This window comes from Spartinivicinus poritis, from assembly GCF_028858535.1.
Lineage (GTDB): Bacteria > Pseudomonadota > Gammaproteobacteria > Pseudomonadales > Zooshikellaceae > Spartinivicinus > Spartinivicinus poritis.
Map to the genome: position 1 here is coordinate 1 of NZ_JAPMOU010000016.1, position 115,343 is coordinate 115,343.

The 115,343-nt window shown below is 39.4% G+C and carries 78 protein-coding genes and 3 tRNA genes (1 of these 81 running past the window's edge); 48 read left to right on the plus strand and 33 right to left on the minus strand.

Annotated features, from left to right (window positions below):
* Window positions 1-1,020: 1,020 nt before the first annotated feature.
* On the plus strand, window positions 1,021-1,512 hold the full coding sequence (locus ORQ98_RS13485) for an Lrp/AsnC family transcriptional regulator (RefSeq protein WP_274689335.1): 492 nt from the start codon (window positions 1,021-1,023) through the stop codon (window positions 1,510-1,512).
* A 77-nt stretch (window positions 1,513-1,589) separates the two neighbouring features.
* Here ORQ98_RS13485 and ORQ98_RS13490 read toward each other — a convergent pair whose 3' ends face one another.
* Window positions 1,590-2,465, minus strand: a complete 876-nt coding sequence (locus ORQ98_RS13490; protein ID WP_274689336.1) for a LysR family transcriptional regulator — start codon at window positions 2,463-2,465, stop codon at window positions 1,590-1,592.
* A 183-nt stretch (window positions 2,466-2,648) separates the two neighbouring features.
* On the opposite strand from ORQ98_RS13490, the gene ORQ98_RS13495 reads away from it, so the two are divergent.
* The 4 genes from ORQ98_RS13495 to ORQ98_RS13510 all read left to right on the plus strand — a co-directional run bounded on the left by ORQ98_RS13495 (window position 2,649) and on the right by ORQ98_RS13510 (window position 7,398).
* The gene (locus ORQ98_RS13495; protein ID WP_274689337.1) at window positions 2,649-3,647 is read left to right on the plus strand and encodes a YeiH family protein; all 999 of its coding nucleotides are present in this window, start codon (window positions 2,649-2,651) and stop codon (window positions 3,645-3,647) included.
* Between the two features lie 185 nt (window positions 3,648-3,832).
* Window positions 3,833-4,165: a hypothetical protein gene (locus ORQ98_RS13500; RefSeq protein ID WP_274689338.1), complete on the plus strand. Its 333-nt coding sequence runs from the start codon at window positions 3,833-3,835 to the stop codon at window positions 4,163-4,165.
* Between the two features lie 175 nt (window positions 4,166-4,340).
* A complete protein-coding gene (locus ORQ98_RS13505) occupies window positions 4,341-5,540 on the plus strand; it encodes a DUF3095 domain-containing protein (protein ID WP_274689339.1) in 1,200 nt (399 codons plus the stop codon).
* Between the two features lie 112 nt (window positions 5,541-5,652).
* A complete protein-coding gene (locus ORQ98_RS13510) occupies window positions 5,653-7,398 on the plus strand; it encodes an LVIVD repeat-containing protein (protein ID WP_274689340.1) in 1,746 nt (581 codons plus the stop codon).
* A gap of 138 nt (window positions 7,399-7,536) precedes the next feature.
* Here ORQ98_RS13510 and ORQ98_RS13515 read toward each other — a convergent pair whose 3' ends face one another.
* The gene (locus ORQ98_RS13515; RefSeq protein WP_274689341.1) at window positions 7,537-10,155 is read right to left on the minus strand and encodes a hypothetical protein; all 2,619 of its coding nucleotides are present in this window, start codon (window positions 10,153-10,155) and stop codon (window positions 7,537-7,539) included.
* Window positions 10,156-10,949: 794 nt separating this feature from the next.
* On the opposite strand from ORQ98_RS13515, the gene ORQ98_RS13520 reads away from it, so the two are divergent.
* A complete protein-coding gene (locus ORQ98_RS13520; RefSeq protein ID WP_274689342.1) occupies window positions 10,950-11,549 on the plus strand; it encodes a hypothetical protein in 600 nt (199 codons plus the stop codon).
* Window positions 11,550-11,758: 209 nt separating this feature from the next.
* Window positions 11,759-13,594, plus strand: a complete 1,836-nt coding sequence (locus ORQ98_RS13525) for a GspE/PulE family protein (RefSeq protein WP_274689343.1) — start codon at window positions 11,759-11,761, stop codon at window positions 13,592-13,594.
* A 61-nt stretch (window positions 13,595-13,655) separates the two neighbouring features.
* On the opposite strand, the gene ORQ98_RS13530 is transcribed toward ORQ98_RS13525, so the two are convergent.
* Complete coding sequence (locus ORQ98_RS13530) at window positions 13,656-27,611, minus strand: non-ribosomal peptide synthase/polyketide synthase (protein ID WP_274689344.1); 13,956 nt, start codon at window positions 27,609-27,611, stop codon at window positions 13,656-13,658.
* Between the two features lie 1,088 nt (window positions 27,612-28,699).
* On the opposite strand from ORQ98_RS13530, the gene ORQ98_RS13535 reads away from it, so the two are divergent.
* The 3 genes from ORQ98_RS13535 to cheD all read left to right on the plus strand — a co-directional run bounded on the left by ORQ98_RS13535 (window position 28,700) and on the right by cheD (window position 37,083).
* Window positions 28,700-35,329: a hypothetical protein gene (locus ORQ98_RS13535; RefSeq protein WP_274689345.1), complete on the plus strand. Its 6,630-nt coding sequence runs from the start codon at window positions 28,700-28,702 to the stop codon at window positions 35,327-35,329.
* A gap of 295 nt (window positions 35,330-35,624) precedes the next feature.
* On the plus strand, window positions 35,625-36,425 hold the full coding sequence (locus ORQ98_RS13540; RefSeq protein ID WP_274689346.1) for a CheR family methyltransferase: 801 nt from the start codon (window positions 35,625-35,627) through the stop codon (window positions 36,423-36,425).
* A gap of 16 nt (window positions 36,426-36,441) precedes the next feature.
* Complete coding sequence (gene cheD, locus ORQ98_RS13545; RefSeq protein WP_274689347.1) at window positions 36,442-37,083, plus strand: chemoreceptor glutamine deamidase CheD; 642 nt, start codon at window positions 36,442-36,444, stop codon at window positions 37,081-37,083.
* 28 nt (window positions 37,084-37,111) lie between these two features.
* On the opposite strand, the gene ORQ98_RS13550 is transcribed toward cheD, so the two are convergent.
* On the minus strand, window positions 37,112-37,771 hold the full coding sequence (locus ORQ98_RS13550) for a CatB-related O-acetyltransferase (RefSeq protein WP_274689348.1): 660 nt from the start codon (window positions 37,769-37,771) through the stop codon (window positions 37,112-37,114).
* 204 nt (window positions 37,772-37,975) lie between these two features.
* Here ORQ98_RS13550 and ORQ98_RS13555 point away from each other — a divergent pair, with 204 nt between their 5' ends.
* Together ORQ98_RS13555 and ORQ98_RS13560 are read left to right on the plus strand one after the other, a co-directional pair.
* A complete protein-coding gene (locus ORQ98_RS13555) occupies window positions 37,976-38,845 on the plus strand; it encodes a DMT family transporter (RefSeq protein WP_274689349.1) in 870 nt (289 codons plus the stop codon).
* Window positions 38,846-39,283: 438 nt separating this feature from the next.
* The gene (locus tag ORQ98_RS13560; protein WP_274689350.1) at window positions 39,284-39,454 is read left to right on the plus strand and encodes a hypothetical protein; all 171 of its coding nucleotides are present in this window, start codon (window positions 39,284-39,286) and stop codon (window positions 39,452-39,454) included.
* Between the two features lie 238 nt (window positions 39,455-39,692).
* Here ORQ98_RS13560 and ORQ98_RS13565 read toward each other — a convergent pair whose 3' ends face one another.
* Entirely contained in the window at window positions 39,693-40,070 is a 378-nt protein-coding gene (locus ORQ98_RS13565) for a hypothetical protein (protein ID WP_274689351.1), read from the minus strand.
* 694 nt (window positions 40,071-40,764) lie between these two features.
* On the opposite strand from ORQ98_RS13565, the gene ORQ98_RS13570 reads away from it, so the two are divergent.
* Window positions 40,765-42,189: a hypothetical protein gene (locus tag ORQ98_RS13570; protein ID WP_274689352.1), complete on the plus strand. Its 1,425-nt coding sequence runs from the start codon at window positions 40,765-40,767 to the stop codon at window positions 42,187-42,189.
* Window positions 42,190-42,339: 150 nt separating this feature from the next.
* The gene (locus ORQ98_RS13575) at window positions 42,340-44,880 is read left to right on the plus strand and encodes a hypothetical protein (RefSeq protein ID WP_274689353.1); all 2,541 of its coding nucleotides are present in this window, start codon (window positions 42,340-42,342) and stop codon (window positions 44,878-44,880) included.
* Between the two features lie 295 nt (window positions 44,881-45,175).
* On the opposite strand, the gene ORQ98_RS13580 is transcribed toward ORQ98_RS13575, so the two are convergent.
* A complete protein-coding gene (locus ORQ98_RS13580) occupies window positions 45,176-46,039 on the minus strand; it encodes an AraC family transcriptional regulator (protein WP_274689354.1) in 864 nt (287 codons plus the stop codon).
* Window positions 46,040-46,313: 274 nt separating this feature from the next.
* Here ORQ98_RS13580 and ORQ98_RS13585 point away from each other — a divergent pair, with 274 nt between their 5' ends.
* Window positions 46,314-46,781, plus strand: coding sequence for a hypothetical protein (locus ORQ98_RS13585; RefSeq protein ID WP_274689355.1), 468 nt, complete (start codon window positions 46,314-46,316; stop codon window positions 46,779-46,781).
* A gap of 357 nt (window positions 46,782-47,138) precedes the next feature.
* Here the strand turns inward: ORQ98_RS13585 and ORQ98_RS13590 are convergent, their stop codons facing one another.
* Window positions 47,139-47,504 carry a DUF6463 family protein gene (locus ORQ98_RS13590; RefSeq protein ID WP_274689356.1) on the minus strand — a complete coding sequence of 122 codons (366 nt, stop codon included), beginning with the start codon at window positions 47,502-47,504 and terminating at the stop codon, window positions 47,139-47,141.
* A gap of 388 nt (window positions 47,505-47,892) precedes the next feature.
* Window positions 47,893-48,327, minus strand: a complete 435-nt coding sequence (locus ORQ98_RS13595) for a thermonuclease family protein (protein ID WP_274689357.1) — start codon at window positions 48,325-48,327, stop codon at window positions 47,893-47,895.
* A 1,079-nt stretch (window positions 48,328-49,406) separates the two neighbouring features.
* Between ORQ98_RS13595 and ORQ98_RS13600 the strand changes: the two genes are divergently transcribed.
* The 5 genes from ORQ98_RS13600 to ORQ98_RS13620 all read left to right on the plus strand — a co-directional run bounded on the left by ORQ98_RS13600 (window position 49,407) and on the right by ORQ98_RS13620 (window position 55,577).
* On the plus strand, window positions 49,407-49,898 hold the full coding sequence (locus ORQ98_RS13600; protein ID WP_274689358.1) for a formate dehydrogenase subunit gamma: 492 nt from the start codon (window positions 49,407-49,409) through the stop codon (window positions 49,896-49,898).
* Window positions 49,895-51,487, plus strand: a complete 1,593-nt coding sequence (locus ORQ98_RS13605; protein ID WP_274689359.1) for a formate dehydrogenase beta subunit — start codon at window positions 49,895-49,897, stop codon at window positions 51,485-51,487. The genes ORQ98_RS13600 and ORQ98_RS13605 overlap by 4 nt, the downstream gene beginning before the upstream one ends.
* Before the next feature lie 2 nt (window positions 51,488-51,489).
* On the plus strand, window positions 51,490-54,333 hold the full coding sequence (gene fdhF, locus ORQ98_RS13610) for a formate dehydrogenase subunit alpha (protein ID WP_274689360.1): 2,844 nt from the start codon (window positions 51,490-51,492) through the stop codon (window positions 54,331-54,333).
* Window positions 54,334-54,361: 28 nt separating this feature from the next.
* Window positions 54,362-55,273: a formate dehydrogenase accessory sulfurtransferase FdhD gene (gene fdhD / locus ORQ98_RS13615; RefSeq protein WP_274689361.1), complete on the plus strand. Its 912-nt coding sequence runs from the start codon at window positions 54,362-54,364 to the stop codon at window positions 55,271-55,273.
* 73 nt (window positions 55,274-55,346) lie between these two features.
* The gene (locus ORQ98_RS13620) at window positions 55,347-55,577 is read left to right on the plus strand and encodes a formate dehydrogenase subunit delta (protein WP_180568196.1); all 231 of its coding nucleotides are present in this window, start codon (window positions 55,347-55,349) and stop codon (window positions 55,575-55,577) included.
* Between the two features lie 170 nt (window positions 55,578-55,747).
* Here the strand turns inward: ORQ98_RS13620 and ORQ98_RS13625 are convergent, their stop codons facing one another.
* The 3 genes from ORQ98_RS13625 to ORQ98_RS13635 form a co-directional block, all read right to left on the minus strand.
* A complete protein-coding gene (locus tag ORQ98_RS13625; RefSeq protein ID WP_274689362.1) occupies window positions 55,748-55,900 on the minus strand; it encodes a hypothetical protein in 153 nt (50 codons plus the stop codon).
* Between the two features lie 3 nt (window positions 55,901-55,903).
* Window positions 55,904-56,302, minus strand: a complete 399-nt coding sequence (locus ORQ98_RS13630) for an RNA polymerase sigma factor (RefSeq protein WP_274689363.1) — start codon at window positions 56,300-56,302, stop codon at window positions 55,904-55,906.
* Between the two features lie 203 nt (window positions 56,303-56,505).
* On the minus strand, window positions 56,506-56,802 hold the full coding sequence (locus tag ORQ98_RS13635) for a hypothetical protein (RefSeq protein WP_274689364.1): 297 nt from the start codon (window positions 56,800-56,802) through the stop codon (window positions 56,506-56,508).
* Between the two features lie 303 nt (window positions 56,803-57,105).
* Here ORQ98_RS13635 and ORQ98_RS13640 point away from each other — a divergent pair, with 303 nt between their 5' ends.
* Window positions 57,106-58,149 carry a lipid A deacylase LpxR family protein gene (locus ORQ98_RS13640; RefSeq protein ID WP_274689365.1) on the plus strand — a complete coding sequence of 348 codons (1,044 nt, stop codon included), beginning with the start codon at window positions 57,106-57,108 and terminating at the stop codon, window positions 58,147-58,149.
* 96 nt (window positions 58,150-58,245) lie between these two features.
* Here ORQ98_RS13640 and ORQ98_RS13645 read toward each other — a convergent pair whose 3' ends face one another.
* From ORQ98_RS13645 to ORQ98_RS13655, 3 genes are all read right to left on the minus strand, one after another.
* A complete protein-coding gene (locus ORQ98_RS13645; protein WP_274689366.1) occupies window positions 58,246-59,559 on the minus strand; it encodes a DUF1552 domain-containing protein in 1,314 nt (437 codons plus the stop codon).
* 20 nt (window positions 59,560-59,579) lie between these two features.
* Entirely contained in the window at window positions 59,580-62,711 is a 3,132-nt protein-coding gene (locus ORQ98_RS13650) for a DUF1592 domain-containing protein (RefSeq protein ID WP_274689367.1), read from the minus strand.
* 461 nt (window positions 62,712-63,172) lie between these two features.
* The gene (locus ORQ98_RS13655; protein WP_274689368.1) at window positions 63,173-64,030 is read right to left on the minus strand and encodes a PEP-CTERM sorting domain-containing protein; all 858 of its coding nucleotides are present in this window, start codon (window positions 64,028-64,030) and stop codon (window positions 63,173-63,175) included.
* 467 nt (window positions 64,031-64,497) lie between these two features.
* On the opposite strand from ORQ98_RS13655, the gene ORQ98_RS13660 reads away from it, so the two are divergent.
* The 6 genes from ORQ98_RS13660 to ORQ98_RS13685 all read left to right on the plus strand — a co-directional run bounded on the left by ORQ98_RS13660 (window position 64,498) and on the right by ORQ98_RS13685 (window position 71,988).
* A complete protein-coding gene (locus tag ORQ98_RS13660) occupies window positions 64,498-65,946 on the plus strand; it encodes a GMC family oxidoreductase N-terminal domain-containing protein (RefSeq protein ID WP_274689369.1) in 1,449 nt (482 codons plus the stop codon).
* Between the two features lie 68 nt (window positions 65,947-66,014).
* Complete coding sequence (locus ORQ98_RS13665) at window positions 66,015-66,464, plus strand: hypothetical protein (RefSeq protein ID WP_274689370.1); 450 nt, start codon at window positions 66,015-66,017, stop codon at window positions 66,462-66,464.
* A 3-nt stretch (window positions 66,465-66,467) separates the two neighbouring features.
* Window positions 66,468-68,051 carry an aldehyde dehydrogenase family protein gene (locus ORQ98_RS13670; protein ID WP_274689371.1) on the plus strand — a complete coding sequence of 528 codons (1,584 nt, stop codon included), beginning with the start codon at window positions 66,468-66,470 and terminating at the stop codon, window positions 68,049-68,051.
* Window positions 68,052-68,482: 431 nt separating this feature from the next.
* Complete coding sequence (locus tag ORQ98_RS13675) at window positions 68,483-69,931, plus strand: UbiA family prenyltransferase (RefSeq protein WP_274689372.1); 1,449 nt, start codon at window positions 68,483-68,485, stop codon at window positions 69,929-69,931.
* Between the two features lie 12 nt (window positions 69,932-69,943).
* Window positions 69,944-70,318, plus strand: coding sequence for an EamA family transporter (locus tag ORQ98_RS13680; protein ID WP_274689373.1), 375 nt, complete (start codon window positions 69,944-69,946; stop codon window positions 70,316-70,318).
* Window positions 70,319-70,326: 8 nt separating this feature from the next.
* Complete coding sequence (locus tag ORQ98_RS13685; protein ID WP_274689374.1) at window positions 70,327-71,988, plus strand: ArnT family glycosyltransferase; 1,662 nt, start codon at window positions 70,327-70,329, stop codon at window positions 71,986-71,988.
* 61 nt (window positions 71,989-72,049) lie between these two features.
* On the opposite strand, the gene upp is transcribed toward ORQ98_RS13685, so the two are convergent.
* Window positions 72,050-72,676: a uracil phosphoribosyltransferase gene (upp, locus tag ORQ98_RS13690; protein ID WP_274689375.1), complete on the minus strand. Its 627-nt coding sequence runs from the start codon at window positions 72,674-72,676 to the stop codon at window positions 72,050-72,052.
* 436 nt (window positions 72,677-73,112) lie between these two features.
* Here upp and ORQ98_RS13695 point away from each other — a divergent pair, with 436 nt between their 5' ends.
* The 3 genes from ORQ98_RS13695 to ORQ98_RS13705 all read left to right on the plus strand — a co-directional run bounded on the left by ORQ98_RS13695 (window position 73,113) and on the right by ORQ98_RS13705 (window position 76,070).
* Window positions 73,113-73,667 (plus strand): hypoxanthine-guanine phosphoribosyltransferase, encoded by a 555-nt coding sequence (locus ORQ98_RS13695; RefSeq protein ID WP_274689376.1) that lies wholly within the window; start codon window positions 73,113-73,115, stop codon window positions 73,665-73,667.
* Window positions 73,668-73,849: 182 nt separating this feature from the next.
* Entirely contained in the window at window positions 73,850-74,140 is a 291-nt protein-coding gene (locus ORQ98_RS13700; protein ID WP_274689377.1) for a PA4642 family protein, read from the plus strand.
* A gap of 451 nt (window positions 74,141-74,591) precedes the next feature.
* Window positions 74,592-76,070, plus strand: a complete 1,479-nt coding sequence (locus tag ORQ98_RS13705) for a lipopolysaccharide biosynthesis protein (protein ID WP_274689378.1) — start codon at window positions 74,592-74,594, stop codon at window positions 76,068-76,070.
* Window positions 76,071-76,201: 131 nt separating this feature from the next.
* On the opposite strand, the gene oppF is transcribed toward ORQ98_RS13705, so the two are convergent.
* The 8 genes from oppF to ORQ98_RS13745 all read right to left on the minus strand — a co-directional run bounded on the left by oppF (window position 76,202) and on the right by ORQ98_RS13745 (window position 87,249).
* Complete coding sequence (gene oppF, locus ORQ98_RS13710) at window positions 76,202-77,224, minus strand: murein tripeptide/oligopeptide ABC transporter ATP binding protein OppF (protein WP_274689379.1); 1,023 nt, start codon at window positions 77,222-77,224, stop codon at window positions 76,202-76,204.
* On the minus strand, window positions 77,221-78,264 hold the full coding sequence (gene oppD / locus ORQ98_RS13715; protein ID WP_274689380.1) for an oligopeptide ABC transporter ATP-binding protein OppD: 1,044 nt from the start codon (window positions 78,262-78,264) through the stop codon (window positions 77,221-77,223). Before oppD ends, oppF begins: the two co-directional genes overlap by 4 nt.
* An 11-nt stretch (window positions 78,265-78,275) precedes the next feature.
* A complete protein-coding gene (oppC, locus tag ORQ98_RS13720) occupies window positions 78,276-79,184 on the minus strand; it encodes an oligopeptide ABC transporter permease OppC (protein WP_274689381.1) in 909 nt (302 codons plus the stop codon).
* Window positions 79,185-79,214: 30 nt separating this feature from the next.
* Window positions 79,215-80,138 (minus strand): oligopeptide ABC transporter permease OppB, encoded by a 924-nt coding sequence (gene oppB, locus ORQ98_RS13725; protein WP_274689382.1) that lies wholly within the window; start codon window positions 80,136-80,138, stop codon window positions 79,215-79,217.
* Between the two features lie 86 nt (window positions 80,139-80,224).
* A complete protein-coding gene (locus ORQ98_RS13730; RefSeq protein WP_274689383.1) occupies window positions 80,225-81,850 on the minus strand; it encodes an ABC transporter substrate-binding protein in 1,626 nt (541 codons plus the stop codon).
* A 485-nt stretch (window positions 81,851-82,335) separates the two neighbouring features.
* Complete coding sequence (locus tag ORQ98_RS13735; RefSeq protein ID WP_274689384.1) at window positions 82,336-83,367, minus strand: sugar-transfer associated ATP-grasp domain-containing protein; 1,032 nt, start codon at window positions 83,365-83,367, stop codon at window positions 82,336-82,338.
* A 56-nt stretch (window positions 83,368-83,423) separates the two neighbouring features.
* Entirely contained in the window at window positions 83,424-85,241 is a 1,818-nt protein-coding gene (locus ORQ98_RS13740; protein ID WP_274689385.1) for a GNAT family N-acetyltransferase, read from the minus strand.
* A gap of 676 nt (window positions 85,242-85,917) precedes the next feature.
* The gene (locus ORQ98_RS13745; RefSeq protein ID WP_274689386.1) at window positions 85,918-87,249 is read right to left on the minus strand and encodes an FAD-dependent oxidoreductase; all 1,332 of its coding nucleotides are present in this window, start codon (window positions 87,247-87,249) and stop codon (window positions 85,918-85,920) included.
* A gap of 695 nt (window positions 87,250-87,944) precedes the next feature.
* On the opposite strand from ORQ98_RS13745, the gene ORQ98_RS13750 reads away from it, so the two are divergent.
* The 3 genes from ORQ98_RS13750 to ORQ98_RS13760 all read left to right on the plus strand — a co-directional run bounded on the left by ORQ98_RS13750 (window position 87,945) and on the right by ORQ98_RS13760 (window position 91,241).
* Complete coding sequence (locus ORQ98_RS13750; protein ID WP_274689387.1) at window positions 87,945-89,447, plus strand: adenylate/guanylate cyclase domain-containing protein; 1,503 nt, start codon at window positions 87,945-87,947, stop codon at window positions 89,445-89,447.
* Entirely contained in the window at window positions 89,447-90,526 is a 1,080-nt protein-coding gene (locus ORQ98_RS13755; protein ID WP_274689388.1) for a tetratricopeptide repeat protein, read from the plus strand. Before ORQ98_RS13750 ends, ORQ98_RS13755 begins: the two co-directional genes overlap by 1 nt.
* 133 nt (window positions 90,527-90,659) lie before the next feature.
* A complete protein-coding gene (locus ORQ98_RS13760) occupies window positions 90,660-91,241 on the plus strand; it encodes a YajG family lipoprotein (protein ID WP_274689389.1) in 582 nt (193 codons plus the stop codon).
* Window positions 91,242-91,355: 114 nt separating this feature from the next.
* Here ORQ98_RS13760 and hemH read toward each other — a convergent pair whose 3' ends face one another.
* The 6 genes from hemH to hemA all read right to left on the minus strand — a co-directional run bounded on the left by hemH (window position 91,356) and on the right by hemA (window position 97,904).
* The gene (hemH, locus tag ORQ98_RS13765) at window positions 91,356-92,396 is read right to left on the minus strand and encodes a ferrochelatase (RefSeq protein ID WP_274689390.1); all 1,041 of its coding nucleotides are present in this window, start codon (window positions 92,394-92,396) and stop codon (window positions 91,356-91,358) included.
* 25 nt (window positions 92,397-92,421) lie between these two features.
* Window positions 92,422-93,630: a Na+/H+ antiporter NhaA gene (nhaA, locus tag ORQ98_RS13770; protein WP_274689391.1), complete on the minus strand. Its 1,209-nt coding sequence runs from the start codon at window positions 93,628-93,630 to the stop codon at window positions 92,422-92,424.
* Window positions 93,631-93,805: 175 nt separating this feature from the next.
* Window positions 93,806-94,579 (minus strand): HesA/MoeB/ThiF family protein, encoded by a 774-nt coding sequence (locus tag ORQ98_RS13775; RefSeq protein WP_274689392.1) that lies wholly within the window; start codon window positions 94,577-94,579, stop codon window positions 93,806-93,808.
* A gap of 78 nt (window positions 94,580-94,657) precedes the next feature.
* Window positions 94,658-95,515 carry a peptide chain release factor N(5)-glutamine methyltransferase gene (gene prmC, locus ORQ98_RS13780; protein ID WP_274689393.1) on the minus strand — a complete coding sequence of 286 codons (858 nt, stop codon included), beginning with the start codon at window positions 95,513-95,515 and terminating at the stop codon, window positions 94,658-94,660.
* 11 nt (window positions 95,516-95,526) lie between these two features.
* Complete coding sequence (prfA, locus tag ORQ98_RS13785; protein WP_274689394.1) at window positions 95,527-96,612, minus strand: peptide chain release factor 1; 1,086 nt, start codon at window positions 96,610-96,612, stop codon at window positions 95,527-95,529.
* A complete protein-coding gene (hemA, locus tag ORQ98_RS13790) occupies window positions 96,609-97,904 on the minus strand; it encodes a glutamyl-tRNA reductase (protein ID WP_274689395.1) in 1,296 nt (431 codons plus the stop codon). The genes prfA and hemA overlap by 4 nt, the downstream gene beginning before the upstream one ends.
* Window positions 97,905-98,465: 561 nt before the next feature.
* Between hemA and ORQ98_RS13795 the strand changes: the two genes are divergently transcribed.
* From ORQ98_RS13795 to ORQ98_RS13840, 10 genes are all read left to right on the plus strand, one after another.
* Window positions 98,466-100,193 carry a tetratricopeptide repeat protein gene (locus ORQ98_RS13795; RefSeq protein WP_274689396.1) on the plus strand — a complete coding sequence of 576 codons (1,728 nt, stop codon included), beginning with the start codon at window positions 98,466-98,468 and terminating at the stop codon, window positions 100,191-100,193.
* A gap of 116 nt (window positions 100,194-100,309) precedes the next feature.
* On the plus strand, window positions 100,310-100,936 hold the full coding sequence (lolB, locus tag ORQ98_RS13800) for a lipoprotein insertase outer membrane protein LolB (RefSeq protein ID WP_274689397.1): 627 nt from the start codon (window positions 100,310-100,312) through the stop codon (window positions 100,934-100,936).
* Window positions 100,933-101,790: a 4-(cytidine 5'-diphospho)-2-C-methyl-D-erythritol kinase gene (gene ispE / locus ORQ98_RS13805; RefSeq protein WP_274689398.1), complete on the plus strand. Its 858-nt coding sequence runs from the start codon at window positions 100,933-100,935 to the stop codon at window positions 101,788-101,790. The genes lolB and ispE overlap by 4 nt, the downstream gene beginning before the upstream one ends.
* 33 nt (window positions 101,791-101,823) lie before the next feature.
* Window positions 101,824-101,898, plus strand: a tRNA-Gln gene (locus ORQ98_RS13810).
* Window positions 101,899-101,963: 65 nt separating this feature from the next.
* Window positions 101,964-102,905, plus strand: a complete 942-nt coding sequence (locus tag ORQ98_RS13815) for a ribose-phosphate pyrophosphokinase (protein WP_425347687.1) — start codon at window positions 101,964-101,966, stop codon at window positions 102,903-102,905.
* Between the two features lie 191 nt (window positions 102,906-103,096).
* A complete protein-coding gene (locus ORQ98_RS13820; RefSeq protein ID WP_274689399.1) occupies window positions 103,097-103,720 on the plus strand; it encodes a 50S ribosomal protein L25/general stress protein Ctc in 624 nt (207 codons plus the stop codon).
* Window positions 103,721-103,750: 30 nt separating this feature from the next.
* Window positions 103,751-104,329 (plus strand): aminoacyl-tRNA hydrolase, encoded by a 579-nt coding sequence (pth, locus tag ORQ98_RS13825; protein WP_425347688.1) that lies wholly within the window; start codon window positions 103,751-103,753, stop codon window positions 104,327-104,329.
* A 22-nt stretch (window positions 104,330-104,351) separates the two neighbouring features.
* Window positions 104,352-105,443, plus strand: a complete 1,092-nt coding sequence (gene ychF, locus ORQ98_RS13830; protein WP_274689401.1) for a redox-regulated ATPase YchF — start codon at window positions 104,352-104,354, stop codon at window positions 105,441-105,443.
* A gap of 61 nt (window positions 105,444-105,504) precedes the next feature.
* A tRNA-Met gene (locus ORQ98_RS13835) sits at window positions 105,505-105,581 on the plus strand.
* Between the two features lie 39 nt (window positions 105,582-105,620).
* A tRNA-Gln gene (locus tag ORQ98_RS13840) sits at window positions 105,621-105,695 on the plus strand.
* Between the two features lie 11 nt (window positions 105,696-105,706).
* Here the strand turns inward: ORQ98_RS13840 and ORQ98_RS13845 are convergent.
* Both ORQ98_RS13845 and ORQ98_RS13850 read right to left on the minus strand, forming a co-directional pair.
* Entirely contained in the window at window positions 105,707-107,590 is a 1,884-nt protein-coding gene (locus tag ORQ98_RS13845) for a PKD domain-containing protein (RefSeq protein WP_274689402.1), read from the minus strand.
* Window positions 107,591-108,285: 695 nt separating this feature from the next.
* Complete coding sequence (locus ORQ98_RS13850) at window positions 108,286-108,462, minus strand: hypothetical protein (protein ID WP_274689403.1); 177 nt, start codon at window positions 108,460-108,462, stop codon at window positions 108,286-108,288.
* 557 nt (window positions 108,463-109,019) lie between these two features.
* On the opposite strand from ORQ98_RS13850, the gene ORQ98_RS13855 reads away from it, so the two are divergent.
* From ORQ98_RS13855 to ORQ98_RS13875, 5 genes are all read left to right on the plus strand, one after another.
* A complete protein-coding gene (locus tag ORQ98_RS13855) occupies window positions 109,020-109,667 on the plus strand; it encodes a UPF0149 family protein (RefSeq protein ID WP_274689404.1) in 648 nt (215 codons plus the stop codon).
* Window positions 109,668-109,676: 9 nt separating this feature from the next.
* Window positions 109,677-112,187: an intermembrane phospholipid transport YdbH family protein gene (locus ORQ98_RS13860; protein ID WP_274689405.1), complete on the plus strand. Its 2,511-nt coding sequence runs from the start codon at window positions 109,677-109,679 to the stop codon at window positions 112,185-112,187.
* A 2-nt stretch (window positions 112,188-112,189) separates the two neighbouring features.
* Entirely contained in the window at window positions 112,190-112,378 is a 189-nt protein-coding gene (locus tag ORQ98_RS13865) for a YnbE family lipoprotein (protein WP_180568260.1), read from the plus strand.
* Window positions 112,379-112,386: 8 nt separating this feature from the next.
* Window positions 112,387-112,725: a YdbL family probable chaperone protein gene (locus ORQ98_RS13870; protein ID WP_274689406.1), complete on the plus strand. Its 339-nt coding sequence runs from the start codon at window positions 112,387-112,389 to the stop codon at window positions 112,723-112,725.
* Window positions 112,726-113,636: 911 nt separating this feature from the next.
* The gene (locus ORQ98_RS13875) at window positions 113,637-114,029 is read left to right on the plus strand and encodes a hypothetical protein (protein ID WP_274689407.1); all 393 of its coding nucleotides are present in this window, start codon (window positions 113,637-113,639) and stop codon (window positions 114,027-114,029) included.
* A gap of 188 nt (window positions 114,030-114,217) precedes the next feature.
* Here ORQ98_RS13875 and ORQ98_RS13880 read toward each other — a convergent pair whose 3' ends face one another.
* Both ORQ98_RS13880 and lpxL read right to left on the minus strand, forming a co-directional pair.
* Window positions 114,218-114,892, minus strand: coding sequence for a hypothetical protein (locus ORQ98_RS13880; protein ID WP_274689408.1), 675 nt, complete (start codon window positions 114,890-114,892; stop codon window positions 114,218-114,220).
* A gap of 208 nt (window positions 114,893-115,100) precedes the next feature.
* Window positions 115,101-115,343, minus strand: the 3' end of a protein-coding gene (gene lpxL / locus ORQ98_RS13885) for an LpxL/LpxP family Kdo(2)-lipid IV(A) lauroyl/palmitoleoyl acyltransferase (protein ID WP_274689409.1). 717 nt of this gene lie beyond the right edge of the window; 243 of the gene's 960 nt are visible here — the last part of the coding sequence; its start codon lies beyond the right edge, outside the window; its stop codon occupies window positions 115,101-115,103.

Genomic DNA, 115,343 nt, shown 5'->3' on the forward strand with positions numbered 1-115,343 from the left:
AGCATTTGTAGCGCTGAGAACACCTCCGCTACCAGGTAAGCTACTAAATATAGCTTAGGCATGATGATAATTAGGTACTTTTTTGGATTTTTTCAAGAGCAGTGCGATATTTTTTTACAATTTTATGCTTTTCTATAAAGTACATTATTTCGTTTAAATATACCCTTCGCGAATGATTTTTATACCCCTAGGGCACAAGGGGTTTGTTGTCGTCGTTAAGCACCAAGGATGGTGTAAATGCAGTTTATGCAGGAGCAATAAACTGTCTTCAGCCTAATCATTTATAAAAAAATAAGCTCATAGGGCTTCATCACTCGACGGCCGCCCCTAAAAATCATTCGCTTTGGCTACACATATGCAGCAGAAAAGAACTGAGCTGATTTCTTACAATTAATAATAGTAAATGCAAATAATACTTATTAACCTATATCCATAAGCAATCACTTTTACAACAATTATTACGGAGCATATAATAAGTTAATTTAAACAATTACAAAACACTAATTAAATAAAAGTAAATGATCGTATTATAATCTAATAGCTTTGTGTCTAGTGGAAAATACTTATGTTGATGTTGATCTAGCTTCTGCTATAGCAAATAAGCTAATAGTTGTAAACTGCTTGTCTTATTTTGCACCAAACCAATACAAAAATACTACTCCTCCATACATAACATACAAACTTTAATAAAATTAAAAACTTTATTTGTATATACAAAGTATTTATTTGATATATAATTTAAGTTTGATTAGTATACTCTGCGCTTTAACACCTCAATATTGTTAAATAAATTGGGAATGCTTTTAAAAGAGAGCTTCTAGTCACATGACTTACCATACTCTTTTCTTCTATAAAATAATTACCCTATGTCTTTGGACATTAAAAGTATATTTTTACCGCTACCTCAAGGAGCCTAGCTATGTAAAAAACTAGCTGTCGATTCTACGTCAAAGCCATGTTAAAAATTTATTAATATATACTTTATAAAGACAATAAAATTTCATAAGCATGAGAGACGAAATGTCAAACCTAAAAGACCGGCAACCTGGCGAGCTAGACCAGTTTGACTTAGCAATTTTAGCTATTTTACAAAGGGATAATACCACCCCACTTCGTGTTATTGGGGAAAAGGTGCACCTTTCAGCACCCGCCGTTCAAAGGCGAATTAAGCGGCTTGAGCAAGAAGGCATCATTGAAGCCAATGTTTGTGTAGTTAATGGAAATAAGATTGGCTTACCAGTGACTATCATTACAACTGTGGATATGGAAAGTGAACGGATTGATATTTTAAATAACACTAAAAATAGTTTCACTGCTACTAAGGAAGTACAACAATGTTATTATGTAGCAGGCGAGTGTGATTTTATTTTAGTTCTAACCGTTGCCACCATAGCTGATTATGAGTTTTTAACTCGCAAACTATTTTTTGATAACTCAAATATCAAACGATTTCGTACCTTTGTTGTAATGGAGTCTGTTAAGGCTAGTTTAGCAGTGCCGCTTGCCAGTTAATAACATTAGCCTCTCAACAACTATATTTTATCACCCTATATAAAATTTAGATTTTCCTAATATTGCACCGCTTTTGCCTAAGAACTTTCCAATAAAAATTTCACAAACCCTTGGGCAGGTGCATTTAAATAGCTGTTCTCGTTACTAAGCAATGAAAAACGTCGAGTTAAATCTAAGGGTGTTTTTAAAACAACCAATTGTCCTGCCATAACTTCATCTGCTATAGCCAGTTGAGAAAGGCACCCTAGTCCAAGCCCAGCTTTAACTGATTGTTTAATCGCCTCATGGCGCGTTAGTTCCAACCCTAAGATGGCTCGCCCCCCAATTCGCTCAATTGCTGCATCAAACACCGCGCGGGTTCCTGAGCCAGGCTCTCGTAAAATCCATTGCTGCTGTTGTATATCTTCAAGGGTTAATTTACCTTTTTTTGCCAGTGGATGTTCTGGGTGACAAAACACATTCAGTTGATCCTGACGCCAAGGCTTTATAGTGAGATACTGATGAATAGCAGGCCCTTCAATTAAACCAATATGCGCCTGACCTTTATCTAATTTTTCAATCACATCCTGAGTATTGGCTATTTTCAGCTCAGGCTTAACCTGTTTATGAGCATCTATAAATTCAGCGAGTAATTTAGGCATTAAAAACGAGGCAATGGTTTCGCTGGCCACTACCCGTAAAACCCCTGTCATTTCGCTGGTTGGCGCCGTCTGCAGCTCATTAACCATGTCGGTAACTTGGCGAGCTTTGGCTAATACATCCAGCCCTGCATCAGTAATCACGAGTTCCCGCCCTACCCGGCTGAACAATGGATAACCTAACGATAACTCCAGTTCTTTTAGAGACTGGCTGGCAGCAGATTGACTCATGGCCTGCTCATCAGCCGCAGCTGTTAGACGCCCTAACCGAGCAGTCGCTTCAAATAACCGTAGTTGCCTTAATGTAACACTCATTTCTTTTCCTACATCATAAATGTTCGGTTTATCTTATATATTATATTAAAAACATTCATTATTCTTATGTTTACACAAGGCATACAATCATTCGCGAAGGATATAAGCCCAGGTATTTCGATTATTTTGGTTATTATCATCTGTTAGACACACCCAGCCAGTAGCATGATTGAGGTTATTATTATGCCAGTTGCTATTCTACTACCCTTACTAGCTATTGCCGCTATAGGGCTAGCACAAACCAGCTTTTTCAGTCAGCTTGGCTTAAGTGCCCTGCCATTAGCCATTATTTTAGGCACGACCATTAGCCATCTACCCCAGCACCAACCCAACGACCAAGAATTATTATTTATTAAGTTTTGCCAGCAACGACTATTAAGGCTTGGTATTATTTTGTTTGGTTTTAGCTTAAGTTTTCAACAAATTGTTGCCGTTGGTTGGCAGGCACTAGTGTTGGATATTTTTATTATTTTAATTGTTTTTTGTGTTGGCTCATTTATCGGTATCAAACTGTTTAAGCTTCCCCGTGATATGGCTATTTTAACTTCAGTGGGCAGTGCTATTTGTGGTGCTGCTGCTATTCTAGCCACTGAAGCGTCTATTAAAGCTCGTCAACAACATGTCACTATTGCTGTAGCTACTGTCGTTTTATTTGGTACTCTGGCTATGTTCAGTTACCCTTTTATTTATCAGTTTTCAGGCATATCAGAGCAAGCGTTTGGAATTTATATTGGCAGCACAGCCCATGAAGTAGCCCAAGCAATTGCTGCAGGCCAAACCATTAGTCAAAATACCATGCAAACCGCCGTAGTGGTAAAATTAATTCGTGTTATGCTATTGGCACCTTTTATTTTAATGCTAACCATAGTGTTAGGAAAATTAGATAAAACAGCCACAAACGATGAATCAAGCAAAACTAAAATCACCATTCCCTGGTTTGTATTAGGATTTATTGTAACAGCAGGTATAAACTCTTATATTGAAATTCCTCAGCCTGTCCTCAAGACAATCAGCTTCACCAGCCAATTTCTATTAGCCATTGCCATGGCAGCCTTAGGTATACAAACCCATTGGCAAGTAATTAAATCCGTTGGTAGCAAACCCATTCTATTAGCATTCATCTTATTTATACTGTTGTTATTCGGTGGTTTTTACTTAAACTCTTTATTAATTAGTAGCTAACAAATACCAGAATTAATGTAACGCGCCATATAAAAATAAAGGCACAAACATAACTTATTTTACCCTTGTGCCTTTCGATTTATTCAAAGTTTGTCTAAAAACCGTGCACACTTCCTTTTAAAGCTCAATCAACAAAGTACTATGAACAGGTAAAAAAATAACAACTTCCATAGGGACTAAATGGAATGGACACGCTTCCTTCAAAAAACCAGTTCAGCTTCAATTTACGCCATATTTTTATCTTAACGTACTTCATGTTCGCTAATATAATTTCACTTTCATGCGCTGCCGAACCAACAATCAAGTACACCCTCAATTCCGCCAAAGAGCAAGAAAAAAAAGCCCCAGCTAATAGCAAGCCTCCCAAAAAACCCGAAATCACCTTACAGTTAGATAACGCCCCTATCGATATCAACGATCCCTACTCACTTAAAATAGAAAATAAATTTGATAATAGATTCGAAAACAACTTAAAAGAGCCTGGCGTAAAAATCAATTTTACAATTTGGTTTGACTAATTCCATCCCCCTCATGAACAATTTTCAGTGCTAGCTGTTGCCAATTCATCAATTACCCACCTACTTCAATAAATACTAGATTTAGTTATACTCTATAATGGAGATATCAGCAGCTCATTAATAGGTACTATTGAAAACTAATTGCTATTTTTTTGGATCAATTTGGTCATAATCTATGCAATCAGAAAGCCAAAACCCTGATCTTGCTTTTTACCAAAACCTTCCTACGTTCAATACATTTTCAGCCTTCATTAATGCCCAACATTTTGCTCCTGCCCCTGATAACTGGCTAATTGTTATCAGTGACGTGGTTAATTCATCAAAAGCAGTAGCTAACGGACGTTACAAAGAGGTTAACATGATAGGCGCCAGCTGTATTACAAGTATGCGTAATGCTTTGCCCAGCTGTGATTTTCCTTTTGTGTTTGGGGGAGATGGAGCAACAATGTTAATTCCCGCTTTATATAAAGATATTGTCGAACAAACATTAATGGGCACACAACAACTGGCTGAGCAAACATTTCAATTACAGCTAAGAGTAGGCATAGTACCTATATCTAAGGTAAGGAAACAAGGAAAAGAAGTGCTGGTCGCTAAGTTTGAATTAAGCAATGGCAACCAACTGGCTATGTTCAATGGGGGCGGTGTTGAGCTGGCAGACCAGTTAATAAAAGCCGATATTGATACACAACAGTACGCACTTAACCGAACGGCTTCAGTTACAGCGCCAGATCTTACTGGGCTTTCCTGCCGATGGGAGTCATTAAAACCTCGTAATGACCATATGTTGTGTATTTTAGTTCAGCCTTTATCCAGTAATATTGAGCAACGGGAGCAAGTATTTCAAACGGTTATTCCCCGTTTAATGAAGGTTACAGGCCAGGACTTTCAATCAACCAAACCCGTCACTCATGCCAACCTGAAGTTTAAGTGGCCACCTCAAGGTATTATTCTTGAGGCCAAAATAAGCAAAGGCACAAAGCCCTTTTGGCAACGTTATTTATTTTTATTATTTAATAGCTTTATCCAAGCTGTTCTTAATAAATTTAATCTCTCAGCAGGGGCTTATAATGCCCCTGTTTATCGCAACCAGCTCTGTGATAACGCTGACTATCGACGTTTTGATGACTCACTACGCCTAGTGCTTGATTGCACTAATGAACAAACAGCGCAAATAAAACAGCTTCTAGAGGAGCAATTTCAGCAAGGGCAGTTAGTATATGGCATCCACCAGACCAATCAAGCGTTAATGACCTGTATGGTTTCAAGCCTGGAAAATAGCCAACACTTACACTTTATTGACGGTAGTGGTGGTGGCTTTTGGTCTGCTTCGATTGGGCTAAAAAAACAACTTCAAACCAGGCAACCTCCATAAACTAAGCTGTATACAAGCTTGTATAAGGCATCGCTGCTTGATTTTTTATTTATTTTAAAAGCATGCTACACTGCCCTGACACTAAAAATAGTGTTAAATTAAAGGATGATAAATGTTAAATGGATTGTTAATCAGTAGTATAATGGTACTACCTATAGTCACAAATGCTGCTTCTGTTGCTACTAACATCAAGCCAAGTAAAAATATTGAAGACCCTTATATCAAGCAGCTTGTTAACGTTTCTTCAGACAAAACACCTAAACCTCCTAAGCCCGACAGTTATGGTCTAAATTTTAAAACTGGTTTGTTTATTCACCCAAAACAAACCCCAGCACAACACAATCCCAAACCCTTCTCTGGCCAACTTACCTATTGGGATACTGAATCTTATATTCATAATATGACAGTAGAAGCCTATTACCCCATTACAGTAGAACCTTTTCATACCTGGCAAAATATTGTCGATTTTTCTGGTAAACGCTATCTCTACCAGTATGTGCGGCGAGATTTAAAAATATTTGATATAACCAATCCCAAACAAGCTAAATTGTTGCTCACAAAAGGCAGCACCTGGGGAAAAGATGGCCCTGGGCCAGAACAAAACCCTTTCCCACCAGGTGAAATGATGGGGGCAGCAACTATTCAATGGCACCCAGAACGACAACAATATATCATGATCCAAGCTTATGAAGTGCAACGTTTTGGTTTATTGCATAATAAATATCAAGAGCCAAGCAAAGTAACAGCTATTCGCCAAGCACCACATTTAAAAGGTTTCAAAATATATGCGATGCATGGCCCCTTACCAGTGCAGTGGGAATTACTCGCAGAGCGTACAACAGATATCACTCATCCAAATGCACCTATCAGTAAACAGCAAGGCTCTGGGGTAAGAGATATTCCTGTTTATTTTGGAGGAAAATATATGTTTGTGGCTGCGGCACCCAATGCGCAACATGCCCTTACTGAATACCCTAATGACTTATACAGTGCAGGTTATCAAGCCTGGGATCTATCAACCCCAACTAACCCAATATTTTTACAACAACTCACAATGCCAGGGCAAATTGTTGGTAACGCCTGGCATGAGCATATTTACCAACAAAATCCACGGGCGGGTAACAGAACCTCCTGGATGGGTGCACGCATGTCGCTGTTTATTCCCAAACCGGTTTCAATGGGAGGGAAATATGGCTTTGCCGCAATGGGAGGATTAGGCTTTTATACCGTCGATATAAGCCAACCTAAACAGATGAAAGTCACCAGCCAGCTTGATTTCCCACCCAGTGTTGCTGGTACTGAAGGCGACTATATTGACACCAGCCAATTTGAGCACTCTGGTATGCTATATTACAGCGGTTATCCCCTTAATGAAGATTGCTGGGAGCCTTACAAGCATATTTATCAAATCGACGCCAGCAACCCACATCAGCCGAAAGTTGTTGGAACCCTACCTCGACCGAAACCACCTAAACAGGCTTTATTTACAGACTATTGCCAGCGCAAAGGTAGCTTTGGGCCAAAACGTACAGGCGCTTATACTCAACCCGGCGTATCTAAACCTGGGATTTTACCCTATAATTTTTATAATGCAGGGCTTCAGATTTATGATGTGCATAATCCAAAGCAACCCTATATCAGCGCTTACTTTGTGCCTCCTTTTGCGCCTGATCGTGTTGCAGATTATGCAATGGGTAATTTATCTCATAGTGTTTATGTAGAATATGATCGCAACTTATTTTGGTTATTTACCAACCATGGTTTCTATTTATTAAGTAGCCCGGTATTAGGTAAACCCAATTTTGGAGCTCCAACAACACCCTGGCCACCTCGAAAAACTATTGTTCAAAAACAATAGACTTGTATTCAACCAATTAATGTTATCTACCGAGCAAGCAGTGTCGCAAAAGATATTTTTAGCCCTCTCATCCTAACCTTCTCCCCTGCTAGGGAGAAGGGATTTAATTTGAAGTACTTTTGCAACGATCTCATCAAGCTATGCATCCCAACATTCTTTCTGGCTTTCTACTTTATATACCGCTAACTGTGCAGCTAAAAACCTATTGAATACTGACACTAGCTCCTGGAAATTAACGGCTGTTTTATTATGAGCATAATGAGAAAGTGCTAACTTTAATGCTGCTTGTAATTTTTGGTCATTAATTTGTGCCAGCAAAGCAGTCATCTCTGAGTTAGCTGCAGTATTTTCTTCAGCCATATTACTAAACAGCTTTTTTAAGGCATGCTCATGCTGGTGAGTAAATTGTTGCCAACGATCTGACTGATTAGCACCTTGCAGGGTGTTATGGATGGGTAATAAATAACTTAATGTATTATTACCCAGCCACTCTTTCTGAATGGTGGTTTGACTCCCTTTCACACTGACACCAATACTACTGTTTATGCTTGGTAATATTGGGAGGTTAATATCTGGGCTTTTGATTGTAAGTCCTGAGTGGTTAGCCAGCCTGACAAACTGCAACACCCACTTGTTTACCGACTTGATTTGCTTAAGACGAAAATGCAGAGTGTTTTTCCCATCAAGCCCAATATCACCAGCATTACCCAATACTTCTTTTAGCTGTTCTGCTATACCAGAAGTAGAGAATTCAGTTTGATTATCATTTATCTGCAAAATATCCTTTAGACTACTAAAAGCTGCCCTTTCCGATGTAATCATTGTTAGTAGCTCAGATAATCCCAGTTGACCTTTCAACTCAATCGTTATATCCAAGTACTGGCCTTTTCGGTAATAATTAGGGTGCTCTTTGGTATTAAAATGAGCTATGCTCAATCCCATTGACGCATTTTCTATAGGTAGTGAAACTTGTAGAGTGCCCCCTTCATATGTGCGCCTTAATATACTCCGTACAGCAAAAGTCAGTTTATTAATCAAACTTTTTTCAGCTAAATGAAATAATGGACGCTTCAACGTTACCTCAAACTGGCTAAAATCAACCAGATTTTTGTTTTGCTGCTGATCAGAAGCACTGGCCTTATAAAGTTGATGTAGTGCAGCATATGCAATTGTCACTGCTTTAGTAAACTCTCCACGACCTTTTACCCCTCGGCCTGATTCAAAAGATGCTTTTATTTGAAGGGCTTGACGAAGTTGATTTTTATTAATTTGTTTAGGATGTTGCTTTGCGTAGTCACAAAATTGAACCAGTTGACTGTATTGATGAAACTCTGCTTCTAACTCTTCAATGGCTTGTTTAATAGTCTCAGGCAATGATATGGAATTACCTCGTTGTTGTTGAATTTCAGCAATACGGTTAATACTAGGAGTATAAAATCGATGGTTGTAGCGATAAATTCGACTACTTTCTTGCTTTAAACTATCTAATAGCGGCTGTCGACTTAGAATATCCATATTTAGCTGGCTTTTTTGGTAGTGTCCCTGAAAAATTCGCTGAAACAACGTTAAACCAGCCTGTAATTTTCCTTGTACCAATTTACATTTTCCAGATACTACCCTAGGTGGAGCTGTATGTGTTTTTACTTCACTTACAAACCCATGTTTTAATAATAAATTATTAAGTCGGTGTTGATTAGTTAATGCTTGCTTCTGTATTTTCAGAAAAGATCTATCATGCTTCCATCCTTGTAAATGGCTAGTGCTTTTACTGGCACCTGCTGTTAATAATGCTCCCATCAAGTTATCCGTATAACGGTTTACAAAATCAGCTAAACAACCATCACTATAAACGGTGCCAACTTCTCCAGAACCTGTCACAAGGCCTTTTAATATCTTATTACTCCCTGCTTGAATACCTAGCTGTACTCCCCCTGTATGGATTTCAAGCATACCACTATCATCGTCGGTTAATAATTGAAGCCCAAGCTTAAGTGAAAGTTTGCTATCAACTAAATTCAATCCAAATAATCCCGCACCAGCGGATAGTTGTAATGATAAGCTGATTTGACTGCTCGCTCCTGGCTGTTCAAATTTTTTTAATTGCTGATAAAGTTGCGATTTAAGGGTATCTTTGGTCGCCAATAGCCCTTGTAAGCGAACCTGTACAGATAACAATTCCATCAGTTCGTGTAATTCCCCAGCAGGTAAAGCAAAGCACAATCCTGCTAATAGCTGATAGAGTGATTCAACATCTGCTTGTGCTAGGTAAGCACTAGGAGATGACTTAATGCGATCAGTAAGTTCTTGTATGCTAACTAATGAGGAAGCTAAATTAGTTTTCCCATGCTGTGTCAACAGACCCAGTTGTTCATGCAATTTTTTTAGTAAATACAAGGTTTGATCACTGGATAAATATCCTTGCTGATTAAACCACTGAAAAATTGGCTCAGGCGTTGACTGAACTATAGGATCAACGATATCAATTGTTTGTCTAGGGCTATGGGTTGCTAAGTGAAGGATTTTTGGTTCATTATTCTTGGATGATTGTCTCTCTACATACTTAATGGTAGGTTCACTAAACTGACGTTTTAGTAACCTTAACGCATGTTGATACGGCTGCTTCTCTGTCACTGTTAGATGAAGGTTTCTACTCCGTAGTTGACCAGAATGATTACTAACCTGGTGCTTTTCTTGTCTCCTATCTTGATTTAATAAATGGTTGGCAGCACAGCCATCCAGGCGACATATTGAGTTCATAGTGACTCCTCACCTGCTAATAGCCGCCTTAGATATTTCGCTTTTTGCTATAAATATTTTTTCTTGAATAACCGATAGGGAATATATTCCCTTTTCTGCGGGTATGCTTGCTAGCTTTTTAAACAAAAAAGTGAGTTGTCTCTAGCATCCGAAACAGCTAAAAACACAAATTAGCAAGCAACAGCTTACAGCATTAATATAATAAAACAAATAATTCAAGGCTTATCTAAACGACAACTCCTTATTCGATAAAATTTCATTTTTATATAGAATTACTTTCGCCAAACACAGACGTTATTCAAAATAGTAGAGTTTAATTTATTATATCTAAGACAACTTGCTCATATTATTATTTTTTTAGTTTTACATTCTATTTATAGAATGTGTAAAAATATCTCTATTAGCTTTATAGAAAACAGTTTATCTATATATCTATTCAATTACAAGTTAATTTACATGTCGATTATACTTCTATTTTATTAAGAATACAAAATTAAGCTCAATCTAATATTCGATAAATATATAGTCTTTCTGCCAAAAGGTTTGGTATTTTCATCTTGTGTTAACAGCCAACATACTACTAATCTACTATATACTGTATATAGTGGTCAGTTACTCTAGCTCAAGGTATTTCATTAGCTAGCAAAGATTCTGGGCATTCTGACTAAACAGGTTTAGGCACTAATTGTAACGGCTCTAAACACCTTGATTTCACTAGACTATATGAAAGTTTTCAGTGGTCTGATAAAATATTCGGGCGAGGTTCTCCTGTTATCAGGAGCACAACTATAAATATGGATAACCATTATAAAACCGACTATTTCATAGACTATTGGCATAAACAGTTTTATTTATTAAAAAACATGAAAGTAATCAACAAACTAGCAATATTCTCAATAAAAAAATCTCTACACAAGCTATTTTGTACAAGTGACATTTGTTTTGAAAGAGTATCAACTAATTCATACCATATTTTTATCTACTTTGTAGATGACCAATATGAGTCAACCAACCCTCCAATTAAGTTTTCACTTAAACTTCTTGAAGAAGTAAAAATAAGTAAGTCTATCAATCAAAATCCTATTAATATAAATCCTAATGATGCATTACCTTCAACGGAGTACTTTAACTTTGCCGAGCTAGAGGATACATTATCAACCAACAGCTGTTTACTTAAAATTTATGCTAATGAGTTAACTGATAGTGTTACCGATGATTTACATTATTTTTCTTTAATAAAATTTGATAACAGCAGCCAAATTGAAATAAAAGTATCTGATATGATTACCAATCAAATTGTTGAGTTTCTTAAAGCAATAACCCCCTCTCAGGGTAAAGTAGAGTCACCTTCCATCTTAAACGTATCCTCACTACTTGATGAAGTACAACTTTAAGTCATTTTAGAGTTATAGCCTTTGTACTGAAGCATATTAAATAAAAAGCTATAAAAAATTACTGCATATAACTTTAAAGAAAGTTGTTCAAATAGATGACCTTAGTATTAAAGTAAAAGATAGAGGGTTTCATTATTCAATGCTATCTTTCAATTACTCTTATCTTTTGTTTAGTTTATAAGTAGTAGTTTGTAGTTGGGGATCGTACTATGACTAATGAAGAATTAGAACAAGCTGTAATTGATTATATTACAAAAAACAATATGATTGCCCCCTCCAAACTTATTCAGGCTAAAATCATTACCAGCTATTCAGACAACTTGATCTATGAAGTACTTCATGATCTCAATTTACTAACAGTTGAACAACTAAACGAAGTGCTTTCTGAAGTGACTGGCTACCCTGTAACCGATCCTCTTTATGAGATTACACAGCGTACCATCCCAGAAGAGCTCTTTAATTTATTTTCCAATGAATTAGTACTTAAACATATTGTATTTCCCTTTCGTCTTGAAGATGAGCATGTGCATGTTGCTATGTCTAACCCTACCGATAGTAAGCTGGTCGAAGAGTTAGAAAAAAACTGTGGTAAAGCAATCAAGCGCCATGTTTGTTATTTTAAAACCATCCTTCGAGCTATTGTTAGACATTACCCCTATGCAGAAGGCAAAGAGTTCAATGATGTTATTGAAGAAACAATTGACGAAGTGACTGGTAAAAAAGACATTGAACCCTATGTTAGTATTTGGACTGAACCACTTGGTCAAGCATTACAACGGGAAATATCACTATTTACTAAACATGCTGAAGCCCCTAGAGAGGGTGAAGTAGGTGTTTCTATTTTAATTCAAAAAGTACTTGATTATGCCATTTATATAGGTGCTACTGATATTCATATTGAACCTTATGAAGATGCAATAAAAGTTCGCTTAAGAAAAGATGGTATTCTAGCAACCCAGTGGTATTTACCTAAAATTATCCAATCTCGTTTTTTTAATCGATTAAAAGTAATGGCAAAGCTTCAGCCTACATTAAAAACGCAAGCACAAAATGGCAGTTTTACCTATGAAAATGTAGTTGATACAGGGGTAGACATTCGCATTGCAACAGTACCTAGTATCTATGGAGAACGCTTTGCACTACGGCTGCTAGACAAAAATAAACGTATTTTGTCTTTAACTGACCTTGGTATGAGTGACGAAGAATATGATAAGCTAATTGTTCACTTAAATTCAAAGCAAGGACTTATCTTAGTTGTTGGACCTACAGGCAGTGGAAAAACGACAACTATCTATGCAGCCTTAGAATATTTGAATAGAGATGACTGCTCTATAATGACACTGGAGTCTCCAATTGAATATCAAATGCGCGGCATAAATCAAATTCATGTGGATTTTTTCAAAAACTACAGTTTTGATGAAGCTTTTGAAGATGTTCTACGACAAGACCCAGATATTATTTTATTAGGTGAAATTCTTGATCAAGCCTCGGCAGAAACAGCTATTATGGCTGCTGCAACTGGCCATCTGATCTTCTCAACACTTCATGCCACCTGTTCGGCATTTGCTGTACCGCGCTTATTATCATTAGGTGCTACAGCATCCATTCTTTCAGATGTATTGCAGGTCGTGTTAGCACAGCGACTAATTCGTGTTTTATGCCCTCATTGTAAAAAACGTGACTCTTTAAGCAAGAAACGATTAAAAATATTAGGATTGTCAGAAAGTCAGCTAGGTGGTGGCCGTTATTTCGTAGCCAATGGTTGTGATAAATGTAATCAACGGGGTTACTATGGACAAATTGGTGTCTTTGAATTACTGATTGTGGATGAAAATATAAGGGATATGATATTAAAAGGTAATACTGGTATGGAAATTTACCACTATGCAATTCAGCAAGGAATGATTCCTTTATTTTCTGATGCCATGGATAAAGCCAAAGCAGGTATTACTTCATTAGATGAGGTTGTCTATCGAATACCAACAGAACCTCACATAATTACTGATATCAGTAAACCTGCCAAAGGTCACTTACGAAGAGCATAGGAGGTTAACCTCCTACGTTCTTAAACCCCTCTGCTCTTATATTACTTTAAGCAAATATCAATTAAATGGTTTCTAATTCAACTCCTGCTGCTTTAGCCAATCGACTTAGGTATTGATTTAACATGGTATCCGTTACCCTTGAAAGTGTGATATTTGTTTCGCCCAACACTTTTTCGGTTAATGCTTGATCAACAGAAAAGCTGGCAACTTTAGTAGTACTATCAAAAATACCATGTAAATAAGGTGCAACGGGTAAATGACTATTCTCATTTACAACAGACTTAGCAGTCGCAAGCCATTCTTGCCAACTCACCTGAGTTAACGTTTTATTTTCCGCTAAAATTTGATTCCAGTTTACCATTTGATTACCTATTAAATGGAACACCCGCTGGCTTTGTGAGTGCTGATCAACCATACCAATCACAGCATCAGCAACAGTATCAACAGTTATCAATGTTTCCTCGAATAGATTATCTGGAAAAATCCCCAATATCAGGCAAGATCGCAAATAACGGCCAATCACATCATCTGGAGCACCTTGCCCTGTACGACTATCAGCAGCAACTCGACCTAATCTGAAAATAAATAAATCAAGCCCTTTTTGTTGAGCATTAAGCAATAATCGCTCTGCTACCCATTTTGAAGCACCATAACCTGAGTGAGTTAATTGTCTTTCATTTTCTGTTGAAGTTGTTTCTGTGACTTTATCTCTTCCAGGTTGACTACTGAATATACCTGTTGTTGATATATAGGCAAATCGGGTTGAGCAACCTTTACTGGCTAGTTTAATTAACGACAGTGTAGCATTTACATTAGCCATTTTTAGTTGTTGATAAGGTAACAAGTGATTAACCCAAGTACCGTTATGAATAATAAGATCAACTGCTTCTGTTAATGACTCCCATAAACTATCTGCTATACCTAATTTTTCCTGGTTAAGGTCACCCAATACGACAGTTATTCGATCGCTATAAGAAGCTTGCCATAAGCCAAACTTTTGTAGGTTTCGTTTTACTCTTAAGAAGCCTTCGTTTATGTCTGTCGCCCTAACAACACAGTAACAGATGGTTTGATTCCACTGAGTAAGTGCCTTATTTAACAAATACGCCCCAACATATCCTGTTACCCCAGTTAGCAGGATATGACTAAACCCTTTTTCAAAGCTTGTTGATGGTTGAGAAAAATCAGGAATAGCTGTTAATAAATTATCATCAACTATTACTTGCTGATATTCAAGTGAGCTATTTTTAGCTTCTGTACCCATTTCTTGACTTTTACTTTGCTCTATAAAATAAGCCAGCTCTCTAATCGTTGGATTAGCAAATAATTGCTGAATACTCAGTTTAAAGTCCAACTCTTTGTTAATTGCAGCCACTAAGCGCACAGCTAAAATTGAATGTCCACCCAAGGCAAAAAAGTCATCTGTGATCCCGAAAACTTTATTATCATCTAACACTGACTGCCAAATAATTAATAGCTGCTGCTCTAAGTCTGTTTCAGCAACTTCAATAGCTGTCAGATTGCTATGAAATACAGGTGCTGGCAATGCCTTTCGATTAACCTTCTGGTTAGGTGTTAAAGGTATCTGGTCAATGACCATGAAACACGCAGGTACCATATAGTCAGGCAGACGTTTCTTTAAATAGGCTTCTAGCTCTCTTTGTAACGTTTGTTGGCAGATATTACCTTCATTGCCTATAACAAGGTAAGCGACAATTTTCTTTTCATCTCCTTCACTACCATGAATAATCACGACTGAGTCAGCTATCCAATCATGTAAATTTAGCTGTGTTTCAATTTCACCAAGCTCAATTCTATAGCCACGAATTTTAACTTGATTATCAATCCTACCTAAAAACTCTAAATTCCCATCTGGAAGCCAGCGAACGCTATCACCGGTCCGATACATTTTAATATCACCAGTTCTTTTAGGGTCAGCAAATGGATCTATAATAAACTTTTCCGCTGTTAGTTCAGGACGGCCTAAATATCCTCTTGTAACCCCATCACCGCCGATATACAGCTCACCAGGAACACCAACAGGCACTAACGACTGATATTGATCCAATACATATAGTTTAGAGCCTGTTGTATTACTGCCTATAGGTACAGAGTTATAAACTATATTATCAGGCACAATATAGTAAGTTGATGCAATCGTCGCTTCAGTAGGACCATAAATATTAACTAATTGGCAGTGTTGATTAGCCAGACTAGTTGCCCATGCTTTGGCAAAATCAGCTGGTAATACATCACCTCCTACAATTACACAATGCAATTTAGCTTGCTGCCAAAACGCAACATCATTTACATAAGGTAATAATACTTCTTTTGCATACAGTGGTGGTAAATCAATATGTGTTAATTGATTTTCAATTAGTAATTTAGCAAACTCTTTATCAATCACTAATCCTTTATCATGCAAGTATAAAGTGGCACCAGCTAAAAAACTAACAAAAAACTGCTCTGTTGCAGCATCAAACCCAATATTAAAAAACTGTAACACTCTATCTTCAGGCCTTACATGATAGAATTTAATAACTACACTAATATGATTTACTAGCGATTGATGCTCAACCATAACCCCTTTCGGCAATCCAGTAGAACCTGAAGTATAAATTAAATAAGCCAAATGGCTACTGGTCAGACCTATTGTTTTTGGATCTATATTATTTTTCGGGTAATTTACCAGTTGCTGTTGTAGCTCATCAATACAAACCACATGCTGATAGTTACAATGTAGTTTATTCAACAATTGATTATTGGTAATCACTTGTTGAACACCAGAATCCTCCAACATATAGTTCAAACGCTCATCAGGATAGGTTGGGTCAAGCGGCAAATAAGCACCACCGGCTTTCAAAATTGCTAAAATAGCAATCATCAAATCAATTGAGCGTTCCAGACAAATTGCCACTATATTATCAGGCCTAACTCCCTGTTCCACCAAATAATGAGCCAGCTGATTAGCTTGTTTATTTAAATCAGTATAATTAACAGCTTGTTTACCATAAACCACGGCAGTTGTGTCAGGATAGTCACTTGCTACTTGTTCAAATAGCTGATGAATACATATAGGCTCATCATTATTTAATAATGTTTGTTGCTGATGTATATTGATTAACTGCTGCTCCTCAAAATTCGTTAAAATTGGTAACTTAAATACAGACTGACCTGGACGTGCAGTAGCAAAAGTCATTACTTTTTCAAAACGACGTGCCATGTTTTCAATAGTCGATTCATAGAATAAGTCCGTATTATATTCCCAACATAAACTCAACTTGCCTTCTTTTTCTACAACATTCAGTGTTAAGTCAAACAGTGATGCTGTTAGCTCCATCGGCTCACTAGTGACGCTCAACCCACTAAACTGTAAGTCACTTCGCTGGTTATTTTGTAAAGCCAGCATTACTTGAATAACAGGATGGTAACTTAAGCTACGAGCAGGCTGTAAGCTTTCAACCAAATGATCAAATGGTACTTGTTGGTGGGCATAAGCTGCCAGGGCCGTTTGCTTACACTGGTCTAGTAATTCATTAAAGCTTAGCTCAGAAGATAAATCACAACGCAACACTAATGTATTAACAAAAAAGCCGATTAATGAAGCAACTTCTGCCTGCTCACGGTTGGCAACAGGTGTACCAATTACAATATCTGTTTCACTACTATAACGGCTTAGTAGAGTAGCTAATACAGCATGAAGCCCCATAAATAAAGTGGCACCTTGTGCCTGACATAATGCCTTGAATCGCTTTGCCAGTTCAGAATCAATTTCACAGAAATAGTGTTTACCATTAAATTGCTGAACCGCGGGCCTAGGTTTATCCAAAGGTAAACTATGTATTTCAGGAATACCTGCTAATTGTTTTTTCCAATAGGCTAACTGTTGCTCTAGTACTTCTCCTTGCAGCCATTGTCGTTGCCATACTGCATAATCACCATATTGCACTGCTAGTTCAGGCAAATTAATTGTTTCGTCCGTAATAATACTATTATACAGCCTGTTCAGTTCATCAATTAAAATGCCCACTGACCAACCATCAGAGGCAATATGATGCATCGTCACTAATAATAGAGCTTCATCACTCGCCAATACGACAAGGTGTGCTCTAAGCATTAAATCCTGACTTAAATCAAACGCTGCCTTATGTAAGTGATGTTTTAATGCATTAACTTTTTCTTGTTGTTTTTTAACAGGATATTTTTTCAAATCAGTAATAGGTAATAACCAATCAGCTGGTAATGGTTGTACCAACTGCGCTGCTTTACCTTCATATAGCCTGATTACTGTTCTTAAACTCTCATGGCGAGACAATAATTTAATAAATGCCTGAGATAATGCTTCATAATTAAGTTCACCAGTTAATCGATAAATAAAGGGTATATGATACTGTTGGCTCCCTTCTTCCATTTGATCGATAAACCACAACCGCTGTTGTGCATAAGAAAGCGGAAGAGGAATAGACCGATTGACTGAAACAATTTTGGGCTGTTCACTGATTCGTGCTTGCTCAATACTTTTAGCAAGTGTTGCTACTGTAGGCGTAGTAAAAATATTTCTAACGCTAATATCAACATTAAATGCCTGCCTTATCAATCCACTTAAACGAACGGCCAGTAATGAGTGCCCACCCAATGCAAAAAAGTTATCATTTACACTGAGTTTATCGTCAATGCCCAATATTTTCTGCCATAACTCAGCTAGCGCAACCTCTATTTCAGATTCAGGATCAACGATAGCAGAGTCAGCTTGGTAGACTGGCTTAGGTAGTGCTTTTCGGTCTACTTTTCCATTAGGCGTCAATGGTAGAGCTATTACCTCCATCACTATTGAAGGAACCATGTATTCAGGTAGCTGCTCAGATAATTGCTGTAATATTGCAGGCTTTATTATGGTAAAACTATAACACTCCTCAGCAACTATATACCCAACCAATCGTTTATCACCAGGCTGATCTTCACGAGCAACCACTACAGCTTCTTTTACTCCCTCACAATTGAGTATTTGTGCTTCAATTTCTTCCAATTCTATACGAAAACCACGTATTTTTACCTGGTGATCAATTCTACCCATGAATGCTAAATTACCATCCGGCAGCCAGCGTACTAAGTCACCTGTTGCATACAAGCGGGCTTCAAGCTCATGACTAAATGGATGAGAAATAAATTTCTCTGCAGTTAGTTCAGGTCTGTTCAAATACCCCCTAGCAACACCTATCCCTCCAATATAAAGCTCTCCAGGTACTCCAACGGGTACTACTTGAAGGTTTTTATCTAACACATAAGCTTCTACTCCAGTAAATGGCTTACCAATATGAATGATTGGGCTATTGTCATTGACTCTAGCAATAGTGGCACAAATAGTTGCCTCAGTCGGTCCATAAGCATTAAATAGAACTCGATTTTGCGCCCATTGATTAGCCAGCGCTAGTGGACAACTATCGCCTCCTATAATCAAACATTTTACCGATTGCCAGCTGTTCTCATCCAATAGCGGCAGTACCGCAGGTGGCAATAATGCATGTGTTAGCTGGAAACGAGCCACTTGCTCAGATAACGTTTCCAATGATGCAACCATTGCTTGTGGAAATAAATATAATGTAGCACCTGAGGTAAGAGCCATGCTCCATTCCCAAGTAGCAGCATCAAAGCTGATTGACGCAAACTGAAGTACTCGACTGGCAGGTGATAATTGCAGTTTATCTTGTTGGGTTTGTAAAATATTAACTAAACCTTGGTGGTTAACCAGGGCCCCTTTTGGTTTGCCTGTAGAGCCAGAGGTATAAATAATATAAGCAAGATCAGCTCCTGCAATATTAACAACTGTATTTGGTATATTTTTAACCGGGTATTGGTTGATGTTTTCTATTATTTTCAGCTCATCAACATAAATAGTATTAGACTGACTTATTTGTAATTGATCCAATGGTGAGGCATCAGTTAGCATTTTATTCATCAAGACAAATTTTACCTTACTATCTTCAATCATGAAGGACAAACGATCTAAAGGATAGTTAGGATCAAGGGGTACATATACGCCACCAGCTTTTAAAATACCTAAAATAGCAGTAATTAAATCAAATGAACGAGGCAAGCAAATTCCCACAAAAGAGCCTGGAGTAACACCTCTATCAATCAAATAAAATGCTAATTGATTGGATTTTTCATTTAATTCCCGATAACTCAATTGCTGGGACTCAAATACAACAGCAATTTGTTCTGGTGTACAGTCAGCTTGTTTTTCAAATAAATGGTGAATACAACTATCATTTATAGCCGTATTGTCTGTTGTTGAAAAATTAGCTAATAACTCTTCACCTTCTTGTTTAGATAATAGTGGCAACTGTGTCACTGGAATATCAGGGGTTAATATAGCCTGATCTAATAACTGGTTAAAATATTTAGCAAAACGGGCTATTGTTTCAGCCTCAAATATAGCAGTATTATATTCCCAGGTCAGACCAACACTTTTTTCTCGCTCTTCTGCAATTAATGTTAAATCAAACTTAGCAATAGGAAAGTCGGGCTTTAACAATTCCGCAGAGATATTTTCTAAAGCAAGTGCGACTTGTTCGTTATTTTGCAGAGCCAGCATCACTTGAAATAATGGATGATAACTCAAGCTACGGGAAGGCTGTAACCGCTCTACCAAATGATCAAAAGGTACTTGTTGATAAGAGTAAGCAGCTAATGCTGTTTGCTTAGACTGCTTTAAGGCACACTTAAAGCTAAGTTCACTTGATAAATCGCTACGCAACACTAATGTATTCACAAAAAAGCCAATAAGTGACGTCACTTCTGCTTGTTCACGATTAGCCACTGGAGTGCCAATAACAATATCTGTTTCTCCACTAAGGCGACTGATTAAAATAGACAAAATTGCATGCAACCCCATAAACAAGGTGGCTCCATGGGATTGGCATAAGGCAGTAAGGCGCCTGATCTGGTGTATATCTACTTCTGAAGTCAGTCGATCACCATGATATTGCTGTATCGCTGGTCTGGGCTTATCCAGTGGTAAACTATGTACTTCAGGAATACCCTGCAACTGTTGCTGCCAATAATCAAGTTGTTGCTCTAAAATCTCACCTTGTAACCAGCTTCGTTGCCAAACCGCATAATCACCATATTGAATCGTCAATTCTGGTAGGTTTGCTTCGATGGTTTTTCCCTGACAAATATTGTTATACAACAAATTAAGTTCATTAATTAACACACCTACCGACCAGCCATCAGAGGCAACATGATGCATGTTTATTAAAAGTAATGACTCATGATTCTTGAGTTGAACCAAGTGTACACGCAACATTAAATCCTGACTTAAGTTATACGGTGTTTTATGTATTTGCTGCTTTATTTCATCAAGCTGCATTTGTTGATAGTGACTGGAATGGTTACGTAAGTCGGTAATAACCATACACCAGTTTTCTGGCAGATTTTGTATATATTGCTGAGCTTCACCTTCTACCAACTCAAAGGCTGTTCTCAAACTTTCATGACGTAATAAAATTTTCCTGAATGCTTGTGATAATGCTTCTTTATTTAATGAGCCAATTAATCGGTATAGATAAGGCATGTGATATTGCTCACTGCCCTCTTCCATTTGATCAATAAACCATAGCCGCTGTTGAGCATAAGATAAAGGCAAGGGTACTGATCGATCTGCTACAGTGATAGTCGTTTGATCCACTTTGCCCGCTTTATCAATAGTATCTGCTAACCCATTCAGGGTAGGGGCTGCAAATATATCCCTAACACTGATGTCAACATTAAACTGTTGTCGAATTAGTCCTGTTAGCTTTACTGCTAATAACGAATGTCCTCCTAGGGAAAAGAAATTGTCAGTGACACTTAATCCATCTGTTATACCCAATACTTGTTGCCAGAGCTTCGCTAACGCTATTTGTAGCGGACTGACAGGCTCAATTAGTGTTGAATGCTCTCGATAATCTGGCTTTGGTAAAGCCCGACGATCAACTTTACCATTTGTTGTTAGCGGCATCACTGTTAGTTCTACCAGCACAGTAGGTACCATATACTCAGGTAATTGAGTCACTAACTGCTTCATTAAGCTATTTTTTAGTATTGAGAAATTAGTTGTTGGCTCTGCAACTATATAAGCAACCAGTCGTTTATTACCTGGCTGGTCTTCTCTGGCAATAACGGCTACTTCTTGCACCTGTGCATGGGTGGCAATTAATGCCTCTATTTCTCCTAACTCAATCCGAAAACCACGTATTTTTACTTGATGGTCTGCACGCCCAATAAAGGCTAAGTTTCCATCAGGAAGCCAACGTACTAAATCTCCTGTACGATATAGTCGAGAATTAGGGTCAGAGCTAAATGGGTGTGGTACAAATTGTTTTGAAGTTAATTCTGGCCGATTTAAATAACCTTTTGCTAAACCATCACCACCCACATATAATTCACCAATAGCACCTACTGGCAGTAAGTCCAACATTTCATTTAATACATACAAATGGGTACCACCAACCGGCTTACCAATAGGTAACGCTTGGCTCTGATTAAAGTGACGAGGTATAGGATAGCAACACGTAAATGTGGTATTTTCTGTTGGGCCATAACCATTTATCACTTGAATATGGGAATGCTGCTGATAAAGCTTATACACAGACTCTGGTGAAACTACATCACCGCCAGCTAATAAAAAGCGTAATGAATTTAATGGCGTGACCGACTGCTGGACAAAGTGATCAAATAAGCCCGCTGTTAACCAAACCGTATTGACTTGGTATTGATTAATTGTGCTTTCTAACAACTGGATGTCAACAGTGTCTTCACCATAAAGTACTACTTGTCCAGCATTTAACAAAGCCCCCCATATTTCAAATGTGGCAGCGTCAAAGGCAATGGAAGCCGCTTGCAGGGTTACTGTTGCTGACGATAAAAATGATAATACCTGATTATTATTCACAAGCCTCACAACACCTTTATGAGGAACCAAGGTACCTTTTGGCTTGCCCGTTGAACCTGACGTATAAATAACATAAGCAAGTTTGTTGATACTGGTTAGCTCTGGTAGGTTTTGATCAGAATAATTTTTAATTTTCAACCACTCTGTATCAATACATATAAGCGAACCATCATATTCAGGTAGTTTACTTGATAAGTCACTTTGTGTAATTAATAATAGGGGCTTACTGTCATCTAATATATAACTTAAGCGCTCTTGAGGATAACCAGGGTCAAGTGGAAGGTAAGCCCCGCCTGCTTTTAATATTGCTAAAATACTTACCAACATTTCTGCAGACCGATCAATACACAGCCCTACGATAGTTTCAGCATTAACACCTTGAGCCTGAAGAAAGTGAGCTAATTGGTTTGCTTGCTGATTTAGCTGATAATACGTTAATTGCTGCCCTTCACTCATGACTGCTATCGCGTCAGGAGCTTTTTCTGCCTGCTGCTCAAACAGTCGGTGAATAGTTTGGCTATCCTGATAAGTCGATTGAACATTACTTCTGTCAATTAATAAGCTCTGCTGCTCATCCTTAGTCAATAAAGATAGCTGTTTAAAAGGCAGATCAGGGGTTGATACAACCTTTTCAATTAACTGGTTAAAATGAGTGGCCAGTTGCTCAATGGTGTCATGATTAAATAATGCTGTATTATATTCCCACCACAAGGTCAACCCTGCTGAACTTGATTCAATATTAAGCATTAAGTCAAATTTAGCGGTGAATAGCTCTGGCTTAAGCAACTCAGCTTTTACACCTGGAAACTGCAACTCTGCCTGTTGGTTATTTTGTAAGGCCAGTACAACTTGAAAAATCGGATGATAACTTAAGCTCCGAGACGGCTGTAAATGCTCTACTATATTGTCAAAAGGTACTTGCTGATGAGCATAAGCAGCTAGTGCGGTTTGCTTTGTTTGCTTTAAGAGCTGATTAAAACTCATTTGACCAGATAAATCTGCTCGTAACACTAACGTATTTACAAAAAAGCCAATCAGTGGCGCAAGCTCAGCTTGCTCCCGGTTAGCCACCGGGGTACCGATTATAATATCAGTCTCTCCACTGTAGCGATTTATTAATATGGATAAAATCGCATGTAGCCCCATAAATAAGGTAGCTTCCTGTCTTTGACATACCATTTCAAATTGTTGTGTCAAACTAACAGGAATAGTTAAATTGACTCGATTACCCTGGTATTGTTGAATCGCTGGCCGCGGTTTATCTAAAGGCAAGTTATGTACTTCAGGCGCCCCTGCTAACTGTTGTTGCCAATAAGCCAACTCTTTTTCAAGTACTTCCCCTCGTAGCCAGTCTCGCTGCCATACTGCATAATCCCCGTATTGAATGGATAATTCTGCTAGTTTAGGTAGATGATTAGCAACTACATCGCTATAAAGTTGATTTAATTCATTAATTAAAATTTCTACCGACCAGCCATCCGCAGCAATATGATGCATTGTCATTAATAACTGTGCCTCATCATCCTGTAATCTGATCAAATGAGCACGCAGCATTAAATCATGACTTAAATCAAATGGTATTTTATGTAATTGTTGATTTAAATTATATATTTGTTGCTGTTGTTCTTCTGTGTTTTTGCCACGTAAATCAGTCACTGCTACCTGCCAGTTCTTTGGCAGTGACTTAATAATTTGCTGGGGTTCTCCTGAATATAACTGAAAAACTGTTCTTAACGATTCGTGACGTTGAAATAATTGACGGAATGCCTCAGATAGTGCATTAATATTAAGATGTCCTGACAAATAATACGTTACTGGTATATGGTATTGCTGACTATTTTCTTCCATTTGATCAACAAACCACAAACGTTGCTGAGCATAAGATAAAGGTAAAGGCTTAGAGCGGTCAGTAGGATTAATCTGTGGTAACTCAGCAACTTTTGATCCAGCTATCACACTAGCTAATGCACCAAGCGTCGGCTGAGCAAATACGGCGTCAATACCAATGTCAACTTTAAACTGCTGGCGTATATGGCTAGCTAGCTTTGCTGCCGATAGAGAGTGTCCTCCTAAATTAAAAAAATGATCATGTAGACTAAGTTGCCGCTCAATACCCAGCACTTGCTGCCATACTAGCACAAGTGATTTCTCAATAGCACTAGTAGGCAGACTCATCTCATTAGCCTCACTATAATCAGGCTTGGGGAGTGCTCGATAATCAACCTTACCATTTTCTGTTAAAGGCAGTGCTGATAACAGAGTAATAGCCATAGGAACCATATACTCTGGCAGTTGACCTGCTAGATACTGAAGCAACTCATTTTCAAGTGTTGTAGTATTTTTATTTATTTCATTTGTTGCTACTACATAAGCAACCAAGCGCTTATCCTCTGGCTGATCTTCTCGCACTATAACGACCGCTTCAGTTACTTGTTCGTGCTGCTCTAATAGTGTTTCTATTTCACCTAGTTCAATTCGAAACCCACGTAGTTTTACTTGATTATCAATACGCCCTAAAAATTCCAATTTACCATCCGACAACCAGCGAACTAAATCACCCGTGCGATAAAGCCGATTCTGATTTTCTGGGCTAAATGGATTAGCAATAAACTTTTCAGCTGTTAATTCAGCTCTATTTAAATAACCCCTAGCTATCCCTAATCCACCTACAAGTAATTCACCAGCAACCCCAACAGGACAAACGTTGTTTTTTGAGTTAACAACATAAGCGCTTGAATTACTTATAGGAATACCAATTGGGTATGAGTTCTGCTGAGACTGTATTTCATACCAAGTACTAAACGTGGTATTTTCTGTAGGCCCATATACATTGAGTAAGTGCTTGGGTTTACCAGCCGTTAAAACTCGATTAATATGATTTGGTGAAGCTGCTTCCCCACCAAATAGAACATTTGTCAATGGTTTAAACGTATCCGGCAGTTGCTCAGCAACAGCATTAAAAAGTGCTGTTGTCATAAAAATTGTGGTTATTTTATCGCGATGGAGTTGCTCTTTAAGTGCTTCAGGCACTAATAGTACTGACTTATCAATACAAACCAGTTTAGCGCCATTTAATAGTGCCCCCCAAATTTCAAAGGTAGCCGCATCAAAAGAATGGTTAGATGCTTGAGCAATAATGTCTGTAGAAGATAGCGAAATATAATTGGTGTTTTTTACCAGTCGTATAATACCTGACTGCTCAATAGTTACACCTTTAGGTTTACCAGTAGAACCAGAGGTATAAATGACATAAGCAAGGTGACTTAAGCTGCTACTGACAGGTGGATTCTGCTTAGGATAATGTTGAATATCTAACCAGTCTGAGTCAATACAGGTAATGTGACCACTATAGTCAGGTAACTCTGTTAACAGCGCTTTTTGTGTTAGTAATAATAGAGGTTTACTGTCTTCTAATAGATAAGCTTGTCGCTCCTTGGGGTAGCTTGGATCTATCGGCAAATAAGCACCTCCTGCCTTAATTATGGCAAGCATACCAATTACCATCTCGATAGAACGCTCAACACACAGCCCAACCAAAGTATCTGGTTTAACCCCCTGCTCTTGTAAATAATGAGCTAACTGATTAGCTTTATAATTAAGTGCCTGATAACTTAACCGCTGTTGGCCAAAAACTACCGCAACAGCATCAGAATGACGCATCACCTGATCTTCAAATAGCTGATGAATTGTCTGATGACTAAGTTCATCACTATATTGAATAGCATTTTGGTCAAAGCCACCCCACGATTGAATGAGCGCTTGTTCAACGGAGCTAATCGTCTCAATATCACTAATTAAGCAATCAATATTACTCCCAAACTGTTGTAAAATGTGGACGAGCCTATTAGCAAAAAACTCTGCTTCCTGTTTGTCCAGATAGTCATCTCGAAAAATAATTTTCAATGTTAAAGGCTGATGCTCACCGAAGTCACACCAAAAAACATGAAGTGGTAATGGCTTCTGTCGGCTTATAATTTGTTCTGTTGACGATTTCAGCCCATTTAATTCTAACTGATAATCAAACTTGCCGTAGTTAATGGCAACATCAAAAAGAACAGGATTTTGATTAAACTTTTCTGCTAACAACCTTTTCAGGTGAGCTAAAGGATAACTCTGATAGAGAAAGTCTTGTTTCCTAATAGCTTTTATATCAGCTAATAAAGATCGAACTGTTTGTGACTTATTAATTTTTGAGCAAAAAGGCACTAACGAAGTAAACATCCCCACTGATTGTAACTGCTGCTTACTCAAACGATTATGTAGAGGAATACCAAATACTGGCGCTTGCTTCCCTTCTGTATTATCAAAGTAAATGCTTAATGCAGCTATAGTAAGTTGTAGCAAACTACTTTTATGATTTTTTACCAGTTTCTGAAGCTGATTTCTTGTTGAGTCAGATAGTTCGATATCAACTGTTTCACTACGAAACTCTTTATGATGTCTTTTTCTAGAAAGTAAGCTATCAGGCAGCCTATTAAACTTGCTTACCCAGTAATCAGCGTCTTTTTTATACTGCTCAGAGTTTAAATAGTCATGAGAGTGTTTAATTGCATCTAGATAGCTAGGTATAGTTTGCTGTAGCCAATCAGTAGGTTCACCTTTAATAATGGAGGTATAAAGTTTTGCCGTTATTTTAGAAAATAAAGATATACCAAATCCATCAATTAAAATATGATGAAATCGTGAGCACCACCAATGCTCTGTGTCGGATATCTTTAATAAATAAAACTCAAAAAGCTTTCCTGAAAATAAGTCAAACGTGGTATCAAACTGATCTTTAATAAACTGTTTTGCCTGCTCTGAGGACTGTTCTTTGCCACTAAAGTCTAATTGCTTTATATAGTCTTTATTAATTTCACTTTTTTTATATAAATAAGGAGACCCTTCATGCTCCTCAAATTTAAACTGAAATAAATCTAAATTATCAACAGCTAAATTTAATGCACGTAGAAATACTTTAATATCAAGAAAACCGGTTATTTTAACATTATTACCTATATTCCACTGGGTGGTATCAGGATTTTTAACCTGATCAAAAAATACTTCTTCTTGAGATAGATGTAAGTTAATACGAGCAACCATTTCATTTCCTTGATTTTTAATTTAGTACTACAATAGGTTTTAAACTGGAGCTATACCCTGTACTTTTTTAAATTCAAAAATAACCTTTTTATTACCAGCTATAGGTATATCAATACTACAGTTATTCCTGCTATAGAAAATAATGTTAGTATTAACACACCGCATAGGTCTATATAACTAAGAATATAGCTTTATATCCAATAAAAAGGCATTTGCAGTAAGTACAGCTCCGTGACTACCCAGACAATTGTCCAACAGTGAGGTACTGGTTATTTTCGGGCTTCTTTGACAATTAGTAAATTATTTTATTCGATTTAATTTTAAAAAAGTTTTTATGCTGCCTAGAGTCAACAGTAACCACTTACATTAACTATTTATAATGACAGCTTAATGACTTAGAAATATAAATTTTTCTCCTATGTAATATCAACCCCAAGAAATAATCTAAAAAAACTCTTATCAACCTGATTTTTTTCTAAATACAAAAAACGTATAATTTTCTGTATTATTTTTATACTAACTTTAGTTAATTCGAGTAATGTATAGCCAATACGGGTATTTTTAAGTATGGCTAACAAATAATGAGTTCCTGTAAGGAATATTTTCATTCGTTAAGGATGTTGTTGTAAGTCTTGCAGTAGCAGGCTTATCCCGGTGAACCTAGAAATCATGTTTGAAAGGTATAGTTGCACCAATAGTAAAAATTCATAGTATGATGGAATCATTTGGCTATATATTGGCACTACTCCTTTCTACTTTTGGCAAGATTTACACAATGACACTAACTGTTACAATAACTACACCGCAAATATAAATCATTATCATTTATATTCTTCAGATTGTCTTGTAACTTAATAGCCCAAATTGAATGTATAGCAGCCAACACAAAGCCAACCATCTACTTATTGATTCCCTACTTAATCAATACCTCTTCCACTTTGGCTGTATCTAACCTGGGTATTGCAGAGGGATATCCAAGCGCCTAATTTTTTGACTAAAGAAACCTCAAACCAATATAGGTCCAGGTATCTCCTGCTTTACTAACTTCTATTTTATCTAGCACACACCATCTGGAGTAGATTGTACTGATGGCTCAAAATATAAACGACTTATCAAACCCAACCTCTGGTGAACAACTTAAAAATTCTCTTGAAAGTACCTATAGCGTCTCTATTTCTAAAAGCAGCTTAAATGGCTTTTTCTGGAAAGTCAGTGGTGGCCCTTTAGAGCAAACTATGCACTTTACGAAACTGGATGATGCACAGACAGCTCTACAAAAAGGCTATAAAAGAAATCGGTCGAAACATCTAGCATGGCTATTTCGAAAGTTGAGAGGCCGCAATGGTCATAATGTATCCCCTATTGCATCAGGAGAAAGTGGCCCTGTACTGGTTATTGATGGTGGTGATGATTTAGCTGTAAGTCTAGAAAACTCTGGGTTACCTAGAAAGATTGTACAAACAGTACAAGCATTGGGCTTATATCCTGGTTTTATTGCAGTGGTACATAAAGGTTGGCTAGGTGCATTAGAAGAGCGAAATGAAGCTGCTGATGAATTTGTAGAACTAAAAGAAAATATCAACGAATTAAAGGAAGAATTAACAAACACATTAAAGGCTGAACTGTTAGCTAAAGAGCAACTATTGAATAATGACCAACCACCTAATGTAGATACCCTGGTTAAACAGTTGCGGTTTAAAAAAGCGCTATTTGAACAGTTTAGCCAGCTTAAGCTAAATGATAATACTGAAATTAGCGACGCTATTACTCAAGTAAGACAACTAATAGATAGTATATCCGCACATAGGGCAACCATCGAACAACAACTGTCTGCTAGTGATAGCAACCATAACAGTGAAAATATTAATCAGCTACTGAAGACTTTAGATAAAGCCAACCTGTTTGATCCCAAATCACCAGAAACTCAAACACTATTGCAACAAATTGCAGAGCTTAGAAGTGGTCAAGAAGAAAAGTGGTTAAAGTTTATTGAAAGCCGTTTGGCAGGAAACTTTACTGAGTCTGGCTTAGGCTCTATGTATTGGGGCATGATTTCATTTGAAGCTAGAGCGACCAGTCAACTCTTAATTGGTGAAAGCGCCATTCCCTATGGGCAAATGATAGGCACGATTGGCGACACATTTAATGTCATTGGCCAAGCCCAAATGGTGGTAGCAGGCTTGGCAAAGGCTGGTTTAGGTATTAAAGAAGTTAAAACCCTTAACGAGTGGTTAGGTACATTACGTAACAATGAACTTATCAACTCCAGTCCTGAATTACGACAAGTTAAAGGTATTATTAACCAGTTTTATACTAGCCAACGTAATGCACATATAGTTGATATTTTTGGTAATGTCGTATTAACCGCAGGCCAATTAGGCATGATCTTAGGTGGCCCTTATGGAATTGGTGTCAGTGCCGTATTATTTGCCGGTGTTGGTGCAACCATTGGTGGTGTCGGTTTTACTCAAGCAGTTGCCCAATATATGAACCGCCGTTTTGATATCATTGAAACACCCTCTGATGCTGAAAAGGCTATTTTATCGAGTGAAGGCGATTCTCAAGAATCACTGCGCCAGCTATTACTTGATCGCGTAAATAACCTCTATCAATACTCTAAAGACCAGGCACCAGCCAGAGTCTGGCAAAAAATCTATCGACAACTTTTAAAAAACCCTCACTACAGCGCTGACAGAGTATTAAATAAGCTTGAAAGGCAATTTGGTTCTGGTAATGACCACTACCGTCGCCTTTATCGTGAAGCCTTATCAGATATTCGTACCCGACCAGACCAGCTAAAGTTGCTAGACACTGCAGTACAGTTAGTTAAAAGCCAGGATGTAAATAGTCAGTGGCAATTATTTAGCCAAGTCAGTGAGCATCTACGATCGGTAAAAACGGGGGAGACCTATACCCAAAGTTCAGATCGAATCCAAGACAAAATCATTACCCTTATTGAAGCAGCTGATGCCTTAGGCTTTGGTCCAGAGTTGGACCGGCGATTTATTAAGCGACTCGTAAATAACCCCAATTACTTCAAACGACATAAGATAGATGTTAACCGTTACATTAGTGAAATTACGACAGTAAAGAGTAAAAAGCCTTGGAACATTCCCAACCCATTTCGCCCTATTATCCATGTAGTCGAATTAATCAGAGGCCCCAATACTGAGCCACTAAAACCTTTATTTAAAATTTCATGGGGCCATAAGCAAACCAAAATTCTAACCTTTGAAAGAGAACGTTTCTTAGCCGATTTAGCTAATGATGAACAGCTTTCTAAAACCAACCAAGAGCTATTAACAGCTTTATTCCACCATAAAGAAGGCTTGACCAATTTATTTGGTCGGGATAAACGCAGCATATTTACAGCGGCATTACATAGTGTTGGTAAACGTATTTTGCGCTCCGATGTATTACGCCCCCTGATGGTAGGCATCAAAAGCCAGGTAGAGCTTAGTGAGCTACTCCGCCCTGCGCTTGATGCTGAAAGCAGTGCTGCAACCAAATTAAGCCTTACTCCCACAGAATTGGAAAATGCATTCTTAACAACAGCAGCCAAGAATCTGGACAATGGTTTGGAGTTTGCTACAAACCAAGTAAAACTAACTGCTTTATCATCAGCTCTACCAACAGAGGTTGATAACGACAGTCAGCAGCGTATAACTTTTGCAGATCAAATAAAAACCATCTCAATCACTGGCACCAATGAGCTTGTGAGCGGTAATAACATTAACCCACTTATAGCTACCTTAAGGTCATTTAGTGGTAATCAACAAACCTTACTCTATCGTTTGAAGCTTAAAAGTCAGCAGTTTGCACTGGTTCAGCAAAAAAACCAGCTAACTCTTTATCATGCCGATACAGCGAAAACTTACCAATTACCCACCATAAAATCGCTAAGAGCATTATTCAAAGAACTCAATATAAATACAAAGCAGTGGCAATTAACTGAGGTTACAACAGATTTAGCTGCTAACAGTAAAACCATTGATAAAATCTCAACACCAATCATCCCCACTTGGCAACGGCTGTTAGAGACAGATAATCTATTGGGTCGAGTTAAGATAGCCGACATTAGTTTAAGTCGGATAGATTTATGGAGCTTAGGTTTAAGTCAGAACAGGCAGCGGCTTTCAGGCCAACAAATAGCAGAGTTAACCAACTTAGAACCGCTACTCGCAAGACAACAATTGAGTCTGGATGCTAACCATATTAATCACTGGTTGAAGACAGTTGATGGTGATCAGGCTTATCAGACATTATTGTTAGTTCAGCGATTACAACACACAGGTGAGTCCCCCTTAAGTTTAAGTGGAGATAATGATGCCCAGCAGATTTTGCTGAAGCGGCTTGCCACGATAGCTAATTTAGAGGCAAGCGAACCCAAGCTCGCCACTCTTAATAAACAACTGGAACAAACGTTAAAAACATTAACTGAGGTTGATCAGCAACAACGTAGTCTTTATGGCAACCCCCAGCAGCATGGCAGCAAACTGACTCCCATTGCTAGAAACATTAGTCGTATTAATATGGGTCTACAGCTGGCAAGACTACCTGGTTCTATTTATCAAACTCTGGCTGCAACTAAATCAGGCAATTATTATGATGCTGCCAAAGAAGGGCTTGGCTCTACAACAGATGTCTTAGATATTTCCTTAGATTTAATTGCCAATAGCCAACGTATTCAAAGTTTATCCAGCAAATTAGCAAATACTGCAGGTAAACTTGGCGCTGCCATGAATTTTATTGGTGCAGGCTTAGGCACTTGGTATGCAGTAGATTCTTTTAAAGCTGCCAGCCAAACGGCAGGTGTAGAGAGAACCGATCATTTGGTAGCAGGTTCATTAGCAATAGCAGGCACTATTGTTTCTATTGCAACGGGTATTGCCTCATTAATTACGGTTACTGCTGGTCCAATCGGGGCTGCCATTGGCCTGGCAATCAGTATTGCACAAGGGGTTTATAATGCAGTTAGAGTAACCAATAACCTCCGTGCAACCGGTATCAGTGAAGGGGATTTATGGCGTGCCGGAGCAGCTGTGTTTTTTGGTTTCCCAGTACCTGAAGATATTCAAAACCAAGCAGCTTACAATCAAACCTGGAAAGCTTATCAACAGCAAATTAACCAACAATTTCAAACCCTGACTGAATCAGGAATTGATAAATTAGTGTATAGCCAGGGCCATATTGAAACCCATTATGGTAAAGTATTTGGTGGTGTAATGGGCCGCCATGACTACCATAACTTATCTCCAGAGCAACGCAAAGAATACAACAAACATGTGCCACCACACTCATCAGGGCATGTATTTGGCCATACTCCAAAACCTGCATTAGTCAAAACCAAAGGCAGCTTATCAGTTAATGGCTCTACCTTATTTATGCTAGGTAATGGTTATGATGCCGCCCAGGGTGACCAACAAAGGCGTAATATTTTTAAAATAACCGGCTGGGGTAGAAAGCATTTATTTGGTGGTAATAAAGCCGATATTTTTGAACTAACTGGCTGGCGCCATGGAGAAGGTAATGCAGACAATGGCAAATCACAATTTTTTGGTGGCCTTGGTGAAGATACCTTATCAGTAAGAAGCTATTTCTCTGGCCGATATATGCAAAAGGGAGAACAAGGTGTCAGCATTAATTTAACAACAGGTACTGGTGATACACCTTACAGTTATGGGTTTGAAGTATCAGGTATAGAACATTTAATTGGTTCAGATAAAAATGATCAATTTATTGGTAATGATCAAAGTAATACCCTAGCAGGCTATGCAGGTGATGATCAATTAAACGGCAATGAAGGTGACGACCAACTGGCTGGTGGCACAGGAAACGATATTTTAACAGGCGGTAAAGGTAGTGATAGCTACATTATTCAGTTAGATGATTTTATTGAAGATAATTCAATTGATGTCATTAATAATTTTGATGACCACTTTCAAAAGAATTGGCAAGAATTATACGATGATTACTTTTCTGGTGGAAAGCGGTTAAGAGAACAGAAACTTTCTTATCAAGATGATGACTGGCAGCGTACGTTAGACTTCCAGTCGAAACATCATGCTAACCATTGGGTAGGCAGGCAGCCTAAAGATGAACCACAGCAACCAGCAGATGACTACTTAATTACTAACTTAGCTACATTAACCGCCAACCAATCAGCGAATGACTTGGTAATATCCATTGATAGTCGTTGGCTTGGTTACCAGCGTTTAATTAAACAGTTACACTCTTTAGTCGTTAAAACTAAAGACAATGAAAATTTAGCTGAGCAAATCACAAGTAAACTACCTAAAGCCCTTGCTACTCAATTAACCAAGCAGCTAAATATTAATCAATTAATCAGTGCATTGGCTAACCCAGTTAAAACTAACCTAACAAATAATAGTCAACTACAGCTGCTGTATAGCTATTTCCAACAGCAGCAAGCAAACCAAATAACAGTTGCTAAAGTAGACAGTTACTTTTCAGGTAGGGCCTATCAACACCTCACTATTGTAGATATGCTGGGTAACAAATATTCATTTGCTAACCAGCCGAATGAGCAAGGCCAATTACCGTTAGCAGCGATCCAACTATCTGAACAATTAGGTACTCAGGCCATTAGACTTGACTTGGCAGCTAACACCATTAGCTATCAAAATAATCAAGGGCAGCGGCAATCCAGTAGGCTCGCTAGCCGACAAGTAGATCATGCCCGTGGCAGTCAAAACAACGACCTGATACTAGGTAATAATAACGACAACTGGTTACATGGGGATCAAGGGTTTGACACCATTATGGGCCATGCAGGTAACGATACACTAGTGGCCGGAGCAGGTGGTGGCTATTTAAAAGGTGGTGAAGGATTCGATACTTACCAAATACAAGGCAATGAAACCAAAGTTGAAATTGACAACACAGCAGCTGATGAGAAACAAGACACCTTACGTTTTACTCAAGGCCTGCAAAATCTCTCTTTGCAAAGAAAAGGTCGCCACTTGACTTTTACTTATCTTACAACTGATGTACAACTAATCGACTGGTTTCAGCAACAAAAACATCATTTAAGTGTGTCAGTGGTTGATGAAGCAAACCAGCAAGCAGGCGAGCTTAATTTTGCGCTCGTTAATCAGACACTACAGTTGCAATACCTTAATTTAACTTATGCTAAGAACACATCATATAAGGTAGACTTAATGGGTGGTTACTATCGATGGGAACATCAAGGCCGAGCATATACCCAACAATTAAACCAGCTAAGTCAAACTAAAGTGTTTGTACAAATGGGTAATGGAAACGACTGGTTACGTACAAGTAAAGGGCTTAACCATGTTACTGGTGGCAATGGCAATGATACTTATGCATTAACTGAGCAAGAGACTACCCTCATAATAGAAAACCATGCTCTAGATAATAAAGTAGACACTCTTGAATGGGCTAATTTACGCTTTGAAAGCCTCAGCATTAAACGGGAGGACAATAGCCTATTGTTGCTTAATGCTGCCAATCTTAATCAACAGGTTATTGTGAAAGACTGGTTTAAAGGAGCCCAATATCGTCATCTTCAAGTCAAAAATCAACTTGGAGAAACCTATAGTAGCCATGACCTAGACCTAGACCAATTAGTGCAGGCCATGAGTGGTTTTAATGAAAAAGCCAAGATAACTACCACATCAACCAATGAGAATTTAGCCAGTCATCATACCGTAAGCACAATATTAACTGCACAATAACATTAAACTTAAACTGTATTTGTTACCTAATATCCATAAGCCTTGGTGATCCCAAGGCTTTCTCCCTCTTAGTAAAATAATAAATAATCTATGGGCAAGCCAATACAGGACAAGAGCCCGTCAGCTTGCGTAGAGGCCATAAACAATTATTAGAGATGCCCTATACTCAAAAGAGCGGTAAAAATAAAAAGTACTGCCCGGACATAGTCAATCATTTATTTATCATATAGCTATTAAATTACAATAAATTATGACAGTTCAAGTAAATAATGATTACTTATGCCGAGAGTTTCCTATGAGCGATAGTGACTTTGCTTTCATTCAGCAAGTTGCTTATGATATCTCTGGAATTACACTTCGTGAGCATAAAAGAAATATGATATATGGGCGCCTTGTTCGCCGCTTGCGTAGCCTTAAGCTAAAAAATTTCTCTCAATATTGTGACCTGCTTAAGAAAGAAAATAATAAAGAATATAAAGAATTTATTAATGCAATTACGACCAATTTAACCTCTTTTTTTCGTGAACCACACCATTTCGACTTCTTAGAAAAAACAGCCCTTCGTGAAACGATTTATCACCATCAACATGATAAACGCGTCCGTATCTGGTCTGCCGGCTGTTCAACTGGTGAAGAGCCCTATTCTATTGCTATTATTATGCGCGAAATGATCAACCCTAGGTGGAATGCTAAACTGTTAGCTACAGATTTAGACTCAAATGTGCTTAACTGTGCCAAAGCAGGTATTTATCGTCTAGATCAAACTGAAACCATCAGTAGCGATAGACATAAAAAATGGTTCTATCATTCACTTAATGACAGTAAAGTAAAAGTGAAAGATTCACTCAAAAAAATAATAACATTTAATCAATTAAACTTATTAAATGCCTGGCCGATGAAAGGCAAGTTTGACATTATTTTTTGCCGAAATGTAATGATTTATTTTGACCAAGATATACGGGGAGCTCTTATTGATAGGTATGCGGAGATATTAAACCCCAATGGTTATCTGTACATTGGCCACGCTGAAAACCTACCTAATAGCAATAAACATTTTACACCATTAGGTCGTACCATATATCAACGAATCAGTTAGAGAAAAAAGAAAAGGTATGAACAGGCGCCACCAGTATCAGTTACCTGTCCCTTTAGCAGGTTTTGAAAATATTAACCGTTATTGGGATAAACGTTGGAATATACCTACTGCCAAAATACTACCTGGCCAATTTTATGTCAGCACTCAGGGTGAAATGATTTCAACCGTGCTTGGTTCTTGCATTTCAGCCTGTATACGCGATAAAAACACTAAAATTGGTGGAATGAACCACTTTATGTTGCCTGCTCAAAGGGATATTAATAATGGGCCTGCTAAGGCGACAGAACTAAACTCTTCAATGCGTTATGGCAATTGGGCAATGGAATACCTGATAAACGAAATCCTTAAGCAGGGCGGTAGTAAGTGTAATTTAGAGATTAAGTTGTTTGGAGGAGGACAAGTTCTGCAGAATATGACCAATATTGGCAAACGAAATATAGACTTTGTCAGAAAATATCTAATCAATGAAAACTTACACATTATTGCAGAAGACTTGGGAGATATTTACCCACGTAAAGTCTTGTATTTTTCAGACTCTGGTGCAGTTAAAATGAAAAAATTACGTTCCCTACATAACAACACCATTCAACAACGTGAAACTGAGTATATTCAATCCATCAATCGTAAACCTACACAAGGTACCGTAGAGCTGTTTTAGCCTTATGAGTACCTATAATAATTACCATCTACTTTCTTTGCTCATTATCATAAACTAGCGAAGCAGCTTCAAGCTGCTCAATATTATCAGCACACATCCATTGACGCATTGCAGCAAACTTTTCCTCAGGCCAGTCATATATTGCTAAAACCAACAGGCTTTCAATAACCTCATCAGAAAACCGCGCTTTAATTACTTTTGCTGGGTTACCTGCTACTACAGAATATGGAAGCACACTCTTGGTAACTACTGCATTGGCTGCAATAACAGCCCCTTCACCAATATTCACACCAGGCATAATCATCGCTCGCATACCAATCCATACCCCATCACCAATCACCGTATCACCCTTCCCTAGGTATGAATCAGTCACTTTATCAGCGAAGGGATAAAGGCTAAACCAATCCATCCGGTGGGTGTGATTCCCTCCCATCACAATAACCACTTCAGCACCAATGCAAACATAATCACCAATATACAACTGATCTATTTCCCACTGGGGCGTCCAGGTTGCCTGACTATATGCATCACCATATAAATAGCGAACAACTGAGTCTTCAAAGCAACCTGACCAAGCATCACTGTAATAACTATGCGAGCCTTTAATATGAATATTTGGATTGGTAACCGTTTGGTGAAGATACTCGACTTTCGACCAGTGTTTTTTGTCTGCCTTTGTGTTTGCCATACTACTACCAATTTTTATTAGTCAGCCATGCTTAACTGGTAAGCATAACCCGATTTAGTCTTTTTAGATAAGCAATCGTCTTAATTAGATAAGCACTCAGCTGTCTAACTCATATAAAAATCACTATGTTAAATGCTTCATCACAATACCGACCAAACTCAATAATTTATACCCCCAGTGGGTTATTAGCTTCTAAGTTATTATATGCAAACCAAGTCATGGCCAATAGGCGCCACATGTATTTTATTTGCTGCAGTCACATTTGCCTTTCAGCCCGTATTTGCTGCTGTCATTTATACGACAGGCGCCAATCCAGCAGGGTTGTTATGGATACGGTTCATAGGGGCATCCATCTGCTTGCTTGTGGTGCTGCAGCTACAAAATAAGCCAATGAATAAGCTATGCTGGCCAAGCATGTTTCTGGGTATTATCTACGCTGTTATTGCTCTATGCTACTTCTCAGCTATACAGTATGCCTCCGCAAGCTTAGTCGTTATTCTACTGTATTTGTTTCCTGTTTTTGTGATGGTATTGGCCAGGTTTGTATTTAAAGAGCAATTAAGCAAACTGAAAATAACCGCATTAACCATAGCCCTTGTGGGGGTACTTTTCTCAGTTGGATTAACGCCTGAAGGAAGCCTAATCGGTATTTTACTTAGCTTAACTGCCGCACTTGGTTACGCACTTTATATTTTATTATCAAATCACTTTCTAACCAATAAAGATATTATGGTGAGTACGACTTACATTTTCATTGGTGCAGCAGTCACTTATACATTAGCCGCTTTAGTCACCAGTGAAGTCAAACTGCCTCAACAAACCAGTGGCTGGTTAGCAATTGCAGGATTAATTATTTTTAGTACGGTTCTCCCTATCATTGCACTCAACTTAGGTAATATGATTATTGGCGCTTCTGATACTGCAATTTTATCCACATTAGAACCAATAGTAACCATTTTCCTTGCAGTGTTAATTTTAAATGAAGAACTTAATTTATATCGAATAGCGGGTGGTTTCATGGTGGTAGCTGCTGTGATTTTGATTAGTCGGGAAAAAGTATCAACAACACACTAATAAATACTAAATTATTTCCCACCAAACTTTCTGAAGCATTTAGCGATGCTTTCTAGCTAAAGAACATGCAAAGAAGGTTTGGTATAACATCATCTCTCTCTAAATAAATACATGACTTTGCTTTTTCTTATTTGTGCCAGAAAATCGATTGACTTCATTTTTAAGAACCAATAGAACCTATATCTTAGAAGTGTTATTTCAAAAAGTACTGCCCCTTGATCGCCTTCAACAACTACCTTTTTATCTCTAAGCCGTTAGGAGCGATTGAGTGTTTTGAGCAACGATTTTCAGGGCTTTCATAAAAGAAAACCGCCAGTGGGCCAAGGCGGTATAGCTGGAAAATCATAAAGTGACATGGCTACTCTCATCATAAAGCGTGCTATCAGTGAGTATAGGGTCATCCATTCTATGCCACATTATAGATTTCCAGCTATATGAATGGCGGCCAATAGGGGTATTGCTGCAAGACTTCTCCATCTGGCAGGACGTAAGCGACTCAGCAATAACCCTACCAGCCACTACCAGAATGCTAAAAGTCGATTAAAAAAACAACAGCATTTAAGTTATATGGCTATTCGAATTTTGCTTAGTAATCCACCAAGTTGTTGATTTAGCAATGCAAAACGTTTAAATCGCTACTGACACAACGCGCTGTTGAACAAGCTATTAACGAGACTATGAAAACTCCAACACACCGGAGCGAGCCTTAACGAAGCCATGTTCGCCAGGAGGAAAGGGGTGAAGATCGAGAGGCTGCAGAATCCGATGGTTCCAGAGGATTGCTAGACCAAATAGGATCTAGGACAGCGTTTGACTGTCCTAGATCCTATTTGAACATTGAACGCAATTAATACGCTTCTGAAGTGAAAATAACGCCATAGTCTACGATTTGACACGAGAAATGGGTCTGCCTTGTAATATGCAACGGATAACGCCCATCCGTTGGTGTACTGGTACTAATGGAAGCATCACATTCCCAGGTATTGCCCCGTCTATCCAGTTGGTAATTTTTCTTTAAGCGCGATGTCTTGTTACACCCAGGCGCCAAGTCTCCAGTGGAGCGGTCATTACCTGTCCCAACAACGACATATCCACATAATGTATCTACATGCCAGCGTGAGAGATCCTTTTCAAACTTCCGCCCCACTTGCTTGGCACGGTCACACACCTCTTTTGGTAACCATATATCCGACAAAATAAATTCCACCTGTATCAATCCCGTCATCGTAAACAAATCCATTTCGCAAACTTTTGGCGGGTACTTACTTGAGTCTCTCAAGTATTCAGTTGATGTAATATAGTCATCTGCACTAACGATAGTTGATAGTAGAGATGCAGTAGCAAGTAAGCAAATACTGTGTTTTTTAAAAAAGCGCATGGTTTAAAATCCTTATTAAAAAATCCATCGTTAAATGGCCAGAGTGACTATAGGTAATAAGAATTTTGGTCTCAAGCAGTATGGGATAAAGCAAGTTATTTTGGGATGAAAGGAGGCGTTATTGGATAGGATAACGCTATTTGTCGTATGTGGGATATGCTAGGGGTGTAGCTTAAACAATGTCAGATTTAAAAAATCTGATCTGGATATTTAATGCTTTATCCCTATCTTGCCGTGTATTATCCCGGCCATAGCACTTTTAATCCCAAAACTACTAGTGTAATCCCAAACGATTTGTGGAATATACTCTTGATGTTTATATTCAATTCACGAACTAGGTAATATTGTTTACCAAACATATTTCTATATAGATTGCTTTTATAGAAAAACTACTTTTACTTAAAGACACCCTATACCAGTTCGCTTAAAGAAACACTCTCTGTTAATTCTCGCTAGAAATGGCTGCTTGTTTAAATGATAGAACAGTCATCTCACAACTGATTCCTTGATCAAAAAACTATCCTTAAAGAAGGAGAATACCATGACAAATCCAAAAGTTACCTTTAAAAATTCTTTAGCTATTTCTATTGATGTATATGATCACTATACAGCTAAAGGTGCTAGTAGTATGGCTATTACCAAACTGGGTTCTATTCCTGCCGGTGGCACCTTGAGTATCGATACATTGCATGCAGTCAGCTATTTAGCAATAACTCACTCAGGTTCTGTATCAGGTATTACAACTGACTATTACCAACAATTTCCCATTGCTAGCTTTAATATTACTCCTTTTGATAGCAATTATACCCATACTATTACCAGTGACCATCAGCTAGGTATGGAACAAGCCTTCAAATTTATTAAATACATTACGGCTAACCCTCTCAGTAATACCGCTACAAAATTTCAATCCATCATAAAAAATAACAAGAGTAATAACTTTGAGTCGGCAGTGAACAACTACTTTTTAGGTTTAAATAACTTTAGCAAATGTAATGTCACCAGCTGGGCTGCTATGAATCTTTGGCTATTTAACGGGTTTTCCGCTTGGCAGGAGGATACTTACTATCTGTACTCCGTACCTGGTTCATCTACTGCTCCCATATCTGAAATAGCAACAGCGAGCATCAAAGTAACCAACAGCGGTACTACTGCCTCAGTGACTAAAGATAACTCTAAGGTTAATCTGGCTATTAAGAAGGGTAATATCCAAGAGGCCTCTGTAGGAAATAGTGCTTTATCCATCAGTTTGAGTCCAACCTGGACTTATGTAGACTCTACAATTAGTCCATCCTTATCTGGCACGATTAATAGTACTAAAGTATTAGGAACCAAAAGCAAAAGAGATTTAGCCTCGCACTCTCATTCAAGTTCTAGTAGCAGCAATAATGGATTCAGTGCAGCCACTATTACAGGGCTGTCGATGAATGCAGGTTTTATACTATTTATGGTAGCAGAAAAGTATATATCGTATAGAAGTAAAAAATCTGCCGCTAGAACAGCAGAAGAAACCAAGGCAGTTAATGAGGAATTTAACAAAAACCTTGAAAGTATTACTACCGAACTTAAAGGTATTAAAAAGGAAGTGACAGACATTAAAGAATCAATTAATTCAGAAGAAACCGCACAAGAGTCCATGATTAAGCAAGAGATGAAACTAGATGGTGGTGCAAATGCAGATATTGAGGCCCAAGCTGAAACATTAATGGGATTTGAAAATAATGAAATTCTAAACTTTCAGAATGTTCAAGACCGCTTAGACACTAGCCGCCTCAAGATCGAAGAAAGCTTAAACGAGGATGTCATGAAAGAAAGTCAGGATATCCAAAATGACATTAAACGCTCAGAAAAGATTGCTAATGAAGAAGATGCAACGTTAGAAGAAATAAATGAACAAGAAAATGAAGAAGAAACTAATATTGAAAATGAGAATGCAGAAGTAGATGTAGAGCCAATGGACGGGTAATTGAACTATTTAGTAACAACAAATGAAATGCCAACCAATGAAGTTTTGGTTGGCTTGTCCTAAAACAATTTTTTCCTGCCGATTACAATATAAGTATTGCTAATCATTATATAGCCAAATTCACACATAGGCGTATATAAGGTAATTATTATGACTACTCTGAATTCTATTTCGGTTACTAATAAACTAAGTAAAGAAATCATTATTTATGACGCCTATTATAAAAATGAAAAAGACAATTACAAAAAAGGCCTTACTAAACTAGGCGTTGTAGCCGCAAACAGTACTAGTCATATCACCCCTTTGAGATCAGCTACTCTTTTTGTGGCGACACTATCTGATTCTGATATTCCAGTTTATGTAAAAGAGTGGCTTGCACTAGGCTCTATTACGCCCCTCATTGTTACTCAACAAAGCCAAAGTGCATTAGCTAATAGCCTTGATTTTATAAAATTTGCTGCGACTCATTCAACGGCAAATACCATTAAACAGTTTAATGCTCTGTGGAAGAATGAAAACAGCAATGACCTTATCAATTCAGTAAATAATTATTTCAAAAATACCAAGCATTACAGGAATTGTTGTTTCTTAAGCTATAACCTCGCGATGCGTTATCACACCTATATATTAACTAAACTTGACGATAGTCATTCATTAAAAGCGCTTATCGAAAACATGGGTGGGGATTGGCCTGTAGGTTTTCCTGATGTGCAAGTATCACATGTGAATGTACAAACAAAAAATGGCACCCTAGACATCTGGGTAAAATTAGATATGAACTTGCTTGCTCAACAGTTACCAGCTGCAAGTAACCTCAATACCATAACCAAAGAATCCAGTTTGCTTTTTAATATCGATATCAATCCTATGGCTATTAATTTAAATAGTTATTTTGATACCCTATCAATTCCAGCTGGGGGTCGTAGTACCTTAGAAATAAAAAAGCCTAAGGTCAAACTAAGCATTAACCCTCTGTTTCAATTTATTGTTTTTGAAGTTATAGGTGATATTTTCTTTAATGTATTTGGTCAACCATTATCTGCTACAGTCTCTATGGTAATTGATAATATCGAAGCCAATGTTGCAGTCAATATCAAAAGTCCTCATCAATCGTTACTAACCCCGCCAGGAATTAAAGGGCTACATTTAGATGAATTTGGCATGGAGATAGGGGTTTTCTTTAAACCCACTGGACTAGATTTAGGTATTTCTGGCCGCTTTCATCTAGGTGAATCCAATACAAAGTTAACTGACATCAAAGATAACCAATTTGGCTTAGTATTTAGTATCGTCGAGGAAGTTCCAGAACCTGCCTACTTGTCTTATTATCTGTCCCAAATAAGTCTTGAAGAGTTACTTATCTTATTTACTAATACAAGATCAAATATCCCCTTTCCTATAAGTTTCAAAAACCTTTCATTCTACTGGTCCCAAGAGCCCATTGCTTTACCGGATGGCACCTTATCCCATATTGGTCTCAGCTTCAGTTCAGCAGCAGACATTTTAGGGTTTAAATATTATGGACAATTTAACCTTGATTTAAATAGAGGCATTGAGGCTAACATACAGGCTGAACCTATCTTATTGGGAAATATCTTTCATTTATATGGTGATGGTAAAGGCGTCAATATAAGGGTTGATGGCCAAGGAAACCCTATAAAAAACAATCAGCTTAAATCAGATAAAGTAGTATGTAAAACTAAAAATTTGGTACCCAGTGGGGGGCTGGTCATGACAATGAGCACTTCCAGTAGCCCCTACTTTCACATTAAAGCAAAGCTATCTTTTTTAGAACTCATTGATTATGAAATTGACGCTACTATAGATCACCGTGGTATTAATTTCGAGTTGGATTTCAGCAGTCTCATCAAAAATAAAATGAGCTGTGTTCTTAACAGCTATCGTCATTTTCATAGCCAATTTACTTATGGTATTGATAGTGTTATTCCCTTACCAAATTTATGCTCATTTCATATGGGACATCTACACTTGAAAGCAGATGTTAATGCTACGCTTATATTAAATATACAAAATAATCAGCTAATCGTTAGTGCTAGTGCTGAATTTACCTTCCAAAATATGGACTTTACTGTACCTGTCTTCGAGCTTAAATCTACGCCACACGAGTTAAGTGATATTATAAAGGCCTTTGAGCAAAAAATTATATCGGATGCTAAATCCATTTTTGAAAAACTATTAAACAATGCTAGTCAGTGGGCTCATTGGGTTGAAGCCGGGCTGATAGATTCGGTAAGTAATATCGCCTGTGGATTAAAAAGTGGTTACCAATTTTCAGCAAAACTAACTACCCCAATTCTCAAAGACATCGGTTATAATGCAAGTAAGACAGCCAAGGCCATGATAAATGCCAGCTACAGTATTGACTCAATATCTTCATCCTTAAGCCAAGATTATAATTTAACCAACTCCCAGCTGGCTAATTCACTAAATGATGCAGGTGTTGAGATAAATAGTATCGCCGAAGGGCTGAAATCTACTGGAGCAAGTGCCAGCCAGGTGGCAAGCACTCTAAAAAATACTTTAAAACTCAATAACAATACCGTTAAGGCTGCTTTGCAAAGTGCTCAGTACCCTATAAATGAGGTCAATCAAGGTCTTAAATCCATCGGAGATGTAACCAAAAAGGTGGAGAATGAAGTGCTGCACCATCTGAATCCTTTTCACTGGTAAAAATAGATTTATGAAGTATTAAATCATTACAATGATATCCCTGCCAGCCATGTACCTTTATGGTTGGCCGGCTTGAAGCCTTTTGGTTTTGCAACGTTGATTTACAAGCTGCAGGATCATTATTGCACCAATCTGACACGACTTGGTAAGTGCCAGAAGACGACAACTATTCTGGAATAAGGGAGCGCAATCACGGGGTTTTCTATATCATAGAGTGGAGAGCTGGCTTTATCTTTTGATAAATCAAGTCAGCTTTCCGGTGCCATTAAAGATTTTTCTCTGAAAGGAAAGCGAACTACTTGACTGGCACTAAGTAGTCCATTTCACTTTCGTGTGAATCCAAGCGAAAGCGCTCGTCGTATACTTCAATCTCTGGCGACTCAATAACCTCCAAACCCGACTCAGGCAAATAGTGGGTCCAAACGTTCATAATAAACGCTTGGAATCCTGATACAGGCCCTGTAAAAGTATACTTAGCATACTTCTGTGGTGGTATGGTCAGCTTGGTCATACCTTCTGGTACTGTTTCACTATCAACAGCCTCACGAGCTGTCAAATATTGGAAAATACCCGAACAGCCATTCTTTTGTCGTGTTTTTGTGGGAACGGCTGATAGGCCGTAATAACAATTGGTATTTGTGGTTTTAATTTCGTGACTTCTAGACCAAAACTCCTGCCACTGAGATAACGCACCAGAAAAATCTGGACTATCATAGTCATTTTTGACACCGATCACTACGAAACTACCGCGTTCAACAATTTCAGGTTTCATAAGCTCTCCTATTTGGATTTCAAAAGCTGATTTCAATCCAAGAAAGGCGTCTTTTGGGCTTCTCACTTTGCTCCGAAACTTACCCGGAGTTGTATAGAAGTGGTATTTAAAAGCCCTGGCAAAGCTTTCTTGAGTTTCATATCCAGCATCCAAGGAGATATCTAGGATTCTTCGTTTAGTGTTGAGCAACTCCATTGCAGCCCACTCTAGCCGTCTTTTACGCATAAAACAGGCAAAATTTTCACCAACCACCAGCAAAAAAACACGGTGAAAGTGGTATGGAGAAAAAGCAGCTATCTGTGCCACTTCATCGAGTTCAACAGATACTGGAAGCTTTTCCTGAGCATAATTCAAAGCTCGATTTACTCTTACACTATATTCACTCATCAATATTTCCTCGGTGCAGGCGAGACTATATTGCCAACAAGTGAGATGGCCGTTTTGACATTTTTTGCGAAAAATCAAGAAGTATATAATGCCTCAAGTAAGCAGCACGCGCGCGTCAGTGCGTCCAGCCACTGATATGCCTATTATTCATAAAGTGAGTGAGGTTTAGTAACAGAGGTGAAACCGACTCCACAAAACTTCGGCCATACAACCCAGAAGCAAACTCTGGATTACTTAGGCATTGAAGAGAAAGAGACACACGGGTTATATTTGTATGAAATTTAATAAGCGTAATGTTATGACGTCAAAAATACTGTTAATATCTACCTTTCTCGCATTATCAGGCTGTCAGTTTTCCACTTCAAAACCAATTGAAATATCAGGTGATATTCCTCCAATTGATTTAGTTAATGATAATATTTCAGTGACAGATTTTAGTGCCATAGTAATAGAAAAATCCTATCAACCAATAGGAGAAGATACTTATCTGATTACTTCAGATGTTATTCGAGCTTTAAAAGGTGAAAGTATCAGTCAAGTATCCTATGTCGTTAGATACGATCCAGATCTAGCGCCCAAAATAACTGGTAAGCCTATGATTGTTAGCTTATGTAAAGCTACTACTAAGACCAGTACCCACTATATCCCTGATGTTGGTTTTAGATTCTTAGCAAAGGATTGGCAAACTTGGTCTTTGAAAACGGAGCAACCAAAAAATAAAGGCAGCTATTGTGATTTGTAGCTAGGAAGCTGAGGCTGGTAACAATCTCTAAACAATACTGCGGACAGTTTTATAGGTGTTGTATGTTAGTGTTTACGGGGGGAGTGCTCTACTCTCATATACTTTATTGCAAGATAGCCTGAGGCTTAACATGCAATAAACTCCTCCTTCCTATGGTACATGGCCTGTAGAGCAATGTTTTATAATTCAAAAACTGTCCACAGTATTGTCTAAACAAAACAGCTTTATAGCCTTCAAATCACCCAAAACTCTAAGTGATTAATTTGCAAGGGTAAACAGGTTAATTTTTTGCACAGAAATTAACCTGTTTTTGGGTTGAGCTTAGAGAAAACAGACTAAATACCAACTCTTACCCTATTAGGCGTCATTAACAGCCACCGCCTTTTGTGATTTAAAAATAAAATATGACGGCACCAACATTAGCCAAAATCCAGAAACCGGGAAAATGATTAGTCCAACTATAGATCCTATTGCCAACACCCAACCCAAGTGAACTGGAATAGTAATGTTCTTTTCTTCCATGGTACTTATTAAAGAGCCAATCATAAACAGGAGTACCCCCGCAAATGTAAACCAAAAGGCCCAACCTCTTGCCTCTCCACCTCCCGTTGCTAACAACCCTTCCATAACCATGGCCAATAGATCTTCTCGAAATCGAATCAATCCAAAAATTATATGCAGTATGCCAATCACTATTATTTGAAATCCAATATGTTCTTTCAAAATGACACCCAACTAATAAACGTCACATTGACGGATAGCACCTTGACATATTTTAACCAATTCACTCTATTGAGGCTAGGCTCACGCCAACATTTATTTGCTACTTTACTCATAAAAATAGTTTGATTGAAAATCAATTAAAAAAATAATTATTTGGGTTTATTTTATTTTTTTGCAGTTTATTAATTATTTTCTGCGAATAAACTACAATTTTTAATTGTTTATTATTTCACCTAAAGGCTCATAAATTTACTCAATGCATCATCCCCACCCAACCTGTAGTCCATTCAAAACCAGCCAATAACGTCAAGCTTCGGGTATTTTTACCCGAAACTCGTAGTATGCTACCAAAAACGGTAGCAAACCTGTTATTTGAAATAACTAAGCCCTACTTACACCACCCCTGACGTTTTCCGCCATCATACGGCCTAGCCAACCTCGCTTTGATCAGGCTATCTGTAAGTCTTTTGCCGTCTACATAGACATCTGCAAGTATCCTGAAGTACTTCCCTCGCTGCATATTGCGTAACTCAATCTTCTTAGCTGAACGCAACAAACCAACAGTATGTTGCTTGGCTTTCCTGGCCAGCTTCTTCTCTTTCTCGCACTGACCTCTGATCTCAGGTGTATCAACACCTTTGACCCGTATAGAAATCCGCTCACCCACGATTTTAGGCCAACCCTGAACATTTACACGGAACGTGTCTCCATCGTAGATGCTGGTAACTTCTTTGACTATTGCCGTACCAAAATCCTTATCTTTGATGCTTTTTCCAACTGCAATACAGGGCAATAGTGCGACAATTAGAGCATACTTTTTCATTAAAACAACCTTTATGATGAAAAAAAATAATGCTAGCAAATAATTATTTAAGATGTTGCTTGGTGGGTTCTCAGTGTTGATAAGTGTATGAAAAAAAGACAGTGCGCCGCTGGCTTTAGTTTAACTACCTTGGGTTTGTGTGATTGTAAAAGTTATTATTAGAAAACAGGCCAAGGCAATACAAAACATATGTAGCATTGCTACACAGCGAAAGATGTACAAAAGTTGTACACCCAGTAAGGGTTTGTGAGTGTAGCCCTGAATTTCATCACATAGCTCATAGATGAGAAAAATAAGGATGGCACTATGAACGGTATAAATATTTCCATTGGTGCAGATAAACCATTAATGGAAACAGGAAGGATAGTTGCAAAAACATCGATTTCGATTTTTATAATTAATTGATACGATACAGGAAAGATCGTATTTTTTTATCCTTTGACACTGCCCCATGTAATCACAAATAATATTCAGTGACTTCATTATATAGCCAAAGCGAATGGTTTTTAGGGGCGGCCGTCGAGTGATGAAGCCCTATGAGTTTATGTTTTTATAAATGATTAGGGTGAAGACAGTTTATTGCTCCTGCATAAACTACATTTATACCATCCTTGGTGCTTAGCGACGACAATAAACCCCTTGTGCCCTAGGGGTATAAAAATCATGCGCGAAGGGTATTGAATATTGCACTAAACCCCTTTTCTTTAAGTGATGACCTAATACAAAACTAAAAAAATTGACTAATAAAATAAAAATCATAAAAATACCGTACCTGTCCAATAACACGAAAGCCATTAGATATAAGCGATTTGGTAAGGTATATGTGACTATTTAGATAGGATATAGATGACTAGATAGCTACACTAACCATCGTCACAGATGAAAATGATTATCAACTTAAATTAATAGCTAAACAACCATCCGCTTCAGTGTCTCAATTAACTATTGCCATGTCTTAAACGGCTATGCATGTTTGTCTAGTTGCCGTTTACCCTTCCTAGATTGAACAACAATAACAAGCCCTTGATTATCAATGGGTATACACCAACGAACGTGGTTTAACCGAGGTGAGGAACAGAATGCAGGGTAACTCTAGCTGGGACAGGCAACTAGTTGAAAAGTCGATTGACTCATTACAAGACAAGCCCGGTGCGTTGCTGCCTATTTTACATAGCATCCAGGACCAGTTGGGCTATATTCCCTCTGATGCTGTGCCGCTGATTGCTGACAAGCTGAACTTATCTCGTGCCGACGTTCACGGAGTGATTAGTTTTTATCATCACTTTCGGTCCAAACCCTGTGGCGAATATGTGATTCAGGTTTGTCGCGCTGAAGCCTGCCAGGCCATGGGTAGCCGTCAGTTAGAACAAACCATTAAGCAGACATTAGGCATTGATTACCACCAAACCACCCTCGATGGCAGTTTTACCTTAGAGCCTGTTTACTGCCTGGGTAATTGTGCTTGCTCACCCTCCATTCGGGTGAATGATGATATTCATGGCCGAATGACTACCAGTAAATTCAACCAGCTGGTTGATAAAATGCAAACTGTTGCTGTGGAGGTCCAATGACACACTCTCCACTGAAAACAGTTGCTGAGCAAGCTATTCGAGTCTATGTCCCTTGTGATTCTGCAGCCTTATCTGTTGGTGCTGACCAGATAGCAACCACTATCAAAGCACTGGCAGCAGAGTATCAAGCCAACATTCAGCTAGTTCGAAATGGCTCCCGCGGGCTATTTTGGCTAGAACCTTTAGTTGAGGTGGAAACGGCTGATGGCAGAGTGGCTTATGGCCCAGTTCAACCAGAAGATATTACCTCATTGTTTGAGTGTGACTTTTTATCTGGCGATCCACAACACCCATTGTATTTAGGTTTAACAGAAAAAATCCCTTATTTAGCAAAGCAGCAGCGATTAACCTTTCAACGTGCTGGCATTATTGAACCTGCCTCAATTGAAGATTATACCGCTTATCAAGGCTTTATCGGCTTAAAAAAAGCACTGGCAGTTGGCCCACAAGCGATTGTTGATGAAGTGAAGCAGTCAGGTTTACGAGGCCGCGGTGGTGCAGCCTTCCCTACCGGCATTAAATGGCAAACCGTATTAGACACCCCCGCCAAACAAAAATATATCGTGTGTAATGCAGATGAAGGCGACTCGGGTAGTTTTGCTGACCGACTGGTAATGGAAGCTGACCCTTTTTCGTTAATCGAAGGGATGACCATTGCGGGGATCGCTGTAGGGGCTAACCAGGGTTATATCTATTTACGCTCAGAATACCCCCATGCCCACCAAATGTTGAATAAGGCAATAGCTGTCGCCTATCAACATGGTTATTTAGGTAACCATATTTTAGGCAGTGATTTCAGTTTCGATTTAGAAGTACGCCTAGGGGCAGGTGCTTATATTTGTGGCGAAGAAACCTCGCTGCTGGAAAGCTTAGAAGGCAAGCGTGGTTTAGTCAGAGCCAAACCCCCTATTCCTGCCATCGAAGGTTTATTTGGTCAGCCTACCATCGTTAACAATGTGTTATCCCTCGCGACTGTGCCTATTATTTTAGAGAAAGGGGCTGCTTATTATGAGCATTTTGGTATGGGTCGCTCACGCGGTACGTTAGCCTTCCAGCTGGCAGGTAATATCAAACAAGGTGGCCTGGTAGAACTGGCCTTTGGCATCAGTTTGCGTGAATTATTGGAAGAGTACGGCGCAGGTACCTTAACCGGCCGCCCGATAAAAGCGGTACAAGTCGGTGGACCATTAGGTGCCTATTTGCCTGAGCATCAGTGGGATACCCCGTTAGATTACGAAGCGTTTATGCAAATTGACGCTATGGTAGGCCATGGTGGAATTGTCGTATTTGATGACAAGGTTGATATGTTGGAACAAGCCCGCTTTGCCATGGAATTTTGTGTAGAGGAATCCTGCGGCAAATGTACACCTTGCCGAATAGGCTCCACCCGTGGTGTAGAAGTTATCGATAAAATTCGTGCGGGTGACAATATTCAAGCCAATACGGTGTTGCTGACTGATCTATGTGACACCATGACCCACACCTCGCTTTGTGCTATGGGTGGCATGACCCCTTACCCGGTAATGAGCGCACTTAACCACTTCCCTGAAGATTTTCAGCCGACTAATCCAAAAACGGGAGGCTGCTGAACATGTTAGAATATTTCGACCCCAATAAAGATTATGGCACTCCCCCCAAATTATCAGGCAAACAAGTTAACCTAATAATAGATGGCGTTTCTGTGACTGTGCCTGCAGGCACTTCGGTGTTAAGAGCCGCAGCAGAAGTGGATATTAATATCCCCAAATTATGTGCTACTGACTCGTTAGAAGCATTTGGCTCCTGCCGCTTATGTGCCGTAGAGATTGAAGGCCGCCGTGGTTACCCCGCTTCTTGTACAACACCTGTCACTGAAGGCATGGTGGTTAATACTCAAACCCAAAAGCTCGCCACATTACGCCGTAATGTGATGGAGCTGTATATCTCCGATCACCCCCTGGACTGTCTTACTTGCCCCAGTAATGGTGATTGTGAATTACAAGATATGGCTGGTGATGTTGGCTTGCGGGAAGTGCGTTATGGGTTTGATGGCAATAACCATTTAGCGGCTAAAAAAGATACGTCTAACCCTTATTTCACCTTTGACCCTAGCAAGTGCATTGTTTGCTCCCGCTGTGTGAGAGCTTGTAGTGAAGTGCAAGGCACTTTTGCCCTGACTATTCAAGGCCGTGGTTTTGAATCAACAGTTTCACCTGGGCAAGACCAGGCCTTTATGGATTCGGAATGCGTCTCCTGTGGTGCTTGTGTGCAAGCCTGCCCTACTGCCACTCTAATGGATAACAGTGTTATCGAACATGGCCAGCCAGAGCATAGCGTGGTGACCACCTGCGCTTATTGTGGGGTTGGCTGTAGCTTTAAAGCTGAAATGAAAGGCAATCAGGTTATCCGCATGATGCCGTATAAAGGGGGCGAAGCTAACCAGGGTCATTCATGTGTTAAAGGCCGTTTTGCTTTTGGCTATGCCACCCATAAAGACCGCATCACTACCCCAATGATTCGTGAGTCCATTGACCAGTCTTGGCAACCCGTCAGTTGGGAAGAAGCACTACAGTTTGCGGCTGATAAACTGTCTTCTATTCAACAAACATACGGCCGTGGTAGTGTAGGGGCAATCACGTCTTCTCGCTGTACCAACGAAGAAACTTTTTTAGTCCAAAAATTAGTACGGGCAGTTTTTGGTAATAACAATGTTGATACCTGTGCTCGGGTTTGTCACTCCCCCACTGGCTATGGCTTAAAAATGACCTTGGGTGAGTCTGCCGGTACCCAAACCTTTTCTTCAGTTAAATATGCCGATGTGGTCATGGTGATTGGTGCCAACCCCACCGATGGTCACCCGGTTTTTGGCTCGCAACTGAAAAAGCGCTTAAGAGAAGGTGCAAAATTGATTGTGGTGGACCCGCGCCAAATTGACTTGGTAAAAAGTCCCCATATTCAAGCGGCACACCACCTTAAATTAAGGCCCGGTACTAACGTAGCGTTTATTAATGCCATCGCTCATGTGGTTATTACCGAAAACCTACATAACCCAGCGTATATTGCTGAACGCTGTGATACTGAAGCCTTTAACCAATGGCAAACATTTATTAGTGATGAGCGCCACTCACCAGAAAATACCCAAGACATAACAGGTATTCCTGCCGAGGAATTACGCCAAGCAGCCAGGCTTTATGCTACCGCTAATAACGGCGCTATTTATTACGGCTTAGGTGTAACCGAGCACAGCCAAGGTTCTACCATGGTAATGGGAATTGCCAACCTGGCCATGCTAACAGGCAACGTAGGCCGTGAAGGGGTTGGGGTGAATCCATTGCGGGGGCAAAATAATGTGCAAGGCTCCTGCGATATGGGCAGCTTTCCCCATGAGTTACCTGGTTATCAACATGTGTCGGATAATGTCGTTCGACAGCTTTTCGAACAAGCCTGGGGGGTTAATTTAGATAATGAGCCCGGTTTACGCATCCCTAATATGTTTGATGCTTCGATTAATGGTGAATTTAAAGCCCTTTACTGCCAAGGCGAAGATATTGCCCAGTCTGATCCCAATACCCATCATGTAGAGGCGGCGTTAAAAGGCTTAGAGTGCCTTATAGTGCAAGATATTTTCTTAAATGAAACGGCTAAATTTGCCCATGTATTTTTGCCTGGTGCGTCTTTCCTAGAAAAAAATGGTACCTTCACTAACGCCGAGCGGCGTATATCACGGGTGCGTAAAGTGATGCCACCGTTAGCAGGAAAAGAAGACTGGGAAGTCACGGTAGCACTAGCCAAAGCACTCGGTTATGAAATGCCCTATAACCACCCTTCAGAAATCATGGATGAAATTGCCTCACTCACGCCTACCTTTACGGGTGTTAATTACGACAAACTGGAAAAACTAGGCAGTATCCAGTGGCCATGTAATGAGTCAGCACCCTTTGGTACCCCGATAATGCATACCGATGCATTTGTGCGAGGTAAAGGCTGGTTCGCTATTACTGAATATGTAGCCACAGAAGAGCGGGCTAATCGGAAGTTTCCTTTATTACTCACCACTGGTCGTATTCTCAGCCAATACAATGTCGGCGCCCAAACCCGCCGTACTGATAACGTTGCTTGGCATCAGGAAGACTTACTGGAAATACATCCACACGATGCAGAAGACCGTGGTATTAATGAAGGTGACTGGGTAGGCATCAAAAGTCGTGCTGGTGAAACGGTATTACGTGCCAAAATCACTGAGCGGGTCCAACCAGGAGTGGTATATACCACCTTCCACCACCCCGCCAGCGGCGCCAATGTGGTCACCACCGATAATTCAGACTGGGCTACAAACTGCCCAGAATATAAGGTAACAGCTGTACAAGTGAGTAAAGTAGCCAAACCCTCTAACTGGCAACAGCAGTTTCAACGTTTTACTGAACAACAACTGGAGTTTTTGCCTACTAATTCTTGAAAATTAAAGATCCAAATGGTGTTGCAGTTTGAGTAACTTGAATAATAAATTATCTGTTGTAAATTTGAGCAAGATCAACAAACGCTTGGATAACCACTGGCAAGATGATACTTCGCTGGATAGTAGTTTGATGGATAGCGAGCAAACAGGCGACACTCGCAGCCATCACACCTTAGCAATCACCCAGTGGCAACAGAATAATTTACAACAGCTTGAGGATGAAGTTGCAACAGAAATTCCCATTGCGATGAGCTACAATGGAGTATCTCATGCAGTGATGATGGCAACACCTGAGCATTTAGAAGATTTTGCTGTAGGGTTCAGCCTGTCTGAAGGGATTGCAGACAGCGCTGAAGACATATACGACGTTCACATTATTCACCACTTACAAGGAATGGAAGTGGCTATAAACCTTGCCTCAAGTTGCTTTAATCGACTAAAACACAGGCGCCGCCAGCTTGTTGGAAGAACTGGTTGCGGCTTATGTGGCGTTGAATCATTAGAGCAAGCAATACGGCAAGTTAAACCACTGACTCCCCAACCACTACCAGCACATAATTCGGTACAAGTTGGCTTAAAAGCATTAACCGAACATCAACACTTACACACATTGACAGGTGCAGTACATGCAGCAGCCTGGTGCAACCAAGCCGGTGAAATACAATTAGTACGAGAAGATGTTGGACGTCATAATGCATTAGATAAATTATTAGGTGCGCTAGCAACCACTGCCATCAATATCACAACAGGTTTCGTTATTGTATCTAGTCGCGCCAGCTATGAAATGGTTCACAAAGCTTGTCAGCTTGGTGTTTGTACGTTAGTTGCTGCCTCTGCTCCTACATATTTAGCCGTTCGTCAGGCAAAGTATGCAGGAATGAATTTAATTGCTTTCGCTCGTGGCAATCGGCATGTAATCTATAACCAAGCACATAAATAAAAATAATGATTACCAATTAAGCTACTTTCAATTTTGAGTTGAATCGTTTAAAACCAATTATGGAGCACAATCAATGAGTAACACCCATCTCGAAAAGCTGATTAACATGGCCAACCATATTGCAGCCAACTTATCTCACCAGCATGCCCCTGAGCAAGCCGCCGCAGCTGTGGCAAACCATATTAACCGGTTTTGGGCGAGACCAATGAAAGATCAAATCATTCAAGGACTGCATGAACGCCAATCTGAACTTGAGCCAATTGCATTAAAAGCCGTTAGACAACTTGCAGAACAAGTGAACTAACCGGAAAAACAAGCTAATATAAAAGAAAACAGATCCATTTATGATTGCTGTAATGCAGTAACTTGCTGTCCCAAGCCGCCTACACGCTAAAAGGATTTAAGGGCAGCAAGTTAGTTTATTTGTCATCACGCCTCTTGATATAAGCAAAACCTTCTAAATTTACTCAAGAATCATGCCATAGCAAGCTGCTTGAGCTTCGTTCGTCCAATTTGAACACGCTTTCTTGCTGTAGGCTGAGCAATATTCAGCTTAAAGGCAATTTCAGTATAATCAAGCCCCTCAATAGACGAGCACTGCTTTATATTCTCTGGTAATTTAGTCATACATTACATGACCTGTTCATAGCTATCATTTCGAATAGCAAAATCCTCTAAACCTTCACTGCTGTTTGTGCCAAACGGAAGCATCTCAGGTAAACAAGCAACCCGCTCAACTAATGTTAACTGTCGTTTGTTACTTCTATATACGTCAATACAAACATTAAAAGTAAGTTTACACAACCAGGAATGGATATTTTGAATATCATTTTCTTCTTTTTGCAAACTAATAAAAGCCTTTATTGCTGTTTCTGACAGAGCATCTTCAACATCTGCAATATTACCATTTAGCCACCTATAGCATTTTTTTGAAATGATCGGCTTATACTCCTCCCAGAGGGTCCAAAATGTATTTAACGGATGATAAAATAAGGCTTCATTAGCACTTCGTGCATATTTATTATTCACAATAAATACCATTGTTGTTATTTAAGTTATTCGCACAAATTAGGACAGCTACTTTAGGTATTTTGCGAACAGAATGTAATTATTTTTTATTCACATGTATCATGTTTAGTAACAGAATAAAACCTAACTCACTTTTAAAAAAGTTAAAACAGGATAAAAACAAAAGCGCTTAATTAATAAAAAACCCTAAACAATAATAGTGATTATGAGGATTCAAACATCAAAAAAAATAAAGCATAACTACAAAGTATAATTTTAGGATTATCATTAACAGGGCATTTATCAACTGTAACATTAGAGACATTATTTCCTTGTTGACTATGTGGGACATAAGGCAGGTAGTAGGCAGTAATATCCTCTTTTTCACCTGATGCGGTATACTTTAACTTCACTTGGTTATTAGTTTCGTCAGCTACCAGTCTAAATTGAGTAACTCCTCCTTCTCTATTACTTAAGACAGCATCAGTACTATTAGCAGGAACCATATTTAAATTAAACATATTATTTGTAATAGCAAACTTAAAGCATAAAATTAGCAATAGATACACAGATAAAACATCTATACCACTCAGAGATAAATCACTAAAAATTTAGCTATAAAAAATTTTAACATTCCTAAATAGCTGAAAGAAAAGTTTAAAAATTGACGAACTGAATGATTGTCCAGCAAAATCAGATCGCGATCAGTGTTAGATATCAACATAACGCCTGTTTAATATAGTTTTTTACCTAGTCCGTAGTATTTATGTAGCTAGCTTATCAAATACTATACTTACTATGACTTAATGAAAGAAGATTTAAACATGTCACTCTGCAACAATGATAAGATCTTACTGGTAACAATCATTTCATTCCTGTGTCTGTTTTCAAACAATAATTATGCAGAGTCAGAAAAACTATGGACAGGTAACTTTTATTTTGAAAATGACTTATTTGCTGAAACGGATCAAAACTATACCAACGGTATTCGATTTTCGCTGGTTTCACCTAATTTGAAAAGCTTCGAAGAAGACGAACAGCTTCCTGACTGGTTTAGCTATATCAACCAGCAACTAACCTTCTTTCACCCCAAAATGAAGGTTGATCATAATATTGTATTGTCTTTTGCCCAAGTCATGTATACACCTGAAGATATAGAGCGAAAAAACCTAATCAATGATCAACGTCCTTATGCAGGATGGCTTTATTTTGGTGCTGCATATCATACTCGTTCAGAATATCAACTGGATACTATTGAACTGAATTTTGGGATTGTTGGCCCCCTTGCTTTAGCTCATGAAACCCAGGATTTTATCCATGACTTAAGAGGGCTTGAAAAGTCTAATGGCTGGGATAACCAGCTGAAAAACGAACCAGGACTGATCGCTCTTTATGAACACAAACATAAGTTTATTTCACAAACCGCTAATTATGGCATGGGTTATGACGTCATATTGCACGCAGGTGGTGCTGTAGGCAATGTTGCAACCTATTTAAATAGCGGGTTTTCAATTCGAGGTGGCTGGAAGATCCCTGATGACTTTGGTACTTCATCAGTACGCCCTGGAGGTGATAATAGCGCTCCAGGTAAAGGGTGGGTACTAAATAATGAGTTTGGTATTCACCTGTTTGCTTCCATTGACTCTCGCTTAGTAATTAGAGATATTTTTCTTGATGGGAATACTTTCAGAGATAGCCATTCTGTTGATAAAGAATTATGGGTTGCAGATGCTTCTGTAGGCCTTAGTATAACTGTAGAAAATGTCAAAATATCTTTTGCTAGAGTATTTCGTACTCGAGAATTTAAAAAACAACCGCACTCTCACAGCTACGGCTCGTTATCCATATCTTTTTGGCAATTTTTTTAAGGACTCCTCTAATTATTGTTTATAAGCCCCTGCACAACCTGACAGTTTTTTGTACAAGCACTCATCAGGCAATTTATTTACTCGTCATAGATGTAACTAGCTTTTAAACAAACTAGGCAAACCACCTCTACCATGACCGTCATAACCAAACTTATCGAGTTTAACGCCCATTGTATTAGCAATTGACACCAACAGTTTAGTATGAGCTTCTTCTTTATATTTTAAATATCGCCCTGTAGTTAAATCACCACCAGCTCCACCGATTAGTAGAAAAGGCATATTTTTGTGATCATGACGAGCGCCATCGCCTAACTCTGAACATACCATAATTAAGGTGTTATCAAGCATAGTGCCACTACCTTCAGGTCTACTTTTAAGCTTATTAACCAAGTACAACAGACGTTCCATAAACCAACGCTTAAGTTTGATAAAGTTTTTCGCTAAAGCACCATTTGGATTATTGCCATAATGAGAAGCATCATGATTATTAATACTTACGCCAGTTTCAGCAATTTTAGCTGGACTCACTGGGTGCGACCACATTAAGGAAGCGACTCGCGTCATATCACACGCTAACGCCATCACCATTAAATCCATTTGTAACTTCCCTATTAGCCGAAAATGCTGCTCTTTATGGTACGTTTTAGGGTAATAGTCTTTTGGGTCAACTTTAAATCCTTCTTTATTAAAGTCGGAGGTATTACATACATTTGGTGTTGTTTTTATCCGCTTTTCTAACTCCCTTAGCGACTCTAAGTGGGTATCCAGCTTGGCTTTTTCTGTATTTCCCAGCTTACCTCTCAGATCATTTAAATCGGCCAGCATTGTGTCTAGGATACTCACATCTATAGGGTCTGCGGTAGCACCCTGCCAAATGTTCTCTCCACCTATAGACTTACCAAATACACGATTAAAAACATTAAGCGGATTATCATCAGGCATGATTGGCCGATTCTTTCCTAAATAACTCATACTGCCACTGCCGTTTTGAAAGGTAGTTGCCACTCCTAAGTGCAAAGAAGCATGAGGCGTTTGCTGACCAATTTTAGTCCCTAGAAAATAATCTAATGAAACATCACCTGCGCCAGTAAGTACTTTACGTATACCACCTTCATGAGTTGGCCCACCAGCATACATATTTAATCCTTCAATAAACACGCAATGCTTCTTGATTGGTTCCAATGAGGCAGTCATTTCTGGCAAAGTGAAGTCAAACTCAGTGCCTTTAGGATGCCATTGACTGGGAATACACCCATCAGGCACATAAACAAAAATAACTCGTTTAGCAGCCGCAGCTTCCGCAAAAGCTGGTCGTACTATATTGGGTAGTGCAAAAGGTGCTATAGAGCCAGCAGCCAATAACCCCTGCAAAAACCGACGTCGACTTTTTAAAATACCTTGGTCTACCATTAATACGACTCCTGTTAGGGTTATTTCGCCTGGCTACGTAAAGTAAATGACTTCAGCGCTGTAATACCTTGTAGTAGTGCTTTTAGGTTGAAATTGCTTTGCTTAAATTTATGACCCAGCACTTTTATTGCACAAGCATCCGCCTTAGTTTCTTCATGACCAGTGGTATAACGATAATATTGGACCGCTACACACTGTTTAGCCGAGTTACTATTGGCAAGTAGTTCGCTAAGTGGTTTTGTACCCAAAAAGTTATGCGTTGTACTATTACCCAGCCCTTCCAAACCTCGAACGACACCACTAACATCAATTGTTTTACCATTTTCTACCGTGCGGTAACCGCCAGCCCCATCAAAGTTTTCAAAACCAAACCCTACATCATCAATAAATTGATGGCAGCTTTGACAGCGAGCATTTTCCGTATGTGCTTTAAAGCGCTCCCGAGTAGTTTTAGTTGGATCCAAGCCAGGAGGTGTGTTATCAACATCTGGTGGAGGAGGCGGTAAGTCCTGACACAACAATCGCTCTCTCACAAGTACACCACGCTTAATAGGAGAAGCTTCATTGGAGTGGCTTGTAGTCGCCAGCATACTTCCAAGAGTTAAGATACCACCACGATTACCATTAGTGACTTCGATTTTCTTAAAATCATTTCCATCGACTCCATTTAAACCGTAGTATTTCGCCAGAGTTTTATTAGCAAAAACATAATTTGCTTGATAAAGCTCACTCAACTGACCTGACGATTCGAAAATAACATGGTTAACAAAATGTTCTATTTCATCATCCATCGCCTTACGTACTTTGATAGTAAAATTAGGAAACTGTTTATTATCCTTATTACCAATCTGACTAGGTGTTGCACTTAACCATTGACTAGAAAAGTTTTTAATATGTTTTCTACTTCGTTTATCAGCCAATAGTCGAGCAGCCTGCTGTTTAATTTGCTCAGCGCTAGTCAGTTGATTATTTTTAGCGGCTTCAAAGAGAGTATTATCTGGCATTGTTCCCCAAAAGCTATACGACAGTAGACTAGCCAATTCCCAGTTCGTGAGCTTAAAGTAGCCATCCGCTTGTTTTTCTCCCATCTCAGACCGATAGAGAAAGTGAGGTGACCCAAGCATAGAGGCAATCACCAGTTTTAAACCATTATCAAAGCCAGCAGCATTGGCAAAAAGCTGTTGATAACGGCTCACCTCATCAGAAGATAATGGCCGCCGAAAAGCCTTTTGCCCAAATGTCTGTACAAATCGTTTAGCACAATCTTTACCATTTGGTTTACAGTCAAGCAATTTATCTTTGTGTTGATTAACGGCTAATTCAGCCAGTTGCTTCGCCGCTGTAAAATACTCGTCAATATGACGGCTAGTAACAACGGCAATTTTACCGTTATTATCAAAACCTTTTACTCGGGTTTCCACAGGGAAATTTTCTGACACTGCGGTATCAACCCCAAGCAAATCCTTAATGGAGTTTTTATACTCATAACGGGTTAATAAACGTAACTGTTGAGGTACTGGTGAGCCTTCATTACAAGTGGGGTTATTATTATCCCCATCATCCGGTATATCTCCGTCGCCATCATCGTCATCATTAGTATCTTTAACAAAATTATCTAAAATATACTGGGCAATACCACTTGCACAATTATCGACACAGCTTTTTGGTGCTCCTAATGGCATTCGATCGTGAATTATTTGAGTTAGTTCAGCCAACGGTATTTTTTTCGTTAAGGGTGGATAACTACCTTTGCCTTGACCTTTATCGCCATGACAAGTTGCGCAATCAGCCTGGTATTTTGCTGCTGGATCGGTATCAGTGCCTGGTAGTGTAATAGTCACCTGGTTACTAAACGCTGAAGCCCCTTGCTGATTAACTGCTTGAGCCTTATATTGATAAGACTTACCCGCTATAGTTGTTGAGTCAGTAAATGTTGTGACATCTGCAGAAATATTTGTTAGCAATAACCAGTCTTTGCTTGGCAACAGTTGTCGGAAAACTTTAAATTGTACTTCATTATCACTGTTATCCTGCCAACTTAATATTACTGCGCTATCAACTATCTTGGCTTGTAATTCTGAGGGTGCTTTAGGCTTATTGGCTTGCGGCTTAACATCAATGGTTGCTGTATTTGAATAGCTGGACTGACCCTGCTTATTATAACTAGCAATACGATAAGTGTATTGTTTGCCCTCTGCTAAATTGCCATCAAAATAACGCGTGCTATTAGTCATCAGCTTTTTTAATTGCTGCCAATTGGCTTTATCTACTTTTCGCTCAACAATAAACCCCTGTTCATTGTCACTTTTGTCCAGCCAATCAATTCCAACTGTCAACTCTTCAGGCAAAAATGCACCAATTTCCAATCCTTCTGGTGCTGCTGGCACCTTACCATCATCTGGCTCGCTATTATCGTCAGTAGCTCCTTTTACATGCACTGTGGTTGGCGTACTCGCTATACACTGCTGCTGTTCTTCTTGACCACTACATAATTCAACTTTTAATTGATGCGAGCCATTTTTTATCAGTTCAAAGTGATGGATAGCTTTTTGTGGTTTTGGGCTATTAAACTTGATCTTTGCAGAGTGAATAAGCTTACCATTATCATATAAACGCCAGTGATCGCCATTGTCTCCCCACCACATATTCCACTCAAGGGACACTTTCGCTTGGCCTGATGCTGCTTGATAATGGCGAGGCATCCAAGAAATATAAGGACGCGTAGGCTGTTTTGCAGCAATCAGAACTTGTTTCGTTTTACTTGTAGTACAAACTTCTTGCTCAGCTATTCCTCGACATAATTCAACTACAATGCGATATTCACCAGCAGTTGAGAGTAAAACCTCTGTTTCATCATGCTGATGTTTAGTACCTGAATCAAATGAGGATAATTTAGCATTATGGATTATTTGGTCATTGACTTTAACTTTCCAATGATCACCTTTATTGCCATGCCAGATATCCCAGCCGACTTTTACTTTATTACCTTCGGGGTTCTGTGGTAACTGAGTAGGAAAATACCAATCCCTTAGCTGGGGTTTTGCAGGAGTCATATTAGCTTTCACATTCAATGCAAATACAGCAAAACCAATACAGCTGACTAGTGATAACCCACTACGCCAAGGCAACAAGCACTTGTTTTGTTTAATCACCAGTCACTCTCCTTATCAGCAAGCGGTATGTAGCTTTTCTATAGGTATAGCTGGAAAATCATAAAGTGACATGGCTACTCTCATCATAAAGCGTGCTATCAGTGAGTATAGGGTCATCCATTCTATGCCACATTATAGATTTCCAGCTATAACTCACTATATAAGCTGTCTATACAAGCTGCTTTTTTACAGGCTATTAGGTATTAGGGAAAACAAATATCCCTTATTTAGTATTGAGGAGAGTATAAAAAATAGGAGAGCACTGGCTAACAACCGAATCATCAAAATAAAAACTGCGTTATTTGTATAGTTATTATATGTGACCCACATTTAAATAAAACAAAAGGCGCACTCTAAAATAAGGAGATTTAACTAATCATAAACACAGTACCTCTACTGTCAAAATAATAGATAAAAAAAAGCGCAGTTCTCACTGCGCTTTTGACAAAGTAACTTTAGCTTTAGCTTAGCATTTTTCTCCTTGATGCCATACCTAACAAGCCTAATCCTAAAACACCTAAAGTAGAAGGCTCAGGTACATACATTAGCTGAGCAAAGGTATATAGAGTGGTCATAGCGCTTTCTTCAGTTAAAAATTCAGCCATACCATTCACACTCATAATAGCTGTATTGATGTCACCATTCATATCAAAAGTATTGAAAATAGTTAACATATACGCTTCTGAATCAATCAATAACTTTATTTGAATAGGAATTGGAATTCCACCAAACAAGCTTGACTCAAATTTATCATCACAAGGTTGTGGATCACCAAATGGACAAGGGGTTGCTGAGTTTAGTGTTTCAAAGAAAGTAAAATTAAATAAACTAGCAATCGTATTATTAATATCAACACCTCCTGGCAATGTTTCACCAGCCTCCGCAAATACTGCATTAGCTACATCAGCTAATGTTGGGCTACCTGGAATTTTATAATGAGCCGTACTTAAAGTCCCCATACTACTCATTTCTAAAACACCGTATATCTGCCCACTGGCCAAGGTAGGTCCATCAATTGGCATATTGTTATGTTTAATGGTTGATAATAGTGCTGGTGTACCAGCTGCATTAATATCCACAGAGTTTTGAGAAGTCAACAACAGATTACTCATGTTGGTATCACCCCATGAGATAAAACTGGTGGTTTCTGTAGCATTACCACCAGGAACAGGGACAATAGGTGCACCATCAGTATCAATTGTATTTCTAAACTCCCCCCCATCTACTAAATCAAACGTCAACAATGCAGAAGAAGCATTGAGAGAAGCAAACATACCAGTGGTTAATAAGGTTGCTGTTACTAAGGATTTTAACTTCATCAGGGTTTCCCTCAAGGATATTAACGATAGCTTTTCAAGCCGCCTACGTGCATCCTCTATTGCATGTAGGGTACCAACCCTAAAAAGTTAAGTTATTTCAACAAATTACGTTTACTCCCAACACAAGCTTTACACCCTATGTAAAATATGCAAACAAGCTCCTTATAAAAATAATAATAATTCGGTAGTTGCTGTATCCGATAAGACAGTTAAAGTTAGGCAGTTGGAGTTGTATATTGGCTTAAGAAAGGTTAAAAATTATAACCAAAGCGAATGACTTTTAGGAGAAGCCATTGAGAGATACCCTCTATCACCACAAAGTCATTAGCGAATAGGTATACTATATAAAAATGTCATAGAAGATATTCCATTCTGACTTGTTTTATAGATAGCATTATTTTTTTGGCTGAACTAAAGTGCCAAATTTACAGTTTGATAACAAATAAAAAAATAAGAACAATATTATCATGAACCGACTATATGACTTTGCCATTATTGGCACTGGTGCTGCGGGTAGTGTCCTGAGTTATTTTTTAAGCCAGTCTGGTGCAAGTGTCTGTTTACTCGAAGCAGGTAAAAATATCCCCGCAGGTCAGTACCCTACAAATGAACTACACGCCAACAGCCAACTATTTTGGCAAGGTGGTATGGAGTTAAATCATCAAGCGAACCTGCTATTTTTAAGAGGCAAAGTAGTGGGAGGGGGTACTGTTGTAAATCAATGCTTACTTGACCGGTTTGATCAAATAGCTATCGATAACTTTAAACAGCATTCAGGCATCAGTTGGTTTAACTCACAGGAATTAAATCAACATTATAGTCAAATCGAACAACATCTCAGACTTGAAGTAATTCCTAAACAATACTGGAATGGTAATGCTCACCTCTATGCCAAAGGTTTTGAGAATAACCAATTAAAATATGCCCCCTTACGACGCGGCCAAAGCCAATGTCATAACCATAAATCCAATGACTGCATTGTCTGTTTAGGTGGCTGTAATCGCCAATCCAAGCAAAGTATGACTGTCACTTTTTTACCTAAAGCATTGCAACAAGGTGTTCATTTAATCGATCAGGTTCAGGTTCAGCAAATTATCCATGGTAAACCACAAACCGTTATTTATGGCACTAAAAATAATACCCCCCTCCAGGTAAGGGCAAAGCGCGTTATCGTTGCTGCTGGCGCTATAGGCAGCACTGAACTGTTATTAAAATCTGGTTTTGGTCAGTCTCTGCCTGCTCTGGGAAAAGGCTTTTTTTGTCATCCACAATACATGGTGTTTGCAGATATGCCTGAGCCTGTTGATGCTCATAAAGGTGCCTTCCAAGCATTAAAATCAGCAGATCCAAGGTTTCGCCAACAAGGTTTTAAACTAGAAAATGTTTTTGGTGGCCCCATTGCCACTGCTATGATGAAATCCGGTTACGGCGTTTCTCATCACCAGTTTATGCAACGATACCGTCATCTTGCTTGCATTGAAGTGGCTATTCAAGACGAAAACCCAGGTCAAATCAAACTCACCAGAAAAGGCCTGCTCAAAATCTATAAAGCGTTATCTGATCTTGATCAACAGAAGGTAAATGCAGGCATAGAGCAAGTCTATAATATTTTCTCTAGTCTCCGTCCCAACGTCATTTACAAACCACACACACCGATTGGATTGCACTTAATGGGAGGCTGTACAATTGGCCTCAATCCCAACCAGGCAGTTGTTAACGAAAGTTTTCAACTATTTGGTTACGACAATATCCATGTTGTCGATAGTTCAATTTTTCCTTGTGCACCAGGCATTAACCCTTCGTTATCAGTAATGGCCTTAGCACATAAGGCAAGCCAGGCCATTTTAGACTTAGCTGGCTATCAAACTGTTACTACTCACTCTAAACAGCCCTCCTGGTTAGAAGAGGCCTTATAGGGAACCTTTACTATTACAAATAAAAAATTAAATATATTTATAATAACCTTCTTATAAAAAAGAATACCATGAAATCTATCATTTCCCACCAACTATCAACTCGTCAACTTGATGTATTACAACAGCTGGGAGATATACTTGCCCCAGGCTATGGGCAATTACCTTCCTTTAGTGAAACCGGCTGCTTACATCATATTGACGAAGTATTAGACTTTACCTCTATACAAAACATTAAGGAATTGAAAGGCCTATTAACTTTTCTATCATTTCTACCCCCTCGCTGTATCCCTCTTTTTATCACCTCATTAAATACACTAAGCCATATCCCTGGCTTTATCGGACAGTACTGTCGTTTAGGCTTTTGGGGAGTGAAAGGTCTCGTGTTTAGTTTGTATTACAGTAACCTCACAGACCCATACCAGAACATTAGCCGTGTTCATGATGCAATCAATTATCATGTCAGTTGCCAACCATCCACTCAAAGCAATGTTATTATAAAAAACCATCAGGAAAGTTAGCCCATGTCTACTAAGTCTCCATCTCAACAACCTAGCCACCAAACGGATGACTATTTAAAATTAAGAAAGCCACTGATAACTGAAGAAACTGATGTTGCTCAAATAAAAAATATCTATCAAACACTCAGAGCATCCCAACGAGACTTACTCCAATTTTCAGTTAGTCAGCGTGCAGCAGAAGTCGATAAAATCATACACTATATAAAAGTGAATAAAGAATTAATCTGCAATAGCATTGTGACAGACACAGGAAAGTCTAGAACCGATGCTCTTGTTTCAGAGGTATTAGGCGTATTAGATAATTTACACTGGAATAAAACTCATGCTCAAAAAATTCTTAAAACACAAAAAGTGTCGACCCCCATTTCATTACTTGGTAAGAAGTCTTATATTCAGCATGAACCTTATGGAACGGTATTAGTGATTGCTCCTTGGAATTACCCTTTTCATATTGCCATGACTTTTATTACCGGAGCATTTCTTGCTGGAAACAGTGTTATCTTTAAGCCTTCTGAGCATACACCTCTTACCGGCCTAATCGAAGAAATTTGTGCTGCATCTCCTCTATTAAAACAAAGCTTAAAAGTTGTCTATGGTTCAGGTGTTACTGCAGAAAGACTCATTGATGAAAGGCCAGATAAAATTTTCTTTACAGGAAGTACTCGCACAGGCAAGGCTATTCTGAAAAAAGCAGCTCAACATATCATCCCTGTCGACTTGGAGCTGGGTGGTAAGGATGCAATGATGGTATTTCCTGATGTTGATATTAAGCGTACAGTAGCAGGTGCATTATGGGGGGGGCTTACTAATGCGGGACAATCCTGTACATCAGTTGAGTTATTATATATTCATCAAGATATTTTCGAACAGTTTACCAAGCAGCTAACTACCGAAATACAACAATTAGTTATTAACACAGGGGACCAAGGAGACGCTGATATAGGCGCAATGACAACTGATTTTCAACTAGATATTGTCAAGCAACAGCTGGATGATGCGATTGAAAAAGGTGCAAACCTTATTGCAGGGGGAAGTACCTTTAATGAAAAAGGTCGGTTTTTTCCACCTACCCTAATCACCAATATTTCACCAGAAATGAAACTATATCAAGAAGAAACCTTTGGCCCTATTATTGCTTTATTACCGTTTACTGATGAAAAACAATTAACCACACAGTTAAATCAATTACCCTACGGTCTCAGTGCAAGTATATGGAGTCGAGACCTTAGCCGAGCCAAACGAGTGGCCAGTGCCCTACAGGTGGGTGCAGTTTCCATTAATAATGTTATGTTAACGGAGGGCAACCCTGCTTTACCCTTTGGTGGTGTTAAACAGAGTGGTTTCGGGCGAGCAAAAGGTAAGGAAGGTTTGCTCGCATTCACCAGAAGTAAATCCATTTTAGTTGACAAGCAATCAAATAAAATTGAGCCTAATTGGTATCCCTATACATTGAAAAAGTATCAACTATTTCAACAGTTAATTGACACTTTATTTACATCCTCTTGGCTCAAGTTTATCAAATTAGCTAAAGTGGGAATTTCACTAGAAAATGAGGCTAAAAAAAGTAGAGATGGCTCTAATCATTAGAGTAATGACAGGAGCAATAAACGTAAACTGCTTGCGAAGGATATTATACCCAATGCGAAGGATTTTTAGGTGAGGCCATCAAGTGACGAAGCCTCATGAGCCTATATAAATAGGTGATTGGGGTGAGAAGCGACGATAACAAAACCTAGAAATGATTCGCGACGGGTATAGTTATGTTGTTATCAGTAAGCACAACTAATACCTATTAGCTATATAACAATAAAAAATCAAATAAAAAATTAGTTTGATTAGCAAGCGTTTTCTTATAGACTATTTCTCATACACAAAATAGGAGACAACGACTATTTGCATTACAATATCATTTCATAGTTTTACCATTTAAAAATATTTATATTTTTATCCTTAAGTTGTTTTAATACTTACATATTTATTGACAGCTTTATTAAGTAGTATATAAGGAAGTATAAGCAATGAGCACAGAAGTCAAGTATATATTTGTCGACCTAGATGGTACATTGGTACGCACAGACTTATTTCTTGAGTCGATCTTAAAGCTTATCAAACAAAAGCCATTTTATATTTTTCAAATTATTTTTTGGCTGCTACAGGGGAGGCAAGTAGCTAAAGCAAAAGTAGCCAACCTAGTTGAAATTAATGCTGAAAATCTTCCTTATACAACTGAATTAGTCGACTATTTAAAAACACAAAAAAAACAAGGAAAACGACTAATTTTAGCTACTGCCTCAAACCAAGCCTTTGCAAACACTGTTGCTAAGTACCTTGGTATTTTCGACCAAGTGATTGCATCTGATAACACAAATAACCTTAAAGGCAGTAATAAGCTGGCAAGCATACAAAATATTGTAGGTAATGATAATTTTAGTTATGCAGGAGACAGTTTAGCTGACAGACCCATATGGCAAAAAGCGGATTCAAATATATTTGTTAATGCACCTCTTAAAGATATAGAAAAAGCTAAACGTAATGGAAAAGCAGAAAAAATTATCACTCCTACTCAATCAACAGGTTTAGCCTTTATCAAGGCAATGCGAGTACACCAGTGGGTGAAAAACCTATTAGTATTTGTGCCCTTATTTACCTCCCATAGTTACTATGAACCAGCAACTGTCTTTTCTGCAGTGATAGCCTTTTTATCCTTTAGTATTTGCGCTTCTGGCGGTTATTTTTTAAACGACATGTTAGACCTGGAAGCTGATCGAAACCATAACACCAAACGATTTAGACCATTAGCTGCAGGCACACTGCCACTGTCGATTGGTATAGCAAGTGCTATTATTTTACCCTTACTTTCTTTTATTCTTGCTTGGCTACTACTTCCTTTATCATTTTTTATAATACTTGTTTTTTATTACATTGCCATCAATGCTTACTCATTTATTATTAAACGAGTATCAACCGCTGATGTCATGACGTTAGCTATACTATACACAACACGTATTGTAGCAGGGTCAGTGGCTATTGGTGTCACTTTATCATCTTGGTTACTAGGCTTTTCTATTTTTATTTTTGTAAGCTTGGCCTACCTAAAACGTTATATTGAACTTTACTCTCTTGCTAAGGCTACTCATCATAATGCAAATAAAGCTAGCGGGCGCGGTTATAGTGTCTCTGATCAAGAAACAATGTTTACCCTGGGTATTGCTAATATAACAGCCTCAGTATTAGTTCTCTCACTTTATATTAATAGCGAAGAAGTTACCACCTTATATCAAAGTCCTCAATTATTATGGTTACTTTGTTTCCTCATTCTATATTGGGGTAATCGTGTATGGGTAGGTGCACGGAGAGGGAAAATAGCTGACGACCCGATTGTATTTGCAATAAAAGATAGAGTCAGCCAGTTTGTCGGATTCGGGTTTCTTATTGTTGTACTTTCTGCTAAGTACTTTCAAATATAATAAGGTTATTATATGACATATCTTGTTCTCAGCTTAACTTTACTTACTGTAACACTATCTGCTTGTGCTCAACTCGCTTTTAAGCTAGGTGTCACTAAACCCTCTATGGCCTCAGCTTTGCAAAGTAGCATTACTGAATCACTAGTGGCTGCAGCAATATCTCCCTTTATTTGGATAGGCTTGATAATTTACGGATTAAGTGTTGCCATGTGGCTATGGGTACTATCAAAAGTGGAGCTTTCTGTTGCATATCCATTTGTTGGTATCAGTTTCTTAGTGACAATGGCTTTTAGTGCATTGCTACTTAATGAGACATTAACACCAGCTCGTGTATTTGGAACACTGCTTATTGCTTGTGGGTGTGTTTTAGTTGGTAAATCAGCATGAGTATAAATATGAAGTACAAACAATACCAAAGTACCATTTATTGTATTCTACTTTGTCTTATCGTTGCTTTTTTATTTTTGACAGGCGCACCTGTTGGCGGTGCTTTTTCATGGCCAGACTCTCCACGTCATGCACTAAATGGTGCTTTTGTAATGGATTTTATTGGAGCAGCTCCATTTTATGATCCTGTTACTTATGCTTATGATTACTACTCACAATATCCAGCTCTTACGATTTTATTTTATCCACCACTTTTCTCATTTTTATTGGCGCCTTTTTATGCCATTTTCGGTGTTTCTCAAGAAACAGCTTTATTCGTGCTTTTCATATGCTATGCATTTTTTGCTTGTGGATGTTACTTTTTAGCTCGCCAATGGTTAACAGCACCGTTGTCTTTTGGCGTCGCTCTCATGATTGTCGCTTCTCCAGAGATAGCTTACTGGGGCCGTCAAATAATGCTAGAAATACCTGCATTTGCCTTTTTGGTATGGAGCAGCTACTTCTTAGTTAGGTACACTCGTGAGCAACGTATTTCATGCTTATACCTAAGTATTGCCTTGCTAGTGCTAGGAGTATATACAAAAATTTCTATTGCTTTCGTTTGTTTACCTTACTTAATTGCCTTAATAAGCGCCAGAGGGTACTCACTCATTAAAGATAAACATAGCTATATCATTGCAGGGCTGGCAATTATAGGTATTTTACCACTAATACTTTTAACAATTGAGTTTGGACAAGCGAATGTTCAATCTGCGATGGGTATTAGTGATGCTATTGTTTCAAGACTATCAATTGATGGTTGGATTTGGTATGCACTACGACTTCCTGCACAAGCTGGTTGGCCTGTACTGCTTACCTCAGCTGTTTTTGTTACATTATGGCTCTGGCCATTCACCACTAGGCCCAACATTCATAATAGTTTATTTTTAATATCGTGGCTCGTAGTTGGATACCTATTTTACTCATCTATTGATTTAAAAGAGACCAGACACAGCATCTATTTGCTCCTTCCTATCGCTATTTTTGCTGGCTTTACTTGTCATTATCTATTTCAAAGCAAGCTCTTTCAAAATAAGATATTTAAAAATCAAGCGTTATGGGCTGCCACAAGCTGCATTTTAATTGGGGTATTAACACTAACCATGACAAGTATTTCGCGACCAGTACATTATGTGGATGGCTACCGCGATGTTGTTGACTATATAGCCGAAGTTACACCAGACAATAGTAATGTATTATTCTCTGGCTACCGAGATGGCTCGTTTATTTTCAATATGCGAGCCAAATCAAATCGCCCTGATGTAAATATTTTACGTGCAGATAAATTATTATTGGAAGTTGCTGTACGACGCTCACTAGGCGTTAAACAGCAAAGCTATAGTGAAGCTGAAATAAATGATTTAATTAATAAAATGGGCGTTCATTACATTGTCGCCCAACCAAATTTTTGGGTAGATCTAGATCAAATGGCTAAGTTACAGAATGTTCTTAGAAGTGACCAATTTAAAGAAGTCAAGCGATTTAAAATGCCCTCTAATTATAATGCCCAGGAAAAAGAGCTTATAGTTTATCGTAATCTAGGTAATATAGCGGATGGGCCAATAAAAATTTCAAATAACTTACCCATTATCGGTAGAAAAATTACTAACTCGCCAAAAACTGGCGGATAATACCACTTTTCCCAAAAGTCTGTTGCGAAAGATATACCTTTCACAACAGACTTTTTACACATTACTTTGTACCAAAAATTTTATCCCCAGCATCTCCCAAGCCTGGAATAATATAACCATTTTCATTGAGATTCTCATCAATAGAGGCGGTAAATATCTCTACATCGGGGTGAGCATCTGTTACTTTTTTGATCCCCTCAGGCGCTGCAACCAGGACTAATACCCTGATTTCATGGCAACCAGCTTTTTTTAACATTTCGATAGTAGCCACCATTGATCCCCCTGTTGCTAACATCGGGTCTACTATCAGCGCCATCCGCTCACCAATATTACTTACCAACTTTTCAAAGTAGGGTACAGGTTCTAAGGTTTCTTCATTGCGGTAAAGCCCTACTACACTAACCTTAGCGTTGGGAATAAGTTCTAATACTCCATCCAACATACCAAGGCCCGCACGCAAAATAGGCACCACAGTAATTTTTTTGCCTTTTATTTGTTTAACCGTAACGTTCCCTGCCCAACCAGTAATCACCTTATCCTCTAATGGTAAGTCTTTTGTTGCTTCATAAGTAAGCAAACAACCTACTTCACTCGCTAACCCACGGAACCCCTTGGTGCTAATCCCTTCTTTACGCATTAATCCAAGTTTATGCTGTACCAAAGGATGCTTAATCTCATGGACTTTCATGTTTCACTCTGCTTGTTATTAATCAGTTACTTATCGTAGTGCTTATCGTGTCGTGCTTCATACTAAGTGAGGTTTACCCCTCACTCAAGCTTCTTACCCCCCTCTTGACAGCATTTAATATAGAGAAAAAGGCATACAACACTCGTTGATTTGGCGATACACTTTCACTTAGCTCAATAAGAACCCTCTTTTACTGCATTATTAGAACAATCAGATTGTTGTCATCAACCCCAAGAAAAAGCTTGCTCAATTGGTTAATCCTTAGTATGGTTGCGCCCTTTATATCTAGTGTATGGCACCAATCTCAGGGTAAAATCGTTGGCTACTGTTAGGGGCATTACACTAGTAACAAAACTCATCAGAAACCTAGACTTCTGGTGTATCATTTTGGCTATTGTATTACATACTTATCCAACGCTTAGTGAGGTTCCCATTCATGCCTGTTGATCTTGACCATATTAAAGAGGTGTATGCTGAAGCAGACTGCTTATATGACGATGCAGAAGTTGAAGCAGCCATCGACCGCATGGGACAAGCTATCACAGCTGATCTGGCTAACAGTAATCCACTGGTTTTCTGCATTATGAATGGTGGACTTGTCACCAGTGGTAAGCTTTTGACCAAGCTGAACTTCCCTTTACAAATAGACTATATCCACGCTACCCGTTACCGTAACGAAACTCGAGGCGGAGAATTAAATTGGCTGGTTAAGCCAAATACGGAAATGAAAGGCCGTAACGTTCTAATCATCGATGATATTTTAGATGAAGGACATACTCTTGCAGCAATTGTTGACTATTGCCGAAAAGCTGAAGCCAAGTCAGTAATCACAGCCGTGCTGGTTGAGAAAAAGCATGATAGAAAAGGAGTTAGCCTTGATGCTGACTATATCGGCTTACAAATAGAAGACCGCTATATTTTTGGTTACGGAATGGACTATAAAGGCTACTGGCGTAATGCACCAGGCATTTATGCTCTAAAAGGCCATTAAGGAACACCCTCTACCACTATCATAGAGTACAACTACTTGGTTATCTGTTGCCTAAGGAAAGCAACAGATAACCAAGTAGTTGTACCTGTTCCTATTGTATTCTTTTCAGCCTGTCATAGCCTACTTACCATAAGCCTGGTAAAATTTACCCTGTTGACTTTGTTTTTAGCAGGTGTATTTCAGTGAAAAAAGATAAACAAAAAGTTATTGGCGAAGATGTATCTGATGAGCGTTTAAAAGAACTGTTAGCCACTCAATCTTATGATGGCACCAATAATGACTACCACATACTGACCAACGCTTATCGAGCACTACGTGAGGATGATTTTAGCCGATTCTTAACATTTTTTATTGCAGCAGGCCACAACATCAATGCCAGAAATAAAGAAGGTGAAACTTTTCTAACAACTATTAGCTGCCACCAGCAAGCAAAGGTTTATATAAACGCATTAAAGCAAGCAGGTGCCAACTAAGGCACTTTTCGCGAATGATATTTAGGACTAATCACTAGAAGTTTGTCTTAACATTCATTCGCCAGAACTACGCCAGCAACTATTTAGATGCAAACAAATGTCTTCCAAAGTGCATTTAATTATAAATCAAACTAGACGTTATTAATCAAAAGTACTAACTTACACACTCCCACATCCCCAGAAAAACTCCCTATTTATTTACAAAGCACTAATCTTTAAAAAATATTGTAAAAGCTTTCATTCCTTTCACTAAAAAGTACTATTAACAATTAAAATTAATAAAAATTACAATCAATTGTCATAGTATTTTTTAAAATTCTATAAAGTATAGATCGCTTATGCTATATTGAGCGGGACCTCACTCAATAACAAGCCAACTGACAATAAGTCATATTTCGTATATATGAGCAACACTGACATTACAAAAAAAATGGGCATTGGAGCAGTTTGGATGGTAGTCCTAAGGCTGTGTGTTCGCCTATTAAGCATTGTTAGTCTGTTTATTATGGCTAGGCTGCTTGTTCCTGAAGATTACGGAATTGTTGCACTTGCTATGAGTTTTTATGCCATCTTAGATGTTGTCACTACCTTTAACTTCGACTTACCGTTAATACAAAATCAGCAAGCAACCAAGGACGACTACAATACCGCTTGGAGCTTAAATATTCTTATGGGGCTATTTATCGCAATAGGTCTGCTGATTGGCTGTTATCCTATCGCAAGCCTGTTTAATGAACCCCAGTTAGTCCCAATTTTTCTTTGCTTAGCAGGCATGGCCATCATACAAGGTTTCACCAACATTGGCGTTGTCAACTTTCGTAAAGAGCTAAATCTGAAGAAAGAGTTTAACTTTGAATTCGGTAAAAAAATTCTATCTTTTTTAGTAACTGTAGGTGCTGGTCTTTTATTAAAGTCTTACTGGGCTTTAGTTTTTGGCATGATTACTAACTGTTTAGCAGGCCTAATTCTTAGTTTCATTATGAGTAGTTACCGCCCTTCTCTCTCCTTAAAAAGCTGGCGTAGTTTGTTAAGCTTTTCAAAATGGATGTTATTTACAAATGTTCTGCTCTATGCAAACAATCGCCTGATGATGTTAATTGTTGGTAGCTCACTCAATACTAAAATACTTGGAAACTACTCAATGATGAAAGAGGTTGCTGATATCACCACTGTTGAGTTAGTACTTCCTATACAAAAAGCGCTATTTCCTGGCTATTCAAAATTAACAGACGACAAACCCCAATTAGCTCAAGTATTTCTTAATAGTATTGCTATGATTGCATTTTTTGGCGTACCAATAGCTACTACACTTGCGGCACTAAATGAACATTTTGTTATCACGTTATTAGGTGAAAAATGGCTAAGTGAATCATGGATGTTAAAGATTTTTTGCCTTGCAGGGGCATTTTCATTAGTCACAGGCGCAACTTTGTCAATCTATTATGCTCTGGCAAAACCGCAAATAGTAACTGCTATTTTATTCATTCAAGGAGCAATCAGAATTTCTTTATTCAGCTACTTTATTATACAAGGCTATATAACAGAAGCACTTCTTAGTATCCTGGTAACTGCGATCCTCAGCACAGCATTAAGTCTAGTAATCAGTTGCCGACTACTCTCCTTACCAGTCTTTCAGTTACTTTGGCCATTAACCCGTACAACTTTGTCAGCTGTTTTACTTATGGCTTCTTTGTTACTGTTAACAAAATGGTTTCCACTACAGTATAATTTTTTCATAGACTTCCTATCAATGTCTGTAATGACCTTGATTGGTATCGTTGTTTATACCGTTTGTCATTTTAGCTTGTGGTACTTTACCTATAACAGCCAAAACACTGCTTACTGTTCAAAAGCAACTGGCGCAGAGAGCATTATTATCCAGTTAGTTAAACCTAAACTGTCCGCGCTAAGATTAAGGCTAAGCACCTAGCTTAAATGATGCTGACTACTAACACCTCCCTTCGCGAATGACTTTTAAGATAAGATTTGTTCTCGTCGCTAAAAGCCATTTGCTTTGGCTAAATAAAGAAGCCTTCATTGAGAGAGTTAAATTAAAACGCTTTAACAGTTCCCACCTTCTACTTTTAAACAAGACACTTGATGGTTATCAATCGCTTGCAATGTTGGCCGTTGCTGCTGACACCGAGCTTCTGCGATAGGGCAACGAGTGCAAAAAACACAACCTTTGGGTGGGTTAATGGGTGATGGAAGATCACCAACTAAAATTTGCGCCTGTTTATCTCTTTCTTTTTCTGGATCAGCCAATGGCACTGCTGACAACAGTGCCTGAGTATAAGGGTGCAGTGGATTAGTATATAACTCTTTACTACTGGCCAGCTCCACAACATTTCCCAGATACATTACCATTACCCGATCACTGATGTGTTTAACTACACTTAAGTCATGAGCAATAAACACCAGAGAAAGCTTCATTTCCCGCTGTAATTCTTTAAGTAAGTTAACAACTTGCGCCTGAATAGACACATCTAACGCACTCACAGGCTCATCACAAACCACCAGCTTGGGTTCTAAAATTAATGCTCTGGCAATACCCACCCGTTGACACTGACCACCAGAAAATTCATGGGGGTAACGGTTAACCACATTGGGTAATAAACCTACCTTACTCATCATGGCTTTAACTTTTTCTTCTACCTGACGTTTACTCATATCAGGAAAAAAGGTTTGTAATGGTTCGGCAATAATTTCACCAATTGTCATTCTTGGATTGAGAGACGCTAATGGGTCCTGAAAAATAAACTGTAAATCCTGTCTTTTTTCTCTCAATTCATCCTGATTTAATTGAGTAAGATCCTGCCCTAACCATAAAACAGAGCCAGAGTGTGCTGGTATTAATCCAATCAAGGCTCTGGCTAAGCTCGATTTTCCACAGCCAGACTCACCAACAACGCCCAGGGTTTCTCCCTCATAAATATCAAAGCTCACTCCATCTACCGCTTTTAAAGTCGGCTTTGGTTGCCATGGCCAGCCACCTTTATTATCAACTCTAAAGTGAACTTTAAGGTCTCTGACTTGTACAATTACTTTGTCTGATGTTGTCATGTTTTCTGAAGCCGCTATCATGCCATCGCCTCTTGATTAAGCCCGTTGTGCTCAAACCCCTTCTGCTTACTTGACAGCTGCTCAGTTTTTTTTTGCTGTAAAGTTTCTTTTTCCAGATGACATGCCCGTTGACGATAGCCATCAAATGTTATTAAGTCAGGTGCAGCCTGCTTACATCTGTCAAACACATAACCACAACGATCCTGGAAAGGACAACCCTGAGGTAAGTTTAATAAATTAGGAGGATTACCGGGAATGGTTGGTAACTCAGCCTGGTCGGCAACTAAATCGGGTATGGAAGCCAATAAACCTTTAGTATAAGGATGAGTCGGCTGGTAAAACACATCATTCACTGCACCATACTCCATTGTACGGCCCGCATACATCACCAGTACTTTATCACAAAGGCCAGCCACAACACCCAGGTCATGGGTGATCATAATAATAGACGTGTTAAATTCCTGCTTGAGTTCATTTAATAAAGTTAATATTTGGGCTTGTACCGTTACATCAAGTGCTGTAGTTGGTTCATCAGCAATCAATAGCTTAGGGCGACACAACAAGGCCATTGCAATCATCACCCGTTGACGCATTCCTCCTGAAAATTCATGAGGATACATATCAATACGTTTATGAGCCTCTGGTATGTGCACTGCTTCTAGCATGCGGATCGATTCAGCCCTAGCTGACTTTTTATCCATACCTTTATGCAAAATTAACACTTCTGCTAACTGCTTCCCTACTTTCATATAAGGATTAAGCGATGTCATTGGGTCCTGAAAAATCATCGCAATTTGTTCAGCTCTGATTTTATTTAATTCTGTATTGCTTAATTGCAAAATATCTTTGCCATTAAATAAGGCTTTACCTGACGTATGACCATTCTTAGCAAGTAATCCCATTAAAGCAAAAGCGGTTTGACTTTTACCCGAGCCAGACTCCCCTACAATGCCCAAGGTCTCACCTTCAGACAAAGCAAAATTTAAGCTGTTTACAGCCGTCACCATGCCATCAGGAGTCTCAAACTCTACCCGTAAATCTTGTACATCTAATAAGCTCATGCTAACACCCCCTAGCGATCCTTAGGATCCAATGCATCTCTTAACCCATCGCCCACAAAGTTAAAACAAAACAGTGTCAGCACGAGAAAACTGGCTGGAAATAGCAACTGCCATGGGGTGATATCCATGGTTTTTGCCCCTTCAGAAATGAGTGCTCCCCAACTGGTCTGTGGCTCCTGAATACCTAGCCCTAAATAACTTAAAAACGATTCAAATAAAATCATGCTAGGTACCAGCAGAGTGGCATACACAACAACTACACCCAATACGTTAGGCACTATGTGTCGAGTAACTATTTTATTAGTCCTAACCCCACAGGCATGAGCAGCCTCAATAAACTCTTTGTTTTTTAGGCTAAGGGTTTGCCCCCTAACTATCCTGGCCATATCAAGCCAAGACACCATGCCAATAGCAACAAAAATCAGGAGTATATTACGACCAAAAAAGGTCACTAATAAAATGACAAAAAACATGAAAGGAAATGAACTAAGTACTTCTAGTGTACGCATCATAAAGCTATCCAGTTTCCCTCCTACAAAACCGGAAACAGCACCATACAAGGTACCCACTACTACCGCAACTAAGCTGCCCATCACCCCAACCATCAAGGATATTTGCCCCCCCATCATGACCCGTACAAATAAATCACGGCCTAGAGGATCAGTACCGAAGTAATGTCCTGACTCAATAGAAGGTGCAGCATTCATTGCCAACCAGTCAGTATCATCGTAAGCAAACTCACTTAAAAATGGGCCAACGATGGTCATAATACTAATCAACAACAAAATTATCAGGCTAACAATTGCCGCTTTATTGGAAATAAAACGGCGCCAGGCATCTTCCCACAGGCTACGGCCTTTTACATCTGCTTCTGCTGCAGCCTGCTGTAAAGACTCAATTTTTTTTGTTAAAGCAAGCATGACTATCTCTCGTAGTATTTTATTATTTTGTTAGGAATAACGTATTTTGGGATCTATCACTGCATATAAAATATCTACTATCGCGTTAAACATGATAGTAAGTACCCCTACGACAATTGTCAGCCCCATTACCATAGAGTAGTCACGGTTAAGTGCACCATTAACAAATAACTGACCAATGCCACCTAAACCAAAAATAGTTTCAATAACTACAGATCCGGTAATGATTCCTACAAAAGCAGGCCCTAAATAAGACACGACTGGCAACAATGCCGGGCGTAGTGCATGCTTAAAAATAATTTGGCGAGCAGGTAACCCTTTTGCTTTAGCCGTACGAATAAAATTGCTATGCAGTACTTCTATCATACTGCCTCGCATAATCCTGGCGATCGCAGAGATGTAGTGAGTAGACATGGCAATAACGGGTAAGATTAAATATTTAAAACCACCATCATTCCAACCACCTGCCGGCAGCACTTTATAGCTAATAGCAAAGATTAAAATTAACAGAGGCGCCAAGACAAAGCTGGGAATAACAACTCCTGTCATGGCTATGGTCATACTGGTGTAGTCAATCCAGGTATTTTGCCTTAACGCAGCAACCACTCCAAAAGCAACACCAAATACCACCGCAACAATAAAAGAAACAAGCCCTAACTTGGCCGAAACAGGAAAACCCTGGGCTAATAGTTCATTAACAGTAAAGTCTTTATATTTAAATGATGGGCCTAAATCACCTTGTATTAAATTACCTAAATAGATGAAATACTGCTTCCATAAAGGCTCATTTAAATGGTATTTAGCTTCAATATTGGCTAATACTTCGGCGGGTAAAGTACGTTCGGAGGAAAATGGGCTGCCTGGTGCAGCATGCATCAAAATAAATGAAACCGTAATTAATACCAATAAGGTCGGTATTGCGACACCAAACCGCCTAATAATCAACTTAAGCATTGCTACTCTCGCTCACTTATTATTATGTCAACCCCTTAGCACATAAAAATGCTAAGGGGTTAGGTTAGTAAGTTATTATGCTATTATTAATGAGCGATTATATAATAATTTTTCGTGTAAGTATTATCTAAAGGATTGCCTTTATACCCACCCACATATGGCTTAATCAATCGTGTCGTGACATCCTGATAAATAGGGGCTACCGGCATATCACGGGCAATGATGGCTTCTGCTTTAGTGTAATATTCAGCTGGATTTTCAGCTGTTTTTGCTTTAGCTAGTAGTTCATCATATTCTTTATTCCGGTACTGTGAGCCATTTAGTGAGTTATTTGAAGTCAGCAAATCAAGCATCGTTGAGGCTTCGTTATAGTCACCATTCCAGCCAGCACGGGCCACATCATAATTACCCAGTCGTTTATTATCTAAATACGTTTTCCACTCTTGGTTCTCTAAGTTAACTTTTGCACCTAGCTTTTTCTTCCACATTGAAGAAATGGCAATCGCAATTTTTTTGTGGTTATCATCTGTGTTATACAACAAAGTAAACGCTAACGGCTTATCTTTACCAAAGCCAGCTTCTTTCAGCAGTTTAACTGCTTCTGTATCCCTTTGTTGTTGAGTCATTTTGGAATAGGGGTTTTCTGGTGGTACAAAGCCATCTAAATTATTTGGGGTGAAGTTAAAGGTGGGAATTTGTCCCTGGCCTAATATTTTGCTCGCTACTACATCGCGGTCAATGGCTAATGATAATGCTTTTCTCACTCGAACATCATCAAAAGGCTTACGTTTATTATTAAATGCATAGTAGTAAATAGACGCTCTCCCCGTAACTTTTACCTCATCAGGAATTTCCTTTTTCAAACGTCTAAAATGCTCTAAGGCTATCCGCTCATAGCCCATATCCACATCACCTGCACGGTAACGATTCAGCTCTGTATTTCTGTCAACAATTGGTAAATAAGTTACCTTATTAATGACTGTTTCTTTATCATTCCAATAGTGGTTATTGCGCTCAAGGACAATACGCTCGTTTACAGCCCAGTCTTTCAGTTTATAGGCGCCATTAGAAACAATATGACTTGGCAATGTCCACTTATCACCATACTTCTCAATTGTCGCCTTATGCACTGGGAAAGTGGTGTAATGCGCCATCATTCGAACAAAGTATGGAATTGCCTTATTGATTGTCACCTCAAAGGTATGGTCATCTACTGCACGAACAGCTAACTCAAAAGGCTTCTTTTTCCCCTTAATAATCTCTGATGCATTTTTAATCTCAGCCAGCTCCATGTACCAGGAATAGTTAGATGCTAACTTAGGGTCTACCGCCCGTTGGAATGAATAAACAAAGTCATGGGCCGTTATAGGATCTCCATTAGACCATTTGGCGTCTTTTCTCAGCTTAAAGGTATAAACTGTCTTGGTTTTATCTGCAGACCAGCTTTCTGCTACACCTGGTACGGTACCACCACCAGGGCTATCACTGACCAACCCTTCAAATAGGTCACGAGTAACATAAGCACCAGGAACACCTTCTATCTTTTGTGGGTCCAGAGATGAGGGCTCAGAACCATTCACCCGAACAATTTCTTGTTTTTTGGCCAATTTAACACCAGCAGGCACCTCAGCGGCCTGTAAAGAAGAAACACTCAGCACTCCTGCAAACAAAGAAGCAGAAATAGCCGACAAAGCAAGTCGTTTAGTTTTCATACTGACTCCTAATAGTTAAGTACTTGTTTTATTAGTATTTTTTTAAATTGGTCACTAGTCACTCACTTATTATACTTCCTGTATATCATGGACAAACCAATTCTTTTTTGTATTAAACTATTTTTACAACAGAAAAAAAAGTTTACATAACGATAGTTAAATTTTAGCCAAAAATAAACAAATTGTTACATTATACACGTGCTACTTTTGTACTAAACAAAAGTTGTCGATCAATCTAACACTTTTTATGTGATTTTTGTCAATCTCATCAGGCGTCAGACTAATAAGATGAAAGGGGGGAGTAAAGAGTATTTGAAAGCTTTGATAAGTAAATTATGAGTTCTGTTTAATAAAACTAATTTCGCGCCAGCTTACCAACAAATTAAAAACAGATTTATTACAGCAAGCGCTTACATCGTTTAGCGCTATGACCTATAAGCAATAGTTAAAAGCGAAATTTTATTAAAATAAATTTATAAGCAAACCTACCCCTCCAAAAACTCTTTCAAACCAGTCTGACGATAACCATTGTCATGCTTTTGATTCACGTAAACAGCCATAAATGAATTAACTTCAACAATGACAGGACCATTTGATGTGATAGCCACATCCCAGCCTAGAAACTGAGGGCGTGGTAAGCACGAGTGTGCCGATTTAACTGTTTCTATTACTTCTTGATAAAAAGGAATGGTAATACCAGTTAAGCTAATATCTGAATCTGGATGGCACTCAAAGGTTTTATCACCATTAACAGAATATCCCTTACTTAGCTTTCCATTGTCATCAATATGGCATCCTATACCGCCAGCTCCCATATTATCGATCATTGAACCAGCAGTTCCAAACTTCATCATTCCATCCAATAGTAAGAACTCACCTTTTTCGTTCGTTGCCGTAAGAATTCTAGCGGTATTGACTGATGATGAATTGATTTGACTTAGGGTTTCATGTTGCACTACCAACTCTTGGAATATCCAATCACACTTTGAAAAATATTCACGCTGAAAGTCCTCTATATTTTTTCTTTTTCCTGACCGCAGTTGCACTGTTTTAGATTGCTGATCATATTCCTCAACAATATCAAATCCATCTCCATGTCCTCCACCTGCTGGTTTAATAACAAATGGGCAGGGTATTAATTCTAAAACATCACTAATTTCTTTGTTTGCCAGCGTCTGTTCACCCAAATGAAATACGGATGCCCTTGGCCCTATAAAACCATAGGTTTTTACATGGGGAATGTTATTTGCTTTCCAGACGCACGACTGAATCCACTTATCAAATTCAACTATTCCCGTGCTTCTAGGGTTTACACGCTTTTCAAATATTGAGTATTCTCGATAGCGAATAAGGTTTGCAGGAATCTCGTATAATAGTGGGTAAGATAGGAATTCCTTCAGGCCAAACCCTTTCAAATAACAGATGATAAACCGCCATAACACATAAAAAAAACTCACCCGGTTTTGTTTTGAAAAGGTATTCAAGCTTGAAGTGACATCGAATATTTTCTGAACCATAATTGACTCCCTAGCCCGAATCTTTCAGTGAATATCAAAGATCCAGGGTAATTAAGCTAGCTTTCCTTAACGGTCTGCCCCCCTAACAAACAAAGATACTTAAATCGCTTTTGCTCCTGAAAGCCAATTTTATCAGCCATCATTATTGGTATTTTGTTTGTAGGCTCAATTGCCTGGTAAATATATTTCAAATTGAGTTTATTAATTGCATAGGCAATGCATGCGTGTAATACAGCTCGGTATAAGCCTCTGCCCCTGGCCATGGGTGATGTATAAACGTTATATATAACTGCCGAACCTTCAGGGTAGTGGAAATGCCGTCTAACCAAAGGAAATAATGAGGCTTTTGCTTGAGGGATTAACCAGGCAAAAGCAAGAATTTTTTGATTTTCAACAACTCCAAACATCAACTCCCCTTCATTCATACGATGTTGAAAATCTCGTCTTAATTCCTCAACATCTTGCCAATCTTCCCAAGCCTCGAGCAACTGAAGTTCGTCTTCACTAAACAGCTTTACAAGAGAGTTGCTTTGAAAACTAGCTTTTTCCTTATCTAACTCTAAGCGATAAACCGCTAGCTCATGACGCTGAAAAATCCATGATAATGCAGGCTGTTTAAGCAGTTTATGTAGTAGTTTCACACCTTTGAAATACAGTTTTCCCAAACGTCCGTTTCGAATAATTTCCCATTTTTGGCGCCAAAATAACTGGCTATCCCCTGGAAAAATTAAATCATGGTGTAATGTTGGATCAAGATACAAATAAAAAAAGGAGAAAAAAGAGCGCAACTTTTGCCATATAGAAAAGTCATTACTCTTTAATACTGATACAACATGCCCTAAGTCAGCAGGGTAATCCCAACGACAACGAACTGAAGTATATTGACTGGGTATGTCAGGTGTCGCTCCAAAATGGCATTCAGCCAGATACCTTGGGAAGTCAGCTCCTGCAAACAAGGCTAAATGCATTGCAGCCCAAATACGTGCATTAACTTCCATAAAGAAGAACTGCCCTGTCGCTTGATCCAGCCGATACTCAACCATAGCCACACCTTGCCAATTCATAACCTTCAATTTAGCGAGGGCATCAGACTCCATTTCAGGATGCTCAATAACTGATCGAATAGCACCCAGTCCACCAGTATAGGGAGACTCCCTATCACAAACGTTAGCAAGTGTCGTAATAGCTTTACCTTGCCACATTAATACATTAACGCCAGCTCCTTTCCCCGGAGCAAATGCTTGAATCAAAACCTGTTTATGCGTTTGCAAAAAAGCTTGTACCACCTTAATAACATCAGCATAGGTTTGGCATTTCCGAACGGCACTGGAGTTTACCGTTGGAGCCTCTCTTTTAATTAAGTCAACCTCATCAACTTTTACAAAACAAGGGTATCTAAAACGCGTCAATTCGGTATCCGACATCAGCGCTTCTATTGATGAAATAACTTTCGACTCAGGTAGGTTTTCACTAACACCACTATCAATAAAATGCTTTATTGTTTGGGCTTTACTAAAAGCCCTTTCTAACAGAGTTTGATCATAGGGCACTGCAAATAGGTGTTTAAATGAATCCCAAGCTGGCAACAACGCCAAAATGAGCGGCTCACAGGGCATTACGAGTTCGATATCGTTATAGCTTACATATCTGGAAAACCAGGAAATAAATCCCGTTGAACTAAACTCAGGAGCAACCGTTGTTTTAAAAGCAAAACGAGAGTAAAAGCCCAGTGCACGGGATTGAGAAGATGCCACAAAGACTTTGCAACCGGCTCTGCCAAGAGAACGAATTGCTCCAATATTACCTAACGCCTGTCCAGGCAACACTAATACTCTTTTACCTGCTACAGAGGCAGACATTCCCTGAAGTTGCATTGAGAGCCTCACTTACTGGCATATTCACCGTTTTTGCATTGTCGTAATTGTGAATCTCTTATACTGTCGTAATTCATAAACAAGACATTTAATTAACTGTAAATATTCACAAACTGGCAATACAATTTTACGCTGGGATTAACCATCACATACGTTACAAACCATCAAAAAAATAAGTTCAAAAAGACAGTTAGCACTCATTACAAAAAACCATCTTATTATTCCAATAGCTATGTAAATGGTAATGTTAGCAGATCCATTAGCTGATGAGATAAGGTGAATATTACTCTTAAACTAGCAAAAGTACAAAGCACTACACTTTTAACTAAATACTTAAACAGTTAAAAGCAAGAATAGTAAGCAAAGTAAACAGTTACTTTTAAAATATAAGTCACTAGCTCCTAAAGGCGCACAAAACTATCGAAGGTATATTAACTAAAATAAGTCTAAAAATGTAAACCAACAAACTAAGCATTATTATTTTTTTAGATTAAAATTAAACGCAACAAAGAAAATATACAATTATTATTAAACTTATTTAACGACTTTTTAAAAAAATAAAAATATTGTTCATTTGTAGCGTTTTAAAAAAATATCCGCCATAAAAAACTGGCAAAAACCCTATGCCTTACACTCTATAGAATCTCTGCCAATTATTTTTTACTAGTTCAAGCTATTACAACAAAGCTTTTTTAAACGCTTCTTCATCAAACTGACAACCTAAATGCTTAACAATTTCCTGGATATCCTTTTCCGCATTATCAAGACAACTGGTACCACCAGGTGATGGTGTCATATTAAAGATAATCCCTGGCTTGGTGATTTTGGCTTCTCCCATCAGCAGCTGTTTTTGCTCTTTATCGATCAGCTGTGGTCTAACACCACCAAAGCCTTTTGCAAAGCGTACGTCTTTTAGCTCAAGTGAAGGCACTATCTTTCGCGCATCTTTCAAAAATAGTCGACGCCGTAAGTAAGGGACTTCAAATAAGATGTTTTTAAGGATGTAGTTACGAATATCTTTAACTTTGAATAAATCCCAAAACACTTTAAACACGGCACCATCTAAACGTAACACCTTAAAAAATTCTGGAATTGTCTTGTAATTAAAGCGCTCAAGCATCGGTAATAATAATGCAGTCGGTCCAAACCGGGTTTTACCTGGTACAAGTACATCAGGGTCACCATGAATTGCTGCAAACGGCAGCTTATCGTTTTGAACGGTATAAACCTTGCCGTTGAGCACTTTTGGAGTAAAGTAAAAGCTACCCGCCATTGGCATGCAGGAGAAGTTCATTCCATATCCCATTTGCTGGGCTAATAACAAACTATGTCCACAGGCACACACGACAACAAAGCGAGCTTCGAAGGTACCTCGGTCAGTAACAACCTGATGATTATCACCAACTTTCTTGATCTCCGTTACTTTTGTGCCTAAACGGATATCAATATCTTTATCAGTATCCTTCTCCACTTGTTTAACAAAGGATTTTGATAAGGCAGCAAAGTCTATTGCCGTATATTCATCAGTAGCTGCCAATGCCACCAATGCTTCTGGGCGCTCAACGCCATTGATTTTAACTACGTTGGGCTCTATTTCAGCAATAGCTTCTTTCTCTAGTAACTTTAGGTTTGGGAAAAGCTCTTTAAACACATCATAGCGTTGACGTAAGAAAGTTGTTTCTTTCTCCCCGACGCCAAGCACCATCTTAGGGTATTTGAAGATTATTTGGTCACGCTCTTCCTCAGGCAGCTTGATAGCGTAATTACGCACCATGTCCGCAGCCCGTTTAACAACTGTCGCTTTTTCAAGGGTGTAGTTGGTTTCAATGTCACCACAATGAATAGTCTGGCTGTTATTACTGCCTTTAGAGCTAACTTGAGCCAACTCGTGGTATTTTTCAACCAGGCAAATGCTCTTTAGGTCAGTAAACTTGGCTAGCTCATAGAGTAATGCGGTTCCTGAAACACCACCACCAACAATGAGCACATCGTACGTCTTTACTGTCATAACGGGTAATTGCTCTCTAAGGAGTAATAAGTAAGTTAACAACTCTTCTGACGTGCATCCCGGTAAATCAGTACTGATAACCAAAGCAAGTATCAGCAAGCAAAGCCGTTAACCCCAGAGCATCGTCAGCGTCTATTTTTCATCCAAGCAATAGCAGTATATACCTGCTTGTGGAGTTCAGCTGGTCAAGCTTTCCAAAGTAACTTTGTGACTACCTATTAGCAGTTGCAGCATAAAGCTAGAATGGGCAGTTACACGCTTACACCAGACCAATTCTCACGGGGCAAACATTATAGCTAATTTTTTTAATAATGGGCTGATATAATTATTTTTTACATAAATATTGCCCATAACTTGCAATGATGAATTTAACCTTATGTCACTAAAGGTCATTGAAAGACTCATCAGTTTCTAAACAAGTCTGACAAAACTTTGAAATTTTTGAATGTGTTCGCTCTAATTCAGCAGCACTAAGCTTTCTTAGCTCGTAAAATGTAGCCCAACTTGCAAATGGTTTGTGACATCAGTAGTTTACTGGTGCTTTAACTTACGGCCAAGCACTCTACCAACTGCTACGGGATAGCTTTTAGAGGCTACCTAGCATGAGAAAGTGTCACAACACATTATGAGCGCATTAGTTTTGCGACAGTTTTATGGGCTTTCAGGGAATTACTAAGAGGCTATCAACTCATTTCATGCCAGCAACTTCAGCTCATCAAACATCCAGTCGATTAATGTTCGGTAAAATGCGCGCCAGGGTACCTATCGCCTACAAACTAGCACTGATTCTTACCATCACTGTCACCATTGGTATGGTGATTTTAGGTAGTATCATTACTACCAATCAATATCATCTAATGAAAAGCCAGGTTGATGACTTCGGTACAACCATTGTCAACCAGCTTGCTGCTGCTGCCCAAGAACCCGTATTTACTGATGATGTAGTTGGCCTAAAAGTTCTAGCCAATAACCTTAGCAGTGAACCCGACATTAAAGGTGTTGCTATCTTCACCAACACCAGTGATGTACTGGTTAAGCAGGGGCTGATTACCTCTGTTCCAGTTGATGGTAGCAATACTACCTTGGAAGCAGCTGAGTTAACGGATGGCACTTATCGTCTAGAATGGAAGCAAAGAACCAGCAGACAAAAATACACTGATATGGTGTCGTATATCAGCCCAATTCAGTTCCAAGAAGTAGTTGCTGGCTATGCCATGGTCAGTTTCAGCCAGGTAAAAATGCTTGAAGTGGCACGCTCTTCAGCCAATGGCATTATTCTCGCCACTATTCTCTTATCCATAGCCATGAGCTTCATCGCGATTGTTATGGGAAGACGCCTGTCCCGTCCTATTCATCACTTAATGGATGTCGCAAGTGATGCTTTGAACAAAGGTGATTATAAAAATAATCGGATCAGTGAGGATGAATTAGGTTTTTTACTGAAAAGCCTTCAGCAACTTGGCCAAGGTATTGACCAAAAGTCCCAGCTGGAAGATGTCTTTGGGAAAGTCATGGCAAAAGATGTTGCCAAGCAGATGTTGGATAAACTGGAAGACGTTGAAATTGGTGGCCATCAGGTAGAAGCTACCGTAATGTTTGTCGATATAGTTGGCTTTACCAGTTTATCTGAGAAGCTGACACCACCCGCTGTAGCCATGTTTTTGAATGAGTATTTCAGTTATTTTTTCCATTGCGCTAATGCCTTTAATGGCATTGTGGATAAATTCATTGGCGATTGCGCCATGATCGTGTTTGGTACTCCGAAAAGCGATCCAGACCACCGCTTTAATGCAGTTGCCTGTGCAGTGACTATCCAACAGTTGGTGCTAAAGCTGAACCAAGAACGAAAACAAAAAGGCCTGTTCCCAGTCAATGTTCGTATTGGTCTAAATGATGGCATGATGCTGGCGGGTTTTTTAGGGGCAAAAGAGCGCATGGAATATACCGTAATCGGTGATGCTGTCAATATTGCATCCCGTTTATGTGACAAAGCAAAGGCAGGCCAGATTATGATTCCCGCTTCCATTCATGATCATTCGTCCGTAAACTCTAAAATCGTTTGCCAACATCATGGCAGCTTATCCGTAAAAGGTAAGTCTGCAACCATTGATACCTACCGGGTAAAGAATTTACGCCCTAAATACCAAGGGGCTGCAAAAAAACTGTTGTATAACATGCTAAAGGGGCTTGCCAACTAATGAAGAAACAGATAGCCAGTTGTTGTATTTTAGCGGTCAGCCTTATCATGGCAGGCTGCCAACTAAATAAGGGCATTCTGTTACCTTCAGTATCTATTCCTCCAGCCAAACTGGCACAAATCAATGATGTAGAGGAACTTAAGGAAAAAGCCGAGCAAGCCATTCAACAGCAACAATGGAGTGATGCACTAGCCTATTATCAACGAGCAAAAACCTTACAGCCAGACGATAAAACCCTGCAGAAGGCTTACCAAAACACATTAAATCAACGCAATATCCACATTACCAAGTTAAAAAACCGCCTTTACTTGCTACAAGCCTCTGTACTAAGTGATGAAATTAAGCTGTTACAAGGTATGGCTGCTGCCGATCCAAACAACCCAACTGTTCGAGCTAAGCTACAACAAGCCATGAGCAAGCAAGGAGAATTACACCGTTTCCTGGTTGAATGTGCTGAAGCAGCAATTGCGGTAGCACGACCACAACGAGGCAAAGAGTGCCTGGAAATGGCTAATAAACTGCCCTATAAAAGCGCAGATACAGAGCATTTAGCACTTATCAATAACACTTTGGATGAGCTTGCCAAAACCCACAAAAGTACAACAGTTGCCAGTAATAAAAAACCTTCTGATGACGAAGAAAATAACCTGATACCTGTTACCAATAACCAAACGTTAAATCACTCAAATGACTATAAAATACTTGCTCTTACAAAAGTTAAACGCATTGAGTTATTTGAAAAGTTCAACGAAGCTGTACAACATCAACAGTTTAAAGAAGCACAACAGCTACTAAAAGAAATACAAGAGTCTCAGCCTTATTACCGTACCCGTAAGCAACATAACCAGCTTAAACAAGCTATTAATGTTTATGTGAAAAAGCAAACTCAAAAAGGGATTGAACTCTATAGCACGGGCAACCCCGAAGGGGCACTGGCTATTTGGCAGCCTTTAACCGAATTAACACCCCATAATGAAGAGCTTAATAATCATATAAGCAGAGCTAAACGTTTTATCAGCAAGCTCAATCAGCTGCAAGAAAACGAAAATGCCAACAGCAACCCAACTAAAACCCAATAATTGAATATACAGTGGATTTACCTTAATAATCTTTAAAAGTTCTAATTTCTAGAGATATTAAATAATCCTTTCAAAGCCGGTGAGTTACAATGAAACTCAAGCTCTGTAGTGAACTAATAGCAATAATGAGTCTATGATGATAAAAAAACTTGTTCATTCTGCCTTATTATCAACGCTTATCATAACTGGTGGCTGCGCACTAAGCCCACAGCAAGTGGAAGTTGCGCCACATATCACTCTGCCTGTTAAAGTGCCGGTAGTAAAAAATACCGTTAACGTATCTGTTGTTGATGATCGCTTAAGTAAAGTATTAGGAACTCGTGGCGGTATCTATGACAAAACCAGTACATTAACCATAAAAAATGATATTACCCTGGCAGTTAAACACGCGGTTGAACAAGCCTTACTAAAAATGGAAATGCAGCTTGATCCAAATAACCCTGCAGTTCGTTTTACTGTCTACATTGATAAAATTGATTACAGTACACCCGCTCAAAATTACGTTACAGAAGTCAATATCAATGCAGTTGCTCGAGCTGAAGTGAAATTCGGCGATCGTGTTTATCATGGCCGTTACCAATCGACAGCAAAGCATAAAGTGGTAAAAGCACCGTCTGAAACCAAAAATGAAGAGATCGTTAATGGTATTATTAACAATGTATTAGATCGGATGTTTAGCGACCAGGCGCTAGTTAAATTCCTAAGGTCAGGTTAAGTGTACCTTTAAAAAAACAAATTACCTGTTATCTTTAATCAGCTCATAAAAAATGCCCACAAGTTGGGCATTTTTATATACAACCATAAAGCTAGTGTTTTATACCTTTGATTGCTACACTTTATCTAGCTGCGGGTAGTTGTCCCATGACTGCTTCAACCAATCAGTTAACACACTTACCCACTTCGCATCATCATTTAAACAAGGGACTAAGGTTAACAACTCACCTCCCGCTTCAATAAAAGCTTCTTTGCCCTGTATACCGATTTCTTCCAGTGTTTCCAAGCAATCAGCAACAAATGATGGGCAAATAACCAATAGTCGTTTTACTCCTTGTTGAGCAAGCTCAACGAGCCGCTCGCTAGTATAAGGCGTTAGCCATTTATCTCGACCAAGTCGAGACTGAAAAGCAACTGAGTATTGTGCTTCTTTTAAACCCAACTTATTAGCTAATAATTCTGCTGTTTTATATACCTGGGCTCGATAACAGGTTTGGTGGGCTTGATGGGGCTGCTGACAACACTCAGCACTAGATAAACAGTGACTACCAGTTGGATCATCTTTTCGTAAATGCCGCTCTGGTAGCCCATGATAGCTGAACAGCAAGTGATCAAAAGGCTCTTCGATATAAGGCTTGGTCACTTCATCCAAAACAGATATATATTGCTCATGACCAAAAAATACTGGGTGTAACCTAATTTTGAGGCTAAGGTGATGCTTGGCAAGCACCCGTCTAGCTTCCTCAATACAGGTCTTTACTGTTGACATTGCGTAATGGGGATAAAGTGGTACCAATAGCAGTTCATCAATACCCGTTTTTGCCAGCTGTAATATCTCTTTCTCCATTGCAGGCTGACCATAACGCATAGCAAAATGCACAGGGTAATCTACTTCCTTAGCTAGCTTATCCGTTAAGCGCTGAGTAAGCACTACAAGTGGTGACCCTTCAGGCCACCATATACTTTGATAAGCTTCTGCTGACTGCTTTGGACGCGAAGGCAGCACTAAACAGTTAACTATCAGCCAGCGTAGCCAGCCAGGTACATCAACCACATAAGGATCCATTAAAAACTGCTTTAAATATTGCCTGACATCTTTTTCTTTTGGCGAGTCAGGTGAGCCCAAATTAACCAGTAATACAGCTTGGCTTTTCATCGGACATTACACCTTTTGTGGTTATTTAATTAACTGATGGCTGGCTTGCAGGAACATTGCTCTTAGCCAAAAACCGAAAAATCACATACCCCCATACGGCAGATGCAGCAGAACCCATTAATATACCGATTCGATCTGTTGTAAGGTAGTCTGGCCCTGCATGTTCAAATGCCAGCGTGCCAATAAATAAGCTCATGGTAAAACCAACACCACACAACACAGCTACAGCATAAAGTTGCAGCCAACTAGCATGGGTGGGTAACTTACCTAGCCCCAGCTTTATTGCCAGTGCAGAGAAGAAAAACACACCAATCTGTTTACCAACAAATAGCCCAGCAATAACGCCCAGTGGTACAGGATCTCCAATTTGCTTCACGTCAGTTAGTGACAAACCTACGCCTGCATTGGCAAAGGCAAAAATTGGTAAAATCGCATAAGCGACCCAATGGTGAAGTTCATGCTCAACCGTCTTGAGCGGCGAGTGCCCTGGTCGCTTGTGACATGTCATTGGAATAGTAAACGCCAGCAGAACCCCGGCAAGTGTGGCATGTACCCCTGACTTCAGTACACAAATCCACATAATAATACCAACGACAATATAGGGGGTTATCCTAGTGACCTTTAATCGATTAAGGGTTACTAGGATTATGAAGCAAACCCCTGCCAAAGAGGCTGACATGACTGATAAGCCTTCAGTATAAAACAATGCAATAATAATAATTGCACCCAAGTCATCTATTATGGCCAGTGCCATTAAAAATACTTTGAGCGAAGGCGGCACTCGATTACCCAACAAAGCAAGAATACCCAATGCAAAAGCAATATCAGTTGCTGTAGGAATAGCCCAGCCTTGCAAAGCAGTACTGTCTCCCCAGTTAAACCAGCAATAAACCAGTGCTGGAACAACCATTCCTCCCAAGGCAGCGACTGCAGGCAAGGCAATCTTAGCTGGAGAAGCCAACTCACCCGCAATAAACTCTCGCTTTACCTCTAAGCCAATTAGCAGGAAAAATACAGCCATCAGGCCGTCATTAATCCACAACAAAAGTGGTTTATCTATTTCCAGCGCACCCAGTTTGACACCAACAGGCACAGACAAAAACAAATCATAAAAACCGACAAGGGGAGTATTAGCAAAAATCAACGCCAGCGCAGTTGCAATCATTAGCAAAATTCCGCTAGCGGACTCTTTCTTTAAGAAATCTTTGATATCGTCTGAGAGTTTAAATTGCATTTAATCTTTTTACCTATTTGACCTTAAAGTAAAACACCTATAGGTGTGGTATATGAATGTACCAGTTTTAGCTGAATAAATTAAATATACTAATCTTATCCAGGTAATTAACAAAATCACTTAAAAGCCAGATAAGCCCATTTAGGCTGTCTACAAAATAGTCATTCAGCTGAAATTAACCACTATTTGCACACACTGGACAGACTGGATCTGCTGTCATTTTAATAGTTCTAAACTCCATGATTTTCCCGTCAATCAGCAGCAGTTTACCCAGCAACGGTTCTCCAATACCTGCAATCACCTTTACGGCTTCAACAGCTTGAATGGTACCAACCAAACCAACCAATGGCCCCAGCACACCCGTTTCTGCACAACGCAGCTGATCCTCCCCTTCAGGCGAATAAAGACAACGATAGCAGGGAGATGTCGGTTGTCGACTATCAAACACTGTCACCTGTCCTTGTAAACCAATTGCCGCTCCTGACACTAATGGGCGCTTTGCTTGAACACAAGCTGTATTAATTGCAAATCGCACTGCAAAGTTATCAGTTGCATCCACCACTAAATCAGCTGCGGTTATCCACTGCAGCAGGTTATCTTGGCTAGCTTTTTCGACAACAGGGGTTACCACGCAATCAGAATTCATTCCACGCAAAGTTTCAGCCAACGCCTCTGCTTTAGGTTTACCTACAGCTGTTTGGTTATAGGCAATCTGTCGTTGTAAGTTCGTCAACTCAACCTGATCAAAATCCATTAATAACAGCTCACCCACTCCTGCTGCTGCTAAGTACATAGCAACCGGACAACCAAGCCCACCGAGCCCTACTACTAACACTTTAGCTGCTTTAAGTAACTGCTGACCTTCGATATCCAACTCAGGCAGCATAATATGTCGACTATAACGTAGTAGTTCCTGGTCAGTTAGTGTTTTACCTGTTGTTACTACCATTTTAGTTTTATCCGTAAAAATGATGATTAGGGCTACCAATGGTAATGAGAATATAATTATCCTGTCACCTTGAAAGCCCTATCTATTAGGACTAGTAAGCCTAGCAAAGGTAATTCGGTCATTTTGCCCTAGGTCTTGCTTACACTGAATATCCTGATAGTTGAGCCCAGCTAACATTTCTGCAACAACTGCTGCCTGATCATAACCGTGCTCAAAAAACAGATAACCACCAGGCTTTAAAAAGTCTGGTGCATTTTTAGCAATTTCGTTGATAGCTGCTAAGCCTCGCTGCCCAGCAACCAGTGCTGATTTAGGCTCAAATCGAACATCTCCCTGCTGCAAATGGGGGTCATCTGCTGGGATATAAGGAGGGTTACTCACAGTCAGGTCAAACAGACCAGCCGTTGCTGGTAGTGCTTCAAACCAATGACCAGCGTAGAATTGAACATTAGTTAACCCTAGTCGCTTCCCATTACGTGTCGCCAACTCAACGGCTTCTGGTAACAAATCAACTCCAGTGATCTGCCAGTTTGGCCGCTCATAAGCTAATGCTAAAGCGATTGCACCCGTGCCTGTACCCAAATCAATGACATGTAAAGGCTGATTAGCATCTGAAATCGCCAGTACCTGCTCGACCAGGATTTCAGTGTCTGGCCTAGGAATCAGGGTAGCCTCACTGACTTCTAACTCAAACTGCCAAAAACCACGAGTCCCTGTAATGTAGGCAATTGGTTTACCCTGTAAGCGCTGAGATAAATAACTATCGAATATTGCTTGCTGCTCGGCAGTGAGCGGTTGATCTGGCCAAGTAAATAAATAGCTGCGAGGCTTCTGGAGGAGATGACAAAGCAACTGCTCCACATCCTCTTGGGGGGAGGGGCTAACACCCGCTAGCTGCGAAATAGCTAGCTGGCGCAGCTCAATAATAGACGTCATTTAGCCAACCATTACTCTTCAGACATCTTGGCTAACAACTCAGCCTGATACTCTTGAATTAATGGATCAATCACCGGGCTCACATCCCCTTCCATCACTTCGGGCAGTTTATATAAAGTTAAGTTAATCCGGTGGTCTGTTACCCGGCCTTGTGGGTAGTTATAGGTTCGAATTCGCTCTGAACGATCACCACTACCAACTAGACTTTTCCGTTGATCAGCCACTTGTTGCTGAGCAGCATCTTGCGCTGCCGAATTTAGCTTTGCAGCTAATAAAGACATCGCCTTAGCCCGGTTTTTATGCTGGGAGCGCTCATCCTGACACTCTACCACAATGCCTGTTGGTAAGTGAGTGATTCGAATAGCAGAGTCGGTTTTGTTAACGTGCTGTCCTCCTGCACCAGAAGCACGGTAAGTATCTATTCGCAAATCCGCCTTATTGATTGCAATATCTTCCACTTCGTCCGGCTCAGGCATAATCGCTACTGTGCAAGCAGACGTATGTATTCGACCTTGGGATTCAGTTTCAGGCACACGCTGTACTCGGTGAGCGCCTGACTCAAATTTTAATTTACCGTAAACACCATCACCTACTACACGGCTGATGATTTCTTTAAAACCACCATGCTCCCCTTCATTAGCGCTGACCACTTCTACCTTCCAGCTACACCGCTCAGCATAGCGAGAGTACATTCTGAACAAGTCACCAGCAAAGATCGCTGCCTCATCCCCTCCCGTTCCTGCGCGTATTTCTAAAAAGATATTGTGGGAGTCATTAGGGTCTTTGGGTAACAATAAGGTTTGTAGCTCTAAATCAAGAGTTTCAATGGTCTCATTGGCTGTTGCTATTTCATCTTCAGCCATCATTTTCATTTCAGGGTCATCGCCTGCCAACCACTGCTCTGCCTCAGCACGATCTTCTTTTGCCTGCTGATAACGCGCAAAGGTTTGTACCACTGGTTCGATTTCAGCATATTCCTTGGAAAACTTACGAAACTTGTCTTGGTCAGTAATGACCTCAGCATCACTTAACAGTGCAGCTAACTCTTCATAGCGCTCAGTTAAGTTTTCTAATTTAGCTAATATGGATGGTTTCATGACTTCTTATCAGTTAATTGATCAATCTCAAAAAGCTGTTTTACCCACTCGATTCGATCTAGCTGCCCAGCTGCACCCGCCTGTTTAATTTGGACACTAGGACCATGCAGCAATTTATTGGTTATAGCTTTAGCAAATCGAGCCAGCACTTGCTCTGGGTCGGCACCATTTGCTAGCTTCTTGCGTGCCTTAGCCAACTCATCCTCGCTGAGCAACTCAATTTTGGTACGGAATTGCTTAAGCACCTCAACGGCAGTCAGCTCTCTCATTCGATTCATAAAAGCAGCAGAGCCATTCAGGACTAAATTTTCTGCCTCTACTGCCGCTGTTTGACGACTTTTTAAGTTTTCTTCGATGACTTCTCGTAAATCATCAACGGTATATAAATAAATATCAGCCAAAGTAGCCACCTGCGGCTCAATATCTCGTGGTACAGCAATATCTACCATGAAAATAGGCCGATGCTTACGTAACTTAAGTGCACGCTCCACAGCACCCTTACCTAGTACTGGTAATTGACTGGCTGTAGAAGCAATTACAATATCAGCATTGGGTAATAAGTCTGGCAAGTTGCTCAAGCTTGCAGGCGTTGCTTGATCAAATTGGCTTGAAAGTAACTCTGCATTAGCTAGGGTTCGGTTGGCTATAGTCAGCCCAGCAATACCGACCTCCGACAAGTGTCTAGCAACCAGCTCTATGGTTTCGCCTGCTCCAATTAACAAGGCATGGTTTTGGCTAATATCTCCAAATATCTGGCGCGCTAATGCTACCGCAGCATAGGCCACAGATACAGGGCTTTCACCAATAGCTGTTTGGGTTCGCACTTGCTTTGCTGTTGCAAAAGTACTTTCAAACCAGCGGCTTAAACCAAAGCCCACAGTACCCGCTGCTTGTGCCTGCACATAGGCCGTTTTTAACTGCCCCAGGATTTGCGGTTCACCTAATACCATAGAGTCCAGCCCACTAGCTACTCTCATCATGTGCTGAACAGCAGACTCATCCCAGTACTGATAAATTGAGTCGGCGACCTCTGTCATTGCTAATTGTTGATAATCAGCCCACCAAGCAAGTAGTGGCTGCTCTTGCCCAGGGACCACCTCACAGTAAATCTCGGTACGATTACACGTTGAAAGAATGGCGACTTCATTAACCGATGAAAGCTTTTGAATACTCTGAAGAGCATCTGCCAAATGTTCAGGGGCAAAAGCCACCTTCTCTCGTAAAGCAACTGAGGCGGTCTGATGATTTATGCCAAGCGCAAGGAACCCCATAATAAAACTATCAATCACCATCAACTATCAGCGGGTTGGAGCCACAAGGTATGTTGTAGCTGCCTTCAAAGCAGGGAATTCTCCTACTAATACAGCTTAAGTGCAAATATCCTTACTGTGATGGTTAAATTTTATCTAACTTAACATCAGGGTAACTAAGAAGCGCTGATAAAAAGAGAACAGATAATATTTCCTTACAAATTTCATGCAATGTAGATATAAAGGAACAGGTTTATCGCTAATCTTGTCTACAGTAATAGTAAGAAATGCGGGTGTTATTACTTTTAGTACTGCATCACCTGTTTTAGCCAGAATACTCAAACCTATTAAACCCATTTAAGGATAACGTGATACAGACTTACAACTTCATTTCACTACACTACAGGCATACCTTCTGTAGTCTGGTGAAATACTCAGGCTAAGACAGTTGAAGTGTATTTATACAACGCTATTGTGAGACACCACCTTCATTTCAAGTCAAGGTCATAGCGTATCCATTCAAGATACTTTAGAGTTGGGCAATTCGCTTTGTTGCCATTGCCAGGCAAGTGGCCAAGTATTGTTACCAGGTATTACAAATAGATGAATAACTACTTTCGCTTCAAACACTTTCTTGCCTCAGGGCTGATTATCAGCTTATTCGGCTGCTCAGGTATTAAGCCACAAAATAGCTCTGATGATCAGGCAACCGCTGAGCCTGTTGCTACTGAAGCCACCACCCCCATTAGCAAGGACACTCTCTTTGCACTCCTGGTAGCAGAAGTGGCTGCTAATCGCGGCCAATTAGATATCACTCTAGGCAATTACCTTCGTGAAGCACATAAAACACAAGACCCAGGTGTGGCAGAGCGTGCCTATCAAATTTCCCAATATTTAGGTGAGTCTCGTGGTGCGCTAATTGCGTCAACTATTTGGGCTAATAATGACCCAGATAACTCACTGGCTATTCAGGCTAATGCTATCGAGTTAGGCAAAGCTGGTCAGCTCAATGCAGCAGCCGAGCGCATGAGAGAATTACTGGAAAAAAATGGCGGTGAAACTAAATTTGATGTTCTCGCTATCAACGCCATTAACCTAACCCAGGCTGATCGCGACAAACTGCTAACCACCTATGACACCATTGCAAAAGAATACCCGAGTAATCTTGAAATAAAATTTGGCCAAGCAACTCTGCTTCACCAAAGCGAGCGCCATGAAGAAGCCTTGCCACTAACCAACCAGGTTATTGCCAAACAGCCAAATAATACCAGAGCACTTATTCTTAAGGGCAGGTTGTTATCTGCTTTAAAAAAAGATCAGCAGGCGCTTGATTTTCTTGATAGACAAATTAAAAAACATCCTGATAATCGCCGCCTTAGATTACTTTATGCTCGCCTGTTAATTCAGGCAAATCAGCTCGCCAAGGCAAAACAACAGTTTGAGTATTTAGTGTCTCAAACTCCAGATGATGATACGTTACTCTACTCACTCAGCATTATTAGCTTTGAAAGCAAACTCTATGATCAAGCAAAGCTCTACTTCCAAAAACTGTTAGCGACTAATAAACGCAATGATGTCGCTCACTATTATCTAGGTGCTATTGCTGAGCAACAGAATGACCCTCAAGCAGCCATTCACCACTTTGAGCAAATCAAACCTGGCCAGTATTTATTCGATGCATTTAAACGAATTGCATTACTCCTGACTAAACAAGGTGAGCCGGCGGAGGCAAGAAAGCGTCTCAAAGCCGCTCGTCAAGCCTATCCCAAGTTTGCACCAGAGCTATACATTATTGAGTCCGAAGTGCTAGCTCAACAAAAGCGATATAAAGATGCTAGGAAACTGCTGAATCAGGCTCTCAAAAAACACAAATCTCATATTCGTCTGCTCTATGCTAGAGCAATGATTTCAGAGAAACTCAACCAAATTGATAAGCTGGAAAAAGACTTACGGAAAATCATATCTGTCCAACCCAACCATGCATTAGCATTAAATGCACTGGGTTATACCCTGGCTGACCGTACGACTCGTTATCAAGAAGCTAAAGAACTTATTACTAAGGCTTACCAACTAACCCCAAATGACCCTGCTGTAGTGGATAGTATGGGCTGGGTTGAATTTAAACTGGGTAATATAGAAGCTGCTATTAAGTTCCTCAGGCGAGCTTATCAGGCATTTCCTGACCATGAAGTAGCCGCTCATTTAGGTGAAGTGTTATGGGTCAGCGGCAAGCAAGAGGAAGCGTTACAAATCTGGAACGAGGCGCTGAAGGAAAACCCTTCAAGCGAAATCATCAAAAAAACCATGCGCCGGTTAACAGGCAAGCCTTGACATTTGAGTGATCCCTTGCAGACTTATCGCCAAGCACTGCAAGGGCCGTTTTTGTTTGAACAATTCGTCCTTTGTCGCATCATAAAACTTATCGCAATGAATACAGTGAAGGCTTTGTGAATAAAAGAACCCTTATTTTCTTAATCAGTTTCTTATGGCTGCCTGGTTGTAGCTGGCTGCCCCAAATCTCTGATCCTTTTGCTGAAAAACCACCTGTAGTAAAAGATCAAGCAGCTAGCTGGAAGCAACATCTGGCTTTTATTAAAGGCATGAAGCATTGGCATCTTAACGGAAAACTAGGTATCCGAACCCCAGAAGATTCCAACAGTGCTTATATTGACTGGCAGCAGCAACACGACAAATACACGATTGTGCTTTCAGGCCCTCTAGGCCAAAGCATTGCCAAACTCAATGGCGAGCCTGGCCATGTTGAGCTCAACACTGCTGATCATGGCCGTTATTTTGCCAACACACCAGAGCAATTAATGCGCAATGAGCTTGGTTGGAACCTGCCAGTTTCCAACCTTAAATTCTGGGTCAGAGGCATTCCTGCACCAAAAGGCAGTCAAACCATTAGCCTTAATCCACAAGGGTTGCTTGCCAAACTTCAGCAAGATAATTGGACTATTCATTACGACCGTTACCAGCAGGTAGGCGACACTTGGATGCCTGGAAAAGTGCGCTTTTTTAGTAAGCAATTAAAGTTAACTTTTGTAATTAAAGACTGGCAACTGTCGCAATGATTTCTGGTGTAAATACTATCCAACTACCCTCTCCAGGCAAGCTCAATTTATTTTTACATATCACTGGCAGGCAAGCAGATGGCTACCACCAGCTGCAAACGCTGTTTCAGTTTATTGAGCTAGCAGATGAGTTGACTTTTTTACTTCGTGCCGATCAAAAAATTCAACTCACAAGCGACCTGCCTTTTAAAGCCGAGAACAACCTGTCTTATAAGGCGGCTCTTGCTTTACAACAAGCCACTAAAGTCGATCAAGGTGTTGATATCCTACTGGATAAAAAACTACCCATTGGTGGTGGCGTGGGTGGCGGCAGCTCTAATGCAGCAACCACTTTATTAGCACTAAATCAGCTATGGCAACTTAACTGGTCATTATCTCAACTAGCAGAGTTAGGTGTTGCTCTTGGGGCAGATGTACCCATTTTTATTCATGGCTTGGCTGCCTGGGCTGAAGGTATTGGTGAAAAGTTAACTTCAGTTACACCTAATGAGCCTTGGTATTTACTGGTTGCTCCTGACTGTCATGTCAGCACTGCAGAAATTTTTAATCACCCAAATCTGCCAAGAAGCACGGCTCCTGTTACCTTCGAGGATTTTTTAGCTAATCGGTGCCATAATGATTGTGAATTTTTAGTAAGAAATTTATATCCTGGGGTTGATAAATGCTTTCAATTTCTGAATAATCTCGGCCCCGTAAGGATGACAGGCACAGGTGCATGTTTATTTGTACCTTTTGATTGTCGTTCAGATGCAGCGAAAGCCTTTGAGCAATTACCTAATGGTATGCAAGGCTTTATTACTAAGGGTAGCAACCAGTCAATGTTACATCGATGCTTGCAAAGCCTCTCGAAATAGCATATAAAACGCACCCATCCAATCGTATGCAATTGGGGTGTCGCCAAGCGGTAAGGCAACGGGTTTTGATCCCGTCATGCGCAGGTTCGAATCCTGCCACCCCAGCCATTAAATTTCACATTCCTCAAAAAACCGTCCAAACTCATCCAAGCCCTCAAAAAAAGGTAATTACCGTGTCCAAGATGATGGTGTTCGCGGGTAACTCCAACCCGGGTCTCGTACAAAAGGTTGTTGACCATCTGAATATCCCTATGGGTAGTGCTTATGTTGGTCGATTCAGTGATGGCGAAGTAGCTGTAGAAATTAATGAAAACGTGCGAGGTAAAGACGTTTTTATTATCCAATCTACCTGTGCCCCTACCAATGATAACCTGATGGAGCTGATAGTGATGGCAGATGCGCTGCGCCGCTCATCAGCGCAGCGAATCACCGCTGTAGTGCCCTACTTTGGCTATGCACGACAAGATCGTCGACCACGCTCTTCTCGGGTACCCATTAGCGCTAAGGTAGTTGCTGATATGATGGCTGCTGTTGGTATTGACCGAGTATTAACTGCTGACTTACACGCAGACCAGATTCAAGGCTTCTTTGATATTCCTGTTGATAACATCTACGGTTCTCCTATTTTGCTAGATGATATTGAAAGTCAGCGTTACGAGAATACGATGGTCGTTTCTCCTGATATTGGCGGTGTAGTGAGAGCCCGTGCTGTAGCTAAGCGCCTTAATGCCGATTTAGCCATTATCGACAAGCGCCGCCCAGCAGCTAACCAAGCTGAAGTGATGAATATCATTGGTGATGTTGAAGAACGTACCTGTATTCTGGTTGACGACATGGTCGATACAGCGGGCACTCTATGCCAAGCTGCCAAGGTATTAAAAGAGCGAGGCGCCTCTAAAGTATACGCCTATTGTGTACACCCAGTTTTATCTGGTCGAGCATTAGAAAATATCAACCATTCTGAGCTGGACGAACTGGTTGTTACCAACACCATTCCTTTAAGTGACGCTAGCAGAAACTGCACTAAAATTCGTCAGTTGGATATGGCACCATTGATAGCCGAGTCAGTACGGCGGATCTCTAACGAAGAGTCAATCAGCGCCATCTTTCGTTAGGCTTCCTCCAGAAAGATAGACACTAAAAAACGGTCACTTTGACCGTTTTTTTATAACTGCTTAACTTGTCTTTGCAGACAGTAGCTAAAAAATGCGCTATGATCCGCGCCTGCTTGATATAAGCAGTTTTTTCAACCACAACCCTTACCTACTTGGTCGCAAAGTAGTTATTGGTTTATTAGGAGATTCACATGTCTAACGAATTTACTTTAGTTGTAGAAAAACGCTCCGACATAGGGAAAGGTGCGAGCCGCCGCCTACGTCGTGAAGCTGGCAAAACTCCAGCTGTTATTTACGGTGCAGAAAAGGCACCAGAAAGCATTACTATTCTGCAAAAAGACATTTTAAAAGCGCTTGAGAATGAAGCTTTCTACTCTCACATTCTGACCCTTGATGTTGCCGGTGAGAAGCAAGAAGTTATCTTAAAAGACCTTCAGCGCCACCCATCAAAAGACGTGATTTTACACGCAGACTTCTTACGTGTTACCGCTGATCACAAGCTAACCACTCACGTCCCTTTACATTTTATCAATGAAGACAAGTGTGCCGGTGTTAAGAAAGGCGGAGCTATTACTCACAACACAATTGAAGTTGAAGTACGCTGCTTACCTGCTGACTTGCCAGAGTTCATTGAAGTTGACATGACTGATGTAGACTTAGGCCAGATCCTTCACTTATCTGACATCAAACTGCCTAAAGGTGTAGAGCTCGTTGAGCTGGCTCATGGTGAAAACCATGACTTAGCCATTGCTAACGTTCACACTACTCGTGGTGGTGCTGACGAAGAAGCCGAAGAAGGCGAAAGCGAAGCATAAGCCGTGGCGAAAGCAACACAAAGTGAGCCCATCCAACTGGTTGTTGGATTGGGCAACCCTGGTGCTGAGTATGAAGATACTCGGCACAATGCAGGGGCAATGTTTGTTGAAATGCTAGCACGCCGATATGGCACCAGCCTCCGTTCTGACAAAAAATTTTCAGGGGAGCTGGGACAGGTAACTATTGCCGGGCAAGCTATTCGATTATTGATTCCAACCACTTATATGAATCTCAGCGGCCAAGCGGTTGGAGCACTGGCCAACTTTTATAAAATCCCTCCCCAAGCCATTCTGGTTGCCCACGACGAGCTTGATATACCTCCTGGCACAGCACGCTATAAGCAAGGCGGAGGCCATGGTGGCCATAACGGTCTGAGAGATATCATTGCAAAACTTGGTAATTGTCGTGATTTTGCCCGCTTGCGTATTGGTATTGGCCATCCTGGTCATAGCAAACAAGTGGTTAACTATGTGCTTAGCAAACCTCCTCAGGCAGATCAGCAACTTATCGACGATGCTATTAATACGGCAATAGAAACTATTCCTGAAGCCTTAACTGGCACCTGGTCCTCAGCCGTACAACAATTGCACTCGTTTAAAGCCAGCTAAAAAACAAACAGGTTTACACATTATGGGTTTCAAGTGCGGTATTGTTGGCTTGCCTAATGTTGGCAAATCCACTCTATTTAATGCATTAACCAAAGCAGGAATCGGCGCAGAAAACTTTCCTTTTTGCACCATTGAGCCAAACGCTGGTGTGGTACCTATGCCCGATCCACGCCTCGATAAACTAGCTGCTATCGTCAATCCACAGAAAGTAGTCGCGACTACCATGGAGTTTGTAGATATTGCTGGATTAGTCGAAGGGGCTTCTAAAGGCGAAGGCTTAGGTAATCAGTTTCTTGCGAATATTCGTGAGACTGATGCAATTGCTCATGTAGTTCGCTGCTTTGAAGATAGCAATGTGGTCCATGTCAGTAGCCAGGTAAATCCTGCAGCCGATATTGATGTTATTAATACTGAGCTAGCCCTGGCAGACCTCGAAAGCGTTGAAAAACAGTTGCAGCGAGTTTCACGCGTAGCCAAAAGTGGCGACAAAGAAGCGGTCAAACAAAAAGCTTTGCTAGAAAAACTAGTACCTCATTTAAATGAAGGTCATCCAGTGCGCTCAATGGAGCTAACTGATGATGAAAAGGCTGAAATTAAGCAGTTTCATCTACTCACCACCAAACCAGTCATGTACATTGCCAATGTGGATGAAGATGGTTTTGAGGATAACCCCCACTTAGACACAGTTAAATCGATTGCAGCTAACGAGAATGCCGTAGTCGTTCCAATTTGTAACAAGCTTGAAGCTGAAATTGCCGAACTAGAAGATGAAGAAAAGGCCGAATTTTTAGCTGATCTTGGTATGACTGAAGCAGGCCTTGATCGGGTTATTCGAGCAGGTTATCAGCTTTTAGGCTTACAAACGTATTTTACTGCCGGCGTTAAAGAAGTCAGAGCCTGGACAACCAAGGTGGGCGCTACAGCCCCACAGTCAGCTGGAGTAATCCACACAGACTTTGAAAAAGGCTTTATTCGTGCCGAAGTTATTAGCTATAACGACTTTGTTTCATGCAATGGTGAACAAGGTGCCAAAGAGGCAGGTAAATGGCGTTTAGAAGGGAAAGATTACATCGTTGCTGATGGCGATGTTATTCACTTCCGTTTTAATGTATAAAATTTTCAGGGTAAAGGGTTGACAACAAAGCACTAAATCCTGAAAATACGCCGCACTTCCTGGCTACGTAGCTCAGTTGGTTAGAGCACAGCATTCATAATGCTGGGGTCAGTGGTTCAAATCCACTCGTAGCTACCAGTTTTTAAAGGAGTCACTAGACTCCTTTAATTTTCCTGATGGGGTGTCGCCAAGCGGTAAGGCAACGGGTTTTGATCCCGTCATGCGCAGGTTCGAATCCTGCCACCCCAGCCATTTTTAATAAATTATTTTTTTGCTCCTTCTCCAAACTCAATAAAAACACTTTCGTCGGTTAAATCATAATTTAACTCATCAAAAGTATTTTCTTGATAATCTGCCGTCAATGTGACCCCGTTATAATTTGCATAGGCATGAATTCCTATAAAGTAAACTGTTTGCTTGCTTACAGCACTGACTTTACAGGTTTCATTATTACCATAGTAATATGGACGACAAGTGTATTTAGACAAGGTGGGCTTACTGCCTGCATTAACATACAAATCGCCATCACCTGTACCGCCAGCAGTTTTAATAACTAAATTCTTAGCACCTGCAGGTACAGTAATTTTGTAGTATTTCCACTGGCCTTTATTAGCCCCCAAATTAGTAACAGGCTTGCCTTTAATTAATACACCTACACCGCTACTGTCGGATACTGTTACTTGCTTTTGCGCTTGATCCGTTAACCCATCATTATCAGTCACTGCTAAGGTTGCTGTATAGGTTCCTGCCTTAGCATATTTATGAGTAGGATTTGCTGCAGCTGAAGTATTACCATCACCAAAATTCCATTTGTAACCAGTGATATTGCCATCAGAGTCTTTACTGGTACTGACAAACTTAACCGTTAGCCCAGTAACTTGATAGTTAAACCCTGCAACCGGTGGTTTTTTAGTGGGTCCGCCATTATCACCATCGGGTACCTTACCACCAAAATACTGAGAAACCTGTGGCCAGATTTTACTGATTTTTACCCCTTGATTAGGACAACCGCCATAATGATGCAAACCAATTGCTTTATTCGTGTCTGCTGCTAATACAGGTGACCCTGAACTACCACCAATGGTATCGCATAAATACCCCAAATCGGTCCCCTGCCCTCGACCATTAGCTGAAGGGACATCTACTCGACAACGATTACCCGTATTTTTATCACTCTCTATTGCCAGCTCCTTAGGGTTACCTGAGCCATGCTGAGCAATATAAATTCTTTCTTGATTGACCGGCTCACTAATATCCAAACCGTAATAACCAAAGCTTTTTACTGCGTTGAAGTTATCAACCGTGAACAAGGTATAATCAAGAGTATAATCAGTTTTCAGCATTTGCTTTCCTGACACTTTCGTAGTGGTTGCCATACTACCCCCACCACAACTTGTTCGCTGATAATTAAACCAAACTTCAGATGCCGCCACTTTACTTTGTGTACCCATGCAATGATTATTAGTAAATACCCTGTTATCTGAGCCTACCCGCCAAGCTGTACACAACGAGCCACTCATCACCAACCTAGCTACTGGCCGGGTGCGCTCAAACTCAACAGGAAAAGTATCTTTATAACAAACAGCATCTTTCCGTTGATTAGTACCACAGGTTGAAAATGTGCTATCAATCAACGATTCAATTACTGCTTTTGGAAACCCTTTTAAATAGGAACCAATAATTAACTTATGCTCCTGCTCATTCCATTTATTTTGATCACTACTATGAAATTCAACAATTGCCGTATCTCCATTAACTGACATACTAGCCCATGCGTTTTCCCCATCCTCACCAGCCTCAGAATCAAAAGTAAAACTGTCGCGATGATTATTGCTATAGTGATAAACCTCTGTACCTTCTAAATTAGAGACTGTTACATAACTACCATCAGGAATATTAAAATACTTGAAGTGAACTTTAATAAAGCTGGCATTAGGCTCGGTTATAACCAATCTACCACCATTCAATACACTACTGTCAGACATTACATCCAACTGTGTTGCTATGCGATCTGCAATTATTATTGGAGAGGGATTAAAAAAGTTATTATCGATCTGCTGGCTTGCCTCAGCCTGAAACAACGCTGCAAAACCAATAACACCTAACGATACTGCACTAACAAGCTTTTTTTGATTAAGTATTTTCACAGTTATCCTCCATGATATCTCGCTTAGAGTGGAAAAACGCATTTATAAATAGTGATCAACAAAATAACTACCTAGTATCACAATCCAACTAATTATAAATAGCCTTACTTAACACTCTTTTTAGCTATACCCTCACATAAGGTATATTTTCCCTTTTGGCACAATTAAAAATAGTCAGCTAAAAGTACTTTTACTTATATCCATACAACTTTTTCAACTTTATCTTTTACCTGATAAAGTATAGTGTGCTTACTATTAACAAGAGAATACTCATTGAGTATTTTTAGCTTTAAGCAGAAAAATAATATAGCTTTAAGCTACCAACCAAAAAACTAATAATATAGAAATTAATTTTGTGTTTACATCACTCAGGGTATTTCTAAAAAAACAGCTTTTTATAAATACCAATACAACCACAATCAAGGAAAACTCATAAATTGATGTTTTACTCAATCACTTTGGTAAGACAATTCAAATATAGTCACTAGACTAATATAGCTAAAAGCTCTCTGGAAAGGGTTTGGCGACAAAAATATTGAAAGGAATACGGTCGACACATAAACCGTATCGAGACAAAAAAGGGAGAAAAGCATAGCAAGCTAATTTGATTAGTGATCTCTTAACGAATTCACACCATTAACAGACCACTCTAACGCATCACAAGCAATGATAGCCTTATCAATTGCATAGTCATATCAGTGAGATCTCAGCAACACTTCCTGGCTTTTTACTAAACGCCGCCTAAAACTCTGCATAGTACGACGAATTTTATGAAAGCCTGCCGCTCCCGCTACTTGCTGTGTATCGATTGGCTGATATTCGACTACACCTATTTTATTTGGATCAAGATAATCTGCTTGTAGTCGCTTCATTAGTAAACCTCCTTAATAAGAATAAGATCTTTTTTCCCTATTTTCTTAGCAATAACACAGCCAACATACACGAACAAATAGGGTAAACCCTCACAATAATCCCTGCTAACATAAAATGGCTTATTAATCAACAAGATAGAATCTATTACAATTGCTTGCTAAGTAATTACCTTCTGAAATATATAAATAATTAGCAGTTTATCAGAGAACAGCCAACCTCTGTTGTATATTTGTTTGTTATTACATAGGATTGATAATTACTATTAGGCACTAGATGACATTTTTTTGAATTATCAGTCAATTTCTTGCCGTTATTCACAAAGCGCAACAACTTTATTTGCACTATTTACAACAATAGACTTATTAAGACTAACTCCAATACTGCTGTCTTATTAACCAACACATAAACTTATCTCTTCAGTTCAAACACTTTGCACACAATATAGATTATATTGTTATATTTATATTAGAATACGGTCTATCAAACACCCTTGATAACCCGAGCCTTAACCACAACCCTACGACAATTACCGGCCCGTTGAGTACCACTACTGTTTATGCCTTTCAACAAAAAGAAATCATCAGCCCATCTTTCACACCAGCAAGATCAGTTAGCAAAGTACTTATCTCAACATGAGGGCTGTATGAGTCAATCACAACTGGAAGGCTTTATATTCGCTATTAGTTGCTGCCCTGACAGCCATATCGGCAATAGCTGGCAACATCAAGTACTTCCAAAAGTCCAGTTACAAGTAACCTCTTCAGTATGCTGCCAACTAATTGGCGTTCTAGATGATTTATTTAGCCATACCCAACAACAAGTACTAGGCTTAACCTATCAACTCCCGATTACCTGTATTCCTGAAGTCAGCTCCATTAGTAACTTTTTACCTTCCTCGCCGTTTCACCAATGGAGCCTTGGGTTTATGAGAGGATATTTATTAACCTATGAACTTTGGCAAAGTTTTTTACCAGCAGAGAATCATCGGGAATTTAGTACAGCTGTTTTTATCTTAGGTTTTTTTGCCGATCAAACGATAGCTGAAGAAGTATGCCAAGAAAATAATTTAGGGGATTTTACTAAATTTTGTTTACTATTACTGACTAAAATACCAGAAGCAATCGATTCGATTAGCCGATTCAGCCTAGACTTACACCATGCAATAACGACTATCGAAGTATCTTCTGCTATTAAGGACAGGTAACATTAATAGATGATACTAAAAACCATTAAATGGTTGTTAATTCTGTTAGCTTTAATACTCAGCCTGATTTTAACTACTTGGTTAACAGCACCTATCTGGCTAGAAAGGTTGACCAACTATTTTATTGCCCCTTATGGTTTACACGCCCACAGTCAGAAAGTTACTACTCATTGGCCTTTTCAGCTAGACATCAAAAGCCTTAACTTAGTAAGCGCTAACAATCCTGCTAATCAGCCATTAATTCAAGTTGAACAGCTCACACTATCGTTACACCTTTTACTAGCTAGCCAACTGCCCGTGGAAATAGTGGTTGCAATGAATAACAGCACTCTTCAGCTAGAACAGTTGAAAGCACTAAAGTCAACCACTTCTAAGGATACGCCTGCTAACTCCTGGTCTATCAATAAGCTGCTTGGCATTCCTATTAGCTGGAAAATTAGTAACTTCAAAATTAATAGTCTACAACATCCCACAGTATCATTATTTAGTTATTTAGAACAAAATCAAGCAGGCCCACGCCTCAAGTTACATTTAACACATAACAAACAAACTTTTCTTAACATAAATACCCAGTGGCAAACTGATAATAATCAACTAATCAGTAAAGTCAGCGTTATTCCTGCTGCATTAACGCCACTACTGAACTTAAGCAAGCCATTAACCTTTGTGACACCAGACAGCAGTCAACTAGAGGCAAATTTAAAGCTCAATTTACCTGACGCCTTTCTTCCTGGAGATTTCTTAAACAAAAACAAACTAAAACAAATCAGTGGCAATGGTACAATACAATATCAAGCAGCTTCGACAATGGGTGAAATTACAATTGAAGCTAACTGGCAGCAACAGCAAGGCACTTTCACAGCTCAATTAACTCCTCACATTCACTGGAATAACCCCTCAACAAATCCCCACAACCCAGCCCTTAATATTCAAACTAACCAAGCAAACAATGCCGCTAAGCACCTATTTCCCCACCCCAAAAGGGTTACATTTTCCTGCCAATCACCATTGGAAATTATCTATCAATTTAATCAACAGCAAGCCAATCTAACAGGAGAGTGTCATACAAACTTGACTCATCCTCAATACCAGCTGCAATTGATTAGCCAACTAGAAAGTGCTAATAAGCTCACCCTATGGCATATCTACTCTAAACTACATGGCCAGTTAGCACCTGCTGCTGAAAGCATTAATGAATTTAGCAGTCAGCTTAACGGCTATTTACAACTATCAGCTAACAGCATTAGCTTCCAACTAACAGACAGTGCCACAGCCTCACTTACTACAGCAGAGTTTGAGCCTTATGCAGCAAATGCGGTGCAGCTGCTAATTAAACAATTATCAGCTGATATAACTGACTTAAATAAACCTTACAGCAGCTTTAAATTGTCTACACTTTTTGATCTAACATTAAAGCAGCCAACGCTGTTTAGCCAACCAATAAGCCAAAAGATAACTAGTCAGCACCAAGTAAAAATTATAAATCAACTCACTGAATATCAAGGTAACTGGCAAATTGGCCAAATCGCTACACTCACTAAACAGTTACAATGGCAACTGAGTAAACAACAAGCAGCGATAAGCTGGCAATTAAACGTCAGTGATGCAGCCCAGCTAGCCAACTATCTAGCCCCTATGATGCCTAACTGGCCAACGCCGTTATCAATCCAAAGCGGACAGTTTGACAGCCACTTCTCAGGTACAGTCCTATTTAATCCTCTGTTAATATCAGGCAAAATGCTATCCAAAATAAATCAATTCAACCTGCTGTATGAAAAAAACAACGTAAATAACATTAATGGAGAGTTACAGTTTCGAGTAAAAAATAACCATATAACTTCTAGTAAGTCACACCCAAACTCCCTTAAAGTAGAGCTTATCGATATAGGCATTCCTATTGAAGCCATATCTACACAACTTAGGTTTAGTAGTGATCTGAACCAGCCAACCCAACCTAAAATCCAACTAAAACAACTTAAAGCCAGTTTACTTGGCGGTACCATTACAGCCCCTAATCTCAACGTGATACCTTTTTCAAACCAACAAATAGCAATATCAGTAAAAGCGATTGATTTAGCTAAGTTAGTTGCTCTAGAACAACAACCCGCAGTTACAGCAGCAGGTATAATTAGCGGCAAGTTACCAGTCAAAATTGTTAAAAATAAACCCAGCATCCACAATGGCACACTGCAAGCAACAGGAAGTGGCTGGATTAAAGTGAAGCAACCTGCTCTCACCGAAAGCTTATCGGCTTCAAATGAAAACTTAAAGCTAGCCCTATCGGCCCTAGCAAATTTTCAGTATGACCGCCTTGAAAGCGATGTTGAGCTCGCGCCTAATGGTGATTTAGTACTATCTGTAAGCCTTGCAGGAAAAAACCCTGACTTTTACCAGGGAAAACGCATACACTTTAATTATAAACAGGAAGAAAATATCTATTTGTTGATTAAAAGCATTCAATTAGGTCAATATATTGGCGAAAATGTTACAAAGAAACTCCAACGACCTTCCAGGGACTGATTATGCAAATAAAGCTTAGGTATCTTCCAGGCTTAGTCCTGCTGTTAACGGCTTGTACTCCAAAAGTACAGGTAACAGCGCCAGAGAAACCAATTACCATCAACCTAAATGTAAAAATTGAGCATGAGATTAAAGTTAAGCTGGATAAAGAACTTGATAAAGTGTTCAGTGATGACAGCGAGCTATTTTAGGAGCCACCATGGATAAAATAAAAATTAAACAACCTCTGCTGCTATGTACACTACTAGCTGTATTATTCTCCCCTTTCAGCTGGTCTCTGGACTTAAAAGAAGCCAAACAACAGGGGCTCATTGGCGAACAGCAAAATGGCTACCTCGGCCTTATAAAGAGCCATCCTGAAGCCCAGCAAATCGTTAGGCAAATTAACGCAAAAAGAAAAGCTAAATATAAGCAACTCGCCACTCAAAATGGCATCTCACTTGAAGCCGTGAGTCAACTAGCCGGACAAAAGGCCATCGCCAAAACACCTACAGGCCAATATGTTCAATCTACAAATGGAAAATGGATCAAGAAATAAACTAGCACCCTTTCTAGCTCAAGACTTTAGCTTAGCAGCGTTTGGCAGGCTCATTGAGAAGCAGAAGTAAGCAACATCAAACTGTATAGCGTTTATTCAACCATAAAAAAACAGTCCTTAAATAACCACACACTAGCTAGTTATCATACAAATTGTCTATAAAACAAACATATTTCATAGAGCATAGAGATGATAATAAAGGCTTTGCTTACTAATGACACTCTATTTGCAAAACAATGAACCTGGTTCAAACAGCTTAAAACACCTCTTCAACTACCTACAAGCAGGCTGTTATTAATTTACAAACAAATAGATCAAAGCCAATTACTTGGCATATGCAACGTATTGAGGTAGTATTTCAGAAAGTGTCTTTAGTCTCGACCAATTAATGCATCTAAATTTCCGTTCCTTTAAAGTACCCAGCGTACTTTCAACGGTCGAGGCGGTGGTAGTATTTAATAAAAGGAAACAGCCCATGTTTGTTGGTATTGGGCTTTTTTTGCATTCATTTACTTGCCAAGCAGTAAGGGCCCTGCCAGGGTGATGCTTTGCAAGTGAATTTTGTGTGTAAATGTAATTGGCAAGCAAAGCGAGCAACGTAACTGAAAAGAATAGCTTAGTAAGAGCCCAATACGATTAAAACTGATTAAGACATTTCAAAAAACTAAAGACTATCCTACTGGTTCAAAAGTCAATGAGACTTAGCCAGAACAAGTTGGCACTATGGCTATAGCAAAGAGCACTTAAGCTCAGAGTTTAGCAACAGCTTTTCCTAACTGAGTGCCATCTTGGTTTAAGATATTCCATACCCGTTACGGGTATATTTATGAAATGTCGCAATTTGTCCTTTTATTTATGCTAACTACTGACAGAAATGAATTATTGAATATAAATACTGAAGTGAGAACTAAATGAGAAAATACGTTTGTATACGCGCACTAAATTTAAGAGACGCTAAATTGGGCCTCGCTAACCAAAACGCTACTATAGTCAGAAGCAATGTAGAACAGGTAGACCCCGCCTTTCGAAATTTGGTTTATGGTCTTGAAGCCCAAGGTCTAAAAAACAAGATTGATGAATGTCCATTGTTTTGCTTTTTAGTTGAAGATAAAAAGGGCATTGATTTTAATCAGTTTAATGAAGTAGAAGTTTCTTTTCCCATGGAATGGTTCGAGTCTGCAAAGTCCACTGTGCGCCACCTAACTGGTCTTGCTTATTGTGAAGCAACCAGCGAACTTGCTAACGGCCTTGAGCTAAAAGATCAAAGCCGAAAAGTAGTCTATCAACGCCCTAAAGCCGTTTAAAATCTATACTATATAAAATAGTTTAAAATTAGGCCGAACAATACAGCCATCTCTATAGTCATCATTGTAAACCGCAGCGAACTGAATGCTGCAATGCTAATGAGGTGGCTGATAACTTGTTCTACGACCGCAATAACTCCCCCTATTTTTTAACTATATTTCCTTTTCTCGAGCCTAAAATACCCTCTTTAAAAGCGACTTCTCCCATTGGTAGATACAATACTTGCTAATATTTTATTAAACACTTCTCTATCTAAGCCATAATTATAAATTTTTAATAACACATCTGGCGTATCTTTTACCGTTGCAAACACCATATCAGTAATCGGCCCAACCTGAACCTCGGCATGATATAAATTAAAACCGTTTATTTTACTTATATAAAAGCGACCTGAACTAAAATAATTTCCCTTATTGATTAATGCCAAGCGCCAAATATACCTATCATAATAATCTGTAGGTTCTGGATGTTGCACTGTATTTAAAAACATAATGGCAGGATAATCACTCACTTTGAACTGACTTTTAGAAAAAGCTTTTGGAATATCAAGCATAAAATCTTTTTCTTCTATCTGTTCAATCAACAATCCAATATGGTTTTGATAAACTATTTGCTTTCTCGTTAGAGTTGACTTATGAATTGTGCCATTGGTTGGCACTTGTAATTTAAAGACTGGTGTTTTGACTATATCTGTTTGTTCCAAAAACTCCAGTTTGGGATAAGGCTTAGCCTCCGCTACATCATTACATACCTCAGCCTTACAATACTGATCTGTTTTCAGCAACAAAGGAATGCCAACACAGGCCGTTAACAGAAGACACAGCGCTACTACTCCCATGTATTTTAAATTAACGCTTTTCATAAGCTATACCACCATCATGAATCATTTCTAGGTGTAAAAATTAACTGCATTCACACCACCCATAGAGCTCATCGACGGCAACAAAGCTAAATAGCATGGTGTTTATAAAAATCATTTGTGAAGAGTATAAATCAGTTCCCATACTTGTTTAAAGGCTGTAGTACCAATAATACTAAGCTAATACTGTTATATCCAAAATGGTGATCAATTAGTAAATTTTAGCTTCACCTACTGGCCTGTTTTTAAATCGCCGATGCAACCAAAGATATTGCTCTGGGTGCTGTTTAATATACCCCTCAATTAAACTATTAATTCTTGCAGTATCTGCCACAGGGTCTCCAGAGGGAAAGCTATTCAGAGGAGCGGTGCATTTTATATGATAACGTCCTTGTTCGTCGCGACAATAAAAAATCATTGCTACTTTAGCACCTGTTTGTTTTGCAAAGTCTGT

Excerpts from the sequence above, each read along its gene's own strand:
- ORQ98_RS13485 (WP_274689335.1), top strand. The coding sequence starts at position 1,021 with ATGTCAAACCTAAAAGACCGGCAACCTGGCGAGCTAGACCAGTTTGAC.
- ORQ98_RS13490 (WP_274689336.1), bottom strand. The coding sequence starts at position 2,465 with ATGAGTGTTACATTAAGGCAACTACGGTTATTTGAAGCGACTGCTCGG.
- ORQ98_RS13495 (WP_274689337.1), top strand. The coding sequence starts at position 2,649 with ATGCCAGTTGCTATTCTACTACCCTTACTAGCTATTGCCGCTATAGGG.
- ORQ98_RS13500 (WP_274689338.1), top strand. The coding sequence starts at position 3,833 with ATGGACACGCTTCCTTCAAAAAACCAGTTCAGCTTCAATTTACGCCAT.
- ORQ98_RS13505 (WP_274689339.1), top strand. The coding sequence starts at position 4,341 with ATGCAATCAGAAAGCCAAAACCCTGATCTTGCTTTTTACCAAAACCTT.
- ORQ98_RS13510 (WP_274689340.1), top strand. The coding sequence starts at position 5,653 with ATGTTAAATGGATTGTTAATCAGTAGTATAATGGTACTACCTATAGTC.
- ORQ98_RS13515 (WP_274689341.1), bottom strand. The coding sequence starts at position 10,155 with ATGAACTCAATATGTCGCCTGGATGGCTGTGCTGCCAACCATTTATTA.
- ORQ98_RS13520 (WP_274689342.1), top strand. The coding sequence starts at position 10,950 with ATGGATAACCATTATAAAACCGACTATTTCATAGACTATTGGCATAAA.
- ORQ98_RS13525 (WP_274689343.1), top strand. The coding sequence starts at position 11,759 with ATGACTAATGAAGAATTAGAACAAGCTGTAATTGATTATATTACAAAA.
- ORQ98_RS13530 (WP_274689344.1), bottom strand. The coding sequence starts at position 27,611 with ATGGTTGCTCGTATTAACTTACATCTATCTCAAGAAGAAGTATTTTTT.
- ORQ98_RS13535 (WP_274689345.1), top strand. The coding sequence starts at position 28,700 with ATGGCTCAAAATATAAACGACTTATCAAACCCAACCTCTGGTGAACAA.
- ORQ98_RS13540 (WP_274689346.1), top strand. The coding sequence starts at position 35,625 with ATGAGCGATAGTGACTTTGCTTTCATTCAGCAAGTTGCTTATGATATC.
- cheD (WP_274689347.1), top strand. The coding sequence starts at position 36,442 with ATGAACAGGCGCCACCAGTATCAGTTACCTGTCCCTTTAGCAGGTTTT.
- ORQ98_RS13550 (WP_274689348.1), bottom strand. The coding sequence starts at position 37,771 with ATGGCAAACACAAAGGCAGACAAAAAACACTGGTCGAAAGTCGAGTAT.
- ORQ98_RS13555 (WP_274689349.1), top strand. The coding sequence starts at position 37,976 with ATGCAAACCAAGTCATGGCCAATAGGCGCCACATGTATTTTATTTGCT.
- ORQ98_RS13560 (WP_274689350.1), top strand. The coding sequence starts at position 39,284 with ATGGCGGCCAATAGGGGTATTGCTGCAAGACTTCTCCATCTGGCAGGA.
- ORQ98_RS13565 (WP_274689351.1), bottom strand. The coding sequence starts at position 40,070 with ATGACGGGATTGATACAGGTGGAATTTATTTTGTCGGATATATGGTTA.
- ORQ98_RS13570 (WP_274689352.1), top strand. The coding sequence starts at position 40,765 with ATGACAAATCCAAAAGTTACCTTTAAAAATTCTTTAGCTATTTCTATT.
- ORQ98_RS13575 (WP_274689353.1), top strand. The coding sequence starts at position 42,340 with ATGACTACTCTGAATTCTATTTCGGTTACTAATAAACTAAGTAAAGAA.
- ORQ98_RS13580 (WP_274689354.1), bottom strand. The coding sequence starts at position 46,039 with ATGAGTGAATATAGTGTAAGAGTAAATCGAGCTTTGAATTATGCTCAG.
- ORQ98_RS13585 (WP_274689355.1), top strand. The coding sequence starts at position 46,314 with ATGAAATTTAATAAGCGTAATGTTATGACGTCAAAAATACTGTTAATA.
- ORQ98_RS13595 (WP_274689357.1), bottom strand. The coding sequence starts at position 48,327 with ATGAAAAAGTATGCTCTAATTGTCGCACTATTGCCCTGTATTGCAGTT.
- ORQ98_RS13600 (WP_274689358.1), top strand. The coding sequence starts at position 49,407 with ATGCAGGGTAACTCTAGCTGGGACAGGCAACTAGTTGAAAAGTCGATT.
- ORQ98_RS13605 (WP_274689359.1), top strand. The coding sequence starts at position 49,895 with ATGACACACTCTCCACTGAAAACAGTTGCTGAGCAAGCTATTCGAGTC.
- fdhF (WP_274689360.1), top strand. The coding sequence starts at position 51,490 with ATGTTAGAATATTTCGACCCCAATAAAGATTATGGCACTCCCCCCAAA.
- ORQ98_RS13620 (WP_180568196.1), top strand. The coding sequence starts at position 55,347 with ATGAGTAACACCCATCTCGAAAAGCTGATTAACATGGCCAACCATATT.
- ORQ98_RS13625 (WP_274689362.1), bottom strand. The coding sequence starts at position 55,900 with ATGACTAAATTACCAGAGAATATAAAGCAGTGCTCGTCTATTGAGGGG.
- ORQ98_RS13635 (WP_274689364.1), bottom strand. The coding sequence starts at position 56,802 with ATGTTTAATTTAAATATGGTTCCTGCTAATAGTACTGATGCTGTCTTA.
- ORQ98_RS13640 (WP_274689365.1), top strand. The coding sequence starts at position 57,106 with ATGTCACTCTGCAACAATGATAAGATCTTACTGGTAACAATCATTTCA.
- ORQ98_RS13645 (WP_274689366.1), bottom strand. The coding sequence starts at position 59,559 with ATGGTAGACCAAGGTATTTTAAAAAGTCGACGTCGGTTTTTGCAGGGG.
- ORQ98_RS13655 (WP_274689368.1), bottom strand. The coding sequence starts at position 64,030 with ATGAAGTTAAAATCCTTAGTAACAGCAACCTTATTAACCACTGGTATG.
- ORQ98_RS13660 (WP_274689369.1), top strand. The coding sequence starts at position 64,498 with ATGAACCGACTATATGACTTTGCCATTATTGGCACTGGTGCTGCGGGT.
- ORQ98_RS13665 (WP_274689370.1), top strand. The coding sequence starts at position 66,015 with ATGAAATCTATCATTTCCCACCAACTATCAACTCGTCAACTTGATGTA.
- ORQ98_RS13670 (WP_274689371.1), top strand. The coding sequence starts at position 66,468 with ATGTCTACTAAGTCTCCATCTCAACAACCTAGCCACCAAACGGATGAC.
- ORQ98_RS13675 (WP_274689372.1), top strand. The coding sequence starts at position 68,483 with ATGAGCACAGAAGTCAAGTATATATTTGTCGACCTAGATGGTACATTG.
- ORQ98_RS13680 (WP_274689373.1), top strand. The coding sequence starts at position 69,944 with ATGACATATCTTGTTCTCAGCTTAACTTTACTTACTGTAACACTATCT.
- ORQ98_RS13685 (WP_274689374.1), top strand. The coding sequence starts at position 70,327 with ATGAAGTACAAACAATACCAAAGTACCATTTATTGTATTCTACTTTGT.
- upp (WP_274689375.1), bottom strand. The coding sequence starts at position 72,676 with ATGAAAGTCCATGAGATTAAGCATCCTTTGGTACAGCATAAACTTGGA.
- ORQ98_RS13695 (WP_274689376.1), top strand. The coding sequence starts at position 73,113 with ATGCCTGTTGATCTTGACCATATTAAAGAGGTGTATGCTGAAGCAGAC.
- ORQ98_RS13705 (WP_274689378.1), top strand. The coding sequence starts at position 74,592 with ATGGTAGTCCTAAGGCTGTGTGTTCGCCTATTAAGCATTGTTAGTCTG.
- oppF (WP_274689379.1), bottom strand. The coding sequence starts at position 77,224 with ATGATAGCGGCTTCAGAAAACATGACAACATCAGACAAAGTAATTGTA.
- oppD (WP_274689380.1), bottom strand. The coding sequence starts at position 78,264 with ATGAGCTTATTAGATGTACAAGATTTACGGGTAGAGTTTGAGACTCCT.
- oppC (WP_274689381.1), bottom strand. The coding sequence starts at position 79,184 with ATGCTTGCTTTAACAAAAAAAATTGAGTCTTTACAGCAGGCTGCAGCA.
- oppB (WP_274689382.1), bottom strand. The coding sequence starts at position 80,138 with ATGCTTAAGTTGATTATTAGGCGGTTTGGTGTCGCAATACCGACCTTA.
- ORQ98_RS13730 (WP_274689383.1), bottom strand. The coding sequence starts at position 81,850 with ATGAAAACTAAACGACTTGCTTTGTCGGCTATTTCTGCTTCTTTGTTT.
- ORQ98_RS13735 (WP_274689384.1), bottom strand. The coding sequence starts at position 83,367 with ATGGTTCAGAAAATATTCGATGTCACTTCAAGCTTGAATACCTTTTCA.
- ORQ98_RS13740 (WP_274689385.1), bottom strand. The coding sequence starts at position 85,241 with ATGCAACTTCAGGGAATGTCTGCCTCTGTAGCAGGTAAAAGAGTATTA.
- ORQ98_RS13745 (WP_274689386.1), bottom strand. The coding sequence starts at position 87,249 with ATGACAGTAAAGACGTACGATGTGCTCATTGTTGGTGGTGGTGTTTCA.
- ORQ98_RS13750 (WP_274689387.1), top strand. The coding sequence starts at position 87,945 with ATGCCAGCAACTTCAGCTCATCAAACATCCAGTCGATTAATGTTCGGT.
- ORQ98_RS13755 (WP_274689388.1), top strand. The coding sequence starts at position 89,447 with ATGAAGAAACAGATAGCCAGTTGTTGTATTTTAGCGGTCAGCCTTATC.
- ORQ98_RS13760 (WP_274689389.1), top strand. The coding sequence starts at position 90,660 with ATGATGATAAAAAAACTTGTTCATTCTGCCTTATTATCAACGCTTATC.
- hemH (WP_274689390.1), bottom strand. The coding sequence starts at position 92,396 with ATGAAAAGCCAAGCTGTATTACTGGTTAATTTGGGCTCACCTGACTCG.
- nhaA (WP_274689391.1), bottom strand. The coding sequence starts at position 93,630 with ATGCAATTTAAACTCTCAGACGATATCAAAGATTTCTTAAAGAAAGAG.
- ORQ98_RS13775 (WP_274689392.1), bottom strand. The coding sequence starts at position 94,579 with ATGGTAGTAACAACAGGTAAAACACTAACTGACCAGGAACTACTACGT.
- prmC (WP_274689393.1), bottom strand. The coding sequence starts at position 95,515 with ATGACGTCTATTATTGAGCTGCGCCAGCTAGCTATTTCGCAGCTAGCG.
- prfA (WP_274689394.1), bottom strand. The coding sequence starts at position 96,612 with ATGAAACCATCCATATTAGCTAAATTAGAAAACTTAACTGAGCGCTAT.
- hemA (WP_274689395.1), bottom strand. The coding sequence starts at position 97,904 with ATGGTGATTGATAGTTTTATTATGGGGTTCCTTGCGCTTGGCATAAAT.
- ORQ98_RS13795 (WP_274689396.1), top strand. The coding sequence starts at position 98,466 with ATGAATAACTACTTTCGCTTCAAACACTTTCTTGCCTCAGGGCTGATT.
- ispE (WP_274689398.1), top strand. The coding sequence starts at position 100,933 with ATGATTTCTGGTGTAAATACTATCCAACTACCCTCTCCAGGCAAGCTC.
- ORQ98_RS13820 (WP_274689399.1), top strand. The coding sequence starts at position 103,097 with ATGTCTAACGAATTTACTTTAGTTGTAGAAAAACGCTCCGACATAGGG.
- ychF (WP_274689401.1), top strand. The coding sequence starts at position 104,352 with ATGGGTTTCAAGTGCGGTATTGTTGGCTTGCCTAATGTTGGCAAATCC.
- ORQ98_RS13850 (WP_274689403.1), bottom strand. The coding sequence starts at position 108,462 with ATGAAGCGACTACAAGCAGATTATCTTGATCCAAATAAAATAGGTGTA.
- ORQ98_RS13855 (WP_274689404.1), top strand. The coding sequence starts at position 109,020 with ATGCCTTTCAACAAAAAGAAATCATCAGCCCATCTTTCACACCAGCAA.
- ORQ98_RS13860 (WP_274689405.1), top strand. The coding sequence starts at position 109,677 with ATGATACTAAAAACCATTAAATGGTTGTTAATTCTGTTAGCTTTAATA.
- ORQ98_RS13865 (WP_180568260.1), top strand. The coding sequence starts at position 112,190 with ATGCAAATAAAGCTTAGGTATCTTCCAGGCTTAGTCCTGCTGTTAACG.
- ORQ98_RS13870 (WP_274689406.1), top strand. The coding sequence starts at position 112,387 with ATGGATAAAATAAAAATTAAACAACCTCTGCTGCTATGTACACTACTA.
- ORQ98_RS13875 (WP_274689407.1), top strand. The coding sequence starts at position 113,637 with ATGAGAAAATACGTTTGTATACGCGCACTAAATTTAAGAGACGCTAAA.
- ORQ98_RS13880 (WP_274689408.1), bottom strand. The coding sequence starts at position 114,892 with ATGAAAAGCGTTAATTTAAAATACATGGGAGTAGTAGCGCTGTGTCTT.